We start from the raw sequence: 115,343 nt of genomic DNA, 5'->3' as shown, positions 1-115,343 counted from the left end.
CCCGCCGCCGATTATAGCGACATCGGTTGATATCAACGTCTTCCTCTTCCTCGATTCCCTGTTGAGCGAAGCCTGGGTGCGGACTCACATCATCGTTGACCCGCAAAAAACGCACAAGACCTCCAGGTCGTGGGCGGGGCGGCTCCTCTCACCGCCCATACAGGCCGATCCCCGGGCCGAGGTTGGGAGCGTAGACGCCGATCGAGGGGGGCGGGGCGATCTGAGAAGGGGTCAGGCCGGTGCCGGAGACGACGGGGAAGGTCTGGTAGATGGAGCCGGACGTCGGCGACCCGTAAACGTAGCCGGGGGCGACAAAGCCGGGACGCCACAGGTTGACGCCGTACCGGCCGGGCAGGAAGCCGTTGCTCGGGTAGTTCGCCGAGTACGACGACCAGGGGGCCGCCGAGTACGACGTGTAGGTGCGTGGTATGCCGTAACTCGCGTAGCCGTAGCTGGTTCCGTAAAGACCTGGAGCGGCGAAATAGTCGCCGACGCGGTAGGTTCCGACAGCGGGGCCACCCACCACGGCCTGGGCCTCGACCCGAGCGGACGTCGCCAGAAGAACCCCGGCCGAGACAATCAGCGCAAGTCGTCGCATGGTCCGAAATCCTCAAGGTGAATGACGTTCGATCGATCGACCGGGCGGGGCCGCCGGCCGACGCGCTGGTGCGCGGTCGAACCGCGGGCCCGACGCCTTCATTCTACCGCATCTTCGAGGACCGGGTCGGACGCGCCGGACGAGATTCCCCCGCGTCCACCGTCGTCGTCGCCGACGTCAGGGATAGAGCGGGCGGCCCTGGTAGTATTCGGAGTAGTAGTTGGTGCCGTAGGGCCCCAGGCCGTACGCCTCGCCGTAGGTTTGCTGACGGTTGTAGGGGGAGTAGGCATTAGGCGCCATCATTCCTCCCTCGCCGTACAGCCGGGTCTGCGGGAGCGGAGTGCGATACGGGGCGGGCCCCGCATTGTATCCGCGCGTGTACGTGCGCCGCCGGCCCAGGACGGTTCTGGGTTGCACAACGACGGGCCTGGGTTGCGTGATCACGGTCCCTGGCTGCGTGACGACGGTTCCGGGTTGAAGGTACGACTCGGGGTAGATGACGCCGTCGAGATACGTCGGCCCGCCCAGCATGTTCCAGCGGTTGCCCGGAACGCCCGAGATCGGGGGCTGCTGGACGTACGTGTTGCCGAAACCGCCGTTCACGAAGCCGCCGTCCACGACCGGTCCGTCGACCACGGCCCCCGGGAAGACGTACTCTTGCGCGGAAACCGTCGACGCCAGCCCGATCGCCAGCGACGACGCAAGCCAAATGCCGAAAACGCGATTCATCAGTGTCGTCTCCCGGAGCCAGGGGGGACCGCCGCCGCTGAAATCGCGCGCCGCGATTCGAAATGCGACACACCCCCAACCATCCACATCAATCATACCTCTCGTACGCCTTGCGAGACAGGACGTCCATCGAGAATCTCGCCGATCGAATTTCGGTTTCCCAAAAACAAGGTTTTGGATATTTTCAAGCGGGTATTGCAGACGGTCGAAAAACCAGTACCATGACATCCACAGGCAAGAATGGCGCCGTCCTGTCTTGGAAGTGGCCGGCGTGGGAATGGGGAAACGAGGCTGTGCATGGTGGTGGTCGAGGGCGCTAAGGTGGATCGTCGGTCGTTGGAGGAGGTGCACGGGTCGGTCGACGTTCCGTCCGAGGTGGGGCGTGGGGGGCGGTTTCGCCGGCTGTTCGCCTTCATGGGACCGGCCTATCTGGTGAGCGTCGGCTACATGGACCCGGGCAACTGGGCGACCGACCTGGAGGGGGGCGCGCGGTTCGGGTATGCGCTGCTCTGGGTCTTGTTGATGTCGAACATCATGGCGGTGCTGCTCCAGACCTTGGCGGCTCGGCTGGGGGTGGTGACCGGCCACGACCTGGCGCAGGCGTGTCGGGCCGAGTATTCGCCGAGGGTCAACCGGGTGCTCTGGTTGCTGGCCGAGGTCGCGATCGCGGCGACCGATCTGGCCGAGATCCTGGGGACGATCATCGCGCTCAAGCTGCTGTTCGGGATGCCCCTGCTCTGGGGATGCCTGGTCACAGCGTTCGACACCTTCCTCCTGCTCTACCTCCAGCGGTGGGGGATGCGGAAGATGGAAGCCGTGATCCTGGTGCTGGTGGCGACGATCGGCGGCTGCTTCCTGGTCCAGGTCTTCCTGGCCCGGCCCGACATGGCGGCGATGGCCGTCGGCTTGCGGCCGACCTTGCCGCCGGGATCGTTGTTCGTGGCGATCGGGATCTTGGGGGCGACGGTCATGCCCCACAACCTTTATCTCCACTCGGCGCTGGTGCAGTCGCGGCGGATCGGCAAGGACGAGGCGAGCCGGAGGTCGGCCTGCAAGTTCTACCTGATCGATTCGGCGATCGCGCTGAACGCGGCCTTCTTCGTGAACGCGGCGATCCTCGTCGTGAGCGCGGCGACCTTCCACAGCGGGGGGATGCAGGACGTCGCCTCGATCGAGAAGGCGTATGAGCTGCTCCCCTCGTTCCTGGGGGCGTCGGCCCCGATCCTGTTCGGCATCGCCCTGTTGTGCGCGGGGCAGAGTTCGACCCTGACGGGGACCTTGGCCGGGCAGATCGTGATGGAAGGCTATCTGCATCTCAAGATCGCCCCCTGGCTGCGACGGCTCATCACCCGGATGCTCGCCTTGATCCCGGCCGTCGTGGTGATCTCCCTGACCGGCGAGGAGTCGACGCAGGAACTCCTGGTGCTCAGCCAGGTGATCCTCAGCTTGCAGCTCTCGTTCGCGGTCATTCCGTTGATTCACTTCACGTCGAACCGCCGCAACATGGGGGTCTTCGCGACTCCTTGGTGGGGGAAGATCCTCGCCTGGACCGTGGCGGCGATCATCGTGGGGCTCAACGGCTACCTCGTCGTTGATCAGATCAAGGGCTGGATCGAGGCGGCGGCCGACTCGGGAATCCATTACGGTCCGATCCCGCTGTCCTGGCTGGCGGCGATCGGCCTGATCGGGGGCGCGGGGAGCGTCGCCGGGCTGCTGGTCTGGGTTCTGATCAAGCCGCTGGTCCGGCCGTCGCCCGCGTGGTCGCCCCCCGGGCGCGTGGTAATCGACTGGGACGAGGCGCTCCGGCCCCGCCCGCTTTCACGGATCGGCGTGGCGCTCGAGCACAAGCCGGGCGACTCCGAGATCCTCAACCGGGCGATCAGCCTGGCCCAGGCTGATCCCGGCCGCCGCGAGCTGGTCTTGCTGCACGTCGTCGACACCGCCATGACGGTCGTCCACGGCGCGTTGACGGCCGACCTGGAGACGGGCGCCGACGCCGACTACCTCGACGATCTCGTCCGGGCCCTGCACGAGAAAGGCTTCCGCGCGCGCTCCGCCCTGCTCCACGGGACCGACCCCGCCGGCCGCCTCATCGAACATCTACGCAACGAACCCGTCGACCTGCTGGTCGTCGGCTCGCACGGCCACGGCCTGTTGCGCGACCTGCTGTACGGCCAGACCGTCGACCGGGTCCGCCACCGCCTCGAAATCCCCATGCTCATCGCGCGGCCCGACCGCTCGACGCCCCTTTCGGGCGACTCCTGACCTCCACCGACAGCCGAATTGTCAAAAAGCCCCTACCTGGCCCGGCCGTCATCCACCCGACGGCCGGGCCGGAATGGCTTCGTTCGCGCTTTTTTTGACGGCGTTCGTGGGATGGACCGTCGGCCTTCCCGCTTCCAGCAGCTTCGCCAGGTAATCGGTCATCCCCTCGGCGACGAGGGTTTCGATCGGGTCGGATCGGTACGAGGACGGGCGCGCGGCCGGCTTCCGGGGGGCCGGGGGATTGGGTTCTTCTGAAAATCTTCCGGGCCATGTGTCAGGCTGCAGGGGCTGGTAGTTGGCGTTCGCGGTAGTCGGCCCCGTTCTTGAGCAGGTGCCAGATCACCACCAGGATCTTGTGCGCCACGGCGATCAGAGCCTTCTTTTTCCCGAGTCGTGGGACCCATCGACGGTAGCAGATGCTGAAGGCGGTGTTCTTGGCGTGGCTGGCCGACCACGCCGACTGCACCAGGAGCGAACGCAGCCACGGACTCCCCTTGGTCGTCTTGCCGCTGCGGCGTTTGCCGGCGCTTTGGTCGTTGCCCGGGCACAGCCCCGCCCAGGAGCAGAGGTGGCCCGCGGTCGGGAACGACTCCACGTCCGGCCCGATCTCCCCCACGATCACCTCCGCCGCCCGATCCCCCACTCCGGGGATCCCCTGGAGCCGGCCCGCCGCCTCGTCGAACGGCCTCATGGCCTCGTCGATCCGCTCGTCCAGCCGCTCGATCAGGCGTTCCAACGCGTCGATCTGATCCGTCAGCAGCCGGAGCACGAAGCGGTGGTGGTCGGTGACCCGGCCCAACAGCGCCCGCCTCAGCTCGGGGATCTTGCCCCGGAGCCGCTGCTTGGCCAGATCGGCCAGCTTCTCCGGGTCGTCCTGGCCGTCGATGATCGCCCGGATCATGGCGCGCCCCGAGGCCCCCAGGACGTCGCTGGCCACCGACCCCAGCTTGACGTTGGCGTCCTCCAGCGTCTTCTGGAGGCGATTGGCCACCGCGGCGCGGTCGCGGACCAACTCGGTGCGCTGCCGGGTCAGGTCGCGAAGCTCGCGGATCTCCGGCTTGGGGATGAAGCTGGGCGACAGCAGGCCGTGCTGGAGCAACTGGGCGATCCACTCGGCGTCCTTGACGTCGGTCTTGCGGCCGGGGACCTGCTTGAGCCGCCCGGCGTTGACCAGCATCACGTCGAATCGCCCTTCCAGGATGTGGAAGATCGGCTTCCAGTAGACGCCCGTGCTCTCCATGGCGACCTCGCGGACGCCGTGGGCGTCGAGCCAGTCGGCCAGGGCCAGCAAGTCCGCGGTCATCGTGCCGAAGGTGTGGACCACCGAGGCGACCGAGCCGTCGGGGTTGATGTGGCGGACGCAGGCGACGACGGTCTTCTTGTGGACGTCGAGCCCGGCGCAGCGATCGTGAACGATGTCCATGACGTCCCCTCCAACTCGAGTGGTCGGAAACGAAGCAGTCCGAGCCGGTGGGACGACCTCGGGGCGTAAAGCAGTTTCTTCTACGTGCTCCCCCGCTTCCGGGGGGCGACAGGACGGGGTTCGACATGAAGTCGAGCCGAGGCCGGGACCAAGTTCCTTCGCGGGTTCGCGACACCAAAGCCAATGACGGCCTCTCGCCCAGGGCCGGACATCCGCAGCATAACCCAACCCGACCCCATTTTCATGGGACGGGTTGAGCCAAAGGCTCATGACCGTTCCTTCGGCGGTTTTTTCTCCGCTTTCGACGCCTGCGCCTCGGCCTTGCGGATCTTCGCCAGCAGATCGATGGTCCGGAGCAGCTCGCGGGTCCGGGCGGTCTGGTATCGCCGCAGCCGCTCAGAGGCGTCGCTGGCGGAGAACGACGCTTGCTCGGCCAGCTCCAGCGCGTCGTCGCCCTCGATTTCTTCCAGGTCGGCGAGCAAGTCTTGAAGCCGTTCGATTTCGCGTTCGGCGATCGATCGAAGGAACGCGACGCCTGCCTCGGGACTTTCGGGACGCGGCACGATCTCGCGCCAGACCCGCCAGGCGCTGAACGCCGGATCTTCGTACGGCGTCAACTCTTGCATCTGGAGCCAGAACCGCGTCCCCCACTTCTCCTCGATCGTCTCCCAGGCGAGGAAGATCTCGTTCAGCTCGGGGTCGTCGATCGCGGCGAGGGGCTGTTTGCCGAGCAGGCGGACGAACTTGAACTGGTCGAGGAAGGTCCAGTCTTCGTTCGAGATGATGAGGCACCTCATTTCGACCCAGCGGTCCAGCAGCCAACGGACGCCTTCGGGCGATTCTTCGAGCCGGGCGACGAAGGCCGACGGATCGTCCGACCAGGCCGGCCCGGAGATCGGCAGCAGCCGTTTCCCCGCCATGTAGAAGAGTTTACGGCCGAGGTCGCAGACCTTCTCGGTGCGCCTGGCCTTGGATTTGAGCATCGCCTTCCTGACCTTGCGCGCAAGCAAGGCGGTCTCGTACCGTTCGGCCCGGTCGAGGCTCCAGGAGATCCGCGCGGCGCGGCTGACCAGTTCGCGCTCGATGGCGTTGGTCGGCTGGTAGTCGTCGATCCAGTCCTGGATCTTGGCTTCCAGCTCGGCCGGGTCCTCGTGCGGCAAAACCGGGTTGACGGTCTTGGCGCAAAGGCCGTGTTTGAGGGCGTTGAGCCGCGATCGAGCCTTGCCGTCGTCGGATTTCGGTCCGCAGCTTTTCTTGGCGTTGGCGCGGTTGGCCAGGATCTGGGCGTCGGTGGCCATGGCGGGGCGATCTCCTCGGAGGGGGCGTCGTCGATGAGGCCTCTAAGGATCAAGATGTCGCCGGACGACCCGTTTCAGAAAAGTATCTGGGGGATTTCGGACGGTTTTGAGGTGGAGATTGCGGATTTTGCGGGCGCAGGCCCCGTTTCGCGTTTTAACGGACCGTCCAAGAACAAGGCCCGATTGCTGGATTGAGGAAATTCACCACGGAGGACTCGGAGAATACGAAGAGGAACGATTCATTGGATCGACCTTTCCGAATCCTCTCTCTTTCCGCTCCGCATCCTCCGTGGTGAGTTCATGAATTTCTTCGCCGCGACGTTTCGACTTCGCACTTCGAGTTGGACGTTGTTCGTGAGCAACCCCCAAAGTTCCGAATCACAGCGGAGGGACCGGAACTTGGGATTTGCTACACTTATTTCGTGCCAAGTCCTAAGTGGCGATCGTTCACGCCGAAGTTGGCGTTCCAAAGGGGATCGAGAATGATGTCCGTGAAGTTCCGTCCGGCTTTCTTCGCCATGGCGATCCTCGCCGTCCCGGCTGGGGGCCTAGCGGCTCAGGAGCCCGCCACCGTCGCCGGAGCGGCCAAGGCGATCAATTTGGAGACCTTCCCGCTGATGCCCGGCGGCGTTTCGAAGGCGCCTCGCCGCCTGGCGAACCTCGGCTATTCCGCCAGGAGCGACACGCGCGGGGCGTTCGCCTTCCAGAAGAAGACGCTGGAGGAGCGGGGCTGGAAGGAGCTTCCCGGCGGATATCAAAGCGACCAGGCTTGCAGCGGCACGTTCGGAAAGGATGGATTCACGGTGTCGGTGTCGACGAGTCCCGCCTACGGCCCGGGAGCCGCCGGATTGGTCGACATCCGTCTGGCGAATCATGGAAACGTCGACGTGAGCAAGCTGCCGGTCCCGCCCGGCTCGAAACCTCTTTACACCTTCCCCACGACCACGGCCTACGTCACCGAGAAGACCGTGAAGGAGACCTCCGAGGCCATCCGGGCGCTTCTGACGGCCGAGGGATGGGAGCCTTACGGCCACGCGGGCGATTCGTTGTTTTTCAAGAAGAACGCGGTCAAGCTTTCGGCCTGGCCCTCGGTCGCGCCGGCCCAGGGGGGGAAGACGGTGATCCAGCTCTCGACCGAGCTGATGTCGGTCGACCTGCCCGCCCCCCCCTCGTTGCTCACCGCCGCTTACGCCGACACGACCAAGGCGCTTTCCCTCGAAGTTGACATGAAGTCCGACGCGTTGGCGGCCTTTTACAAGGAGGCGCTGGGCAAGGCGGGATGGAAGGCCACCACCGACAAGCCCGTAAAGATCGATTTCCGCGATATGATGATCTTCCGCAACGACGCAAAGGACATCGCCACCCTGAAGATGCACGAGTTCGAGGGGAGGCTGCGGGCGAACATCGACCAGAAGACCGCCGCCGAGTTCGAGGAAGACATCCGGCTGGCCGCGGCGGAAGAGGCGAAGCGAATGGCCGATTCGGCGGAATACACGAAGAAAGCCGCCGAGAAGGCCGCCAAGGACCGGGTGAAAGTCGCGATCAACGTGCCCGCCGGAGCGAAAGACGTGGAGCGCTCGAAGGACAAGGTCGAATTCAAGCTCGCCGCCGGCGAGGCGATGGCGGCCGTCCAGGCGATCCACGCCGCGCTGGTCAAGGACGGCTGGAAAGGAAAGACGCCCAAGTTCGAACCGCTGGCCGGTACTTCGACTCTCGGCAAGAAAGCGGGAGTCAGCCTGGTGATCGTCTACGTTGACACGGGCCTCGACGACGCCGACGTCATGATCTCGTTATTCGGCGCGGACGTCGAAGGGGCGAAGGCGAAGTGACAGTGAGTGCGCCCCGACTTCGACTCACAAGCCCCCGTCGAGCGCGTCGCGGATGCTCGGCAGGTATTTCTCGGGCGAGGCGGTGTTGACGAGGACGACGCGGTCGTTTGGTTTGATCAGGCCGCGGTCGGCGAGTTCGGGGAGGGCGGCGAGCGCGGCGGCGCCTTCGGGAGACCAGGCGAACCGGACTCGCCGCCATTCGTCGGCGATCGTCCCGTGGATCGCCTCGTCGCTCACGGCCACTCCGCAGCCGCCGCTCTCGCGAACGATCCGCAGCACGTTGACGTGGCCGACGTTCTGCGCCACGTTCAGGCCGGTCGCGACGGTCCGGCCGGGGGGCAGCGGGGTGACGTCGGCGGCGCCCTCGGCGAGCGCCCGGACGATCGGCGTGGCGGCCTCGCTCTGGACGCAGATCATCCGGGGACGCCGCGAGCCGACCAGCCCGAGCGCCTCCAGCTCGTCGAACGCCTTGGCCATGCCGACGACCCCCGTGCCGCCGCCGGTCGGGTAGACGATGACGTCGGGAAGCTCCCAGCGGCGGTCGGCCAGGCGGTCGCCGGCCGGCTCGGCCATCTCCAGGCCCAGCGTCTTCTTCCCCTCGGTCCGCCAGCCGGGCTCCTGGAACGTCGCCGCGCTCATGTAGCCGAGCGGAACGTAATGCTCGCGGACGCGCTTTCCGCAGTCGATGATAGTCCCCTCGACCAGGTCGAGCGTGATCAGGTCGGGGTGAAGCCGGGCGTAGGCGGCGACCTTTCCCAGAACCGGCAGATCGGTGTCGGGCGACATCACGATCGCCGCCTCGATTCGAGCCGCGACGGCGTACTCGGCCAGCGAGTCGCCGGCGTTCCCCTGGGTCGGCACGGCCAGCCGGCCGATCCCGAGCGCCTTGGCCATCGAGACCGTCACCGCCATCCCCCGGTCCTTGAACGAGAGCGTCGGATTCGCGCCGAAGCCGGCGTGCGGTCGGCCCTCGTCCTTCACTTCGAGGCGGCATCCCAGGCGGTCGGCCAGCGGGTGGGTGTAGGCGAGTGACGGCGTGCAGCCCTCCCCCAGCGTGACGATGCTCCGGCGATCGTCCGGGTCCGACCAGTCGAGCGGCAGCAAGCCGCCGAACCGCCAGAGGTTCTTGAGGTCGGGGTTCCACCAGCCGTCCGGTCCTTGCTCCCTTTTGAGTCGGTCGAGGTCAAGAACCATCCAGATCGGCCGGCCGTCGTGAGGGCAAAGGTTCAGGACGGCCGTCGCCTCGAACGTGCTTCCGCAGACCGAACAGGCAAGATGCGACACATATCGCATGCGAATCACGCCTCCTTTTGAATCGCGCGTCCTGTCAAGATTCGGCGCGAATAAACACGGCCCCGAGAACGTCATTTTTATATCGAGCAGGTGAGCCAGAAGCCTCTCGCTGCCCGAATCGGTCTATCCAGGCCGTTCAGGACGGTCGACGACCGGCCCACGTTGGTCAAAACGATCATCGCCGTTCGTCGCCGCTCCCGAGAACTACTTGAGTTTACAAGATCTCTCCGGGACGACGATCGATCTCAGCCGTTTCCCCTTGATCCATCGACGATCAGGCCAGCCATGCGCCTGATGTCGAAGCCGCCGGACGGCGACGTCGTCAGGCTCTCCCGGGGCCCCGAACGAATAGGGAGAATATTCCCCATGGCACTCACGCGGTTCCGCACTCGATTGATCGCCGGAGCGATGCTCCTGGCCGTCACGCCGTTCAGCACCGGGGCGTCGGCCGACGAGCCCAAGGCGAAGGCCAAGCCCAAGGCCGAAGCCAAGAGCAAGACGCAAGCCTTGACTGAGGCCGAAGTTCCGACGTACAACCTGCTCGACGCCATGCGCGACGGCCTGGTCAACGTCGAGGCCGAGGGTCGCGGCGACGGCCGCATGACCATGTCGGTCACCAACAACACCAAGCGCCAGCTTCGCGTCGTGCTGCCGCCGGGCCTCATCGCTCAGGGCGCCACCGGCCAGATGGGCGGCATGGGTGGCATGGGCGGCGGCATGGGCGGCATGGGCGGCGGCGGCATGGGTGGCATGGGCGGCGGCGGCATGGGCGGCATGGGCGGCGGCGGCATGGGTGGCATGGGCGGCGGCGGCATGGGCGGCGGCATGATGGGGGGGGGCGTGATGCCCCCGACCATGGGCCTCATGATGCTCGGCCGGCTCATCATGTCGCTCTGCGGCGACTACGACAGCTGGGACCAGCGGTCCCTGATGATGGGAATGATGGGTGGCATGGGCGGCGGCATGGGCGGTGGCATGGGCGGCGGCATGGGCGGCATGGGCGGTATGGGCGGCATGGGGGGCGGCATGCGTTCGGTGCCTCCCACCGGCCTGCCGTTCGCCGACATCAAGCCCGGCAAGACCCGCGAGCTGCCGACCCGGCTGGTGAGCCTGAGCGATCCGGACGAGAACGGCGGCGTCAAGCTCCCCGCCGAGGGGGAGAAGCTCCAGATCGGCGACGTCGCGCAGATCAACCCCGACCCCCGCGTCCAGAAGGCGCTGAAGCGGCTGGCCGCGGCCAAGGCGCCCGAGTCGATCTCGCAGATGGTGATGTGGCGGTTGGCGTCGGGTCTGGAGTGGGACGTGATCGCCCGGCTGACCGAGAAGTGGGGTAACTCCTACGAGCTGACGATGGCGCAGGACTTCGTCGACCGGCTCGACAGCCTGCCGGACGACGAATCCGGCTCGCTGTTGTTCCAGGTCGACGCGGCCGCCGCCGAGGACAAGGCCCTGGCGGAGGAGCTGACGGCGACGCTGAAGGACAAGCCGATTCTGGGCCTGTGGGCCCGCCAGGGCGTTCCGGCCGAGCCCGAAGGCCCGGCGGTGGCCTGCCGGGTGCGGCTCAACGGCGAGGAGGCGACGGTTCTGGTCAGCTCGAGCAACAGCACGGGCCAGACGTGGGTTCCGTTCGGCAAGTTCACGGTGCCGGTGGCCCGCAAGGACGGCAAGGTCGACGTCGAGAAATTCACCGACGGGTTGGCCGAGGGCGTCCTGAGCCGGATGGTCCGGGCGCAGCTCGCCAAGGGCCCTCGGGTGAAGGGCAAGGAGACGTTCAAGATCCGGATCGACAACGCGTCGCCGCTGATCCTCAACGGTCTGGCGGTGCTGGGGACCGGCAGCCCTGCGGACGAGCAGTCCAAGGAGCTGTCGGGGATCTCGATCGCGCCGCGGCGGAGTCTGACGGTGCCGGCGACGGACGAGATCGTCAAGGGGTTGGGCCTCAAGAAGGGGGTCCGGATCATCGCCGCCGACCTCAGCGGGCTTTGATCTCGGCCGAGCCTCTGGGCTGATCGAAATCGAACCCGAAACCCGAACCGCTCGTCGCGACCCGCTCGCGGCGGGCGGTTTCGCGTTTCCGGCCCGACCGATTCGTGAAGTCGATCGGCAAGATAGGATCATCCACCGCCCGAGGTCGCTCGGCCGCTGGAGTCGATCAACGCCTTGGAACGAGAATTGGAGCGAATAGGAATGCTGGAGAAAACGTCTTGTACACTGGAAGGCGACGAGAAGCATTCTCGCAACCCCAAACGCCCATCCCGGGCGGTTCAGGGCGGTTCACGACCAGCCGGAGTGGTCGCGACGATCGTTGCCAGTCGTCAGCCCCTCAAGATCCACAAAACCCCACTAGATTTCTCCGGGACTACGATCGATCCCAGGCTTTGCCCCCGATCCATCGACGACCAGGCCGATCGAAAGCCTGGCGTCGAATCCGGCGGACGGCGAAGTTGTGCGGCTCTCTCGGCCTTCTGGAAGACAAGAGGCGTTTTCAAATGGTCCTCACGCGGTTCCGCACACGATTGATCGCCGGAGCGATGCTCCTGGCCGCCACGCCGTTCACCGGGGCGTCGGCCGACGAGCCCAAGGCGAAGGCCAAGCCCAAGGCCGAAACCAAGAGCAAGACGCAAGCCTCGACTGAGGCCGAAGTTCCGACGTACAACCTGCTCGACGCCATGCGCGACGGCCTGGTCAACGTCGAGGCCGAGGGGCGCGGCGACGGCCGCATGACCATGTCGGTCACCAACAACACCAAGCGCCAGCTTCGCGTCGTGCTGCCGCCGGGCCTCATCGCTCAGGGCGCCACCGGCCAGATGGGCGGCATGGGTGGCATGGGCGGCGGTGGCATGGGCGGCGGCGGCATGGGCGGCGGCATGGGCGGCGGCGGCATGGGTGGCATGGGCGGCGGCGGTGGCGGCATGGGTGGCATGGGCGGCGGCATGGGCGGCGGCATGATGGGGGGGGGCGTGATGCCCCCGACCATGGGCCTCATGATGCTCGGCCGGCTCATCATGTCGCTCTGCGGCGACTACGACAGCTGGGACCAGCGGTCCCTGATGAGCAGCATGGGTGGCATGGGCGGCGGCATGGGCGGCGGCGGCATGGGCGGCGGCGGCATGGGGGGCATGGGCGGCATGGGCGGCATGGGCGGCGGCATGCGTTCGGTGCCTCCCACCGGCCTGCCGTTCGCCGACATCAAGCCCGGCAAGACCCGCGAGCTGCCGACCCGGCTGGTGAGCCTGAGCGATCCGGACGAGAACGGCGGCGTCAAGCTCCCCGCCGAAGGCGAGAAGCTCCAGATCGGCGACGTCGCGCAGATCAACCCCGACCCGCGCGTCCAGAAGGCGCTGAAGCGGTTGGCCGCGGCCAAGGCGCCCGAATCGATCTCGCAGATGGTGATGTGGCGGTTGGCTTCGGGTCTGGAATGGGACGTGATCGCCCGGCTGACCGAGAAGTGGGGGAACTCCTACGAGCTGACGATGGCGCAGGACTTCGTCGACCGGCTCGACAGCCTGCCGGACGACGAATCCGGCTCGCTGTTGTTCCAGGTCGACGCGGCCGCCGCCGAGGACAAGGCCCTGGCGGAGGAGCTGACGGCGACGCTGAAGGACAAGCCGATTCTGGGCCTGTGGGCCCGCCAGGGCGTTCCGGCCGAGCCCGAAGGCCCGGCGGTGGCCTGCCGGGTGCGGCTCAACGGCGAGGAGGCGACGGTTCTGGTCAGCTCGAGCAACAGCACGGGCCAGACGTGGGTTCCGTTCGGCAAGTTCACGGTGCCGGTGGCCCGCAAGGACGGCAAGGTCGACGTCGAGAAGTTCACCGACGCGCTGGCCGAGGGCGTCCTGAGCCGGATGGTCCGGGCGCAGCTCGCCAAGGGGCCCCGGGTGAAGGGCAAGGAGACGTTCAAGATCCGGATCGACAACGCGTCGCCGTTGATCCTCAACGGTCTGGCGGTGCTGGGGACCGGCAGCCCGGCGGACGAGCAGTCCAAGGAGCTGTCGGGGATCTCGATCGCGCCGCGGCGGAGCCTGACGGTGCCGGCGACGGACGAGATCGTCAAGGGGTTGGGGCTCAAGAAGGGGGTCCGGATCATCGCCGCCGACCTCAGCGGCCTTTGATCTCGGCCGATCCGCTGGGCTGATCGAACCCGAACTGGAAACCCGAACCGCTCGTCGCGACCCGCTCGCGGCGGGCGGTTTCGCGTTTCCGGCCCCACTGTTCCCCATCCGTGTTCTATAAGAGAAGTGAGGAGTCCGCGCGCTCGGGCGGCCTCGCTTCGAGAACCCGCAACGCGAGAGGGGGGGGACGGCATGAGCATGACGTTGGTGGCTCGCGTCGAGGACGGGAGCGAGTCGGGGGGCGACGAGCTTGAGCTGTCGGTCGTGATGCCCTGCTTGAACGAGGCGCGGACGGTCGGGCTTTGTATCGAGAAGGCGCTGCGGGCGATGCGCGAGGGGAACGTCCGGGGCGAGGTGGTGATCGCCGACAACGGCAGCACCGACGGCTCGCAGCAGATCGCCCGCGACCTCGGCGCGCGGGTGGTCGACGTCCCGCGCAAGGGCTACGGCCATGCGCTCCGCGCCGGCATCCAGGCGGCGCGCGGGCGATACGTCATCATGGGGGACTCGGACGACTCGTACGACTTCTCGGCCCTCGCGCCGTTCGTCGAGCGGCTCCGCGACGGCTACGACCTGGTGATGGGCAACCGGTTCCGGGGGGGCATCCGGCCCGGCGCCATGCCCTGGCTGCACCGCTACGTCGGCAATCCGGTGCTCACCGGCATCCTCAACGTCCTTTACCGCAGCCCGATCGGCGACGCCCATTGCGGGCTGCGCGGGTTCCGGAAAGACTCGTGCGACCGCCTCGGGCTGTCGGCGACGGGGATGGAGTTCGCGAGCGAGATGGTGGTCCGGGCGAGCGTCAGCCGACAGCGAATCGCCGAGGTGCCGATCGTCCTTCACCCCGACGGCCGCGACCGGCCGCCCCACCTGCGGAGCTTTCGCGACGGCTGGCGGCACCTCCGTTACCTGCTCCTCTGCGCCCCGACGTTCCTGTTCGTGATCCCGGGGTTGATCTTGACCTTGCTCGGCCTGGCGGCGATCCCGATCACGCTGGCGGCGGGCTTCGGCGTCTCCACCGGCTATTTCGGCCCGAACTTCCTGTACACGTCGTCGATGATCGCCGTCAGCGGCTTCCACCTGCTGGTCTTCGGACTTCTGGGCAAGTACTACGCCCACCTCGTCGATCCCGTGTTCCAAGATCCGGGCGTAGAGCGCTGGGCGTCGTTCTTCTCGGTCGAGCGGGGATTGACCACCGGGGTCTCGTTGATCGCCCTGGCCGTGACCCTGGGCGCGCCGGTCGTCGGCCACTGGCTGCAATACGGCACGGTGCCGATCCCCGGCCAGTGGATCTTCGCCGGCACGCTGTTCAGCCTCGGGGTCGAAGCCGCGGCGGGCGCGTTCCTCGTCGGCATCCTCGACATGTCGCGGTCGGCCGCCCCCGGCGAAGGGGGGCCGCACGTCGTCCGACGCCCTCAACGCGACGAGGTCTCTCCGAGCGCAGAGAAGGTCGCATGAGCGCCCCTGTCCCCTGGCTTTCGGTCGTGCTGCCGGTCTACAACGGCGAGAAATACCTGGAACACGCCCTGGCGAGCGTCGCCGCCCAGGCTGACGACTCGATCGAGGTGATCGCGATCGAAGGGGGCTCGACAGATCGGACGGCGGAGATCCTCCGGTCGTACGAGTCCCGGCTGCCGTTGCGCGTGGTTTCGTTCCCCGACCTCCACAACTGGGTGGCCAGCAGCAACGAGGGGCTCAAGGCGGCCCGAGGCGAATTCGCCTGCTTCCTCCATCAAGACGACGGCTGGCTCGACGGCCGGCTCGACGCGCTCCGCGCGCGGGTCGAGCGGTTTCCGAACGCCTCGCTGTTTCTTCATCCTGCCTATTACATCGACCCTCGGGGCGACGTCGTGGGACGCTGGACCTGCCCGCTGCCGGCGGGCGTCGAGTTGCGGGCCGAACAGGTGATCGAGCGGCTGCTCGTGCAGAATTTCATCGCGACGCCCGCGCCGATCTTCTCCCGCCGCGCGGCGGTTGCGGTCGGCGGGCTCGACGCCTCGCTCTGGTACACGGCCGACTGGGATTTCTGGCTCAAGCTCGCGGCCGTCGGCGGCACGGTCTACGACTCGCGCCCGCTGGCGGCCTACCGGATTCACCCCGACGCGCAGACGATCCGGCGGACCGGCGACGCGGCCGAGTTCCGCGCGCAGCTCGACGTGGTTCTGGCGCGCCATCTCGCGGCGTGGGAGCCGTCTCATCGGCTCGCCTCGGCCGCCCGCCGCGCATCGGCCTTCTCGGTCGAGGTCAACGCGTGGCTCGCGGCGGCCGTCCACGGCCGCAAGCCGTCGGTGCTCGGCCTCGTTCCGAGCTTCGTTCGGCTGGGCCCGAACGGTTGGCGCCGCTACCTCCGCGATTCGCGGATCGTCGAGCGAATCGCGCCGCGCTGCCGGATCGGTCTGGCGAGCAGGATTGCCGCGCGGCCCGGCTGAGCGGAGTCGGGCTCAGGTCCGGCAGGCGGCGATCAGGATCTCGGCGGCGCCGCGGGGGCCGGGGGTGGGGACGTGGCGATCGGGCGATTCCCACAGCAACCCCGCGCACTTGCGTGCCTGGTGGACCTTCACGGCCAGACTGGGCCAGCGGCGCCCCATGTGGTTGAGCCACTGAACGTAGCCGTCGGCGAACGGCCGCTGACCGTACCATTCGACGGATGCGAACCGTGACCGCAGCTTGGCTTCAAGCTCTTCGCGGATGTACTCGCGGACGTGGTATCGGTTGAACGGGCGGTCGTGGATCGACGTCCCGGGGTCGAGCACCTGGCGGTTCGGCGTCGAGAGCAGCAACAGCCCTCCTGGCCGTAGCACCCGCACGGCCTCGGCGAGGAAACCCTCGTCGTCGTCGACGTGTTCGATCGTCTCGAACGAGATGTAGACGTCGTACGTCGCATCGGCCGCCGGAAGCTGGAGAGCCGAGGCGACCGCGAACCGAGCCGACGGCGACTTGCAAACGTGCGAGGCCTGGGCCACGGCCTCGGCCGAGATGTCGAAGCCGTCGATCCGGCCCGCCCCCGCTCGGACCAACATCGCCGACCCGTAGCCCGTCCCGCACGCCGCGTCGACCACCCGCAGGCCGGCGACGTACCGCGACGCCCATCGATAACGCTCGATGTGCTGATGACGCACCCAGGCGGGCGAGAAACCTTTAAGATCGCATCGCTCTTCTTCGATCTTCATCGCGCATCCTCAACCGGCGAATGACGCGGCGCCCACGGACTACCCGCAAAACCTGCCGCTCACTTTAAGCGTAGGCCACGCCCATGCAATCGTCCAAATTCACACGTCATGAATTCAAGGCCATAAAACGCAACAGGCAGTCCGAGACGACCATGCAAATCAACACCTCATGAATTCGAGAGCCGAAAATGCAACACGCTGTTCGAGGACGACGGCTCGGTTCGCTCACACGGCCGCGAACCCCTCGCGCGGTCGGTCGTCCAGGATGATCGCCGGCGTCTCGATCTCCGCAAGGCGGATGGGCGCGCTCAGGCCGATCGCCGTCAGCACCGAGCCCGCCGCGGCGATCGCCGCGAACAGGATTGCGGTTCGCGGCACGTCGACCGGCGGTTGCTTCTTGAAGAACAGGCCGAAGTGGGCCCACCACGGCCGGAACGAGTTCATCGTGTTGTATTTCAGGAGCCCGCTCGCGCCGTACTCGACCCGTCCATTGACAAGGTAGCCGCGCGTCGGCTTGCCGTCCGGCTCGAAGGCTTCAAACACCTCGTTCGGCCGGTAGCAAGACGTGAACACCGACCAGATTTCGCGAGGCCGCTGGATCACATGCGCGATCGACGGATCGAAATAGATCGTCGGGTCTTTGAGGTAGAAACCCGACGCCAGCGCGCGCTCCATGTAGAGCCGTTGCGGGTCGAGGCTGAGCGCGCCGATCTGAACCAGCAGGCCGACGGCGAGCTGCGCAACGACCGCCCACCGCCTCGTGGCCCACGCGCCGGCCGGCGCCAAGATCCAGAGTACCGCGAAGACCGGCGTCAGGTAGCGCGGTCCCCAGGCGTTGTCCCCTTTGTAGAACGTCAGGCAGCAGATGAAGAGGAAAAACAACATCGACGCCACGACCAGGGCCGTCGCGAACAACTCCTCGGTGCGTCGCCAGGTCTTGAGTCCGGCCACCGACAACAGGATCGGCGCGTTGTAAAAAAGCACCCCGCAGCCCAGGCTGAGGGTCATCGCCAGCATCGCCGGCGTCGGGTCGTCGGTCCAGACCGGGACGTACATCGCCTGCATGAAGTCGCGAGCGTCGGTGAACCCCGGTGGGAACTTGATCCGTTCGTAAGCCTGCTGCACGAAGATCCCCAGGGCCAGCAGACCCAGGACGACCGCGTACCGGCCGCGCTGGGCCCGCCAATCACGTTCCGGGTCGTGGATCGCGGCCAGAACCGGCAGCGTGAAGAGCGCCAGCGGTTGCTTGCAGTTGAAGGCGAGGCCCATCGCCAGGCCGGAAAGCGTCGCCCCCAGCCAGGGCCGTCGCCGCCTGCCGAGCAGCGCCGCGGTGAGTGCGAAGACGACCGTCGCCGAGCCGAGGATATCGTCGTACAGGCTCGTCCCGTAGAACCAGCTCGGGGTGCAGAAGACCCCCGCCGCCGCCCAGAAGACGGCTCCCCGGGGGCTATGGCCAAGCCTCCGGAACAGCGCCGCGTAGCAGACCGCCATGCAGGCCGCCGCGAACGGGCTCGTGAGCGAGAAGAAGAACCGCCGGCGAACACCTTGGATCGGGCCGGTGGCGTCGGAGATCAGCACGGCGACGGCGCCCAGGACCGACTGCGGGAAGCGGTACGTCGAGTACCGCTGGCCGTCGCGGCCGGGAAACACGCTGAACCAGACGTTGTCGTTGCGGATCACCGAGTCGCCGTGATCAACGAGGCTGCACGCGACCTCGAACCGGGTCAAGCCGTCGATCGAATCGGTCCGCCCGGGACCGGATAGACTCGCGATCGCGAAGACCGTCAGAAACAAGCCAAGCAGCGTGATCCGCCAGCGCGTCATCTTGAAAACATCCCCTGCCCCGCGAACTCGACCTCGGCGCAAAGCCCCTGTCTTTTCATAGGACACGGCCGGCGCGGAGGAGAAGTACGCGAGTGGCGTCAGGGCGACGCGGGCAGGAACCGCCACCCCTGGCCCTCGGGCGGGGCGAGGTCGAGCAGGCGGTCGGGGTGGATCACGGCTCCGGCGATCCGCAGGCTGGTTGCGAGTCGGGGGCCGGGGCGGGAGAAATACGCCGAGCCGTCGACCAGGGCGAGCCGGTCGCAGCCGTCGATCAGCGATCGCCATTCCGGGCGGTCGGCGAACGCTTGAAGCTCGTGCTCGGCCCGCTCGACGGTGAACCCGCAGAGCGAGAGGATGACGACCTCGGGACGCGCTTCGGCGACTTCATCCCAGGTGATCCGCCGCGACGCTTCGCCCGCGCGGCCGACGACTTCCTCGCCACCGGCGTGACCGATGATCTCGGGGTTCCAGTGCCCCGAGCAGAACGGTGGATCGAGCCATTCGAGAAGCAGGACCCGGGGACGGCGCGGCGACGGCCCGAGCCGGCGGGCGATCGCATCGGCCGTGCGCTGATAGCCGGCGATCAACGAATCGGCGGCGGCCCGCTCGGCGATCAGGTCGCCGACGAGTCGGAACATCGCGAACACGCCGTCGAGCGACAGCGGATTGACGCTTTCGACGTGCGGCCGGCCGGGGAGCCGGGCGGCGGCCCGCTGCACGGCGACTTCGTTGACCGCGCAGACGTCGCACTGCTCCTGCGTCAGGATCAGGTTCGGGGCCAGCTCGGCGAGCTTCGCCTCGTCGAGCGTGTACAGGCTCCCCTGCTGCGCGGAGACCAACGCATCAATCTCGGCGCTCGACGCGGCGGTCGGGATGTTGCTCCGCGTCAGCCACGGCAGCTTTTCCACGCCCGGCGGGTAGTCGCACTCGTGCGTCACGCCGACGAGGTCGTCGCGCCGACCCAGCGCGCAGACCAGCTCGGTGAGGGAGGGGAGCAGGCTGACGATCCGCATGGGGTGGTTTCCACCAAGGCTCACTTCGGCGGCTTGATCTTCGTCGTCGGGCCGACGGAGACGATGGTCATGGGCCAGAGCGGCCAGTCGTGGACCAGGCGGCGGATCTGGTCGAGCGAGACCTTCGAGAACGCGTCCAGCTCTTGCTCGATGGGCAGGTATGCGTGGCGGTACACCCAGTGGAAGCCGAGCGAGGAGAGGCGGCCCATGGGGCGCTCGCTCCGCAGGACCGACCGGGCGAGCACCTTGTTCTTGGCCTGCGTGAGTTCTTCCTGGGAAACCCCGTTCTCGCTGACGCCGCGATAGACCTTGGCGACCCGCGCCAGGTTGGCCTGCGTGTCCTGGGGCTCGCAGCTCAGGAAGGTGTAGTAGCCCCCCGCCTGGTTGTAGTCCTGGTAGCTCAGCTCGGCGCCGTCGGCGTGGCCGGGATCGATGAGTTCCCAGTAAAGCTGCGAGCTGGTGTGATCGCCGAGGATCGTCGCCAGCAGGTGCGCGGCGTAGCGGTCGTCGCTTTCGAGCGGGGGGCCGTCGCTGACGCCGACAACCGTCTGCTGCTGGTCTTCCTCGCGGAGGATCGCCTCGAACGATTTCGTACCGCGCACCGGATTCGCCTGGCGGGTGGCGGGTTCGCCTTGCCACGCCTTGCAGTGGCTCGACGCCAGGTCGACGAGCTGGTTCCAGTCGCCTTTGCCGGCGAAGCCCAGAACGATGTTGGCCGGGCTGTAGCGGCTGGCGAAATACTTCCGCATCTCGTCGGCCTTCATCGCCGTGATCGAATCGACGGTGCCGAGGATGCTGTTGCCCAGCGGGTGTTCGCCGAAGTGCGCGGCCTTGGCGGCCTCGTAGGCGACCGACATCGGGTTGTCCAGATACATCCGGATCTCTTCGATGATGACCTTCTTCTCGGTCTCGAAGTCTTCCTCGCGGAGCGTCGGGCGCAAGATGTCAGACAGGACGTCGAACGCCCTGGGCAGATACTCGGGCAGGCAGGTGACGTGGTAGAAGGTGTCTTCCTCCGACGTCTGCGCATTGTGCTTGGCGCCGACCTTGTCGAAGTCGCGGTTGACGGCTAGGGCGTCGCGGCGCTCGGTCCCCTTGAACGTCATGTGCTCAAGGAAGTGCGACACGCCGGCCAGATCGTCGGTCTCGTCGCGGCTCCCCGCCTTGACGAAGAAGCCGGCGGCGATCGAGTGCGCCTGGTCGTTCAGCTCGGCGATCACTTCCAGCCCGTTATCCAGCGTCGTGTGATGGAATCGCATCAGTTCCCAACCGTGAGTAGGGTGGGCGCCGGCCCACCGGACAAGATCCGTCGGATCAAGATAGACGAGACGCCAGATCCATTCAGCCCGGCGGGGCGACGTTCAGCGGGTTCGGGCCGAGCGTCAAAATCGTCAGGTCGTCGAGGTTCAGGAGCCGCTTGGCGTAGTCCGAGACCGAATCGGGGGTGAGGGCGTCAAGCTCTCTGGCGATCTCGGCGAGCGGTCGCACGCGGTTCAGGAAGTACCAGTCGGAGGCCAGGGCGCTCGACCGGCTCATGCTCGATTCCTGGGCCATGATCAGCGAGCTCTTGAGCCCCGCCCGCATCGTGTCGAGTTCTTCAAGTTCGACGCCGCCGGCGGCCAGGCGGTTCAGCTCGGCGAGCATGACGTCGAGGGTTTCCTGGGCGCGCTCGGTCGAGGTTCCGGCGTAGCAGAGCATCGCCCCGCGCTCGCGCTGGCCTTCGTAGCTGGCGTAGACCGAGTAGCACAGCCCGCGCTTCTCGCGGACCTCGGTGAACAATCGGGCCGACGAGTAGCCGCCGAGGATCGCGATCGTGGCGCGGGTGCGGTAGTAGTCGTCGCTGTCGACGGTCGCGGCCGGCAGGGCCATGGCGATCTGGATCTGCTGGGTCTCGCGGTGGAGATGGTCGCGGCGGGGACCGCCGGGACGCTCGACCAGCCAGGGGTCGGGTCGGGGCTTCCACTCGCCGAACAGCCGGCCGACCGCGTCCTTGAGGACCGGCCAGTCGATCGCGCCGGCCACGCCGAGGATCGCGCCGTTGGGACGATAGGTTGACTCGTGGAAGGTCCGCAGGTTCGCTGGCGTGATCCGGGCGACGTCCTCGGCCGTGCCCGGCGACGGCCGCCCCCAGGGCTCGGGGAAGTGCCGCTTCCGCAGCTCGTAGATGACCTTCGTCCCCGGGTCGTCCTCCAGGCTCCGCAGGTTTTGCAGGCACAACGCCCGGATTGGCTCGACCTCCAGCTCGTCGAACCGGGGGCGAAGCACCATGTCGGAGAAGAGTTCGAGCGCGGGGATTAAATTTCGGCCCAGCGTGGCCGCCGCCAGGCTGGTGTGCAACGTCTGCGCGCTCTCAGAGTGGCTGACGCCCAGGTTGTCGAGCGCGTTGAGCAACTCGTGGCTGTCGCGGTCGCCGGCCCCGCGGGTGATCCACTCGCAGGTCATGCCCGCCGACCCGCCCCCCACGTGAAGCCCCTCGGCCGCCTCGAAGGCCGCGCCGGCAGGGATCAACAGGGTGAACGAGGCCGATTGCACGCCAGGCATCTCCTCGGCGACAAGCACCAGTCCGTTGGGATATTCATGCTGCTGAATCGTCGCGATTGATGCCGGCACGGCGGACCCTCAATTTGTGGCACCGTCTCAAGGCCAGGCGCATCCCGCGACGGCCGAACGGCGCAATCCTTTACGATCGGAATCGCCCACTACGATACAAGATTTCCCCGCGTTGGGCCACGGCGTCCCTCCGTCCGCGGCGATCGACGGACGGGAAGCGTCACCAATCTAGTATACAAAACAACCGTCCGCGACCTCCGTGCGATGCGGCCGAAGGCGCTCGGGAACGGCGCGGGCGACGTCATCCGTCGACCGCCTTATAGAGCGTTTTGGCCCTGCGGAACCCCAGGCTGCGGTAAAGCTGGACGGCGGCGCGGTTCTCGGCGGTCACTTCGAGGTACGCCCGCTCCAGCCCCGCCTGAATGAACCCCGCGAGCGCCCGGTCGACCAGCGCTCGGCCCAGGCCCAGCCCCCGGTACGAAGGGATCACCCCGACGTTCTGGATCGCGCCGATCGGGCCGTAATCGACGACTCCCTGGATCGTCCCCACGTACCCTTCGGGGCCGGCGATCAACCACGTCGCTTCCGGCAGGAACCCCGGCTTGCGACGGATCTCGCGCATCAATCGCTGACAGCCGTATCGGTCCCCCAGGCAAGGAAAGACGGCGGCGTCGATCTCGCTTCGAAAGCTCAGATACTTGACCTCGGCGTGATCGGCCAGCAGTGGCTCGTCCCACGGCGCCCAGTACAGCGGCTCGGGCAACGACCGCGGCAGAGCCGATCCGTTCAGATCGATCTCCATGCGCAGCCGCTTGTAGTACGTGATGGCCATCAGGTCTTTGAAATTCCGCTTGCCCGCTCGATCCCGCCGGAAAGGTCGTTCCCGCAACCGGGTTGAGACATTCTAGGTCCCGTGTGAAGCCTGGTCAATCAGGGACGATGGCGAGCCCCGAAGCCCCAAGTCGGCCACGGCCCACGCCACGGTGCGATTCCACCTCGGCGGCCGTACCCGAGCCCGGCGCGAACGCCGCCATGGGGACGCCCGACGCCGAGGGGCGTTCGCGTCAGCCCGAAACCCGGCCGAGGTACTCGCCGGTGCGGGTGTCGACTTTGACGTTGGTTCCCTCGTCGAGGTGTTCGGGGACCTGGATGACGTGGCCGGTGGCGAGGGTCGCCGGCTTGGTCCGGCCGGTGGCGGAGTTGCCCCGGACGCCCGGCGCGGTCTCGGTGATCGTCATCTCGACGGTGTCGGGCAGCTCGATGGCGATGACCTCGTCGTCGACCACCAGCGCATCGATCCCTTCCATGTTTTCGGACATGTACGGGATCTGGTCGGCCAGCTCGTCGGCCCGGAACGTGAACTGGGAGAAATCGCCCGAGTCCATGAAGTGGAGCTCGTCGGCGTCGCGGTAGAGGTACTGGATCGGCTTGCGCTCGAAGCTCGACTCGTTGAGCGAGTCGGTCCCGCGGTACGATTTCTCGACCCGGTTCTTGGTCTTGAGGTTCCGGGCCTTGATTTTGTAAAGCGTGGCCGCGCCCCGCGCCGAGGGGGTTTGAACCTGAATATGCTCGATCATGTGCGGTGCGCCGTCGATCTCGACGACCATGCGGCGCTTGAAATCCTTGGCGGGGACCACGAGAGGAAGGCTCCGTTGAATATTCGAATAGGGGAACCGACCCATCGGCGGGTTCCGGTACGTCCGGACCGCCTGTCATGTCGGCACCGCCATCTTACTCGCCCGGCGCCTCCGGGGTAAAACCCGATCGTCCGCCGGAAGCGCGGAAAACGACGGACTCAACGATTCTCCCGAAAACGCCGATAGTTTTTCTTGATACGTGCGTACGCGTGTGTTAAGGTGCGTCCCTCGGTTTGGGATCGCGGGTTGTCACCAGAGGATAGAGACGAGGTTGAGTCGTGGAACGAGATCGCATGGGCCGACGACGCCGGCCCGACCAAGAGCGAGGTCTCCGTCCCTTGCACCCCCCCTTGCCCGACGAGTGGATCAGCAAGGCTCTGCGGGTGGCGATGTCCGAAGACGACTGGATGCGCTTCGAGGCGCTGGTGCAGACCCTCGCGCCCCACGCGTCGACTCAAGCCCGCGCCTACGGCCAGACGGTTTCCGCCCTAGTCCGTTCGACCGACGCGAGTCCCGAGCCGACCGGTCCCCTCGACTGGATGGACTGGGAGCGGCGCAAAACCCTTCGCCTGCTCTGGGACGGACGCTGAAGCCGTGATCCCCGGCCCCCGTCCCGCGCTGGCAGGTGCACTTCAGCCACATGGTCGGGCCGACGGAGCTGTGCGTGTCGTGGACCAACGTCCATGGCGTTCGCCCAGCCATCGGCTTGCCGAGTGGGGCTTGTCGGCGGCTCGCGTGTGGAACGCGTACGGCCAGCACGCGAAAGCCCTGCCGGTGGAGGAGTTCCGCCGGATTGGTTCTGCCGCGGAGCCTTGCTTACATTCAACAAGTCACACCACTTCGTCGAGGGGCGCTGCGACGGCACGCACGGGCGTTCCTGCCAGGCTCGCTGAGGTGGATTAATAACGTGCAACCGCGCCCGTTCATCGTTTCAGGAGACTTTGAACATGACCGCTGTTTTGCATAAATCCGCGACTTTCAACGACTACCACGTCGCCGACCTCGCGCTCGCACCCTGGGGCCGCCGCGAGATCGCCATCGCCGAGACCGAGATGCCCGGCCTGATGGCCATCCGCGAGGAGTACGCCGCGCGCCAGCCTCTCAAGGGCGCGCGGATCACCGGCTCGCTCCACATGACCATCCAGACGGCCGTCCTGATCGAGACGCTCAAGGCCCTCGGCGCCGAAGTCCGCTGGGCCTCGTGCAACATCTTCTCAACCCAGGATCACGCCGCCGCCGCGATCGCCGACGCCGGCATCCCCGTTTTCGCTTACAAGGGTGAGTCGCTCGAAGAGTACTGGGATTACACCCACAGGATCTTCGAGTGGGCCGACGGCGGCCACTCGAACATGATCCTCGACGACGGCGGCGATGCGACCTTGCTGCTTCACCTCGGCGCCCGCGCCGAGGCGGACATCCACGTCCTCGACAAGCCCACCAGCGAAGAGGAGCGCATCCTCTACGCCGCCATCAAGAAGCGGATCGCCTCGCAACCCGGCTGGTACGCCGAGCGACTCGCCGCCGTCAAGGGCGTGACCGAGGAGACCACCACCGGCGTCCACCGCCTCTACCAGATGCACAAGCGCGGCGAACTGAAATTCCCCGCCATCAACGTCAACGACTCGGTCACCAAGTCCAAGTTCGACAACCTGTACGGCTGCCGCGAGTCGCTGGTGGACGGCATCAAGCGCGCCACCGACGTGATGATCGCCGGCAAGATCGCCGTCGTCGCCGGCTACGGCGACGTGGGCAAGGGTTCGGCCCAGGCCCTGCGCGCCCTCTCCGCCCAGGTCTGGATCACCGAGATCGACCCGATCTGCGCATTGCAGGCCGCGATGGAAGGCTACCGCGTCGTCACCATGGAGTATGCCGCCGACAAGGCCGACATCTTCGTGACCACCACGGGCAACTACAAGGTCATCACGCACGACCACATGGCCAAGATGAAGAATCAGGCCATCGTTTGCAACATCGGCCACTTCGACAACGAGATCGACGTCGCGTCGCTCGAAGGCTACCGATGGGAGGAGATCAAGCCGCAGGTCGATCACATCATCTTCCCCGACGGGAAGCGGATCATCCTGCTCGCCAAGGGGCGCCTGGTCAACCTGGGCTGCGGCACCGGCCACCCCTCGTACGTGATGAGTTCCTCCTTCGCGAACCAGACCCTCGCTCAGATCGAGTTGTGGCTGCACAACGAGAAGTACCCGGTCGGCGTCTACGTCCTGCCCAAGAAGCTGGACGAGCACGTGGCCCGGTTGCAGTTGAAGAAGCTGAACGTCCAGTTGACCGAGCTGACGCCGGAACAGGCCGCCTACATCCACGTCCCCAAGGAAGGCCCGTACAAGTCCGACCATTACCGCTATTGATCGGCTTTCTCGGCGGCGGGGAGTTACGCTCCCCGCCGCCTCCCTTTCAAACGGCGCTGAGGAGGAGAGCGGTTGGCAACTGTCAGAGGGGATGTGAAGGATTTGTCGCTCGCCGGCGTCGGCAAGCAGCGGATCCAGTGGGCCGAGCGCGACATGCCGGTGCTCCGCGCCATCCGCGAGCGGTTCGAGGCCGAGCAGCCGCTGAAGGGCAAGCGGATGTCGGCCTGCTTGCACGTCACGGCCGAGACGGCCAACCTGGCCCGGACGCTGAAGGCCGGCGGCGCCGACCTTCTGCTCTGCGCCTCCAATCCCCTCTCGACCCAGGACGACGTGGCCGCCAGCCTCGTCCAGGACTACGGGATACCGACCTACGCCATCAAGGGCGAGGACGAGAACAGCTACTACCGCCACATCACGGCGGCCCTGCGGCACGCCCCGCACGTGACGATGGACGACGGCGCCGATCTGGTCAGCGCCATGATCTTCATCGTCCTGGACCGCATGGACGACGTCCACGCCGAGGTCCGCAAGTGGGCCGAGACGCTCAAGCCCGACGAGCGTAAGTCGCTCGTGGCGAACGTCGCGGCGAGCATGGAAGAGACCACCACCGGCGTCATCCGGCTCCGCGCCATGGAGAAGGACGGCGTTCTCAAGCTGCCGGTCATCGCCGTCAACGACGCGCAGACCAAGCACTTCTTCGACAACCGCTACGGCACCGGCCAGAGCACCATCGACGGCGTCATCCGCGCCACCGACACGCTCATCGCCGGCCGTCGGGCCGTCGTCTGCGGCTACGGCTGGTGCGGCAAGGGGGTGGCGTCGCGGGCCCGCGGCATGGGCGCCAACGTCATCGTGACCGAGATCGATCCGATCCGCGCCCTAGAGGCTGCCATGGACGGCTTCCTGGTCATGCCGATCGCCGAGGCCGCCAAGGTCGGCGACCTGTTCATCACCGTCACCGGCAACATCCACGTGATCCGCGCCGAGCACTTCGCGGTCATGAGGGACGGCGCCATGATCTGCAACTCGGGCCACTTCAACGTCGAGCTCGCGCTGGACGACCTGGCCGAGATCAGTGTTTCGCAGAAGAAGGGCGTCCGCGAGTTCGTCGACGAGTACGTCCTGAAGAACGGCAACCGGCTGTACGTCTTGGGCGAGGGCCGGGTCATCAACCTGGCCGCCGCCCACGGCCACCCGGCCAGCGTCATGGACATGAGCTTCGCCGCCCAGGCGCTCGCGACCGAATGGTCGGTCAAGCACAAGGGCAAGCTCGAGCACAAGGTCCACCAAGTGCCGAAGCAGGTCGACGAGTTCGTCGCCAAACTCAAGCTCGAGACGATGGGCATTTCCATCGACACGCTCACGGCCGAGCAGGACAAGTACCTGCGGAGCTGGGAAATGGGCACTTGATCGCAACCCGTTACACTATTTCGCCCCGGGCCGCCCGCCGATGGCCCGGGTCGTCGTTGTTTCCGCGGCCCCTGGGGCGGCGGCTCGACGACGGTTCTTCGGCTCACTCATTTGCTTTCGAGGATGGGATTTCCGATGCCCGACGTACGTTCCTTCCGCGGCGTCCGCTACGATGTGGCTCGAGTGGGCGCGCTCTCCGACGTGGTCGCGCCTCCGTACGACGTGATCGATTCGGCCTTGCAGGAGAAGCTCTATCAGGCGAGCCCCTACAACAGCATCCGGATGGAGCTGAACAAGCCCGAAGCCGGCGACTCGGACTCCGAGAATCGCTACTCGCGCGCCGCGCGGTTCCTCCGCGACTGGCTCCGCGAGGGGGTGCTCCGAGCCGACGACACGACGGCCCTTTACATCTACGAGCAAACCTTCGAGGTCGAGGGCCAGACCCACACCCGCAAGGGGTTCTTCGCCCGGGTTCGGCTCGAACCGTTCGGTGAGGGGAAGATCTTCCCCCACGAACAGACCCTCGCCGGCCCCAAGGCCGACCGTCTGGCTCTTTATCAGGCGACCGGCTTCAACCTCAGCCCGATCTTCGGCCTCTACCCCGACTCGACCAACGAGGTCCTTCGCCAGGTCGAGCGCGGGGTTCGCGACCGCACGCCCCTGACGGCCGTCGACCATCTGGGCGTCACGAACAAGCTCTGGCTGGCCACCGAGCCCGAGGTTCTCACGGCGGTCGGCGGCCTGATGGCCGAGCGGCCGATCTTCATCGCCGACGGCCACCACCGCTACGAGACCGGCCTACGTTACCGCGATTACCTGGCGTCGAAGGGCGAGCTGTCGGGACCGGACGACCCGGCGAACTTCTGCATGATGATGCTCGTCGGCATGAGCGATCCGGGCCTCCTGATCCTGCCGACCCACCGGCTGGTCTCGGGCTTTCCCGGCCTCAAGGCCGATGAACTCGCCAGGCTCCTCGCGCCTGAGTTCGAGACCTGGACCGTCGGAGAGGGCGACGAGGGTTGCGAGGCCGCCAGCGACGAGGTCGTGAACGGCGGCAGCCAGGACGTCCTGGGGTTCGGCACCGTCGCCGACGGCGTCTGGACTCTGGCCCGGCTGCGCTCGGACGAGGCGATGGATCGGCTCGCCGCCGACCACGGCCCCGAATGGCGGGCCCTGGGCGTGAGCATCCTCCAGGTCCTGGCTCTCGACCACCTGCTGGCCCCGCTCGCCAAGGACCGATCCGTCCGCTACGTCCACCTGACGAGCGAAGTCCAGGCCGACGTCGCGGCGAGTGGCTGCGACCTCGCCTGCCTCGTCGCTCCCGCCACCATGGAGCACGTGGAGTCCATCGCCTCCAGCCTTGAAACCATGCCCCCCAAGAGCACTTACTTCTACCCGAAGCTGCTCACCGGGCTGGTCTTCAACCCACTTCGATGAACGACCGACGATCGTGCGGGTGAATTGGGATAATTCGAGAACAATGGGATTGACGAAATTCCGGCCGTGCTTACAAACTACTGAGGAATCAATCTCGTTTCCCGCATGAACGGCGACACGGGAGCTTGCCGCTCCCTGTCGCCCGTCGTTCATCGCCCGGAGCCCATCGCCTTCATGTCGTCGCGGTCGAGTCGCCTACTGCTGGTCGCCTTCCTGGCCCTGCACGGGATCATCTCCCTGGCTGGACCGGCGCTGCACGCGCTGCCGGGATTCAACCATCACGCGGCCGAGCTGCGACGACACGACGACGCGACGCCCGGCTCGACCGATCTCGGCCGCGAGTCGAACCACGACTGCCCGGTCTGCCATCTCCACACCCAGGCTCTGTTCCAGGTCGACGCCGACGCCCATCTTGTGGTCGACGTCGTTCGGATTCGCCCCCCGGCCGATCCGCCGCTTTTCCTCCCCCCCGCTCCGGAAGCAACTTCCAGTCCGCGCGCTCCTCCGCTCGTCTGAACGAGCGCGGAAGCGCTGCGCGCGGCGTGATCCCGGCGTCGACCGACGCCACATCATGATCCCGCCCCCCCGGCGCGTTCCAGGCCGACCTCGCCCGCCATGGCGAAGGCGACCGCCCCGACGCGATCCGATCTCGGATTCGCACGGACTGAGCGGCTCGACTTTCCCGCCGTCGGGCGATCCGCCCGCGAACTCTTGAGTTCCAGCCCAGGCCGTTCGCGCCTCGGCGGCGACTCGCCCGCGCTCCTCTCCGTCGATCCCTTGCGTTCGCGAGGCTCCCTCGCTGATCGCCCCAGGCCGTTTTCGACTTCGAAGACCGCGGACCGAGCCCAGGGTCCGCATCGACTTCGCAACGTCCCATTTCCCCACGATCGTCGTCGGCGAGCGTACGAGTTTCAGGACTCATCAAGATGAATATGAAGATTAAACGCAACGATGCGAGGCCTCGGGGCTTCACGCTGATCGAGCTGCTGGTGGTGATCGCGATCATCGCGGTCCTGATCGCCCTGTTGTTGCCCGCGGTGCAGGCGGCCCGCGAAGCCGCCCGGCGGGTGCAGTGCGTCAACAACATGAAGCAGATCGGCCTCGCCCTGCACAACTACCACGAGGCCATGAACGTCTTTCCGCCCGGGTACGTCAGCAGCGTCCTGGCCGGCGTCACGGACCCTTGCGACCAGGACGCCGAGAACCAGATCTCGGTTGATCGCGGCTCGGGCTGGGCGTGGGGGAGCATGATCCTGCCGCACATGGAGCAGCAGAACGTCTTCAACGCGGTCAATTTCGGCCTCTCGGTCGCGTACGCGGCCAACTACACGTGCAGCACGACGGTCGTCTCGGGCTACCTGTGCCCGTCGGACGCCGGCGGGCCCGACCTGGTGCCGGTGTTCAAGGACCCTCCCGACCCGGCCAACCCCGGCACGTACTCCGGCGCTGCGATCGACGACACCGTGGCGCGGGGCAACTACGTCGGCATGTTCGGCGTGGGTGAGATCTGCGCCAATTCGGGCTCGACCAACCTGCCCAACCAGGGGTCCAACGGCCAGGCCTCGGGCCTGTTCTACCGCAACAGCCGGGTCGGCGTCGCCGCGATCATCGACGGCACGAGCAACACGATCGCCGTGGGCGAGCGCAGCCACAACCTTAGCTACGTCACCTGGACCGCGCGGTCGATCGACGGCTGGCTCGGCAAGACGTCGCTGGTGGAAGGGGGCACCGACAAATTCAACCCCTCGCCCGAGGAATGCTGGACCCAGGTGCTCGGCCCGGCGGGCCTGGAAGACGGCAGCCGCACCCCCAACGACCCCGAGGCGCACGTCGAGGACTACTGGAGCCGGCACCCCGGCGGCGTCAACTTCCTGTTCGCCGACGGCTCGGTCCACTTTCTCAAAGACAGCATCAACCCGGTGCCCTGGCGGGCCCTGGCGACCCGCGCCAGCGGCGAGGTCGTCTCGTCCGACGCGTATTAATCCCTCCCGATTCGATCTCGGCCTAATTGGAGACAGGAATGAAAGATCAAAACACGTCGTCGAGGCCGACGGCGGGCTTCACTCTTATTGAGCTGCTGGTGGTGATCGCGATCATCGCGGTCTTGATCGCGCTGTTGTTGCCGGCCGTGCAAGCCGCCCGCGAAGCCGCGCGGCGGGCGCAATGCGTCAACAACCTCAAGCAGATCGGCCTGGGGCTACATAATTACAGCGATTCGCACAACGTCTTCCCCCCCGGCTACACCAGCTATTACAAGAAGGACGGCGGCGACGCCGGGACCGCCGAGGACGACATCGGCCAGGGCTGGGGATGGGCAAGCCTGATCCTGCCGCATATCGAGCAGCGGCCGTTGTACGACGCGATCAACTTCAACCTGACGATGACCTTCCCCGCCAACTACACCGCCCAGTTGCTGCGGGTCGGCAGCTACCTCTGCCCGTCCGACGTGACGCTCGAAACCGTGCCGGTCCGCAACGAGGCGAACACCGAGACGGTGTACACGGTGGGCAGCGGCAATTACGTCGGCATGTACGGCCGGGGCGAGATCGGCGCGGCACCGGGACGCGGCGACGGGATGTTCTTCCGCAACAGCCGCATCGGCTTCGCGGCGATCACCGACGGCACCAGCAATACGATCGCCGTGGGCGAACGGAGCCACAACCTCAGCTACGTCACCTGGACCGGCCGCGCGATCGGCGGCTGGCTGTTCAAGACCTCGTCGTTCGAGGGGGGCGCCGACCAGTTCGCGGTCGATCCCGAGGAGTCGTTCACGATGATCCTCGGGCCCGTCGGCATGGAAAACGGCCCGAGGACGCCCAACCACCCCGAGGCGCACGTCGAGGACTACTGGAGCCGACACCCGGGAGGCGTCAATTTCGCGTTCGGCGACGGCTCGGTCCGGTTCATCAAGAACTCGATCAATCCCACCCCGTGGCAAGCGCTCGCGACCCGCGCCGGCGGCGAGGTGATCTCGTCCGACGCCTACTGAGCGAGTCGATCAGCCGGTTTCGTCTCAGCCGATCAAGATCCCGGATTGGACGAGACCGGCGACGGCGGCGGTGGTGGGACTCGATTAGCGGGGGCTTCAAGGGCCGGCTCGTCGAGGGCCGGGGCGGCGTCGGTCTTGGCCTTCCACTGGAGAGGCCGGTGGACGCCGGGCGCGGGGGGCGGCGGGACCGGCCGGCGCGTCGCGGGGCGCGGCGATTCTTCGACGGTCGACTCGATGATCGTCCCGGCGGACGCCGGGGCCGCGGGGTGGACGGTGACCTGTCGCTCCCGAGCCATGTGCAGAGCGGCGGCCGCTGCGTCGCGGACGTCTTGCTTCTTCTCGTAGACGACGGCACGTTCGAGCACGGCTTCGGCCTCGGGGCCGCCGATCTCGCCGAGCGCCTGGGCGGCGGCGATCCGGACGTCCTTGAACCAGTCGTTCTTGAGCACGTCGACCAGTGGCGGAATGCCCCGGGGGTCGCCCAGCCGGCCGAGCGTCTGTGCGGCCTCGCGGCGGCTTCCGGGATAGTGGCTCTGGAGCCGCTGCGCCGCCAGCGCGACGCCGTCGAGCGGATCGACGGACGGGGCCGGGGCCGAGATCACCGCGGACTGCTGGACGATCACGGCCGGACCTGGCGCGACCACCACCGGCGGCGACACGAGCGGCGGCGCCCACAACGGCGCCGTCAACGCCGCGCCGCCGAGCATGCCGAGCGCGAACGTCCCGGCGCCGCCGAACACGTTACGCTCGATGATGACCGGGGGGCGATGACCGAACCCATAGCCAGGGCGATACCCCGGACCCGGCCGGTACATCGGCGGAGGTCCGGGCCGCCCCCCCGCCACGCGAACCTCGCGCGAATAGGTTCCGCCGGGACGCTGGATCTGGACCTGGCGGTCGGAGTAGCCCGGCCCCCGTTCCACTTCCACGCGACGCTCGATCGACCGGCCGCGCGGGCCGGTCACCTTCACGTCACGTTCGCGGCTCTCGCTTTGCGCGAGGGCCGACGATCCCGAGCCGCTCCCGATCCAGCAGGAAGCGACGCACGCTCCCACCGCGACATATCGCCATCGACTCAAGATACACCTCCCCGCGAGCGGAACCCGTTTTCGGCGTCGCCCGATTCGGATCTTCCTTCGGCTTTCCCCGGGCTTCCACTCGCGTGAATTGTCGTCGGGGGCCCGATTTTGTGAAGATCAATTCAGTCGGCGATCCTGTTCAAATGAACAGATTCGCCGGATGAGGGGTGTGGAAGCTCGGTGCGTAAGGTCGCTAGGGATGCGGGTCTACGAGGGTCTCCGCCGCTTGGGCTTCTTGGTTCCCTTGGGCTTGGCTTTCTTCTTGTTGTTGACGCCGGGCCGGCGGGGGCGCGGCGAGGCGTTCGCCTCGGCCTCGGCACGGGGCGGCTTTGGCGATCGCGAGGCGGGGGTCGACTCGTAGTAGTGCTTGCGGGCCGGCGTGCGCGTCTTGCTCAGGGGCGTGGTGGCGAGCACCAGATCGAGTTGGCGGCGGTCGACGTCGACGTGCGCGACGCGGATCTCGATGCGATCGCCCAGCCGATGCCGGACTCCTGAGCGTCGGCCGACGAGTGTGTGCGTGCCGGCTTCGAGGTAGTAGAAGTCGTCGGCCAGGCTGGTGACGTGGATCAGGCCCTCGACAGGCAGCTCGACGAGTCGGCAGAACAGGCCGAAATCCTCGACGCCGACCACGATCGCGTGGAACGATTCGCCGATCTTCGATTCCATATACATGAGCATCTTCACACGCACCAGCTCGCGCTCGGCCGCCTCGGCCCGCCGCTCGGTTCGGTTGCAACTCTCGGCCAGGACCGCCAGCTCGTCCATGTTGCTGCGCGGCTTCTTGCCCGCCAGCAGCGTGGTCAGTTGGCGATGGACCTGCAGGTCGGGATAGCGGCGGATCGGAGACGTGAAGTGGCAGTAGTCGTCGCTGGCCAGAGCGTAGTGGGTTTCGGGCTCGGGCGAGTAGACGGCCTGCTTGAGGCTGCGCAACAGGCCGTAGTGGACCGCGTATTCCTCGGGCTTCCCCTTGGTCTCGTCGAGCACCTTTTGCAGCTCGAACCGGCTCTGCGGGAGGTCGAGCGGGATGCCCAGGCTGCGGACGAACTCGGCGAATTCGGCGAGCTTGTGCTCCTCGGGATCGGGATGCACGCGACGGAGGAAGCCGACGTGCTGCTCGCTCAGGTAAGACGCCACGGCCTCGTTGGCCGCCAGCATGAACTCCTCGATCACCTGGTGGCTTTCGTCGTGGCTTGCCAGGTGGGCGCCGGCGACCTTCCCCTGGTCGTCGAGCTTGATCTCGACTTCGGGCAGGCTCAGCTCGAGCGCCCCTCGCGTGAACCGGCGGCGGCGCAGCGTCATCGCCAGCGACAGCATGTTCACGACCATGTTCACGACCTCGGGCGCGACCCCTTCGTGTTCGCCCTCGGGGTTCTTCATCACCTCGAACGCTTGCTCATAGGCGAACCGGTGGTCGACCCGGATCGCCGACCGGGCGAACCGTTTCGAGGTCAGCACGCCGTCGTCGTTGAACTCCAGGAACGCGCTCACGGTGTACCGCGTATGACCGGCCTGAAGGCTGGCGAGGCTGTTGGAGATGATCTCCGGCAGCATCGGGACGACGCGGTCGGGCAGGTAGACGCTGGTGCCTCGCTTCCGCGCGACGTGGTCGAGTTCCGAATTCGGTTCGACGAAGTGCGAGACGTCGGCGATGTGGACGCCCAGGGTCCAGAACCCCTTCTCGTCGCGTTCGAGCGAGATGGCGTCGTCGAAGTCGCGGGCCGTGGCCGGGTCGATGGTCACGGTCAAGACGCCGCGATGGTCGAGCCGGCCGGCGACGTCGTCCTCGTGGAAATGCTTGGCCTGCTGGCGGGCCTCGTCGAGCACCGAGTCATCGAAGACGTCGGGGATGTTGAACGCCCGGATCACCGTAAGGGTGTCGACTCCGGGCGCTCCGCGCACGCCGAGGATCTCGGAGACGACCCCCTCCCCTTCCTGGTACGGGGTCGGGTAGCGGACGATCTCGATCGCGACCTTGTCGCCGGGCTTCGCCCCCTTGGCCCCGGGGTCGCCGACGTAGATCGGGCCGTGGAACGTGGTGCCGTCGACCTTGACGTAGCTCGACTCGCCTTCCTCGTAGTAGGTCCCCACGAAGCCGCTGGTGGCCCGCGCGACGATCTGGACGATCTTGCCCTCGTCGTTCATCCCGTCGCGGCGCGCCTTCTTGAGGATCTTGACCGCCACCTCGTCGCCGCTGGAGGCGTCGCCGGCCGACTCAGGCGCGATGTAGATCTGGTCGGCCTTGGCGTTGACGCCGTGCGGGCGGACGAAGCCGAACCCCTTCGACGACCGCCGGAACAGGCCGATGATCGTGCCGGCCGTGTCGACCCGGGTCAACGTCTTATCGCGGGCCACATCCAGCTTGCCTTCCTTCACGAGGCCCTTGACCTCGGCCCGGAACGCGGCGTAGTCGTCGGGATCGATCTTGAACCACCGCGAGAGCGCCTTGATCGTCCGAGGCTTGTACGACGGTTCGGCCACCAGTTTGAGCACGCGATCAGCGAAGCTGGACATGAGTCGAGGGTCCTCGAAGGGGAGGCGAGGCAGGTTTCCGGTTCCATGCTACCGAAACCCCCGACGGCCTGCCTATTGTCGCGCGTCGCACATGGGCATCTTCGGAATTCACACCATCACGACGCCGTCGGGACGCCCGGCCGCCTGCGGGACGATCCGGAGCCCCATGTTCATGACGCCGTCGACGGCGTCATGAATGAAACAACGGTGGCCGATGCGATAATCCATCGCCGATCAGAAGTCGGAAGTGTCGCCGTCGGCGGCCTGGCCGGGGGTTCCCTTGAAGAGACGTCGGCCGAGGCTCTGCTGGAACGGGGTCCAGGAGGAGTCGCGGCTGGGGTCGTCGCGGATCTCGCGGCCGAAGGTGTGGATCTTGGCGTCGAGGTTGTCGAGGTAGTGCAAGGCGACGGCTTCGAGCGTCATCGGCAGCTTGGGACTGCCGTACTCGTACGCGCCGTGGTGGCTGACGATCATGTGCTTGAGCCGCAGCAACAGCTCGGGCGGGAACGACTCGCCGGTCAGCTCGACGGTCCGGAGAACCTTCTCGCGGAGCAGCTCGACGCCCATGACCAGGTGGCCGACGAGCTGGCCCTCGTCGGTGTAGGCGAAGGCGCGGTCGTACGAGAGTTCGTCGATCTTGCCGACGTCGTGGAGGAAGATCCCGGTCAGCAGCAGGTCGCGGTCGATCTCGGGGTAGAGGTCGAGAATCCGGTCGGCGACGTTCAGCAGGGTGACGACGTGTTCGAGCAGCCCCCCCTGGTAGGCGTGGTGGTTCTTGATGCCGGCCGGGGCCGAGGTGAACTTGGCGACGAATTCGTCGTCGATCAGGAAGCACTCGACCAGGGCGCGGAGATGGGGGTTGCTCATCGCCAGCAGCAGCTCGCGGAGCCGGGCGAAGAGCTTGGAGACGTTCTGCGAGCTTTGGGGGAGGAAGTCCTCGGGCTCGACGCGGCCGGCGTCTAGGACGTCGATATGCGTGAGGATGACCTGGAGCGAGCCCTGGAAGATCTGGGTCTTGCCCCGGACGCGGAGGAAGTCGCCCGGCTCGAACGACCGCGCCAGGTCTTCGGTCGCGTTCCAGAGCCGCGCGCCGACGCTGCCGGTCTTGTCGCGCAGCTCGATCTGGAGGTAAAGATTGCCCTGGCGGTTGGCCCGGAGCTGCTTGTCGGCGACCAGAAAGGCCTCGTCGACGGAGTCCCCATGCGACAACTGGTTTACGTAGCGGCGACTCATGCGATGGATCGACTCGGTAGGCGTGGAACGTAATAAAAAAAGCCGTGGCGGGAAAACCCGCCACGGCGTTGATTCTAGGAGCCCCTGCTCCGTGGGGTCAAGGGAGGCGATTGGCTGGCCGCCGCGGTCGACCCGTGGGAGGTCGATCAGACGATGCCGATCGGCACGCCGTCGGGAGGGTTCGGGAACAGTCCGGTGTTCGCCGTGCTGACGACGCCGCTGGAACCCAGGCCGCTGAGACTGCCGCCCTGGACGAGCTGAGACAGTTCGAGGCGGTCGGTCGGCTGGTTCGTCAGGTTGAGCTTGTTGTACGGGTCGATCACGACGCCGACGTAGTATTTGTCGGGACTCGCCGGCAGGGTGGCGTTTCCGCCCCGGATCGTGACGACGTTGCTCGGCGTCGTGATGTTGCCCTTGAGGTTCGCGGCGATGGACCGCCTGAAGTGGTGGCCGAGGGTCGGCAGCGGCGTGGAGTTGGTGCCGAGGATTCCGCCCCGCACGGTGTAGACCGAGATGATCGAGCTGCCGAGGTTGAAGTCGGGCGTCGTCGAGGCGACCAGGGCGACTTCAACAGGGGTGTCGGCCGGGATGGCCGCCGTGCCGACGTTGGCGATCTGGATGTAAGGCGCGACGGTGTCGCCCGGCTGAAGGCCCGCGGGGAGGTCGAGCGTGATCGCCCGGAGGGCCGCCGTGGCCGGCGTATTGAAGATGCGTACCGAGATCGGCGGGCTCACGTTGTTGCGGTAGTTCGATTCCAGCGCCGTCCGGTTCTCGTTGGCCACGAGCCGGATGGTGAAGCGGCCGTCGGCGGGGAAGCCCTGGGGACGCGAAGGAAGCGTGACGTCGGTCTCGAACTGATCGAGGCTGTTCTGGAGCAGCGCCGGGGCGGCGATGCTGGCGACCTTCACCCCCCTGCTCAGCGACCGGCCGTTGGGCACGAGGTAGACGCCGATCTGGGTGCCGATCGCGTCGGACGAGCTGGGGAGTTCATAAGGAGGGACCGGCAAGCCGTCGGGACCGTTCTGGATCTGCTGGCTCGGCACCAGCGAGAGCGGCTCGACGATCGTGCTCGCGCCGGTGTTCTGGACGGTGATCTTGAGCGTCACCGTGCCGCCCCAGTTGGCGGTCGGGGCCGACTGCCCCGAGATCTGCAAATCGGACAACGAGAATCCGAGCGAGCTGTACGCCATCAACTGCCGCTCTTCGAGGGCTTCCAGGGCGGTCAGATCGGTCCGGCGGCGGGCTCGACGATCGTGACGCGCGCGGAGATAATCCCTTGGCAACACCGAACACCTCCCTGCGGCCCGGAATCGCGGCTTTTTCCGACGAATCGGAAAGCCGTTGCGATCCCGCGGCCATATCTCGGTTGAACCGTCGCGAACCACGGAAAATAAGGGAACGACTGGATCGCAACGTCCCACACCGCGGCACGCGACCGCGGGACCGGCGAACCTTTGATCTTAGTGTCGTCTTCGCCGACCGGCCGTTTCGAGCGATTCCACCCCTCTCGAAACCCCGATTTCCTGTTGTGAACGACGTGCCGCGAGGCGCAAACGACCGGGTTGCAAGACCTGTGTGGATTGAGCCGTGGAGGTCGATCGCGAGCCTCGGCCCGGCGGATCGGAAGGCCCCTCCCCTTCGCCCCAGCCGACGGACCGGCAACGAGTTCCAACAAGCGAACCGATCTCTCCCCGGACGCGTCGATCTGGTAGACTGCCTCTGCCAAAATCGAATGTCCCAGGTTGATGCGATCTTTCCGGAGGAACGACCCTGTGCGGTGGTCTAGCGCCCTGATCCCGACGCTCAAGGAAACACCGGCCGACGCCGTGGCCCCCAGCCACATTCTCTTGCTGCGGGCGGGCATGATCCGCCAGCTCGGCGCCGGCGCCTACACGTACCTGCCCCTCGGGCTGCGGGTGCTCCACAAGGCCGAGGCGATCGTCCGTCAGGAGATGGACGCCGCCGGCGCCGTCGAACTGTTGATGCCCGCGCTTCAGCCGGTCGAGCTCTGGAAGGAGTCGGGCCGGTTCGAGACCTTCGGCGACCTGCTGATGAAGCTCACCATCAGCGGCGGCCACCACATGGCCCTCGGGCCGACGCATGAGGAAGTGATCACCGACCTGGTCCGCGACCTCGTAAGGTCGTACAAGCAACTGCCGATCACGCTCTACCAGATCCAGACCAAGTTCCGCGACGAGCCCCGGCCCCGGTTCGGCATCCTCCGGACCCGCGAGTTCCTCATGAAGGACGCGTACAGCTTCGACGCCGACGTCGACCAGCTCGGTAGGAGCTACGACGCCATGTACGAGGCTTACTGCCGGACCTTCGACCGCTGCGGCCTGCCGTACGTCGTCGTCGACGCCGAGAGCGGCCCGATCGGCGGCGACGCCTCGCACGAGTTCATGGTCCCCTGCTCCACCGGCGAGGACAAGGTCATCCAGTGTCCGTCGTGCAACTACGCGGCGAACCAGGAGAAGGCCGAGGTCGGTGAATCCGCCGCCGCCCCGCAACGGGCCGACTCGCCGCCCTACGAGGCGAAGCCCACGCCCGGCAAGCGGACGATCCGCGACGTCTGCGCCTTCCTGAAGGTCGACGAGGCGACGTCGGGCAAGCTGCTCGTCTTCCTCGCCGACGGCAAGCCCGTGGCCGTCTTGCTCCGCGGCGACCATGAAGCCAACGAGGCCAAGGTGCGTCGCGCGTTCGGCGCGGCCGTCCTGGCCCCGGCCGATCCCGACTCGATCCAGAAAGCCACCGGCGCGCCGATGGGCTTCCTCGGCCCGATCGCGATCAAGATCCCGATGATCGTCGACCGCGCCGTGACGGCGATGGAGACGATCGTCGTCGGCGGCAACGAGGTCGACGTCCACCTGACCGGCGTGGTTCCCGGCCGCGACTTCCCGATCGACCGCGCGCTCGACCTCCGCAACGCCGACGAGGGGGACCCCTGTCCCCGCTGCGGCGCGGCGATGGTCGTCAAGGCGGGCCTCGAAATCGGCCACGTCTTCAAGCTCGGAACCAAGTACTCGAAGGCGATGGGGGCGAACTACCAGGACGAGAAGGGGACCGAGATCCCGCTCATCATGGGATGCTACGGCATCGGCGTGAACCGGATCGTCGCCGCGGCCGTCGAAGCCTGCCACGACGCCAACGGGATCGTCTGGCCGCTGAACCTGGCGCCGTACCAGGCGGCCGTCGTGCCGCTTCAGGTCAACAACAAGGCCGTCATGGACGCCGCCGAAGAGATCGAGCGGCGGCTGACCGAGGCGGGCGTCGACGTCATCCTCGACGACCGCGACCAGCGCCCGGGCTTCAAGTTCAAGGACATCGACCTGATCGGCATCCCGTTGCGGATCGTCGTCGGCGAGCGCGGGCTCAAGGACGGCACGATCGAGATGAAGTGGCGGCACGAGTCGGAATCCAAGAACGTCCCGCTCGAAACCGCCGGCGACGCGGCTCTGGCCGAGTTGAAAGCGGCGCGCGACCGCCTGGCCGCCGATTGCCAGGTCCGCCGGGAGCAGCGCGCCGGGGCCAAGTCGTCATGAGCCGTCCCGCCGCCGCGCCGCCGTCCCGCTTGCCCCTCGTCTTGCTGGGCCTGATGACGCTGATCTCGTTCGGCGGTCCGTTCCTGATCGCGGTCATTCTCTGGGGGGGCCCGCAGTCGGGCTGGCCCCCCGATCGCCCCGTCGAATGGGTCGGCGTCGGTCTGGTCCTGGTCCTCTTCGCGGCCTGCTTCACGGCCTGCGTGACCATCGGTTGGTGGCACGTTCGGCCGGCCCCGACCACGGCCGCCGGCGACGAGCCCAAGCATGATCGTTAGCTCGCGCCTTCATAGAATTCCCTGACTCTTCGATTCGCCACTCTGAGACGCATCAAGGACCACGATGTCCACCGATCAAAGCGTGTTGCTCCGGTTCGGCCTGGCGCTGATCGCGTCGTCGTTCTTCTTGAGCGTCGTCTTCTGCGCGGCGCTCCGCCGGATGGCGCCCCGGTGGGGCTTGCTCGACCGGCCGGGGGGGCACAAGGGACACCGCGTCCCGACCCCCCTGGGAGGGGGCGTCGCCATCTGGTTGGCGATCATGATCGTCCTTTCGGCCTGCGGCCTGCTGGTCCTGTTCGGCCCCGACCGGCTCCCCGAGGCGATCGCCAGGCACGCGGGGGGCCTCCGCCAGCGCGCGGGGGAGCTGGCGTGGATCGTCGGCTTGAGCACCGTCATGATGGTGATGGGCTTCATCGACGATCGCAAGAATCTTCATTGGAAGCCGAGGCTGGCGATCCAGGTCGGCTGCGCGGCGGCGGTGGTCGCGGCGGCGGGCGTGCGGATCACGCTGTTCGGCCCGTTCACCCATCCCCTGCTGGGCGGGGCGGTCACGGTGCTCTGGATCGTGGCGCTCACCAACGCCTTCAACATGCTCGACAACATGGACGGCCTGGCCGCGAGCGTCGGCCTGATCGCGGCGTTGATCTTCGGCGCGGCGCAGGCGGCGGTGGGAAGCCTGTTCGCGCCGGCGGTGTTGTTGATCGTGGTCGGCGCATTGGCGGGCTTTCTGGTCCACAACCACGCGCCCGCCCGGCTGTTCATGGGCGACGCCGGCAGCAATTTTCTGGGCTTCCTGCTCGGCTCGCTGACGGTGGCGGGGAGCTTCTTCCACGAGGGGGTCGCCTCGCCGTTCAGCGTGCTGGCCCCGCTGCTGGTGATGGCCGTGCCGCTCTACGACATGACCTCGGTGATCTTGATCCGGCTCAGCGAGGGGCGGAGTCCGTTCCAGGGAGACCGACGGCATTTCTCGCATCGCCTGGTGGCGCGCGGCTTGACGCCGCCGCAGGCGGTCTGGACGATTGATCTGGTGACCTTGGCCTGCGGCCTCGGAGCCCTCTTGCTCCACCGGCTCGACGCCTGGGGCGCGGGCCTCGTGCTGGCGCAGACCGGCTGCCTCTTGGGGATCGTCGCGATCCTCGAACTCTCAGGGAACAGATCGGAGCAGACTCTTGGCCATGCGCGGCGCGAGACCGCCGAAGCTCTCGAACGAGAGACGGGGCGGCAGTCGGACTGAGGGACCGGCGAATTCGTGGAACGACCACGATCACGACGACAAGGAAGAGGCCGCCCTCCGACTGGCCGAGCGGACGCGACGGCTCGCCCTCGGCTTGCTCGCGGCCCTGGTCGTTGCGCGGGCCTTCTGGCCCAGCGAGCCCAACCTGAAGGAGGGCGCGGGGGCGGGCCTCGTCTGGGTCGTCGCGGTCTTCCTCGTCGGCGGGATGGCCCTGCTCCCCTCGCTCGTCACCGGCAAGTTCGCCTTCCGATGGGCGCCGACCGACGCCGCCGTGATCGTCCTGACCGCCCTCGTGGCCATCAGCTCGCGGCGCGGCGTCGACTGGCGGATCGCGATCAACCTGGCGTGGGAATGGGTCGCGCTCGGGATCGTCTATCTGCTCCTCCGCATCCTGCCGCGAACGCGCGGGGAGTCGAGCGCGCTGGCCCTGGCCTTCGCGGCGACCGCCGCGGCCGTCGCCGCGTACGGCCTCTTCCAGGGCGCGGTCGAGCTGCCCGAGCTTCAGAACGCCTACCGCCGCGATCCCGCGCGCATCCTCGCGGAAATGAAGATCGAGCCGGGCACGCCCGCCCAGCAGGCGTTCGAGAGTCGGCTGATCGGCTCGAACGAAGTCTACTCGACGTTCGGCCTCCCCAATTCGCTTGCCGGCTTTCTGGTCGGGCCACTCGTGCTGGTGTTGGGTCTGGCCCTCCAGAACCTGGCTCGCTCCGGCGATCGAGGGTCGCGGTGGGGATCGCTGGTCATGGCCGCGCCCCCTACCCTGCTGATCCTCGTTTGCCTGACCCTCACCAAGAGCCGGAGCGCCTGGCTGGGCTTGCTCGTCGCCTCGGCGATCCTCGCTTGGCGGTCGCGTCGGCTGCTGCCGAGGCGTGAGTTCGTCGGCCTACTCGTCGCCGGGGCGGTCGTCGTCGTCGGCCTGACGGCGGCGGGGCTCGCGACCAAGCGACTCGATCCGCAGGTGCTTACGCAGTCGAGCATGTCGATGCGTTATCGCCTGGAATACTGGCGAGGCGCGTGGGGCGTGATCTCAGAGGGGGCGCCGTCGTTCGCGAGGGCGTTAGGGACGTACACGTTCTGGGCCGGCGTCGGACCCGGCAACTTCGGTTCGCACTACTTGCTCCACAAGCTGCCGCAGTCGAGCGAGGAGATCCAGGACCCGCACAACCTGTTCTTCGAAGTCTGGGCGACGGCCGGCGTCTGGGCCTTGATCGCGCTTTTGACGGCCCTCGGCTCGGCGCTCTGGTTCTTGCTGAAACCCGTCGCGGACGCGACCGCCGAGCCCGAGCCAGCGTCGCCCGACGACTTGCCGGGGCGGTCGACCTGGCTGGTGTTCGCGGCCGGCATGGGCTGGGTCATGGTGATCTTGCTGGGGCGGATGAACCTGTTCCAGGACGACCTCCTCCCCCGCTGGCTAATCCTCGGCTTCGCCTGGCTGCTCGCCGCCCTCTTGCTCGCGCCGCTCTGGCGACGTTCGCCGATGCCTTCGTTCGTCTTCGGCGCGGCGGCGGCGGCCATCGTCATCAACCTTCTGGCGGCGGGCGGGATCGGGATTCCGACCGTCGCGCTGGGCCTCTGGAGCCTCATCGCCCTCGGCCTGAACCAGCGCGAGAACGCCCTGAGCGGCAGGCTCCGGACGGTCGAAAGCCGGCTGCCGGCCTTCGCGCTCGGCGTGGTGGGAGCGGCGGTCGCGGGCACGTTCGTGGGGTACACGGTCCCGTTCTGGCAGTCGGAGGCGGAGATCGCCAAGGCCGAAGAGTTCATCGCGCACCGGCCGCCGGATTTCGAGAAGGCCGAGAACGCCTACGTGCGCGCCGAGCAACTCGACCACTACAACGCCCGCGCCTGGGTCGGTCACGCCTACCTGCAATTCCTTGCGTGGCAGTCGCGCGGGGCGAAGCCCGAAGACCTGCGTTGGAAGACGATCCTCATCCAGATGACGAAGGCCGTCGAACCCCCGCGCAGCCCCGACTCCTGGACGCTGCACAGCGAACGCGCCGGCATGACCCGCATGCTGCTCAACAGGGTCGCGTCGACGCTGTCGCCTCGCGAGACGATTCAGATGCAAGCGAAGATCGTCGAAGCCACGCGCACGGCCTCGCGGCTTTACCCCACCAACGCGATGCTCCGTGCGCGGCTCGCCGAAGCCAGCGCCGAGGTGTCGATGTTCAAGGACGCCGTGAAGGAGGCCGACGAGGCGCTCCGGCTCGACGTCCTCCTCGCTCCCCACCCCGACAAGAGGCTGCCCGCCGCCGTTCGCAAGCAGCTTCAGGAGAAGAAGTCCGAGTGGGCCGAGAAAGCCAAGCAAGGCGGCCTTCCGGCGACTCCGTAGCGCGGCCTGAATTCATCGCGGACACCAGGTCTGCGACGAGCCCGAAGCGCCAGCGAGTGCATGGTTTTGCGTTTGCTGATTCAGCACGCGGACTGGGAATGCACTCGCTGGCGCTTCGGGATCGTATTCGGAGGCTCGGAATCCGTGTCGGGGTCGCTCAATTACAGCTTCGCTTCAGGCCCGCCGGCGGGGCGGGTTTGGTACTCGCGTAGATAACGCTCATAAGCGGGATCGCGGGGACGTTCGGTCTTGGGGTCGGCGAACGGGAAGTCGGGCATCCCGCGCCAGGGCAACGGTTCGACCGTGTCGCTTCCGGCGGTGAACGGATCGGCGTCCTTGCAATAACCGATACTTCGCAAAACGTAGCTTCGGGTCCAGCCGTCGGGCAGGGCCGGGAGGTCGAGGGCGGCGAACTCGATCCGCGCCTCGTCGCCGGGGCCGACGACGCAGTGCTGGTCGTCGTCGGATTGCAGCAGCTTGGCGACGTCGCCGTAGCGGGTGAGCCGGCCCGACATCCGGGCCAGCGGAGCGGGGTCGATGTAGTCGTAATCGTAGACCAGCGGCAAGCGGCCGTCGGGCGAAATCTCGCGCGTGTAGCCGCGATGACCGAGCACGGCGCGGGCCACGGGGAGGCTCGTGACCTTGAGCGCTCTCTCGGCGTCGGCGTCGCGGACGGCGACGAAAGCCTGGTCGTAATAGCACTCCATGTTCGTCCGAATCCGCAGGACGCAGCGCCCGCCGCCGAGCTTGCCGGTGAGGTCGAGCGTCGTCATTCGAGGGAGCCCGGCGGGGTAGCCGGCGTGCGGCTCGATCACTTGCCACGTCCCGTCGTCGCGCCGGCGCTCGATCACCGGAGGCTTGAGCGAAACACCGGCCGTCGCCGCGGCGTAGTTGGTCTGCGAGTACGGATACTCGACCCACCCCGCGAGGCAGAGGACGAGGCGGTTGTCGGGGCCGAAGCCGCTCAGTCGGTCGCCGAAATCGAGGACGATCCCATGCTCCTCGGCGTAGCCGATCCAGCCGTTGCGCAGAGCGAAGCCGTCGACCGTGCGGCGGTCCCAATGCTTGAGCGCTTCGGCCATGTCGCGGCCGGCCAGGTCGGTCGCCTTGGCGGGCTCGACGGCCCGTCGCCAGGCGAGCAAGCCGCCGGTCGGCCGGGGGCCGGTCGGGGCGAACCGCTCGTCGAGCGCGACCGAAGCGCCGGGGGGGCGGTCGACGACGTCGAGCGTCAATTTATCGAGATAGGCGACTTCGTCCATCGGTTCGGTGATCGAGATCCGGAAGGCCCCCTGCTCCGCGCGAAGCTGGTCGGCGGCGATCGCCACCGACTCGTCGCGGTCGGGCTGGCCGTAGACGCCGGGGGCGACGAGGTAGCCCATGCCGCCGCCTCCCAGGAAGTCGCCGAGGCAGACGAACCGCTCGCCGTTCCACGTGAAAAGGACCGGGCAGCTCCCGGTCTTGCGGTTGTTCTCTGATAAGACCATGCTTTGATCGCAGGGGACGTTCAGTTCGCACTGCATGACGCCGTCGGGCCAGCGGACGTGGACCAGCTCGGCCGCCTGTCGACTTCCCAGGCCGAGGACCACCGGGCCGATCGACTGGCCGAGGCCCGAGTCGGGCGTCGTGTGATCATAAGCCACTTGAATCCCCTGCCCTTGCACGAGCACCCGCGCGCCGACGGCGTGCGAGTTCGTCCGCATCAGCTCGGGCTTGACCCGCCAGTGGCCGCCCAGCCGGAGCCCCAGCCAGTGGTTGCCGTTGCCCAGGGCGCGGGCCAACGTCGGCGGCGCGCCGGGGCTGAGGACGAGCAGGTCGGGGAGCGCGTCGCCCGCCAGGTCGACCAGCGCCAGGCCGTCGAGGGCCGGCGTCTCGATTCCGATCGGCAGGGGCTCGGCGGCCAGCCGGCTCCGCTCGTTGCGGGACCACTTCGGCGCGTCGAGCGAAAGGCCCAGGAGGTCGACGTGGCCGTCGAGGTCCATGTCGAAGGCGACGGCCGATCGCCAGTTCTCGGCGTTCGCGGCGAACTTCTCGAAGGTGATTTGGGTGTCGGCCGCGGTCGATCGCTCGGTCGTGTTCCGCCAGACCTGGAGCCGACCGTTCGCGGAAGGCGCGGCGAGGTCGGGTCGGCCGTCGGCGTCGAAATCGGCCGTCAGCAGGCCCGAGGCGTTCTCGATCGGCAGCGCGTCCTTGAGCGCGACTTCGTGGAACGCGCCCAGCCGGTCGTTGAGGACGGCGACGCTGGGGGCGGAGTCGGCGGTCAGGATCAGGTCGATGTCGCGGTCGCCGTCGACGTCGCAGGCGGCGACTCCGGTGTGGGCCGTCACGCCTCCCAGGAGCGGCTCCATGCCCGTCCAGGGGACGAGGTTGACCGAGAGGCCCTGGTTCGCCTTGACGTTCTCCCAGGCGACGGCCAGGGGCGCCCAGGCGGGCGCGGGACTGCCGGGGATGGCCGCCGGCTGGCCGTCGTTGCGGTAGACCGAATTCGCCAGGCCCGGCGGCGCGGGCTGGCCGGCGATGAAGGCTTTGTCGGCGTGCTCGGCGGCGGTGTAGTTGACGACGTAGAGGTCGAGGTCTCCGTCCTGGTCGAGATCGAGCCAGCGGGCGGCGAGCGAAAGCGCGGGGGGGCCGGGGTTCTTGAGCGAGGCGGTCAGGTCTTCGAAGGCTTTGCCGTCCTTGTTGCGAAGCAACCGGTTGCCGCCGACGCCGGTCAGGAACAGGTCGATGCGGCGGTCGGCGTCGAAGTCGGCGGCGGCCGCGCCCAGGCTGGCTTGATCGGGGGAAAGGCCGAACGCGGCCGAGGCGTCCTCAAACGCACCGTCGCCTTTGTTCAGGAGCAGGACGTCGTGCGGGCCCTTGGGCCCGATCACGGCGGAAGTCAGATAGACGTCGGTCTTGCCGTCGCCGTCGGCGTCGAACGTGGCGACCCCTGCCCCGAACCGGGCTCGGACCCGGTCGATCACGGCGTGCTTGCCCTGGAAGTCGCCGCGTCCGGCCCAGCGGTCGCCGTCGGCCAGTTTCACGTGGAACGGCTCGGGGCGGTCGAACTTCGGCGGCGCGGCTCTCGCGAACTTGGCCGCTTCAGCCGGCCCGAACGGGTTCATCCCGAGGGCGTATCGGCCCATCTCGCCGTAGACCTTCTCGGCCGAATTGCCGGGGCCGGGGACGGGCTGCTGGCGGTCCGGATTGATCTCGCGCCAGCGGTCGAGCAGCTCCTTCTGCTTGGCGGGCTCGCCGGCCAGCCGGTAGGCGAACGAGAGCTTGTAGATGGCCGGCGTCAGGTAGGGATCGCACGCGAGGGCCTTGGTCAGCAGCTCGACTTGCTCCTTGGCTTGCGCGGGGCCGGCGGGCTGGGTCGGGTCGGCCGGGTCGGTCAGGGTGCTCGCGGTCCAGTACCAAGCCGCGGCGTCGTTGGGGTCCAGTTCGGTCACGCGACGGAAGTGCGTGTGGGCCCGGTCGAGCGCGCCCTGCTGTTCGAGGATGATCCCCCGGCAGAAGTGCGCGTGGCGGTTGTCGGGGTCGCGATCGAGAACGCCCTGAAGTAGATTCAGGGCTTCGTCGAAGTGACTCTGGACCGCGGCGCCGTCGCCGGACTTCTTGGCTTCGGAGGCTTGCGCGCCGCTGTCGTTCAGGAGGGCGATCGCCAGGTTGATCGACCCGGCGATCCAACCGGGCGCGCGGCGGCGGACGTCGCGAAACGCCTCGGCCGCCTTGCGGTACTCGTACTGCTCCATCAGGCCCAGGCCCCGGAAATGGGCCGTCGACACGGCGTCGAGCTCCGCGGGCGGGATCTCGTCCTTGAGCGGTTCGACCGCCGCGGGGGCTTCGGCGACCTTCGGAAGGCTCTGGCCCGGCGGCGGCGACTTGGGAATCTCCGTGGGTTCGTCGCCGCTCTGGCAGGCCGATGCGGCGAACAGCATCACGATCAGGGCGACGAACCGTACCCAGCGACGATGCTGGGAGGTGTCTAGCGGCATGAGAGAACTCCTCGCGGAACAAGAAACGATCAGGCGAACGAACCACCCGGCAGGGCTGTCGCCCACGCCGGAGGACGTCTCGATCGAGTCGTCGGCGCGTGGAAACCACCGGGTCGCGGATCGTCAGGACCGCGTCGCGGGGCGATGGATGGGCCGGGCGTAGAGGTCAGTATAGGCTTCGGCGCGGAGGTGCGAAAGCAGATGATGCCCGCGCCGGCGCTGGCGTTCGGCGCGGAGGGCGGCGAGATCGATCGGGCCGACCACGATCTTCTCGAACGGTCCGGGATCGGCCTGCGAGAGAATGCGGCCGTCGTAGTCGACGATCATGCTGCCGCCGGGCCACGAGAACGGCGGGTAGTTCTCGGCCCTCGCCCCCTGGTTGGCGGCCACCACGTACGCCATGTTCTCCACCGCGCGCGCCCGGTTGAACAGCGTCCACCAGTCGAGCGGCGGCGTCGCGCCCCAGGGGTCCATATACGCCGACACCCGGATCAAGATTTCGGCCCCCGCCAGCGCCAGCGCGCGAATGGCTTCTGGAAACAGCCAGTCGTAGCAGATCGCCGCGCCCAGGCGGCCGATCTCGGTCTCGACCACCGGGAACAACGGCTCGTCGTAGCCGGGAAGGTCGTGGGGGCTGGCGTGAACTTCCCACGGCAGCCAGGGATTCACCTTGCGGTATCGGCTCAGAAGGCCGTCGGGGCCGATCAGGCAGGTCGTGTTGAAAACCGCCCCCGGCCACTTGCTGTCGACCTCCAAAAACGTTCCCGTCTGGATGTAGATCCCCCGCTCTTTCGCCTTGGCGGCGTAGCGGTCGGTGTGCTCGTTGGGGATCGGCACCGCCAGCTTTTCGCGCAGCTCGTCCACGGTCTCGTACACCGGCGCGGCATGGGCGAACTCGGGGAAGACGACGAGCCGGACGTCGAAGAACGGCTCGTAACCGACCACCGCGCGGTCGATCATCCCGAGCAGGAATCCGACCCGGCTGGCGATCTCGTCGCGGCTCCGAGGACAGGGTAAGTCAGTCTGGCAGACGGCGGCGTAATAGCGTTCGATCACAGGGTGTCACTCAATGGTCGGTTGCGGTTGCGGTCGCGATCCGGCGTTCCGGATCGGACGCGGGTCAGGGCTCGCGATCCGGCGCCTTGAACGGGTCGCCGGGTTCGGGCGGGATCGGGGTCGGTCTGGCGGGCTGCGATTGTTTCTGATGGTTGGTGGCGTCGAGGAAGGCGGCGAGGATCAAGTCGGGCCGGCGGTGCGGATCGTCGAGCCGGAGGAAGACGTCGGCCGCCCTCCCCGCCCGGCCCGAGAGATACCACTGCGCGCCGAGCACGAGCCAGGCGTCTCGGTCGTCGGGGTGTGCGTGGAGGTGCGATTCGAGCTTGGCGACGTACCGCGCGAAGTCGGCCGGCTCGGCGTAGAGCGCCTGCACGTCGGGCGCGGTGACGATCCAGCCCGGCTGAGCGATCTCGGCCTCGCGAAGCCGATCGGCCGCCTCGCGGTACTGCTCGCGGACGAGTGCGATCTGGGAGAGCCGGGCCCGAGGGGCCGCCGCGCGGGGATCAAGACGCGCCGCTTGAAGGTAGCGTTCCTCGGCCCGCTTCCAGTTCGCGATCCGGAACATCCGGTCGCCCAGCGTCACGAGCTGGGACGAGCGGTTGATATCGCTCCGCCGGACCTGGACCACCGGGCGCTCGGGCTGGGCCGGCCGTATCAGGCCGGGAGGCGGAAGCGGCGCGACGGTCCCCCGATCAAACCTCGGGGGCGCGGCCAAGGGGCCGCTGACGTTGCCGGCACCAACCACGACCGGCATGCCGAACGGCGGCGGGAAGAACGTGTAGACGATTCCAGAAGGCGTCGCGGTGGCGATGTAGAAGGGACCACGATAGCGAGCCCACCCCGACGAGACGGAGCCGGGGACCTTCGCATCGGACGAGCCGTCCCCGCCGTCGGTTTGATCCGATCCGGCCTGAGCCGGCGCCGATCCTGACGGCGCGGATCTCGAGCGGTGAGTCTGGGCTCGGGCCGGGAAGGCCGCGGCCAGGACCAGCGTCAGAGCCGTCGCGTGGAGAAGTCGTTTCGACATGGCGTTCCGAAGCTCCCTCCAGGCACGACCGTGGAACTTCCGTCGCTGGAATTATCGCGAGTCGTCGCGCCAAGGTAAATGGCGACTCCGAACCGAATCGTGGAACGTCAGGCCGAAGCGCGTGCTCGCTTCATCGCCTGCGGACGATCGGCGAGCGCGGGCGGCTGCCCAGCAGCGCCGGGGGGGCGCCGACGTCGAGGCTGGTCCGGCCCGGATGGTGGTTCGGGTCGAGGACCAGGTCGGCCGGTTCGAGCCGCCCCGGCCGTGGGCGTTCGAGGAACCGGACGCTCGCGGGCGCCGCTCCCACGCGCGGGCCGGTCACGGCCTGGATGTGGTTGCTTCCCCAGAGGTTGATCCACTGGGGCACGATGTCGCGGGTGCGGTTGGGGACCGGCGCCTGGCCGGCCTCGGCGAAACCGAAGACCTCCACGGCGTCGTTGGTCTGCTGGCAGAACACCTGCCCCTGGGCGATCGCCTCGACGTCGGCGCGGAGCAAGACGCTTTCGCGGGTGAGCAAGTCGAGGTAGGCGGTGTAGGCGCTTGAGATCAGCCAGGGACGATCGGGACCCGGGGCTCCGCCCGGCCAGGCCGCCACCCGGACGACCGCCGCGCCGGCCGCGATCGTGCAATGGTCGAATCTCAGATCCGCGTTGAACCGATCGCGCGCCACCAGGGCCGGCGCCAGGCTGACGACGTCGCCCCGGGCGGCGACGACGCAGTTCGACAGCCCCACGAATCCGAGGCCGATCTCCGCGTGAATCCCGGCGCCCCCGGTGATCAGGATGCACTCCGAGACCAGGCAGACCGGTCGATCCCAGGGCGTGGCGAACAGCTCCGACTCGACGGGCCTGGGGCGGGTCGACGCCGCCCGGTAGGTGATCAGCCGCGTCGGCCCGGGGGCGGCCGCCTGGGAGCCCGTCAGCTCGCAGCGCTGGAGTACGAGGAAGCCGTCGTCGACGTGCAGCAGCGATTCGAGCTTGCAGTCGTCCTCGGCCTGAATCCGAAACTGCGACAGCGTCAGGGCGCCGCCGTGAAGCTCGATCAGCGCCCGGCCGGTCGCCTTGGGCGTGGGGATCCAAGTCAGCCAGTCGTCTTCCGCCCCCTTCGGCCTCTCGACCTGCATCTCCAGAATCGTGCCGTCGGGAAGGCGGACGGGCGAGCACCGTTTGGGACCCGCGCCCCGCACCCGGACGCGGAGCCGGCGGGCAGGGCCGACGACCTTCTCGCGGAGGAACGCGCCAAGGTCGCCCTTCCAATCGGCCGAGTCGGCGTCGAAGACCAGCTCCGACGGACCGCCTTCCGGGGTGGCTGTCACGGGCCTGGGCTTTGGCGGTTCGGTTTGCCCGGGCTCGAGTCTGACCTCCTGCGAGATGCGCTGGCCTGGCTTGGCGGTCGCGTCGGCCGGGGCGGTCGACCCGAGTTTCAAGACGGGCGTCGGTGGCGCGGGAAAGTTCAGAAGCGTCTTGGCTAGCAGGAACGGGCGCGGCCGCGCCACCTGTTCCAGCGACGCCTCGCGACCGGGGAGGAACGGCGCCAGGTCGGCCGTCGTCAGGTCGGCGATCGCCGCGGGCGGCGGCCATTCGACGAAGATCTCCTGGCCGTGTTGCTCGATGGCGCTCCACGTGGAACGGAACGCCGGCAGGTTGCGGGTGAGGATCGTATGCTCGGGTCCGGCGGCGAAGTAGCCTCGCCATCCCAGGAACAGGTTGTTGTCGCCCAGCCAGTCGATCCGCTCCGCCAGACTGGCCGACGGATTTTCGGTGGCCGTGAGGCTCGACGTGCCGGCCCCCTGAAACCGGCCGAACGTCGTGTCGAACGCGCGAACCACCAGCCGCTTCGGAGGCGGATCGGAGCGTCCCTCGCCTCCGAGATCGATGCACGGACCGCGACATGCCAGGACGTTCCCCAGCAGGTGGAGGCGGTGCTCGGCCGGGGTCGGCGCGCTGAGGATGCGGACGATCGGCCCTTCGCTGGCCAGGACCGAGCGATCGACCATCAACTCGACCGGGCCCCTCCTCAGTTCGAACAGCGACGCCAGGTCGCCCCGGATCAAGCACTTCTCGATCCGGACCCGTGACGTCCGCCCGCCCGGATCGTCGGCGCGGAGGAACGTGAACGGGGTCTTGAACGGGTTGACGATCGTGATCGTGCAATTCTTCAGCGTCAACTGAGCGCCGGCGCAGTGGAAGAGCGTCCGCTGGTTCACCGGCAGCTCGCGGACGTTGACGACCAGGTCCAGCGAGTCGAGCGTCAGATTTCGGTTGTCGAGCGTCACGACTCCCGGCAGATCGCGGACCACCGGGAGCTGCGGGCCGTCGATCTGGACGACCGGCCGATAGCCTGGCCGGGCGCGGATCAAACGGGTTTCGCCGGGGACGCGGAAGTCGTCGATAATGAACGGGCCCGCGTCGCAGATCTCGACGGTTCCCTTGGGGACGTCGAGGGCGTGTCGAAGGCTTGAGACGGTCCCGGGCTCTCGGGTTTCCGGCACCCTCCGGACCAGCGTGATCGGGCCGTCGATCTGGTCGGGAATCGGGGTACGTCCCCAGGAGGGAAGGTATCTGATATGCACCTCGGGGGTGTACCGGGTCGGCGTCAACCTGATCGGCTCTTCGTCGAGTGGCTCGACCCAGGTCTCGACGACCGGGGGCTCGGTCGATTCCTTGACGATCGTCGACGGCCGCTGATCGACGTGCGGAGCCGGCGACGGCCGTGGGACGTGCGGGGCGGTGAATTCGACGTGGTCGAGCACCGGCGCCAACGCTTGGTCGCCGCCACTCCGAGGCGCGGGAGGCGTGATGGGCCCCCGCAGCAGCAGGTCCAGACCGATGATCACGACGACGGCCAGCACGCCCAGGACGACGCAACGGGCCACCCAGGCGGTCGCCGAGATCGACGACCCCCGAATGCCGAACGGATCGCCGACTTCGAGCGGCTCGGCCAGGGGCTGAGCCCCTTCGGCCCCGAGGCGAGGCAACACCGAGCCGAGCGGCGAGGGCCCGTGGGTGGTTTGCAAGCCGGTCGCCGGCGACTCCTCGAAAAAGACCGGCGCGAGCGTGGCCAGCGAGATCTCGGGCACCGAGGAGTTCGGGCGGTGGGAATCGCCGAGACCGCCGGCGGGCGGCACCCGCGCCGGCCGCGTCGGTTCGTGGCGGTCGTCCTCGATCGGGACCAGGGCGATGCTCGACTCGTCGCCGATGACCTCGCGGGCGGCCTTGGCGAGAGCCGAACGCAAATCCGGGTAACTGCCGAAGCGGTCCTCGGGGCGCTTGGCCATCATCTGCTGGACGAGGGCCGAGAGGGTCGGGGGAAGGTCGGGGCGGAGGTCGCGGACGTCCGGCGCCGGGTTTCGCGCGTGCCGGGTCAGCTTGTCGGCGATGTCGCCACCGGGGTACGGCGGCAACGCGGTCAGCAAGTAATAGAGCGTGCAGCCCAGCGAGTAGATGTCGCTCTGGAAGCTCGTCGCGCGGCTGTCGCGCGCCTGCTCCGGGGCCATGTAGTCGACCGTGCCGACGGTCGTCCCCTCGCGCGTCACCCGTTCGTCTTCGGCCTCGGAACGAAGGGCCAGGCCGAGGTCGGCGATTTTGATCTCGCCGTCGGGCGTTCGCAGCAGGTTCGACGGCTTGACGTCGCGGTGGATCAGGCCGCGCGAGGCCGCGTACTCAAGCCCCTTGACGACCTGGACGACCGCCTCGATCGCCTCGACGGGCACCATCGGCCCCCCGCGCTGGACGTACTCGTGGAGGTCGCCCCCCTTGACGTACTCGAGCACCAGGTAGTGCCGACCCTGGTCGCTGCCGCGGTCGTAGATCGAAACGATGTTGGGATGCTCGAGCGCCTCGGCGCTCTTGGCCTCGCCCATGAACCGCTTGAGAACCGTCGGGTTGCGGGCCAGAAACGGCGGCAGCACCTTGAGCGCCACCTCATGCCCCGACTCAACGTGCACAGCCCGATAGACTGAACTCATGCCCCCCGTGCCGAGGGGATGCAGGACGCCGTAGCTCCCTATCCGGAGGCGATACGGCTCGGTGTTGACCGGCTCAGTCTCGGGCATCACGACAACCCGTTCTCTCCGCTTCCTGGTCGATCCGCTCGACCGACCGCGCGCTGAACTGGAACGAAAACCCTTGCTTGTTCCGCAAGCAATACTCCAGTCACGCAGTCGTGGCTTATGGCGATGCCGACGCCAGGATGATCGAAGACCACGATCCGACCCGAACGATGGAAGTGGCGCGGCGGGTCGAGTCGATCGCCGACGGCCGCGAGGCCGGGGTCCGGAACGATCGACGCAGTCGCCGCTCTCTCACGAGAACATCATACGAACTTTTTGAGTGGATCGGACACCCCCCGTTCGGAGGGCCGGTCAAAGGCGGCGCAAGTTCAAGCCGCCGTCGACGTTTAAGACCTGGCCGGTCGAGAACGGAAAGGCTCCCGAGGCCAGCGCGGCGACCGCCTTGCCGACGTCGGCTGGAGTCCCCCAGCGGCGGATCGGCGACAGGCCCGCAGCGATCCGCGCGGAGTAGGCGTCGTGGACGGGACGGGTCATGTCGGTCTCGATCACGCCGGGCCGGACCTCGTGGACGTGCACCCCATGGGCCGCCAGCCGGACGGCGAAAAGCTGTGCGACCATGCTCAGGCCGGCTTTCGCCGCGCAGTATTCGCCGCGCTCGACGCTCGCCGTATCGCTCGATATCGAGGTGATGAAGATGATGAGTGGCTGGGCGACGATCCCGCGCTCGGCCAGATCGATCATTCGCCGGGCGACGGTCTGGGTGAGAAAGAAAGGACCTCGGAGATTCATTGAGGTGACGCGATCCCAGCTCTCGGGCGTCGTGTCCAACAGGTCGACCCGCGACTCGGGAGCGACCCCGGCGTTGTTCACCCAGACGTCGATCCGGCCGAAGGCGTCAAGGATTTCGACCGCCAGCCGCCGGCCGTCGTCGAGATCGGCCACGTCGGCCTGGATCGGCAGGGCCCGGGGCGCGCCGAGGGCCTCGGCCTGGCGGCAGCAGTCGCGGGCGGCCTCGGCGTCGCGGCGGTAGTTCACGACCATCGAGAAACCCGAGGCGGCCAGCTCCAGGACGATCCCTCGGCCAATGCCTCGACCTCCCCCGGTGACCACCGCGACCTGCGACCCGTTCGACCTGGAATTCATGATGACTCACCATTTTCTTTCGAAAGTCGCCGCGAGGGACCGTCCCAGGGCGGTTGGACCGAGATCCGATGTCGCGACGATTTGGTTGACAGCGAACGGGAACTGGACAAGAATCAGTCCCTGACGAAGAAGCGCTCGTAGCTCAGGTGGATAGAGCGGCGGTTTCCTAAACCGCAGGCCGCAGGTTCGAATCCTGCCGGGCGCATCCGTAACTCAGATAGACCGACCGGCGGAGGCTTCTTGAGCCGGCCGGGGCGGTCGTTGAACGTTCGACGCGCCCGTAGCTCAGGTGGATAGAGCAACGGTTTTCTAAACCGTCGGTCGCAGGTTCGAGTCCTGCCGGGCGTATTCGTCCGCGACTGTCCAAGTCGACGACCCGGCGTCGTCGCATCGCGGCGTCCGACGATGGACGCGGCGGGTTCCTCCAGAACAGGGAATCGTGGATTTTCCGTCGACTGGAAACAACGGTCCGAAACCGCCGCCTCTCGCCGTGCTCGCCGATGTCGTATTATGATTGAGGGGGCGAGCCGGTTTGGGAAGCCGGAGGTTCGTTTTCACGTGAAACGCTCGACCGGCCGGCGTCGCTTCGCTCTCCGTTTCCGATCGAGAGATTGAGCCAGGACCGAAGGCCGCCTCGGCCCGGATTGGACACTTGCGATGCCAGAAGAACGGCTGACCGAGATCCCGACGAACTGGACGACCATCAGCAGCGCGCACACCCCCGGCCCCAAGAGCCAGGAAGCGATGGGCGAGCTGGTCGGCCGCTACCACGACGCCCTCACGCGGTATATCCACCTGAAGGTCCGCGACAAGCACCTGGCCGACGAAGTGCTCCAGGAGTTCTGGACCAAGCTCCTGACCGGCAAGCTGTCCGGGGCCGACAAGACCAAGGGGCGGTTTCGGGACTACCTGCGGACCGTGCTGCACCGGCTGATCATCGATCATTTCCGCACCCGCAAGCTCCAGCCGCTTCCGCCTGGCGACCTGCTCGACGTCTCCCAGCCCGACGAGGATTTCGACCGCGTGTGGCGCGAGGCCGTCCTGCGACGGGTCTGGTCGCGGCTCGAAACCTACCAGGCCACGACCCCCAAGAACCGCTACGCCAGCGTCCTTCAGCTCCGCCGCGATTTTCCCAAGGCGTCGATCGACGACATCACCGAGAAGCTCGGCCAGATCATCGGCTCCCCGGTGACCCCGGAGGCGTTCCGCAAGAATCTCCAGCGTGCCCGCGCCAAATTCATCGAGCTCTTGATCGTCGAGTTGAAAGAGACCATCCATCCCACCGACGAAGCCGACGTCGAGGCCGAGATCTACGACCTCGGCCTGGGCCACCTGTATCGCCGCTACACCGCCTCGGGCGATCACTAAGCCGTTTCGGCTGCGACGATTGGCGATGAAGAGTCCCTCCCGACCAGGGCGGGGGACGTCAAGCGTCTGTTGGTCTTTACCAACCATGAGGAAAATTCCCCCGTCCCCTTGACCACCCATTTTCTGCTTGTAAAGTTCTACTAACGAAGGATGGAGCTTGGTGTAACCACGCAATCGTCTTTCTAATTGGACGTTCTGGTCCTGACATGGGATGGTTCGCGCTGTGCGCGATGGGCACCAGAGAGGAGCGGCGATGCTGGTTCTCTCCCGCAAGAAGAACGAGAGCATCATAATCTGCGACAACATCACGGTTACGGTGATCGAAATCCGTGGCGACAAGGTGAGGCTTGGAATCGAAGCCCCCAAAGACGTTACGGTTCACCGTCGTGAGGTTTACGAAGCGATCCAGAATCAGGCCCGGTCTCACGACCCGGGAACCCAGGCAATCAACCCCTGAGCGCGTCGAGCCGGTCTCCGGATTCGTCTCGCCTCGAATGAGTCGACCCCAGGATTTCGCAACGAGTCGCCCGCCTGATGGATGATAGGATCAGGTGGCTTTCGCCGGCGATTTCAGCAACCGAACGAACTCGCGCATCCAGGGGCCGTTGTCGGGCCATGCGCGCGCCGTGACCAGGTTGCCGTCGATGACGACCTCGCGATTAACGAACAGGCCTCCCGCCACACGAACGTCGGGTTCGAGTTCGGGGTAGCAGGTCAAGGTACGTCCGCGCAAAGAGCCCGCGGCCGCCAGGATCAGCGGCGCGTGGCACGTCGCCGCGATCGGTTTGCCTGCGTCAAGAAAGTGACGCGTGATCGCCACCACCCGGAGCCGGTTGCGCAGGTACTCCGGCGCGCGGCCGCCGGGCAAGATCAGGGCGTCGTAGGATTCGGGCCGAACCTCGTCGACCGTGAGATCGGCCGCGACCCGGTAGCCGAGCTTCTCGGTGTACGTCGCGAACCCCGGCTCGAAGTCGTGGATCACTGTCTGAATCGCGCCCTTTTCGAGGGCGGCGACGTCCACGCGCCAGCCTTCCTCTTCAAGCCGATGTTTCGGGTAGAAGATCTCGAGCGCCTCGCCGGCGTCGCCGGTGATCATCAGGATCGTCTTGGACATCGAGATACCTCATCATCGATATGCGCCCGGTCGGCCGACTGTTCGACAGGCTACACGGTCGCCGTCGCGGATTCAACGGTCCAACCCCCGCGCCGCATAACCGGTACTTCGAATCGACGTTCCGTCCGGTGTTCGGGTTGACCCGCCACCCCCGAACTGTTTAAAGTAGTCCCTGCACGAAGCGACGGCCCCGTCGTCTAGTGGTTAGGACACATGCCTTTCACGCATGCAGCACGGGTTCGACTCCCGTCGGGGTCACTTTTTCAATTTCCTTCCGGCCGTTCGAGAGCCCTGGCTCTCCACTCCACGACGGCCTCCCGACCGACAGCTGTCGGTCTTCACCGCGACGTCTTCGCCGGCTCGGCTCCGAGGGCGTGCAGGTGGGCGACGGTGCACCCGGCGAGGATCGGCACGTTGTAGCCTCCTTCCAGCAGGCTGACGATCCGGCCCTGGGCGTGGGTCTCGGCGACGGCCACGACCTCGCGCGTGAGCAGGTCGAAGTCTTCGACCTCCAATCCCAGGTCTCCCACGGGATCTTCGGCGTGGGCGTCGAACCCCGCGCTGATGAGCACCAGCTCGGGCTTCATCTTGTCAGCCAGGGCGTGCAGACCCGCGCGAAACGCGGCGAGGTACTCGGCGCGCGGCGTGCCGTGGGGCAGGGGGATGTTCTTGACGTGGCCGAGTCCTTCACCCGATCCGGTCTCGGACTTCAGCCCGGTGCCGGGATAGAACGGGTGGCGGTGGATCGAGAGGAAGCCGACCTGCGGCGACTCGTAGAAGATCTCCTGCGTGCCGTTGCCGTGGTGAACGTCGAAGTCGACGATCAAGAGCCGGTTGACGTCGTGCTTGGCGATCGCTTCCTTGGCGGCGAGGGCGACGTTCGAGAAGATGCAGAAGCCCATCGCGTGGGCTGGCAGCGCGTGGTGTCCAGGAGGCCGGACCAGGCACAGGGCGCGGCGGTTCGGGCCGCCGAGCACTTCGGCGACGGCCTCGACGCCGGCACCCGCCGCCAGCCTGGCCGCAAGGAGCGACTGCTCCGACATCCAGGTGTCGGCCTCGATCGAGCCGCCGCCACGGCGATCGACCACCTCCAGCTCCTCCAGGTACGCGGCTGAGTGGATGCGGCGAAGCTCGTCGGCCGTCGCCTCGCGGACCTTGCCCATGGGGCACGAGGCCATGAAGCCCGTGCGTTCCAGATGCCGCAGGATCGCCTCGAGTCGTTCGGGCCGCTCGGGATGCCGCGGCGGCACGCGGTGCTCGATCATCCGGCGGTCGGTGTAAATCGTGACGGCCATGATTCCTCCTGGTGATTCGCCGATGACCGATGCGGACGAACGAATCATACCAGAAGCCCGACCGCGCTTCGTCCCCCGGTTTCACGTGAAACTGGAACGGTGACGTGGACTTGCGCCGACACCGACTAGGAGTCGACAGGGCCGTTCTAGTAGAATCGTGCCCCATGACCCGGAAGGCCCCACTCACCCTGTCGCCATCGATTCGCCGCGAGGTTGCGTTCGTCGCCGTGGCGACCGTGATCGGCGCCCTGGTCCGGATCTGGGCGCTGGGCCGGCTCGGGCTCGTCCATTTCGATGAAGGCGTTTACGCGATCTCCGGCCTGTGGGCGATCGGCCCCGGCGGACTCGCGGGCCTCGATCCGGTCATCTTCCCGTACGCGCCGCCGGGATTTCCGATCCTCGTCGGGTTGGCGTACAAGGTCTTCGGCGCGAGTGACGTCGCGGCGATCTTGGTCTCGGTGACGACCGGCGCGCTGGCCGTGCCCGCATCGGCCTGGCTCGCCCGCCGGACGTTCGGGGCAGGGGCCGGCGCGCCGGCCGCGGCCCTGGCTGCCCTCTCCGGGTTCCACGTGGCGTTCTCCCGGATGGCGCTTACTGACGCCTCGTTCTTGCTCGTCTGGCTCGTCGGGTTGATCATCGCCCAGCGGTTTCTGGAGCGTCCTGGCGCGGCGTCGGGCGTCGCGCTGGGCGTGGCCGTTGGCGCGGCTCAACTGTTCAAGTACAGCGGTTGGACCCTCGGCGCCGTCGTGCCGCTCTCGGCCGTCGCGATCGCGGTCTGCGACCCGTCGCGTCGGGGGGCCGATTATCAGCGCCGGGTCTGGGGCTTCGGCGTGCTGGCGGCGGCGACTTCCGCTCTGGTCTACGCCCCCTGGTTCGCGTTCGTCGAGAACCACGGCGGCTATCGAGGGCTCCTGGCCCACCATGGCGGATACGTCGGCTCGCTCGATTCGTGGTTCGGGCACTGGCGGCTTCAGCTCGAACAGGCGAGCGCGCTCTCGGGCGGCTGGGGCTGGAACCTCGCGGCCTGGCTGCCGGCGATCGCCGGCGCGATCCTCGCGCGGCCTGATGCCAGAGCGTGGACGCGATCGTGGCGCGGTCTGGTCTTCATCGCCATGCTGACGGTGGCCGTCGTCGCCCCGACTTTCCTATGGTGGCTCGGGCTCGGCTGGCTGGTGTTCCCGGGCCGCGACGCCTCGCCCGGGCGGAGGCTTCTGGGCGTCGCCTGGCTGGGACTGTCGATCCTGACCCCGTTCTATCATCCTTACGCCCGGCTCTGGCTGCCGATCCAGTCGCTGGGCTGGATCGCTGGAGCGGGCGCGATCGCCGGACTGATCGCGCCTCAGGGCGAGTCGATGGGACGCTTCGGATTCCGTTCCGGCGTCCTGATCGCGTGCGGGCTGGCGGCCCTGGTTCAGGGGCTTGTGCTGATGCGGACGCCGAGCCTGGCCGAGCGGGGCATGGGCTTGCTGGCCCCGACCGATTCGCTCCGGAACGCCGTCGCCCGGGCGCTTGGGGATTCGCCCAGGGAGAATCCAAAGCTGCGGCTCCTCGTCCGGCCGCCGGTAACCTTCTATATAGGGGGCAGGGCGGAGGCTCGAATCGAGCCCGATCTTGATGGATTGCTGCGCGAAACCCGCGACGGCGCGTGGGCTCTTGTGGACCTGGCTCAGCTCGGTCAGTCGGGCGATCTCGCGACGACGTCCACGCGACTTCTTGAGCGCTGGGAGAAGGTCGGCGTGTACCCGACGTCCCTCAACCTGCCGACCTTGCTGGACGTCGATCCTGGCGCGGCCCGGCGGGCGCGGCCGGCCGATGCCGAGGCACCGCTCTGGCTGTTGCGTCCCCGAAGAAGTGGAGGCGAACGATGACGCCCGAGCCCCCCATCTCGCTCTGGCCCGATTCCGAGTCGCTGGGGACGATCACCGACCTGTACGAGCTGACGATGATGGCCGGCTACCACGCGAGCGGCATGGCCGGCGAGCCGGCGACGTTCGAGATCTTCGTGCGCCGGATGCCGCCGAATCGCTCGTACCTGGTGTTCGCCGGGCTGGAGCAGGCGGTCGGCGACCTGATGCGATTGGCCTTCTCGGCCGAGCAGATCGAGGCGATCCGCGCGTGGCCCGCGTTCCGTGAGCGGCCGGCTTCGTTCTTCGAGATGCTCCGCGAGCTTCGATTCAAAGGCGACGTCTGGGCGGCGCCCGAGGGGACCGTCGTGTTCCCGGGCGAGACGCTGGTCCGGGTGTCGGCCCCGTTGCTCCAGGCGCAGTGGGTCGAGACGTTCTTGCTGGCGTCGCTCGGCTATCCGACGCTCGTGGCGTCGAAGGCGGCGCGGATGGTCGTCGCCGCCGAGGGCCGGTCGCTGTTCGAGTTCGGCGCGCGGCGGGCGCACGGTCCGCAGGCCGGACTGCTGGCGGCCCGTGCGGCGTACCTGGCCGGCTTCGAGGCGACGAGCCACGTCGAAGCCGCCCGGCGGCTGAACATCCCGTGCGTCGGCACGATGGCCCATTCCTGGGTCCAGTCGTTCGATACGGAGAGCGAGGCGTTCGCCGCCTACGCCCGCGCGTTTCCGACGTCGACGACGCTCTTGGTCGACACCTACGACACGCTCGAAGGCGTCCGCAACGCCGCGACGCTCGACGCCCCGGTGGCGGCCGTCCGGATCGACAGCGGCGATCTCGCGATCCTCTCACGCCAGGCCCGGGCGATCCTCGACGCGCACGGCCGCCGGGACGTCAAGATCCTCGGCTCGGGCGACGTCGACGAGAACCAGCTTGCCGCGCTAGTCGCCGCCGGCGCGCCGATCGACGGCTACGGGATCGGCACCGAACTGGTCACCTCGCGCGACGGCCCGGCGCTCTCGATGGTCTACAAGCTCGTCGAGCTGGAGGGCAGGGGGCGGTACAAGCTCGCGCCGGGGAAGAAGACGTACCCGATGGCGAAGCAGGTATACCGTCGTCGCGACGCCGCCGGCCGCTTTGTGGGCGACCTCGTCGCCCGAGCCGACGAGCCGCCGCCGGCCGACGGTGAAGCGCTGCTCGTCCCGGTTCTCCGGCAAGGACGCCTCGTCGATCCGCCGCCGTCGCTGGAAGCGATCCGCGAGCGCTGCAAGGCGCAGATCACGGCGCTCCCCGAGGCGTTGAGAAAGCTCGACTCCGACGTCGCGTACCCGGTGGCGTACAGCGATGCGCTAGAGGCCGATGCGGCGCGAATCATGGATCGCTGAGGTTTTTCCACCGATCCGGCTCGCCAGTCGCTCCAGGGCCTTCAGACACAAGAGCGCTGTCGCACCCAGGCTGCAACAACCTAGCATTCCCCAGAAGATGGGAAAGACCAGGATCTCGAGGGCCGACACTTCCACCATTGGGTCCATCGGGAGAGTCTCTTCAAAGAGGACGATCGAGATCGGTCATTCGCCGACCTTCGACCGAGATGTGGGACGCACGACGGCCCACAAGGATCGCTCTTCACCAAGAGCAGGACCGGTGCCAAGATCAGAGAAAATGACGAAGCGGCCGCCGTCTCCAGCTTTTTCCGCCTGTTTTCAATCCGAAATCCGGCTACGCGCTATTCCTCGCGCGAGTTCAACCGCCCGCTTCCGTGCATGCTCGCCTAGTAACGAGGCCGAGTAGGGAAGGCGTTTCGCCATCCGGGGCACGCCCGATCGGGCATTCGTCCCGAACACCTCTGCGGGTCGCGGTGAGTTGGTCTCTCTGGGCGACTCGGCAGGTTGCGAAGTTCGGCGCGGGTCTCGAATGCGTGTCGAAGCCGGCCGATTTTGCCTTGCTTGCCTGACCTGGAGCGGAGTGTCCGAGAAGATTCGGGACGGCGCGGGACGGGTCGAGTTTCCGCGCGCAGCAGCCGATGATGACGCCAGAAGGATTGCCCGGGGGCTTGCGCGGAGGACGTTGTCACGACATGGCCAAGATCATCAGTGTGGCCAACCAGAAGGGGGGCGTGGGGAAGACGACGACCGCGATCAACATCGCGGCCGGTCTTGCCAAGTCGGGTCGTACGGCCCTGGTGATCGACGTCGATCCCCAGTGCAACGCGACCAGTGGGCTGGGCGTCGAACCCGCGCAACGGCACCCGCTGCTCGCGGGCAAGCCGCTGAGCGAGACGGTGGCCGAGACGTCGCAGCCGAACCTGTTCGTGCTGCCGGGGTCGCAGAGCCTGGCCGACGCCGATGCGCTGTCGGCGTCGAACCGCCAGCGCGCTTCGACGTTGCGCCAGCAGCTCACCGGCGAGTTGAGCCGGTTCGACTACGTCTTCCTTGATTGTCCGCCTTCCCTGGGCCAGCTCACCCGGGCGGCCCTGGGGGCTTCGGCCGAGCTGTACATCCCGATCCAGTGCGAGTATTTCGCGATGGAAGGTCTGTCGCAGATCATCGAACTGGCGCGGCAGACCAAGGCGCGAGACAACCACCGGCTCGAAATCGGCGGGATCGTCCTGACCATGTACGACCCGGCTCTCGACCTGGCCAACGAGGTCGTCGGCGAGGTCCGCCAGTATTTCGACGAGACGGTGTTCGAGTCGCTCATCCCCCGCGACGTGCATATCAGCGAGGCGCCCAGCCACGGCCGGAGCGTCCTCGACTACGCCCCGAGGGCTCGGGGCGCCCGGGCCTACACGGAACTTGTCATGGAGGTCATCGACCGTGAATAAACGACGCTTGGGACGTGGGCTGGAAGCGCTCCTCGGACGGGAAGAAGGGGGCTTCGAGCCGGGCTCGCTCGAAGAATCGGAGCTGATCCACGCACCGGTCGATCAGATCGACCCCAATCCTTATCAACCGCGCCGGCACTTCCCGGCGGCCGAGATCGCGTCGCTGGCCGACTCGATCCGCCAGCACGGGATGATCCAGCCGATCCTGGTGCGCGCCGTCGGCGACCGCTACCAGCTCATCGCCGGCGAGCGCCGGCTCCGCGCCAGCATCGAGGCCCAGCTCCACGCGATTCCGGCCCGGGTGATGGAGCTTGACGACCAGCGGGTCTTCGAGCTGGCCATGGTCGAGAACCTCCAGCGCGAGGACCTCAACGCGGTCGATAAGGCGACCGCGTTTCGCGAGTACCTCTCGCGGTACGGGGGAACCCAGGAAGAACTCGCCGGCCGCCTCGGCCTCGACCGTTCGACCGTTTCCAACCTGATCCGGCTGCTGGAGCTTCCCGACGAGATTCTCCTCGCCGTCCGCGACTCCGAGATCACTCAGGGGCACGCCCGCGCCCTACTGGGCCTGCCCGACGCCGAGACCCAGATCGTCGCCTGCCGGCGGGTGATCGCCGAACGGCTGTCGGTCCGGCAGACCGAGGCCCTGGTCGCCACCGGCGTCCCGACGCCGTCGCGGACGCGGGTTCGCAAAGACCCCGCTCATGCCAACGCGGTTCGGGCGCCCCACATCACGGAGCTGGAGCAGCAGCTTCACCAGCGGTTCGGAACCGCCGTCCTGATCCGCTCGCGGACCCCCGAGAAGGGGCAGATCATCATCGACTACAACACCCAGGAAGAATTCGACCGCGTCAGCTCGCTGATCCGCGGCGGGTGAGCATCCGAGGGATCGGCCTCGCAACCACCGGGGAATGCACCTGGCTTCCCATTTCAGAGGGCTGGTTTCGATTTCGAGAATTCAGATGTCCCTTTGAGGACGAGCGACGACCTGAGAAGCTGGGTCGTCGCTCGTCCTCAAGTCGTAGTTGGGGTTGGAGCTAGCATTCGTGACCGGGAGCCGCCCGCGGCTCGGCCGGCGATGGCGCCCGATTTGCTTTGAGCCTCGTTCGTATCCCCAGAGTCACTCCGAATCGATCGTCCCCTGTTCACAGGCGTCTTGCGTGGCGTCGCCGAAACCTCGTTGAGTATCTCGACGCCTTGCCGAGCCTCGTCCGCCGGTCGAGAGCCGCGCGATCACGGGCCGCCGCCGACCGGCTGCAACTCTTTAGTCAGGTGGAACTTGATGTGCCCACGACCGCGTGATGGATCGGCGGATGATGGACTCAGCAGCTCCTTATTACGGTTCGTCGACGACGACCAGCTCGGTCCACTTCGCCACGCGCTCAGCGATTTCAATCATCGCTGCCGCAACCTGCTCAACGGCATGAAGATGAGCTTCTACCTGGCGAAACGGTCGTCGCCCGGTCCGCTGTCCGAGCGTTGGGGGGAACTGGACCAGACGTACTGCGCGGTCGAGCAGCTTTTCGAGCGGCTTTCGACCATCTACCGAACTATGCCGCTGACGCTCATGAAGCTGCGGTTCGGGTCGCTGGTGGACGAGCGATCGAGGGGCTGGGCCGCCTGGTTCCAGCAGAACGGGAACACGCTGACGCTTGAACCGCCCGACCGCGAGGCGATCGGCGAGTTTGACGCGATGCGCCTGATCACGGCGATCGACGCCTTCGTCGCCTGGCGCGCCGAGTCGATGCCCCGGGGCGGCCGAGCGTTCTTGAAGTGGGCGACCGACGGCGGCTGCTTCCAGCTCGCGTGGCGCGAGCAGGCGTCGGACCTCACTCAGCCCGAGGCCGCAGTATCCGACCCCTTCCCCGCCCGGGGCTCGCTGGCGGCGGCGACGGGATCGCTGTCGCTGCCGTTGCTGGCGCGTGTGATCTCCGAGCACCGGGGACGGCTCACCTGGACGCGTGAGCCGCACGTCGAGGCTCGAATCCGCTGGCCCTTGTTCGTCTCGCCTCCTGCCCCGCGCATCACCGAAGACGCCCAGGCTGCCTCAGGGCGTTGACCGCCTCGACCGCACGGGCCGAAGGTCCGGCTCGGTATGAGCGTTTTGCGCTTCAATCCTTCCCTTGACCGATATCCCGCGATCCGCATAGGATGCGTGTGGTCGAGTCTGGGACGCGACACGGGGCGTAGCGCAGCTTGGTTAGCGCGCCTGCCTTGGGAGCAGGAGGTCGCTGGTTCGAATCCAGTCGCCCCGATTCCGTATCGAGCCCGACGATTGACGTACCCCGATGGGGTTCCGGGGCCGGCACCGGCCGGCAGCCAAGACTTGTCCCTCCACAATTTTGGGCGTGCCGCCGTGTCAGAAGAATTCGATTCCGCGAAAGCTCGGGCGGCACGGAGTGCGGCTGAACTGGTCGAGTCGGGGATGACCGTCGGGCTCGGGACGGGTACGACGGCCTCGCTGATGCTCCGCCGCCTGGGCGAGCGAATCCGCGATGAGGGGCTCACCTTCGTCGCCGTGCCGACCAGCCTGGCGACTGCCGAGCTGGCCCGCGAGCTGGGCGTCGAACTTCGCGACATCGACGACGTGCCGGCCCTCGATCTCAACATCGACGGCGCCGACGAGATCGATTCCGAGTTCCGGATGATCAAGGGGCGCGGGGGCGCTTTGCTCCGCGAGAAGATCGTCGCTTGCGTCGCCAAGCGGCGGGTGACGGTCGTGACCGACGACAAGCAGGTCGACCGCCTGGGCGTCGGCGCATCGGTCCCCGTCGAGGTCAGCCGGATGGGTGCCAAGCACATCGAGCGACGGCTCCAGCGGCTCGGCTCCGAGACCGAGCTGCGCCGCAACGCCGACGGCCTCTCGTTCGTGACCGACGGCGGCAATCTGATCATCGACTGCCGATTCCCCGGCATCGACGACCCGGCCGACCTCGACTCCCGCCTGAAATCGGTCGTCGGCGTGTTCGAGACCGGCCTGTTCATCGGCCTTTGCGACGTTCTGATCATCGGCAAGGACGACGGCGTCGAGCGGATTGAAACCCACGCTCGACGCTCGCCCGGCTGCGGCTGACCGCCGGCCGTCCTGGTTACGACTTCGACTTCAACCGCCCCTTCAGCTCGTCGAGGATCTCGGCGGTCTTCGAGGCGCCGAAGCGGTCGCAGCCGAGGTCGACGACGGCGATCGCCTGGTCGAGCGTCCGCACGCCGCCGGCCGCTTTGAGCTTCACCTGCGGAGGCGACGATTTCCGCATCAGGATCAGGTCTTCGTGGGTCGCGCCGCCGGTCCCGTAGCCGGTCGACGTCTTGACGTAATCGGCGCCGACCTCGCCGCAGATCCGGCAGAGTTGGATCTTCTGCTCGTCGTTCAGGTAGCAGTTCTCGAAGATCACCTTCACGATCGCCCCGCGGCCGTGCGCCGCCTTGACTACCGCGCCGATGTCGGACGCCACCTCGCTCCAATTGCCGCCGAGGACCTGGCCGATGTTCACGACCATGTCCAGCTCGGTCGCGCCGTCGTCGATCGCCTGCTGAGATTCGAACACCTTCACGGAGGTGGCGTGACCGCCATGCGGGAAGCCGATGGTCGTGCCGACCTCGACGTTGGTCCCGCTCAGCAGCCGCGTGGCGAGGGAGACGGCGAACGGCTTGATGCACACGCTGGCGACGTCGTATTCAGCCGCGATTCGGCAGCCTTCCTCTAACTCGGACTCCGTCAGCGTGGGGCCCAGGAGCGAGTGGTCGATCCGCTTGGCGATCCGTTCGTAGGTCAATTCCGCAGCCATGTCTCGAACACTCCCGCAACGGCCCCTAGAATGCTAGTCGAGTCTCCAGTGCTGATTCTGTCGGCTTGCGGACTCGAGAGCAAGGGGAACGACGCTCATCCCTCCTCGGCCGCCGACTGGCGTTTCACCACCGCACTCCACCTTGAAAGGATTCGGCCATGTCCGATGCACGCCCCAAAGTCGCCGTCGTCGGGGCCAGCCTCGACCGCTCGAAGTTCGGCAACAAGGCGGTCCGCGCCTTTGTCGATCAGGGTTGGGAGGTCTTCCCCGTCCACCCGAAATTGACCGAGATCGAAGGACTACGCGCCTATCCCAACCTCGCCGCGATTCCCGAAACGCACCTCGAGCGCGTGTCGCTCTACGTCCCTCCGGAAATCGGGATCGGAGTCCTCGACCAGATCGCCGCCAAGCAGGTCGACGAGATCTGGCTGAACCCCGGCACGGAATCGCCGGCCCTCCTCGAACGCGCCGAGGCGCTGGGCCTCAACGTCATCCAGGCGTGCAGCATCCTGGCCATCGGCGAGCATCCGGGGAAGTATTGAACCCGTGACTGTGTCCTCGAAGGAGCGTCCGCCGTGATCTTGAACCACGTCAATCTCGCCGTCTCGGACGTCCAGAAGGCCCGGGAGTTCCTCATGAAGTACTTTGGGCTCGACCCGAAGGGCTTACCGGGGAATGACAAGGTCGCCATCCTGCGCGACGAGCAAGGTATGGTGCTGACGCTGACCAATTTCGAGGGGGCGACCGAGGTCAAGTACCCCAGCTCGTTCCACATCGGCTTCATCCAGGAAAGCCCGGCGAAGGTGGACGAGATGAACGCGCGACTAAAAGCCGACGGTTATGAGGTCGACCCGCCCAGTCGACAGCACGGCTCCTGGACCTTCTATTTCGTCGCGCCGGGGGACTTCATGATCGAAGTCCTCGGCTAGAACGGCTTGCATGCGGATTGCAGCAGGGCCGGAGCTGGACTCCCTGCTCCCGCAAGGGGAGAAGGCATGCTCGCAATAGCCTGTTTTGATGTCTGTCCGCAACCCAACTCCAGACCACGCCGAAGCTCGATCGCACTTGAGAACACGAGCGACTACGATGAACCTTCCCACGCCCTCGATCGGTTCCGCCGTCCGGCTGATCTTCTTCGGCGCAGCGCTCTCGGCGGTCGCCGAGCAGGGGACGCCGCCTCGCGTCTCGCCGCGACATGTGGATTACAAGGTGGTCTTCTGGTACCGCCGCGATCGGCCGATCGAGACGTTTCAGTATCAGGTCTACGACGTTCGCAAGGGGGAGTACACCCCGGCGGTCGACGACTGGACGAACATGATGCGGAAGAAATACCCCGGATACGAGGTCGCCGGGCGCGACGTGGATCTGGCGCGGGAGACGGGGCCGAACGAGACGCGCAAGGTCGGCGCGGTGATTCATCGCGAGCTGCTGGCCGCGGCGGCTTCGCAAGGCGTGTTCGTCGGGCCGCTCGGAACGACGCCGAGTGGCAGCGGTATTCGCACTTATCGTGAGCCTGGCTTCCAGGTGAGGCCCGGCCCGGCCCGGGTCGTACTGCCTTACAGCCCGCTGGGGCCGAGCTTCAATCAGAACCCGCTTCCCCAGGGATTCCCCGTCCCGATGCCCTATCCGCGCCCGCATCCTTGAACTCGTCGAGCCGCGACGCGGCGGCATCTTGTCAGCGGCTCGCCGGCGGGGCAGACTACGCTTCGGCAGAAGAAGCTGAATCGAGCCTCACCGGGAGCACACGCCATGAAGACGGCCTTCGCTTCGATCGTCCTTGCGTCGCTGGGCCTGTCGGCCCTGTCCGCGACAGCCGCCGCCGATCCGCCGGATCTCAAGACGCTCTCCATCGGCGCTCCGGCCCCGGACTTCGACCTCCCCGGCGTCGATGGAAAGAACCACGCGCTTGGGGAATACTCCGACGCCAAGGTGCTCGTGGTTTACTTCACCTGCAACCACTGCCCGACCGCCCAGGCCTACGAGGAGCGCGTTGCGAAGCTGCACGACGATTACAAGAGCAAGGGGGTCGCCGTCGTTGCGATCTCGCCCAACGACCCGAAGGCCGTGCGGCTCGACGAACTCGGTTTCACCGACCTGACCGACTCGTTCGAGGACATGAAGATCCGGGCCCGTGATCGCAAGTACCCGTATCCGTACCTGTTCGACGGCGACACACAGGCGACGGCCAAGGCATACGGCGTGCTGGCGACGCCTCACGTGTACGTTTTCGACGCCGAGCGGAAGCTCCGGTACGTGGGACGGTTCGACGACGCCGAGGTCAAGACGCCCAAGTCGCACGACGTCCTCAACGCGGTCGACGCCCTGCTGGCCGGGAAAGACGTCCCCGTTGCGACCACCCGCGTCTTCGGCTGCTCGACCAAGTGGGCCGACAAGCAGGCTGACGCCCGCAAGTCGCTGGAGAAATGGAACGCCGAGCCCGTCACGCTTGAAACGATCGACCTCGAAGGCGTGGCCAAGATCGCCAAGAACGAAACCGACAAGCTGACGGTCGTCAACCTCTGGGCGACCTGGTGCGGCCCCTGCGTCATCGAACTTCCCGAATTGGTAACGATGAATCGGATGTATCGCAGTCGGAAGTTCCGGCTGGTCACGATCAGCCTCGACGACCCGTCCAAGAAAGACGACGCCCTCAAGGTTCTTAAAGAGAAGCACGTCGCGGCCAACAACTACGTGCTCTCAACGTCCGACCGCGACGCCTTCGCCGACGCTCTCGACAAGCAGTGGCCCGGCCCAGTCCCCTACAACCTGATCATCGCTCCGGGAGGCGAGGTGGTCTATCGTCACGTCGGAGAGATCGACCCCCTGGAAGTCAAGCGCGCGATCGTGGCGAAGCTGGGAAGAACGTACTGAACAGGCGAGGGCGATCCGGTCTCCGCCGCCGCGATTTCGATTCTTGAGCTAGGTTAAGAAAGCGTCGAGGCGCGTGTCGGCCTTGGCGGAAGAGCTTCCGCGCGCCATACTGTGACGCTTTCACCGTGCTCTATTCGCGCTTGGGAGCCCTCTCCGCCCTGCCGGAACGGCCGATCAACGGGGATCGGACAGGCCTCGGGAGCACGTTGACTCGCGTTAGAAATAGGGGACAGCATGGTCGGTCAAAGCAAGCTGCTGGACAAGCTCAAGGATCTGGCTCGCAACCTCTGGTGGTGCTGGCAGGCGAACGTGATCGACCTCTTCCGCGAGCTCGACCCCACGCTCTGGCACGACGTCGATCACAATCCGGTCGAGTTCCTCAAGCGGCTCTCGCCCGAGCAACTCGAACGCCGGGCGGCCGAGATGGCCCTGGATTCGCGGATCGATTACGCGTTCCGCCGGCTGTCAGAGTACCTTCAGGACACCGATTCCTGGGGCGCGATCAACGCGACGATCCTCCGGGCGCGGCCAGTGGCCTACTTCTCGGCCGAGTTCGGCTTGCATGAGAGCCTGCCGATCTACTCCGGCGGCCTTGGCGTTCTGGCCGGCGACCATCTGAAGAGCGCCAGCGACCTGGGCATTCCGTTGATCGGCATCGGCCTTCTGTACAACCAGGGGTACTTCCGGCAGTCGCTCGACGCCAACGGCTGGCAGCAGGAGAGCTATCTCAACGCCGACACCGAGCTGCTGCCGATCGAGAATGTGCTGGCCGCCGACGGCAAGCCCCTGATGATCGCGATCGAGACCGCCACGGGCGTGCTCCGCGCGCGGGTCTGGCGGGCCGAGGTCGGACGGACCTTGCTGCTGTTGCTCGATTCCAACGTCCCCGAGAACAGCGAGGACGACCGCACCCTGACGGCCCGGCTCTACGGCGGCGACGCGCGGGTGCGGATTCGCCAGGAGCTGCTGCTGGGTGTCGGCGGCCTGCGAGCCTTGCACGCCCTGAACATTCACCCTTCGGTGCTGCACCTGAACGAAGGCCACAGCGCGTTCGCCACGCTTGAGATGATCCGCAAGCTGATGGAGGAGACCGGACTGCCGTTCGGCGAGGTCCTCCGCGAGGTCGCGCAGATGACCGTCTTCACCACCCATACGCCGGTCGCCGCCGGCCACGACCGGTTCCCCTCGCAGCTCGTCGAGGAGCATCTGGGCAAGATCCGCGAGGCCATGCACCTGTCGTACGACGATTTCATGGGCCTGGGTCGGGTCTACGCCAACGATCCCAACGAGCTGTTCTGCATGACCGTGCTGGCACTCAAGCTGTCGCGCTACGCCAACGGCGTCAGCTCGCTGCACGGCGTGGTTTCACGGCGGATGTGGCATCCGCTTTATCCCAACGTCACCGAAGAGCAGGTGCCCATCGGCCACATCACCAACGGCGTCCACGTCAAGACCTGGGTGGCACCCCAGATGGCGATGCTGTTCAACAAGCACCTCGGCGTCGATTGGCCCAAAAGGCAGCGCTACGCCGAGACCTGGGACGCCATCGACGAGATCGACGACGCCGAGCTTTGGGAGACGCAGCAGGTTCTCAAGGCCCGCCTGATCAACTTCGTGCGGTCGCGGATGGTCGCCCAGGCCAAGCGCCGCAACGAGCCCGACGCAAATCTCGAGCGGTTCGCGGACGTGCTCGACCCCAACGCCCTGACGATCGGCTTCGCCCGTCGGTTCGCGACTTACAAGCGGGCTGGGCTGGTGCTCCAGGACATCGACCGGATGGTCGACATCGTCCGCTCGGCGGAACGGCCGATCCAGTTCGTCTTCGCCGGCAAGGCTCACCCCGAGGACCGGATGGGCAAGGAGCTGATCCAGAGCATCGTCAAGATCTGCCGGGACGAGCGGTTCGCCCGCAACGTCGTCTTCGTCGAAGACTACGATATGAACGTGGCGCGGCACCTGGTGCAGGGGGTCGACGTCTGGCTCAACAACCCAAGGCGTCCCCAGGAGGCCAGCGGCACCTCGGGCGAGAAGGCCGTGCTCAACGGCACGCTCAATTTCTCGGTCCTCGACGGCTGGTGGGCCGAGGCGTATGATGGCACCAACGGCTTCGCGATCGGCATCGGCCGGACGCACGCGGTGCCGTCGGTCCAGGACGAACGCGATCACAGCTCGCTGATCGAGACGCTGACGAACCAGGTCGTGCCCTCCTTTTACGAACGCGACGCCGCCGGGCTGCCCCGGAAGTGGATCGCTCGCCAGAAGGACGCCTTCCGCACCCTGGCCTGGAAGTTCAACGCCGATCGCATGGTCATGGATTACGTGCGCCGCAGCTACCTCCCGGCCGCCGGCGGCCTGTCGTGCCAGTAAGACGCGACGATCGAGCGGGAGGCGTTCGTGGACGTGTTCTTGACGAGCGAGACGCGGATCGCCGCGTCTCCCGCTTCCCTTTCCTTCGCTGGTTCGCCGCGCGCGACGAGGTTGGTTCGAGGCCATGAGTCAGGGCTTCATCGGCGAACAGCTCGGTTCGTTCCGCCTCGAAGAGGTGATCGGCTCCGGCGCGATGGGCGTCGTCTTCCGGGCCACCCAGGAGATCGTCGACCCCAACTCAAGCGCCGCGGACGCCGAGGGCCGCAAGGTCGTCGCCACCCGCAAGGCCGCCGTCAAGATCGTCCAGGGCGAGATCGCCGAGAACACCAAGCTGCTTGAGCGGTTCAGCCGTGAAGCCGAGATCATCAAGCAGTTCCGACACCCGAACATCGTCCGCTGGCTGGCCACGGGCAAGTTTCGGGGCACGTATTACTTCGCCATGGAGTTCGTCGAAGGGGTCACTCTCGAAAAGCTCCTTCTGGACCGCGGCGCGATCCCCTGGCGCGAGGTCGTCGATCTGGCGATCCAGATCTGCGACGCACTCCACTACGCCCACCAGCAGGGGGTCGTCCATCGCGATCTCAAGCCGTCGAACCTGATGGTCACGCGCGACGGCCGGATCAAGCTGACCGACTTCGGCATCGCCCGGGTTCTCGACCGCACGGCCCTGACCGCGCCCGGGCGAACGCTCGGCACGGCCGCCTACATGGCCCCCGAACAGATTCGCGGCACGCCCGCGGTCAGCCACAAGACCGACCTCTACTCGCTGGGCGTGGTCCTCTATCAGATGCTCACCGGCAAGCCTCCGTTCGAGGGGGCGTCGGCCGTCGTACTGATGCACTGCCATCTCAACGAACCCCCCCCCCGTCCCAGCGACAAGGTGCAAGAGATCCCCAAGGCGCTCGACGACCTGGTCGTCGCGCTGATGTCCAAGAACCCGACCTCCCGCCCCTGGGACGCCGAGGCGGCGGGGGTGATTCTCACCGAGCTGCGTGACAAGGCCGCGCGGAGCGAGGCGGTGCCGATGGTCTGGCCCGCGGCCGACTCGCCGGACGCCAACCCCAGCCGGGCCGGCGTCGGCGTGACGCCGCCCCCCGCGCGCCCGAAGAAGAAGGGGAAGAAGCCCGGCGGCGCCTCGGGGTCGAACTTGCGAAGCGACGAAACCTCGTGGACCGACGCCGTCTTGAGCCGGGTCAGCCTGGAGACGATCGGTCTCGTCGTGGCTCTGGTCGCCATCGGCGGGTTTATGGCCTACTGGCTCTGGCCGCCGAGCGCGCAGTACCTGTATCGCCAGGCCGTTCCGCTGATGGAGTCGTCGCGACGCTCCGACTGGCTGACGGCCCTCGAAGAATACATCGACCCGCTCGACACGGGGTACCCCAACCACCCCTACCACGCGCAGACCCAGGCCTGGCGCGACCTGATCGCGCTCGACGAGGCCGAGAGTCGCTCCAAGATGCTGGCGAGCGCCACGGCTACGCCGTTCTCTGAGCCCAAGACCAACGGCGAACGCCAGTACGTGATTTTCTTCAGCCTGGCTACAAAGGCTGCGGCCGCCGGCCATGAGGACGTTGCGGCGAACTACTGGCGGGAGATGACCGGCTCGCTCAACGTCGACGATCCCGACGAGCGGAAATGGATCTTGCTCTCGCAGAAACGGGCTGAGGAGTTGGAGACGAAGATCCGCGAGCGGCGAACGTTCGTCGAGGACCAGCTTCGCCGAGCCGACGCCGCGTTCCGGGGCGGGAGGCCCAACGAGGTGATCACCATCCACGCGATGCTCAAGGAGAAATTCGCCAAGTACGCCGATCTCGCCGATCTCTTGGCACCCGCTCCGCCCCCGGAGGCCCCCTCCGAACCAACCCCTCCCGCTCACGTCCCCGCCCCGGAAGTCGAGAAGCCGGCCGCGTCGCCGAGTGCGACGCCCGCTCCCACTGCCGAGCCAGAAACTGAGCCTGAGCCCGCGAAGTCGGCCCCCGACCCGGCCCCGGCCCAATCAGGCCGCCGAGGAAGGCCCGCGTCTTGAAGACTCGAGCCATCATGACTGCACGAATGAATTGATCATGGCGAAAACCACGAATATGTGATATTCGTCCGAAGTTTGTCCAACATTTCGGTCTGGGGCGACGTAGTAAGGGCGTGCGCCCAGTTGACGGCGCGCACGGACTAAGATACCGTTGGTTTACCTATCGTTTGATGAGGCGGCTCCCGTCTGTTCGCCTCGAAACACCTTTGTGCATTAGGCCGATCATGGCCCAGAGGATACAGATGCCTCCGTCTCCGTCGCGTGTTCGTTTCATTGGCAGCCGCGAGCTTCACCGCGATCTTCCGAAAGTCCTGGAAAACCTCGAAAATCCAGATTGTCGCTACGTCCTGACGATTCACAGCAAGCCCAAGGCCGTCATGATCGGCACCGAAGCCTTCCTGAGCCTCCTCCGCGGCGCGACCCCGGAAGATCGGCTCCTCGCTCTCCAACTCGGCGCGTTGGTCCAGGGGCTTGAGTCCTCGGGCGCCGAAACCGAAGAGCGTCAGGAAGCACTCGTCGCGGTCTGACGACCCCAGAGCCTCGCCTCCGAGGCTCGATCTGAGATACCCGCAACCCTGGGCGCTCCCCCCCCGAGCCCCGGGGTTGCTTTGCGCGCGGTGGACGACTTCGTCTGAAGGTCTGTCTCATTAAGGGGAGGGCGAGGCTTCCGCACTACGCGTTTGGGGGACTGACTCTGAGTTGCGCGTGGTTCGAAATCCGAATTCCCAGCCCTCCGTGCGTCGAGCCTTTTCCGATTCCGAACTTCGACGAGCCCTGCCAGATAGAACCAGGGTCGACGATCGATCATCAACGGCTTCATCGGTTTGCGCCCCCCCGTCGTGGCGACTTGCGGCTTGAGCCGTCCCCCCTCGCGTTGCATCCATCGTCGGCAAACCTAGCACGATTCACAAGGACCTTCGAATCCTCTCACACGCGATACGTCAATCTCCGCCGATTCGTCCGGGATCTGCTAGAATACAATGTCCTGGACGCGGGTACATAGCCGCGTCGGTCCTCTAAGGAGAGAGTTCGCTCATGGCCAGTCGCCCGTTCGTTCACTTGCATTGCCACAGCCATTACAGCTTGCTCGACGGCCAGAACAAGCTGCCGGACCTGGTCAAGCAGGTCAAGGCGCTGGGGATGCCGGCGATCGCGGTGACGGACCACGGCAACATGTTCGGGGCGATGGAGTTTCTCCGGGAGGCCAAGTACGCCGGCATCAAGCCGATCGTGGGGATCGAGGCGTACGTCGCACCCGGTAAGCGGACTGACCGCTCGACGAACGGGTCGGGGGATGAGAAGTTCGCGTATCACCTGACGCTCCTGGCCAAGAACGGCGTCGGGTTCAGGAACCTCCTACGGCTCACCTCGCGGTCGTACCAGGAGGGCTACTACTACAAGCCGAGAATGGACAAGGAGCTGCTCGCACGGCACAGCGAGGGGTTGATATGCCTGTCGGGCTGCGTCGGGTCCGAGTTCTCGCAGCACTTGCTGCACGACCGCACGGCGGCGGCTGAGAAGTTGGCGATCTGGTATCAGCAGACCTTCGGCGAGGACAACTTCTTCGTCGAGATCCAGAACAACGGCCTGCAAATCCAGCGCGATGCGATGGAGCGGCAGGTCGACCTGGCTAACCGGCTGGGGATGCCGCTGGTGGCGACCAGTGACGCCCACTACCTGAGGCAGGACGACCACCTTGCGCACGACGCCCTGCTGTGCATCAATACGGGCAAGACCGTCGACCAGCCGCTCGACAAGCCCCGGTTCGTCGCCGACGACGGCCGGCTGTCCGACCAGTTCCACGTCCGCAGTCCCGACGAGATGTACGCGGTCGTCGGCGGCCACGAGGAGGCCCTTGCGCAGTCGGCCCGGATCGCCGAGAGCGTCGAGGAGAACTACACCAGCCTGAACCTGGGCAAGCGGCTGTTCCCGTCGTTCAAGCCGCCGGAGGAGAAGACGGCCGAGGACTACCTGCGCGAGCTTTGCGAGCAAGGTTTAATCGCTCGGTACGGCGCGTCGCCCCCCGCCGAGGCCCGCGAGCGACTTGATCACGAGCTGGGTACCATCAACCGCATGGGGTTCGCGTCGTACTTCCTGATCGTCTGGGATTTCGTCCGCTACGCTCGCGAGAAGAGCATCCCGGCCCTGGCTCGTGGATCGGCCTGCGGTGCGCTCGTCAGTTACGTGCTCTACCTCAGCAACGTCTGCCCGCTCAAGTACGACCTGCTGTTCGAGCGGTTCCTCGACCCGAACCGGTCAGAGGCGCCCGACATCGACATCGACCTCTGCCAAGAGCGTCGGTACGAGGTCATCGAGTACGTCCGCCAGAAGTACGGCCAAGCCAACGTCGCGCAGATCGGCACGTTCGGAACCATGAAGGCCAAGGCGGCGATCAAGGACGTCGGCCGGGTGCTCAACCTCCCCCTCGCACGGGTCGAGGAGATCAACAAGCTGATCCCCACCCGGCTGAACATCACGCTCGAAGAGGCCCTCAAGGAAGAGCCGGCGCTGCGGAAGATGGTCGAGCAAGATCCGGACATCGAGCGACTGATGACGTTGGCCCGCCGGCTGGAAGGCTCGGTCCGCAACGCGAGCACGCACGCGGCCGGCGTGGTGATCGCCGACCAGCCGCTGGAATCGCTGGTCCCCTTGCAGGTGATCCGCCGCGGCGACAAGGAAGAGGTCGTCTGCACCCAGTGGGACATGGGCGACGTCGAGAAGGCCGGGCTCCTGAAAATGGACTTCCTCGGCCTCCGCAACCTGACGACGCTGGAGGCCGCCGTCCGCCTCATCAACGCCCGGAACCCGGACGCCCCGATCGACATCGACAACCTGCCGCTCAACGACCCCAAGGCGTTCGAGCTGCTCCAGCGCGGCGAGACCAAGGGCGTTTTCCAGCTTGAGAGCGCGGGCATCCGCGACCTTCTGGTGAAGATGAAGCCCGACCGATTCGCCGACATCATCGCCACCAACGCGCTCTACCGGCCGGGCCCGCTCAACGGCGGCATGGTCGACGAATACGTGGATGTGAAGAACAACCGCAAGCAGGCGACCTACTTGCATCCGGTGCTCCGCGACGTCCTGGAAGAGACCTACGGCGTCATGGTCTACCAGGAACAGGTCATGCGGATCCTCAACCGCCTGGGAGGCATCGAACTCTCCAAAGCGTACGCGTGCATCAAGGCGATCTCGAAGAAGAAGACCGAGACGATCGCCGAAGGCCGCGACCAGTTCATCAAGGGCTCGATCGAGAAGGGCCTGGAACGCGACCAGGCGTCGCGGATCTTCGCGCTCATCGAGTTCTTCGGCGGCTACGGCTTCAACAAGTCGCACAGTACGGCCTACGCGCTGGTGGCCTACCAGACGGCCTACCTGAAGTCGCACTACCCAACCGAGTACATGGCGGCCGTCCTGTCGTCGGAGATGAACGGAGCGGAGCGCGACAAGTTCTTCGTCGAACACATCGACGACTGCCGGCGCATGGGCATCGAGGTGCAGCGGCCCGACGTCAACCGCGGGAGCACGACGTTCACGGTCGTGACCGAGGGCAAGGTGGAGTTCGGGCTCGAAGCCGTGAAAGGGGTCGGCACCAAGGCGGTCGAGGCGATCCTTCGGGCTCGCGAGGAGGGGGGGCCGTATCGAAGCCTCGACGAGTTTTTCGAGCGGGTGTCGACGCGTGAGGTGAGCGCCGCCGCCGCCGAGACTTTGATTCGCGCCGGGGCGTTCGACGGCTTCGGCGCTCGAAGGTCGCAGCTTCTGGCCGTCCTCCCCCGCGCCATGCAGGCCGGACAGGCCAAGCAGGAGGACCGCCGCCGCGGCCAGCGCGGACTGTTCGACGAGCCCGAAACTCCGGCGCACGGCGCGCACAATGGAAACGGCAACGGCGTCGCGCCCGGCGTCGCCAACCTGCCAGACGTCCCCGAACTCCCCGACGTCGATTTGCTCAGCGGCGAGAAGAAGGCGCTGGGTTTTTATATGTCGAACCACCCTTTGACCCGCTACGCGGCGACGCTTCAGGCGTTGTCGACGCACCGGACGACGGACCTGGCCTCGGCCCCGGACAAATGCGAGGTGCTCCTCGGCGGCATGATCACGAACGTCCAGGTGCGGAACGTCCAGAAGAGCCGGTCGGGCCTGACGCGAATGGCCAAGCTGACCTTCGAGGACCTGGACGGCAGCACGCCGGCGATGCTCTGGCCCGAGGAGTTCGCCAAGCTCGGCGACCTGATCGTGAACGACGCGATCGGGTTCGTGAAGGGGACGATCGACCGCCGCCGCGATCCCCCCGAGCTGGTGATCAGCAAGATCATCCCGATCGAATCGGCGTCGTCCGAGCTGGCGCGCGGGGTCGTCGTGCGGCTGCACAAGGGACTTCAGCAGGACGCCGAGCTGGAGCGTCTGCTGCGGATCGTCCGGGTCCATCCCGGCGGCCTGGACCTCTATCTTGAGATTTTCGGGATCGAGAACGTCCGCCGCGTGATCTACCGCGCGGGGGCCTCGCTGCGCATCCGCTGCGACGAGAAGATGGTCGCCGAGATGGAGCAGGTCGTCGGTTCGGGCAACGTCCGCCTGCTCGGCCAGCGCGGGGCGACGGCGCGGGCCGAGTCGTCGGCCAAGCCGGCGGTCGCGGTGCGCGTCGCGGTCCCCGAGCCGATGGACGACCTCGACCCCACCGACGACCTCGACGACGATTGAGAGCCCGGCGTCGCCCCGAGCGAGGCGGTCTTCATGAATTCTTCGCGCGACATTCTTTGATGCTTCGCTCGCCTCCCCTCTCGCGTGGATATACTTTTCATCGTCGGCCCCGACTAGCGATCGTCGCTGCTCGGGCGGCTCCCAACCGATGATGAAACACGCAATGATATCGAAAATACAGAATGCGTTGCGGCCGTTGCTCCTGGCCTTCGGGTTCGGGCTCGCGGGGTTCCTGGCCGGCTGCGGCAGTTCGGATTCCGCTCCGACGTCCATGACGACGTACCCCGTCAAGGGTAAGGTCTTGCTCGCCGACGGCAAGCCGTTGGCGTCGGGCGTGGTCGTCTTCGCGCTTCCCGAGAAGGGGATGGAATTCGAGGCTCCGCTCGAGTCCGACGGCTCGTTCGCGCTCAAGAGCAGCTACGGCGAGGGCGCGCCCGAGGGGTCGTACAAGATCCGGATTCAGGCCGACCTCTCCAAGCCGGCCGACCCCAAAGCCCGCGGCGGCCGCCGCTCGGGCGCGAATCTGGCCTATCCCGCCAAGTACGGCGATGAAACAACCTCAGGCCTGACGGCCGTCGTGAAGCCTTCCGCCAACGACCTTGAGCCGTTCACGCTCGCCAAGTGACAGGTTGTTATAGCCTGTCATCTCGATCAGTTGATTCTTGAAGTGGATCTTCCGGAGCGGTCCGGCGGTCCGTGAAGCCCCCCCGATCGCGGCTTCTTCCTTCTCCCCCCTTCGTACCGGCCCTTCCGCTTTACAGCCATTCCACGGAGAATCGATTCCATGAGATCTCTCGCGAGATCGCCCCGACGCGGCGGCTTCACCCTGATCGAACTGCTGGTGGTCATCGCCATCATCGCCGTTTTGATCGCGTTGCTCTTGCCGGCCGTGCAGTCGGCCCGCGAGGCCGCCCGTCGCGCCCAGTGCACCAACAACCTGAAGCAGATCGGCCTGGCTCTGCATAACTACGAGAGCACCAACACGGCGTTTCCTCCGGGCGGCGAGTCGACGAACTACAATCCCTCGACGGTCGGTTCGGCGTCGGCGGTGCCGATCACGCAGTTCGTGGACGGCAACTGGAGCACCTTCGCCCGTCTGCTCACGTTCATCGAAGGCGGCGCGTCGTACAACGCGTTGAACTTCAACGCCAAGGAGTACAACGAGGCCTCCGGCATGAACTTCACCGGCGCCTCGACGGTCATCTCGACCTTCCTCTGCCCGTCGTCCTCGCGTCAGCCCGACGGCGGCAGCGACGGCGTCGACCCCAATGATCCGATCACCACCCGGGCCGGCCGGGGCTACGCTTACGACGACTACGGCCCGACCGTCTACACCGACATCAGCCCGCTGGGCGTGGCCATCACCCCCGGCTCCGCCACCCCCTACCGCGATAAGACCACGCGGCAGGACGGCCTGCTGAAGCAGGGTAAGACCTCGATCGGCGAGATCACCGACGGCACCAGCAACACCATCGCCATCGGCGAGGACGCCGGCCGCGACCCCCGCTTCATCAGCCCCTACACCGAGGGCGAGATCTACGGCGGCGTCGCCGGCTCCGGGACCTTCCCGGGCGAGCAGGGGCCCGCGGGCGGCCCCGGCGTCAAGCGTCGCTACTGGCGATGGGCCGAGGCCGACACCGCCTTCGGCGTCTCGGGCGCGCCCAACAACAAGTTCCGGCCGATGTGCGAGGCCGCCGGCTGGACCCAGACCGGCGTCTCCGCCGGCAACAACGCCGGCGCCAACGACGAGTTGTTCTCGTACCATCCCGGCGGCGTCAACGTCCTTATGGGCGACGGCAGCGTCCGGTTCATCAAGGACTCGATCAACGTAGTCACCCTCCGCGCCCTCATCACCCTCAAGGGCGGCGAGGTCATCAGCTCTGACGCTTATTGATCGGATCGTGTGAACGCGGCTTCAAGCAAGACCCCGGAAGTTCGCCCTCGGGCGGGACTTCGGGGTCTTCGCGTTTCCTTCGCCGCTCATTTCTCGTAGAGCGGATCGAGGACGACGATCCGGGCCGAGTCGCCGTCGTGGACAGCCATCTTGCCGCCGGGATACATGCAGCCGCCTGCGAAAGTCCCGTCCTTGGCGAGGGCGTAGAACGAGACGTTGAAGGTCGTCTTGCCGTCGGGCCGTCGCCGCTTGGGGTCGCGGACGCTCGTCTCGGCGACCCGCTTGAGGGCTTCCATCACCGCGTCCTTGGCCGTCAGCCCCCGGCGCATGGCTTCGACGATCAGGTGACTGGAGAGGTTCAGCAGGTTCGCCTCGCCGACGCCCGTCGAGCCGGCCGAGCCGACCTCGTTGTCGAGGTAGAGCCCCGCGCCCAGGATCGGCGAATCGCCGACCCGCCCCGGGATCTTCCACGACAGGCCCGAGGTGGTCGTCGTGCAGCCGAGGTCGCCGTGGGTATCGAGCACCGAGCAGTGGATCGTGCCGGTCACCCGCTTCTTGATGTATTCATGAACATGGTCGGCGACCTCCGGTTCGGGCGGCGGGACCCAGTCGTCGTTGGGGTCACGCGTCTCCTTCCAGTGCAGCCAGATCTTCCGCGACTCGTCGGTCAGCAGGTCGACTTCAGGGAACCCGTGGGCGCGGGCGAACCGGAGGGCGCCGTCGCCCACGATCAGGCAGTGCCGGGTCCGCTTCATCACCAGCCGGGCGACGGCGGCCGGGTGCATGATGTTGCGGATCGACGCGACCGAGCCGCCGCCGTGGGTCGGGCCGTGCATCACGGCCCCATCCAGCTCGACGACGCCGTCCTCGTTCGGCAGGCCGCCGTAGCCGACCGAGTTGTCGGCCGGGTCGGCCTCGACGATCGCGACCCCTTCGACGGCCGCGTCGAGCGGGTCGTAACCGTTCTTGACCAGTTCGACCGCCCGCTCGACGGCGCGCAGGCCGTTGCCGCTGGCGACGGCCGTCGGCCTTCGAGACCCCACCGTCGCCGGCGGCGACGCCCCGATCGCCAGCGTGCTCAGGCTGGCCGCGGCCGTCGTGCCCATGAAGAAACGTCGGTTTATAGGTCTGCGCATGGCGTCTCACTCCCGATGATCGTCGGCGTCGACTCCCCACGTCGATTTCATCGTACCAGATCAACGCCCGGAATCGACTCCCGGCCGATCCGTCGGGCGCGCGGAGAAGCCCGCGAGTCGAATCGAAGGGCGATCGACCAGCGGGCTCGACGGTGTTCTCGGGTCGGCGAGGCGGCCGACGAGCGGCTCAGCGGATGGTCCGGCCTTCGCGTTCGAGCCCGGCGACCTTCGAGGGCGAGCTCATGAAGCAGGTGAAGCTCTGGGCGCCGGCGCGCGGGCCGTCGGCGGATGGGGCGACCATCCGGAATCCGCGGTGGACGGTCTTGGGCTCCTGGCCCGACTCGCGCATCGTGATGGCGAACGTGCAATTGCGGTCGACGCTTCGGACCTCGACGTCGCGGAAGACGAGTGTCAGCTTGCCGTCGGACGCCACGTGGCGGGTCTGGCTCTTGAACCGGCAGGCGGCGTTGCCGGGCTTCACTTCGACGTCGCATCCCCCCGAGCCCAGGCCGCCGATCACCAGCCGGAGTTCAATCGACGGCGACTTCGGGCGGACGTCGGCCTGCTCGGCCTTCTCGCCCACCGGCTTCTTGGCGTCGTCGGCGGGTTTCTCGGCCTTCGGGGCCGGAGCGGGTGTTTTGTCTTGAGAGAAGCAGGGGGACGCCGGGACGATCCAGGCCCCCGCCGCCAGTGCAAGCGCCATCTTTGACCAGACTCGCATCGCGGTTCGACTCCGTTCTGAGGGCTGGCCGACCCGTCCTGAGTCGCCCTTCGACGGTCGGCGGGTACATCGTCCCGATCGAGCCGTCTCCATGTCCACCATTTGAGGGAAAGCCCGGCGTCGGGCTCGACGACCCCAGCGCGGACGGTTCGACAACCGTCGCGTGATCGTTCGACTTCCCTCCGCGGGCACGCGCCCGGGTCGGCAAAACCGACCCGGTTCTTGAGTCTTCGTCGAGGTGAGCCGCAGATTACTCAGGTTGCGGCACGCCGGCAAGATCAGATCTTGCGAGGCTCGCCGGCGTGGGAATCCTGAATACCGGGCGGGGTCGGGTCAGGGCGTCCGCGCGACGACCGGGGGGATCGCTGGGGTTGCGACGGGCTCACCGGGGACGCGAGGCGCGATGAGCCGGGCGACCGGGGGCTGATCCGGGGCGCCCGTGTTCAGCTCGCGGGCCGTGAACACGCCGTTGACCATCTGGTTGACCGACGGGCTCATCCAGCTCAAGATCAGGCCCTGGGGGAAGACGCCCATGAGGACCGTGAGCACCACGAGCGGGGCCGCGATGACGAGTTCGCGGAGGCTCATGTCGGGCAACCCTTTCCAGGCCTGGTTGCGGCCGAGGAAGACGCGCTGGATGGTCCAGAGGATGTAGCCGGCGGTGAGGACCACGGCGGCCGCGGCGACGACCGCCAGCCGGACGCTGTAGTTGAACGCGGCCAGCAGGACGAACACCTCGGCGACGAAGCCGCAGAGACCCGGCAGGCCCATCGACCCGAAGAAGATGACGTACGAGACGGCCCCGTACATCGGCATGATGTTGTTCAGGCCGCCGAGTTTGTCGAGGTCGCGGGTGTGGGCCCGGTCGTAGATCACGCCGACGAGGAAGAACATGCCGGCCGAGGTGATGCCGTGGGCGAGCATCATGTACATCGCCCCGTTGACGCCGTAGGCGTAATACTGGGGGCTGTTCGACAGGTTCATCACCGCCATGCCGAGCGTCACGTAACCCATGTGGCTGACCGAGCTGTAGGCGACCAGCTTCTTGAAGTCGGTCTGGGCCATGGCCACAAGCGCGCCATAGATGATGCTGAAGACCCCGAGCGCGGCCACGAAGTACGACCAGTCGTACGCGCCGGCGGGAGCGAGCGGCCAGGCCAGCCGGATCAGGCCGTAGCCGCCGATCTTGAGCAACACGCCCGCCAGGATCATGCTGATCGGCGTCGGTGCCTGGACGTGCGCGTCGGGCAGCCAGGTGTGGAACGGGAACGACGGCAGCTTGATGATGAAGCCGACCAGGAAGAGGACGAAGATCCACCCCTGGATGTACCGCCCGTAGTAGCTCGACGCCGTGGCGATCGCGGTCAACTCGACGATGTCGAACGAGTGGCCGTGGAACGCCTGCGCCTGGCCGGTGGCGTTGACGAGGCTGATCGCCCCCGCGTCGCCCGGCCAGAAGTAGAGGATCAGGATCGAGACCAGGATGAACACCGAGCCGAACAGCGTGTAGAGCAGGAACTTGATCGCCGCGTATTCCCGATTCTCGCCTCCCCAGATGGCGATCAGGAAGTACATTGGCAAGAGCATGATCTCGAAGAACACGTAGAACAGGAACAGGTCGAGCGACACGAACACACCCATCATGCTGGCGACCAGCAGCAGGAAGAGCCCGTAGTAGCCCCGGACCTGGCGGTCGATGTTCCACGAGGCGATGCAGGCCAGCAAGCTGATCAGGCCGGTGAGCACCACGAGGCTGAGGCTGATGCCGTCGAGACCCAGGTAGTACTGGATGTTGAACGCGGGAATCCAGGCGCGACGGACGACCAGATCGCCTTCACCCTGCGATTCGTCGGTGACGACGACGCTTCCGCCGGCGTCGGCCACAAGCTGGTTCTGCGAGGCGCGGTACTGGAGCGGGGTCGCCGCCTTGGCGTCGCCCAGATATACGCCGAGCGCGACGAGCGTCGCCGCGAAGTTCGCGACCATGAAGGCCGTCGCCACGTACTTGACCAACGACTCGGACTGCTTGGGGATCAGCAGCACGACTGCCGCGCCGATCAAGGGGAGAAGCCAGATGGACGTCAGGAGTAGGTTGTCGCTCATGTCGCGGGCACCGGTTGGGAGGAGGTTTCTCTCGCGTCTGGCTCGTCGCGTCGGTCGGGGTCAGGTCAGGTCGAGACAGGTCGCGCGCCGTCAGCCGCCGACCCAGGCGAAGACGCCGGCGAACAGTCCGACGAGCGCCACCGCCAGGAACATCAGGTAATTGCGGAGCTTGCCGGTCTGGATCGCCCGGCTGCGGTCGCCCGCGACGTAGACAAGGTCGGCGAGGGCGTTCACCGCGCCGTCGACGCCCAGCTTGTCGAAGAGGCCGTTGAGTCGGCTGAGCCGTTCGGTGGCCCAGGCCGCGCCGTTGACCATACCATCGATCAAGAGCTTGTCGAACCGGCCGCACAGCCTTGCGAACGCCAGGCAGGGGTTGATCAGCAAAGCCCGGTAGACGTCGTCGAAGTACCACTTGTTCTTGAACAGGGTGTGGAGCCCCCGGAACTGCGCCGCGGTTCGGCCCGGGTTCAGCCGCGTCGCGGGGAAATAGGGGAGGCCGACGGGGGCGTAGTAGAGCGCGCCCAGGCCGATGCCGATCACGCCGATCGCCAGAGAACACCCCACGGCGTACCAGTGGGCCCAGTGGGCGTTGATCACGCCGGCCGGCTCGCCGTAGGCGATCAACGATTCGAGCACCGGCACGCCGAACGGCAGACCCGCCCAGACCGTCCAGCCGACGAACACGCTGAAGAACGCCAGGATCACGAGCGGCCGGGTCATGATCGCTTCGCTCTCGTGAGCGTGGGCGACCGGGTTCAGATCGTGGGCGCTGGCGCCGTGGCCGTGCTCGGCCTCCTCGTGCGCGAGCGCCTGCTCCTCGTCATGGGCGTGGGCGATGGCGGCGTGCGCCTCGCCCCGGAAGCCGCGCGCCTCGCCCGCGAAGACCAGGAACCACATCCGGAACATGTAGAACGCGGTGATGGTCGCCCCCAGGGCCGGCAGGACGAACAGCATGAAGTGCTGGGGACTTTGCGACACCCGCGCGATCGCCGCGGCCAGGATCGCGTCCTTCGAGTAGAACCCGCTGAAAAACGGCACGCCCGAGATCGCCAGCGTGCCGATCAGCATCGTCGTGGCCGTGATTGGCATCTTCTTGCGGAGGCCGCCGAGGCCCGGCATCTCATAGGTGTGGACGCTGTGGTAGACGCTGCCCGCGCCAAGGAACAAGAGCGCCTTGAAGAACGCGTGCGTCACCAGATGGAACATGCCCGCGGCCCGGCCGCCGACGCCGATGGCCAGCATCATGAAGCCGAGCTGGCTGATCGTCGAGTACGCCAGCACCTTCTTGTAATCGGTCTGGACCATCGCGATCGTGGCGGCGATCAAGAGCGTGACGCCGCCGGTGTAGGCGATGTACAGCAGGACGTCGGACGTGAAGACCGGGAAGAACCGCGCGACCAGATACACGCCCGCCGCGACCATCGTCGCCGCGTGGATCAGGGCCGAGACCGGCGTCGGACCGGCCATGGCGTCGGGGAGCCACACGTGGAGGGGGAACTGGGCGCTCTTGCCCGCGCATCCGGCGAAGATCCCCAGCCCGGCGATCGTCAGCATCCAGTACGGGATCTGGCGGTGCGGCGCCGCGCCGACCGGCTCGCCGTGGGGGCGGAAGTCGACGACGTTCTGCGCGTCGGCCCCGTTGGCGGTGTGGAGTTGCCCCGTCGAATCGCGCAGGCCCTCGCTGATCTCCTGGAAGTTGAACGTCCCCAGCGTGGTCCAGAGCAGGCCCAGGCCGATCAGCATCCCCACGTCGCCCACGCGGTTGGCCACGAACGCCTTGTTGGCGGCGTCGGCGTTGGACTTCTCTTCGTACCAGAAGCCGATCAAGAGGTACGAGCAGAGCCCGACCAGCTCCCAGAAGATGAAGATCATGAAGAGGTTCGGCGATGCGATCAGACCGAGCATCGAGAAGCAGAACAACGACAAGAACGCGAAGAACCTCGGAAACCGAGGGTCGTCGTGCATATAGCCGATCGAGTACAGGTGAATCAGCGTGGCGATGAACGTCACCATCAGGAACATGATCACCGACAGACTGTCGATGTACACGCCCAGCGGAAACGAGAGCGGCTTGGCGGCGAACCGGTCGAGGGCGCCCGCCGTCGGCGCGCCCAGCAGCACCCAGTCGTAGTTCGCCTTCCAGACCAGCGGGGCCGGGTGGGTCGCTTCGTGTTCGGCGCCGGCGGCCTCGGCATGGCCGGCGTCGGCGCTGGCTTCATGCTCGCCCGTGGTCGTCGCCGCGTGATGCTCGGCGAACACGCCCTTGGCCTCGATCAGGAAATAATCGAGGAACCCGATCGCGCTCAGCACGCACGACAGGCCGATCGCCCCCGTGGCGATGTAGGCGTTGAGCCGTTTCAAGCGGCCGATGAACAGGATTTCGATGGTAAACGCCGCGAGCGGAATCAACACAGCGGCCACGTAGAGACCTACCTGCCAGTTCATGTCGTCTCGTCCCTCGGCGACTGCGTTGAACGCTCTCGATTGCTCGTCCCGCGACCTCGTCGACCCGATCGCCCGCCTGGAGAGGCGGAGCCTCTATTGAGATCGCCTCGCGGCGGATCTTCCTCGTCGTTGCGGCGGGAACCAAGGCGATGAGACGCCGGGTCGGACGAGATCGTGAACTATGTCACAGCCGAATTCCCGTTGCAAGACCCTCGCGCCCTCGGTTTCTTGCAATCGACGACCGGCGGCCGGCCCGGCGCGGGGCCGCGAAGCATAGCTCTTGCGTGCTCGCGCCCGAGACCAGAGACTGATAGGCTGTCAACCAAGACCCTGAACGACAAGGAGAACTGAATCATGCCTACTGTAACCGTCGAGGGAGAGAAGTCGTTCGAGGTCGAACCGGGCACCAAGCTCGTGCTGGCCATCGAAGACGCCGGCATCGACGTCATGCACCGCTGCGGCGGCAACGCCCGTTGCACCACCTGCCGGGTCGAGGTTCTGGCGGGCGATCCCGCGCCCGCCGAGCAGGTCGAGATCGATCGCCTCGCCCGCGAGGAGAACCTCGCGCCCAACATCCGGCTCTCGTGCCAGATCCGCGTCGAGTCGGATCTCTGGGTGAAGGTGATCAACCGATCGTCGGAGACCGGCGTCCCCGCCGGCACGCGTCCGCTCGATTGACGCCGCCGACCACCGCCGCATCGTTTTCAACGACCACCCACTCCGGTGAGGATCGCTTCGCCATGCCGCTCGTCGTTCGTCTTCTGATCGTCTTGGCGCTCGCGGCGGCCCTCGCCGGGGCGGATGCGTCCGCGCAGCAGCCGAAACCCGAAACCGGCTCGCCGAGGCCGCACGAGGTCCCCGCGCTCGCCGTCGAGAAGTACCGCCTGCCCAACGGCCTGACCGTCCTGCTTCACGTGGACCACAAAACGCCCGTCGCGGCGGTCAACGTCTGGTACAAGGTCGGCTCGAAGGACGAGAAGCTCGGCCGCACCGGGTTCGCCCACCTGTTTGAACACATGATGTTCCAGGGGTCGAAGAACCACGACCACGAGTATTTCGACCCGCTCGAAAAGCTGGGGGCCAACATCAACGGCACCACCAGCGAGGACCGCACGGTCTACTACGAGTCGACCCCCAGCAACGCGCTTGAACTCGACCTCTGGCTCGAAGCCGACCGCATGGGGTTCCTGATCCCCACGATGACCCAGGCCAAGCTCGACAACCAGCGCGAGGTGGTCAAGAACGAGCGCCGCGAGTCGGTCGACAACGCGCCTTACGGGCAGGCGGCCGAGGCGATGCTGCAAGCGCTCTACCCGCCCGAACACCCGTACCACCACTCGGTGATCGGGTCGATGGCCGACCTCTCGGCGGCGAGCCTGGCCGACGTCTCGGCCTTCTTCCGCACCCACTACACGCCCAACAACGCCATCCTCTGCGTCGCCGGCGATATCGACGTGCCGAAGACGAAGGCCTGGATCGAGAAGTACTTCGGCCCGATCCCCAAAGGGCCCGATGTCGAGAAGCCGAAGCCACAGGTTCCAGTTCTCGACGCGGCGAAGCGCGTGGTCATGACCGACCGCGTCACGCTCCCCCGCGCCGAGCTGGTCTGGCCGACCGTGCCGAGCAACCATCCCGACGAGCCGGCGCTCGACGTTCTGGCGGCGGTTCTGGGCGAACTCGACAAGGAGAACCGGCTGTTCCGATCGCTGATGTACGACCGCCAGCTCGCCGCCGGGGTCAGCGCCTCGCACCCGACCCATCTCCTCACGGGGACGTTCGAGGTCGTGATCGAGGCTCGACCCGGCGAGAAGCTGGAGCCCCTCGTCAAGATCGCCCTTGAGCAGATCGAGCGGCTGAAGCGCGAGGGGCCGACGGCCTCTGAGGTGGTCAAGAGCCAGAACGCGCGGGAGAGCGGGCTCATCATGGGCCTGCAATCGGTCTCGCGCAAGGCCGAGGTCTTCAACCAGTACGAGGCGTTCATCGGCGACCCGATCGGCTATCGAGGCGAGCTGGACCGGGTCTTCGCCGTCACGCCGGCCGACGTCCAGCGCGTGGCCAAGAAGTACCTGACCGACCGGTTCGTGGAGCTCGACGTGGTTCCAGGGCCTCCCGCGAAGCGCGCTCCCGAAGTCGCCGTCGACCGTGACAAACAAACGCCGGTCGAGGACGCCGCGGCGGCCGCGCCGCGCGACGCGTTCGATCGCGGAGCCATGCCCAAGGTCGGTCCCGCGCCTCGGTTCGAGCCGCCGAAGTTCGTCCGCCGCACGCTCGGCGATGGGCTCCCGTTGCTGGTCGTCGAACGCCACGAGTTGCCCATCGTGAGCATCGATCTCGTCATCAAATCGGGCGAGACGTCGACCCCTTCTGGCAAAGAGGGATTGGGCTCGCTGGCCGTCAGCCTGCTCGACGAGGGGACGAAGACCCGTTCGGCGCTTCAGATCGCCGGCGAGACGTCCGAGATCGGCGCGAGCCTCGACGTCGGCGGCGGCTTGGAATCCTGCTCGGCGAGCATCACGACCCTCAAACGCCACCTCGACAAGGCGCTCGACCTCTACTGCGACGTCCTGCTCAACCCGACGTTCCCCGAGAGCGAGCTTGATCGGCTGAAGATCCTCCGACTCGCCGACATTGAGGCCGAACACGATTCGGCCGAGGCGATCGCCGCCGAGCTGTTCCCGAAGCTGGTCTTCGGCGCGGGCCACCCGTACGGCCGTCCGCAACTGGGGACGCTCGAATCGGTCCGCTCGATCACCCGGGCCGACGCGGTCGCGTTCTTCGAGAAGATCTTCGTTCCCGCCAACGCCGCGATCGTCGTCGTGGGGGACGTCGACCCCGAGGAGATCACGCAGATCCTCGAAGCCCGGCTGAAGACGTGGAAGGCTCGCCCCGCGCCGCCGGTCGTCGCCCCCGCCGCCCCGTCGGCGCCCGGCGAATCGGCTCTTTACCTGGTCGACAAGCCCGAAGCCGCGCAGTCGGTCGTCACGATCGGTCGGCTGGGCGTGGCGCGGAAGTCTCCCGACGTACCGGCCTTGAACATCCTCAACGCGATCCTCGGCGGCCAGTTCTCGAGCCGGCTCAATCTCAATCTCCGCGAGGACAAGGGCTACAGCTACGGCGTCAGCTCCGAGTTCCTCACCCGGCGCGGCCCCGGGCTGTTCCAGGTCGAGGGCTCGGTGCAGTCGGCGGTGACGCGCGAGGCGCTCGTCGAGATGCGGAAGGAACTGGCCGACGTCAAGGGACCGCGGCCGTTCACCGACGTCGAGGTGGCCGACGCCAAGAACCGGGCGATCTACGGATTCCCCAGCCGGTTCGAGACGACGTTCGGCGTCGCCGGCCAGCTCGCGACGCTCGTCGCCTACGACCTGCCTGACGACTACCTCGCGACGTACCTCCGCCGCGCCGAAGCCGTCACCACGGCCGAGGTCCAACGGCTGTCGAACGTCTACATCACGCCCGAGACCATGACCACGCTCGTCATCGGCGACCGGAAGGCGATCGAGCCGGCCTTGAAGCGCCTGCCCGACGCCGCCAAGATCCGGCCCATCGACGACAAGGGCAACCCGGCCAGGCCCGAAACCGGCGGCGGCCAGCCGGCGGCCGGTGATCGTTGACGAAGCATCGCCCAGCGAACGGAACCCGACGGAAACCCCGAACGACCACTCTCTTCCATCCGTGAGAACTCCTCGATGAAATCCGATGCGCGTCGCGCGGTCTCGGCCTTCGGCTTGATCCTCGGAATCGCCTGCCTCGGCCGCGCCGAGGAGCCCAAGAAACCCGAGTTCCAGTCGCTGGGCGAACTGAACGCCCATTACGAGAAGGAGGCCGGCAAGCTCGAAGCCGCGCGGATCGAGTCGCTGGCGCGGCTCGCGGCGACGGTCAAGGGGGACGAAGCCGAGGCCGCCTACCGCAGCCTCTTCGACCTGGCGGTCGCGCTCGGTCGCTATCCGGCCGCCGAGGCTTCGGCCCGAGCGTATCTCGAACGCGACGGCGGCGAACCCGAATCCTACGCGCTGGCGGCCTCGATCGACCTGCTCGCGCGGGCCGGACGCGGCGAGTACGACCAGTGCCAGGCCGACCTCGAAGCGTTCCTCAAGCGCCGGGCGTCGACCGACGACAAGGCCCATTTGCTCCCCGCCCCCCTGGTGACGGCGGTGAGCGAGGCGTACCTCCAGACGCTCATCAAGGCGGGCCGGTACGAGAACGCGCGCAAGGTCTGCGAGCTCGCCTTGGCGACCCGTCCCGATCCCGCCGTGAAGGCGTACTTCGAAGACCGGCTCGGCCTGTTCTCGATGCTCGGCAAGCCCGCGCCCGAGATCCAGGGGACCGACCTCGACGGCAAGCCCGTGCGGCTGTCGGACCTCAAGGGGAAGGTCGTGCTCATCGACTTCTGGGCGACCTGGTGCCCGCCGTGCGTCAGCGCCTTCCCGGCCTTGCAGGCGCTCGCCAAGCATCACAAGGGCGACGGGTTCGTGATCCTGGGCGTGAACCTCGACCACCAGGCTCAGGCCGCCGATGGCGCGGCGGAAAAGGTCGAGCCGACCGTCCGGCGGTTCTTGCTCGACCACCGCGCGGGATGGCCGAACCTGACCGGCCGAGGCGCCGACGACGCCGCGAAGGCGTACAGCGTCGAGCAGATCCCCGCCAGCTTCCTCGTGGCCCGAGATGGGACGATCGTCGACGTCGATCTCCAGGGCGAGGCGCTCGACAAGGCCGTCGCTCGCGCGGTCGGCAAGCCCGCGTCGAAATAAGCCGCCCGAGGATCGTGATTGCGAGAGGAGGGATTTGAACCCTCACGCCTTGCGGCACAGGAACCTAAATCCTGCGCGTCTGCCAATTCCGCCACTCTCGCGATCGCGATTTATCGTATCAGGATGAACCGTAACGCCCAAGGGGTGAATCCGATGATGACTCGCCGACGCTTGCTCGGTCGTTGCGGCCGTGGGCTCTCGCTCTTGCCGTTGCTCGGTTCGCCGCTCGCCGGCCGCGAGGCGCTCGGAGCGCTGGTCGCCTCGCAGCGGGAGATCGCCGCCGACGTGATCATCATCGGCGGCGGCCTGGGAGGCGTCGCGTCGGCCCTGGCCGCGCTGCGCAGCGGTCTAAGGGTCGTGCTCACCGAGCCGACCGACTGGATCGGCGGCCAGCTCACCAGCCAGGCCGTGCCCCCCGACGAGCACCCCTGGATCGAACAGTTCGGGTCGAGCCGCAGCTACCGAGCGCTCCGCGAAGGGATTCGCAATCACTACAAGCGGCATTACCCGCTCACCGCCGAGGCGCTCGCCGACCCGGCGCTCAACCCCGGTGGCGGCAACGTGTCGAAACTCTGCCACGTGCCGCGCGTCGCGCTCGACGTTCTGACGGCTCTGCTCGCGCCCTACGCGACGACCGGCCGGCTGCTGCTCTTGCTCGAACATGAGCCCGTGAGCGCCCAGGTTCAGGGCGACCGCGTCGAAGCGGTCGTCGTGCGGAACCTGAGGACCGGCGCCCCGGTCGCGCTGACCGCCCCGTACTTCCTCGACGCCACCGAGCTGGGCGACTTGCTGCCGCTGGCGGGGGTCGAGCAAGTCGTCGGCGCCGAGAGCCAGACGCAGACCGGTGAACCGCACGCCCTGGAAACGGCCTCGCCCCAGACGCAGCAGGCGTTCACCTGCTGCTTCGCGGTCGAGTACCGCGACGGCGAGGATCACACGATCGACCGGCCCGCCGAGTACGCCTTCTGGCGCGACTACAAGCCCGAGCTGACGCCCCCCTGGCCGGGCAAGCTGCTCGACCTCCTGTACACCCATCCGATCACACTCAAACCCGACACCCGTGGTTTCGATCCGAGCGGGGAGGGGAAGGGGCTCTGGCTTTACCGGAGGATCGTCGACCCGCGCATCTTCACTCCCGGCGCGAATCCCGGCAGCTCCGGGGTCACGCTCGTCAACTGGCCGCAGAACGACTACCTGCTCGGGCCGCTGGTCGAGGAAGGGGGAACCCGGGAGAAGGCCGAGGCCCACATCGCGCGAGCCAAGCAGCTCAGCCTGTCGCTCCTCTACTGGCTTCAGACCGAGTGCCCGCGACCCGACGGCGGAACCGGCTGGAAAGGGCTGCGCCTCCGCCCCGACCTGGTCGGGACCGACGACGGCCTGGCCAAGGCGCCCTACATCCGCGAATCGCGGCGGATCAAGGCCGAGGTCACCGTCGTCGAGCAACATGTCGGCACCGAGGCCCGTCGCAAGCAGCTCGGGAGCGACGACGTGACCGCCGAGCCGTTCTGGGACAGCGTGGGCGTGGGCAGCTATCGAATCGACCTCCACCCCGCGACCAACGGTCGCAACTACGTCGACGTCAGTTCGCTGCCGTTCCAGATCCCGCTCGGCGCGCTCTTGCCGATCCGGGTCGAGAACCTCTTGCCCGCCTGCAAGAACCTGGGCGTCACGCACATCACCAACGGCTGCTACCGCCTCCACCCCGTCGAATGGGCCATCGGCGAGGCCGCCGGAACCGTCGTCGCCCGCTGCCTCGAAACCAAGCTCAGCCCCAAATCCCTCCGCAGCGGCCGATCCCGCGTCGAGGCCTTGCAAGCGAGGCTCAAATCCCAGGGCGTCGACATCTCCTGGCCCAAGGTCACCCCGCGCTGAACGCCGGTGCCATTGAAAACGGCTCCTGACCCCTTTGGCCTGCCCAGTACTCGTGCACGGCCCAACCGCCGCGGGCGACGAACGCGCGGACGGCGCGGCCGACGCCGAACGCCGGGTGGTGGGCGTCGTGCAGGGCTATGACGCCGCAGCGCGACGCGTAGAGGTCGAACCAGCGGAGGGTCTGCTCCTCGGTATGCGGGTCGGTGTCGACGTGCAGGAGGTCGATCGACTCCCGGCGATCGGCGTAATCGGCGTTGTCGAGGTCGACGCCCCAGACTCGGCCGTCGGTCACACGGACGCCTAAACGCTGATAAGCCATGTATCGATGTAACAAATAATATAGTATATACGAAGGATTAAACTTTTACGATATTTCGATGGTTCGCCTTGCCTCAACTGCCAACTCCTCAATAACCTCTAGTGGGACGTCCGTGCCCAGGGTCTCAACCGAATACTTCCCTGCGGCGTCCCAGAAGATAATCGTGGCTACGACATCGGTCTGGCCACGCCGAGTCCTCGATAGCTCGAGCCCCGAGTATCCTTGTACATTGTCTTGAATGAACCGAGAGACGAACCGAGAGTCGCCGTAGGGACGGTCCATGTGATCAGCCTCCTGAACTAGACAAATCAAAGGGGTCAGACATATCAAAGGGGGCAGGAACCGTTTTGGGTCCCACCTGCAGAAATCAAAGGGGTGACCTTCCCCACGGATCGTGGGCGCTCGGGAGGGGTCAATTGGGGAAGCGGGCTTCGTAGTCGACGGGGCTGCGGTAGCCGAGCGTCGAGTGGAGACGTCGGCGGTTGTAGAACACTTCGATGTACTCGAACAGCGAACGACAGGCCTCCTCGCGGGTGGCGTATGATTCGTGGTGGGTCAGTTCGCGTTTGGTGGTGCTGAAGAAGCTCTCGGTCACGGCGTTGTCGTGGCAGTTTCCTTTTCGGCTCATGCTCGGGGTGATCTTGCGTTCGGCCAGGAGGGCTTGGCACGACTCGCAGGCGCATTGCACGCCGCGGTCGCTGTGGTGCAGCAGTTCGGCCTTGGGGCGGCGATGCTTCAGGGCCATCCGCAGGGCGTCGCAGGCCAGTTCGGCCCGCAGGTGGTCGGCCGTCGCCCAGCCAACGACCCGCCTGGAGAACAGGTCGAGAACCACCGCCAGATAGAGCCAGCTTTCGGCGGTCGGCACGTAGGTGATGTCGGTGGTGCGGACGACGAACCGCCGCCGCGCCTTGGAACGGACCCCATCGGCCTTCATCAGCTTGGCCAGGGTGTTCACGCTGCACCCGACGCCCCGGGCCTTGAGGGCCTGATGGACGCGCGGCGAACCGTAGGTCGTTCTGACCTGCTCTCCTCGTGGGCCCGTCGGATGTATTGGATCAAGTTGTGACGCCGCTTCGGCTTCATTGTCAGCGGTATCGCCCGTATCCGCCCGATCCCCGCGGAGCTGAGGTCCTCGTCGAGGGCCGGTTGACCGCCGACTACGGGGAATGAAACGCGAAGGCCCGGCGCCACCGCCGCAGCGCCAGGCCGAGACAGCCGGCGGACAGCATCGCCAGCGTCGAGGGTTCGGGCACGGCGGCGCCGGCGCCGACCTGAAGCGTGATGGTGTCCGTGATGGTGCCGCCGTTGTTGCCGCCGGGGCTCAGGGTCCAGGTGTAGGTGCCCGGGGTGGCGCCGAGGGTCGCCAGCGTCTGCGACGCGAACGTCATGGATAAAGAGATCGGGGCGCCCGACACATATCCGGGCGGGAGGCCGATGAACCCGTCGCCTCCATTCAGGTCGAGCGCATCGCCGGTGTAACTGCTCGCGCTCTGAAGGACCCCGGGCCCGAAGACGACGGCCCCCTGATATATGATATAGCGGTCCCCGAGGTCGAAGCCGACGCCCAGGGTGAATCGGCCCTCCCCGGGGGAGAGGATCGCCGTCGGGTTGAAGAACCATTGCGCGTAGGGGGTGAGCACGGAGGTGTTGATGGAGCCGGAGCCGGAGAGCACGACGTCGGAGCCGACCTCCTCCAGGGTGAACGTCAAATCGGCCCTGGCTTGCCCCGCCGACATGGACACCGCCAGGATAGCCAGCCCCAGCGCGCGGACGAAGGGAAGCGTCATTGCGGATCTCCTTTTTGGGGGTCGCACCATGAGCGGGAAGGAAGCCCTTGCCTCCCGGTTCAAAGAATCGTCATGACGAATTCTACCGCCCGCTCGATCCATCCCGCCAACTGCCGGTCGGCGTCGACGCCCTCCGGCTCGACGATCACCCAGCCCTTCATCGGCCTGCCGCCCATGTCCATCTGCCTGACGTGCGGTTCTTTCAACGCCGCCTTCGCCCCGTCCGGTCCGAGTCGCAGGAGCAGCGAGTCTCCGTAGACGCCCACCAGCAGCTTCCCGTGAAGCAGGAAGCACAGGCCGCCGAACATCTTCTTCTCGGAGATGTCCTTCTCGCGGACCAGGGCGTCGCGGGTCCGGGCTGCAAGGGATTCGCTGAAGGGCAACGGGCACCTCGTCGCTGTTGTCGGGTCCGCCTGGACCATCGTCATGACAGAGAGGCGGGAAAAGATATCTCCTTCCCCGCCTCATCGGCCTCCAGGTTAAGACTGCCGCAGGATCTCCCGCAAGAGCATCACGACGCACGGGTGAGAAGCGATCCGGGGGAATCAATGGGTCAGGGAATCAATGGGGTCAGGAGCCGTTCTTGGGTCTCACCTGCGCCAACGATGACCTCGACCGCCCCTTCGGCTCCGACGCCTGGGGCCGGATGACCGCTGAGAAGCTCGGCCTGCAATCGAGCCTCCGAAACCGATGTCGGCGTGTCGGACGCCGATCGGATCGACCAAGGACGTCGTATATTCACAATGGGCGAGTCCGCGATTCGCTCCGGCTCTTTCCCAATTCGAATGGAACGTGATCGAGGTTACCCATCGCCGAAGTCGGCCGCAGTCGAGGCTGGTCGCGATACGCCGACAGCAAAAATCGCGCGATCGAACCCAATCCGCCGGAGACTCGGGCACCGGTCGAAACGGGCGACGAGCCGGGCCGAAGCGGGGACGATCAAGGTCGAAAAGCGAGTGGTTTTCGCGCGATCGAAGCCAATTCTTGAGACCGCTGCAAACGCTTGCCAATATGGGCTTTAGGAACGGTCAGACGGCGGATTTCGCCCGACGAACGAAGCCAATTCGGGACCGCCCGGAGACGACCGTCCCGATCGCGCGAGGGCGTGAGGCGGAGGGCCGAAACAGGGTGGGGGGGACGGCGGAACGAGCCGTTTCGGGGACGAACGAACCCAATTTCCCGATCGGCGGGCGGAGCGTCCGACCGTGAGCGAGCAGGGGGGAATGCGGCCTTCGAACGCCGCTCAGAGGTCGTCGACGCCGGGGACGTAGAGCGGCAGTTCGCCGGCGTCGACCAAGAAGATCGGCGGTTCGTCGCGGAGTCGTCGCGGTTCGTAGGCGATGATTCCGCGACGCACGGCGCAGCTCAGGCAGATCCGCTCGTCGGCCTGGTGCAGGTAGATCTCGCCGTCGACCAGGCGGTGGTAATAGTCCTGGTCGGGCGCCATCACGTAGCAGAACTCGCGGACGCTGCCGCGCTTGATGCTGATCCGCCAGCCGGCCTCGTGGACGTACAGCCGCGAGGCGCATTCGCGCGAGTCCGCGGTATCGTCCGGCGGGGGCTCGGCGGCGGAATACCTGTCGTTGATGTTCATGGGTGCTTCACCGTTTGCGAGTCGGGTCTCGGCGCGTCCCGAGGATCGGCTGAAGGTCCGGAACGGGCGGAATTGGGAGTCGCCGACGAGACTGGAGCGGGAATGGCACAAACTTCATCGGTGCAAGGCGCCTCGCGCGGTCGAGAGGCCGCAATTCGATTGTATACGTTGCGTCCTAGATGGACGACCCCCGGCAGGCTCCCCAGGATCGCCAGCGGCTGAAAGAGCGGAAGCCGACGGCCGATCATCGTGACGGCGTCGAAGCCGGACCTCAATTTGCCCCCCCGCGACACGACGTGCATCGCCTTCATGCAGGCGTCGCGGGTCAGGCGGCGATCGATGGTCGCCAGGTCGGCGGTCGTCAAGTCGACGGGCTCAACGACGTGGTCGGGGTCGGCGGCCGTGATCAGAGCCATCGAGGCCCGGCACCGCGGACAGGCGCCGTCGAAGAGAACGCGAAGCGCCGGCTGCTCGTCGGCCCCGCCCGTCGCCAACCCTCGTAGCCAGACGCCCGAGACGAAGGCGAGGTTCCCCGCGATCATCGCCAGGCCGAACTCGGTCAGGCCAGGAGAGACGACCGCGATCCCCAGGTGCAAGAGCGCCGCGCCGACGATCATCAACGGTCGGGTGAGCCCAGTCCAGATGAAAATCGGATAAAGCAATTCGAGCGCCAGGCTTCCGTGGGTCAGGAGGTTCAGGAGCTTCGGCCACGCGGCCAGGCCGGTGAAGTCGAGCGCTGCGAACTCGCCGGCCGTCATGGTCCCCCAGATGGCCATTCCGTTCCACCACGACGGCCCCTGAAGCTTCGCCAGGCCCGCCATGCCGTAGATGAAAACCAGGTGAAGCTGGATCAGCCGGAGGCCGAGGTTCGCCGCGATCGTCGACCGAGGGACGCCGGGGTCGAGGGGCGAGACCAGCCGGCCGACGCCGGGCTTGCCGGGCATCGCCGCCGCCGCCCGCGCCTGGCGATACCTCCGTAGAAAGCGGTCGAGCGAGAACGCCTGCCCGCTCGCGCCGCAGACCGCCAGGTAGAGCGTCAGCAGCGAGAGGATCTGGTCGAAGCCGAAGAGGGCGAACGGCGCGCGGCGGACCGTCGAGACGACGACGATCCAGGCGAGCACGGCCGTCGTCCGGCTGAACAGCCCTACAGTGAAGAGGGCGAAGACGACCAGGCAGGCGGCCCAAACCAGCCGGAGCATCGAGTCGGGGACGAAGAACCAGAACGACCAGGCGAACGGCTGAAGCGCCTGGCGGGTCGACTCGGCGTCGACCCAGCCTTGCGAACCGAGGTACGCGTGCAGGTCGAGCCCCAGGACGAACAGGCTCCAGAGCGCCAGCAGGCCGGTGGCGATCCGGATCAGGCCCAGGGCCGTCGGGTCGGCCGGGCGGAAGAAGAACCGCGACCAGCCGTCGCGGACGGCCGTCGTCAGGTCCGACAGATAGTCCACCGCATCGGTCAGAAGCCGTCGCACGGGAAGTCTCCGATCCATCGGGGCGTGGTCAAGAGCGAAGCGTCGAAGAGGTCGAAGGGGTCGTGGCCGGGCCGATCGAGCGCCTCGAGCACGATCCTCGGGTCGGGGATCAGATGCTGCTGGAGGCGGAGCGTGACGCTCGAACAGCCGGGATGGGTCTGACACAAGTGCCGGGCGTACGACCGAGCCAGCCGCGCCTCGTCGCGCTCGTCGCCGGGCCGTCGCCGTTCCGCCTGAACGCTCGCGAACAGCGCGTTGGCCACGGCCAGTTGCCGCTGACGCCGCATCGGCGGGCCGGGGACCTCGAGCGCAGGAATCCGGACCGACTCGTCCGGCCTGCCGTCGCCGTACGACAAGTTCGCCAGCACCACGGGCGTCGGCGGCGGCTCGGCGTAGTACCGATAGGCGTACCCTTGGTCCATCAGCCCGTGATACCACGTGAACGCGTCCGCGACCCGACGCTCCAGCTCCGAGGACGGCGGCACGCCGAGAGCCCCCGAGACGACCGCCGCGATGTGCAAGACGAGCAGGGCCGTCACGACCCCCTTCGCCCATCCCGGCCACGTCGTCTCGGCGTGGCGATCCACGGCAAGGACATCGTCCGCGACGCGCGCGGTTGCGGGAAGCGCGGCCCCGACGTGGTCCACGTCCGCCTCGGGTCGCCGCCCGCGTTCTCCGTTCGCCCCTCGGGCACCCGTTTTTCTCGCCACGATCCCCTCCTCGACGCTTTCAGGTCCAAACGGCGCGCCAATCGCCGGTATTCTATTTCGCCTACGCCTCAACGGTAACCCCGTTCGCAAACTCGGCCAATCGCGAAACCTCAGGACTCTCGCGACCGTCATAAGGCTCAGGTCTATCTTATCCAGACGACGGCATTGATCTATTTTGCCAGAAATCTGTTGAATGCCCCGGGAACGCCTACTAGAATCTGAGCTGTCTGAGCAGAGAGTATGGATCAGGGTGACATGGCGGACCGCGAGATGTGCGCGAGCTTTGCGACGCGTCGAGCGCAGGCGGGTGGATTTCTCTTCGTGATTTTGCAACGGGAGTCATGACATGCATGGAACGGTTGTGATGCTGATGGCCCTCAGTGGGCTGGGCTGTCACTACAAGAACTCGGACGTGACTTACGCTCCGTCCTGCTACAGCAGCGTCTCCGAGAGCTGCTACAGCGGCTGCTACAGCTCGGGCTACACGTCGATCGTCGAGCCCTCGTGCTACAGCTCGTGCTATTCGAGCGATTACAGCGGGTGCTACGGCGGCTACCAGGCGAGCTGCTATTCCAGCAGCTGCTACTCGGGCGGTTGGGGGTGCTACGGCGGCCACGGCTGGCACGGTAAGCGCCACGGCGGCCTCTTCAAGAAGCTGTTCAGCTGCTTCGGCCACAAGCGTCGGGTGTACAACGACTGCAACGAGTGCGACTTCCCGGTCGTTGATTCGGGTTGCTACTCGTCGAGCTACTCGCCGGCCGTTTTCGGCACCGCGATGCCGATCTACGAGACCCCCTACGCCTCGTCGCAGGTTCCTTCGAAGTCGGTTTACACGGCCCCGGCGACCGAGTCGGTCGCGCCGGCCGCCGCGGCCCCGGTGAAGCCCGCCGTGGAGAAGCCGGCCGCCGCCGCTCCCGCGCCGCCCAAGCCGGAAGTCGAGGACGAGATGCCGTCCGCCACGCCTCCGCCGCCGCCGACCGACGCCCTCAAGGCCGTGACGCCGGCCCCGGCTCCGGCTCCGGCCGCTGAAACCGTCAAGCCCTGATCGAGCGGAGCGACGCTCGCCGCGCCCTATCTTCGAGGTTCCATCCGCCGGGGGTCTATTGCGACCTTCGGCGGATTTTTTTTGTATTCGGCGGCCTCTCGCGGTGAAATGGCACCGTTCCCTTCCTTCGAGAGACCATCAACATGAAGCCTCTGCTTGTTCTCGCGTTCGCTCTCGCCTGCGCCTCCGACGGGGTCGTCGACGACCTGGCCGGAACCGGCCAGCCTGGTTTTTCCGGCGACGGCGGCCCGGCCGTTCAGGCGGTTGTCAACCAGCCGTTCGACCTCGTCTACAACGCCGCCGGCGACCTCTTCTTCGCCGACACCGGGAACCACCGCGTCCGCCGGGTCGACGCCACGACCGGCGTGGTCACGACCATCGCGGGCAACGGCGAGAAAGGCTTCTCGGGCGACGGCGGCCCGGCGACGGCCGCTCGCATGGACGAACCCTACGGCCTCGCGATCGACCCGGACGGGAACCTCTATTTCGCCGACCGGCTCAACCGCCGGATTCGCCGGGTCGACGCCAAGACCGCCGCGATCGCGACCATCGCCGGCGACGGCTCGAACGCCAGCTCGGGCGACAGCGGACCGGGCGTGAAAGCCGGCATCGTCGAGCCCAACGACGTGGCCCTCGACGGCCGCGGCCAGCTCGCCATCGCCGACGTCTCCGGCCACCGCGTCCGCGTGCTCGACCTGTCCACGGGGATCATCTCAACCCTCGCCGGCGACGGCCGGGGCCGCCACTCGGGCGACGGCGGCCCCGCCAAGAGCGCCTCGTTGAGCGGTCCGCGCGCGATCCGGTTCACGCCCGACGGCGCCCTTCTGATCCTCGAACGCAACGGCAACACCTTGCGCTCGGTTTCCACCGATGGGATGATCACGACCATCGCCGGCAACGGCAAGAAGGGATACCAGGGCGACGGCGGTCCCGCCAAGGACGCCTCGTTCGACGGCCCCAAGGAACTCGACCTCGACGCGCAGGGGAACATCCTGATCGTCGACACCGAGAACAACGCCATCCGCCGCGTCGACTCCAGGACCGGCGTCGTTTCGACCGTCGCGAAGGGGCTCGACCGCCCGCACGGCGTCGCCTTCGCCCCCGACGGCACCTCGTTCGTGATCGGCGACACGCTCAACCACCGCCTCCGCCGCGTGCGGCCGAAGCCCTGAATCGACTCTCGCTGCTTGCTTGCGGCGCCCCGCGCCAGGCGATAGCCTCACACCCGGCTTGTTGGATTGTTGCGGACCGAACCGGGAGGCTGGGCATGAGTGCGTCGAGATGGGCGAATCTGGGACTTTGGCTTGCTCTGATTCCTCAATACGCACGGGCGGATGAGCCTCCGACGCTGCCGGGGACGGCCCCGCTGATGCTTGAAGGGGACATCGCGGCATCCCTCGTGGACGGCGTCGACCGGTTCTTGCTGAGGAAGACGGCCGAGTCGGTCGCGCGCCGCGCCGGGGGCTGGAAGCGCGACTTCTCATCGCATGCGGCTTACGAGAAATCGGTCGAGCCGAATCGCAAGCGGCTGGCCCACATCCTCGGCGTCCGTGACCCGCGCACGCCGTTCGACGCGCCCGAGCTGGTCGGCACGACGGATCGGCCCGCGCTCGTGGGCAAGGGGACGAACTTCGAGGTCTTCGCGGTCCGCTGGCCGGCGTTCGGCGACGTCCACGGCGAGGGGCTGCTGCTGGTCCCGACCGGCCGGCCGAAGGTCGCCGACGTGGTCGCGATCCCCGACGCCGACCAGACTCCCGAGCAGATCGCCGGCCTTGCCCCGGGCGTGGCTCCCGAGTCTCAGTACGCGCGCCGGCTGGCCGAGAGCGGCTGCCGGGTGATCGTGCCGACGCTCGTCGATCGCCGGCTCGAAGCCCGCGGCGGCCGGTCGAAACTCACGACCCGCGAGTACCTCTACCGGTCGGCGTTCGTGCTGGGCCGGCACCTGATCGGTTACGAAATCCAGAAGGTGCTCGCGGCCGTCGACTGGCTCGCCAAGGACGCGAAGGACGCCGACCCCAAGATCGGCGTCTTCGGCTGGGGCGATGGCGGGCTGCTCGCGCTTTACTCCGGAGCGCTCGACACCCGCATCGACGTCGTTGGCGTCAGCGGGTACTTCGGCCCTCGGGAGCAAGTCTGGCGGGAGCCGATCGACCGCAACGTCTTCGGGCTGCTCGAACAGTTCGGCGACGCCGAGGTCGCCAGCCTGATCGCGCCCCGAACCCTGTGCGTCGACACCGCGAAGGGGCCCGAGGTCGTCGTCGAACCCGGCAACGGCGGCGGGCCGGGGCGGATCTCGACCCCCGACTTGCAAGCGGCCCACGACGAATACATGCGGTTCGTCGGAATGGTCGTCAACCTCGAACCGAAGCCCCGAGCCTCGCTCGTCATGGGCGCCGACCTGGCCCCGGCTTCTCCCGCGGCCGTCCGCGCGTTCGTGACGGTCCTCGACCCGTCGGCCGAAGTGAAGGACGACGATCACGCTCCCTCGCCGGCGGCCGCCTTGCCCGACGCCGCCGCCCGCCAGGCGCGGCAGGCTCACGAGATCGACCAGCACAGTCAGCGACTGCTGGTGGAGAGTCCTTACGTTCGCCAGGAGTATTTCAAGAACCTCGATACGTCGTCGCCCGAGGCGTTCGCCAAGACGATCGAGCCCTATCGCACGGCGTTTCGCGACGACGTGATCGGCCGGTTCGACGACCCGTTGCTGCCGCCCAACGCCCGCTCGCGGAAGGTCTACGACGAGCCGAAATACACCGGCTACGAAGTTGTGATGGACGTGTTCCCCGACGTCATGGCGTACGGGATTCTGCTGTTGCCGAAAGGGATCAAGGAAGGCGAACGCCGGCCGGTGGTCGTCTGCCAGCACGGGCTCGAAGGGCGTCCGACCGACGTGGCCGACCCGAAGGTGGACAACAAGTCGTACAACCAGTACGCGATCCGCCTCGCCGAGCGCGGGTTCGTCACGTTCGCCCCGCAGAATCTGTACATCGGCCACGACCGCTTCCGCACCCTCCAGCGCAAGGCGAACCCGCTCAAGAAGACCCTGTTCTCGATCATCGTCCCCCAGCACCAGCAGATCACCGACTGGCTGAAGGCCCAGCCGTTCGTCGACCCGGCCCGCGTGGCCTTCTACGGCCTGAGCTACGGCGGCAAGTCGGCCATGCGCATTCCGCCGCTGGTGTCGAACTACTGTCTATCGATTTGTTCGGCCGACTTCAACGAATGGGTCTGGAAGAACGCGTCGACCCGCAGCCCGTACAGCTACGTCTGGACGAATGAGTACGAGATCTTCGAGTGGGACCTCGGGAGCACGTTCAACTACGCCGAGATGGCCGCCTTGATCGCCCCTCGCCCGTTCATGGTCGAGCGCGGCCACTTCGACAACGTCGCCCCCGATGAGACCGTGGGCTACGAGTTCGCCAAGATCCGTTTCCTCTACGAAGCCAGGCTCGGCCTTCGCGACCGAGCCGAGCTGGAATGGTTCGTCGGCCCGCACACCATCCACGGCGTCGGAACCTTCAAGTTCCTCCACCGCCACCTGAACTGGCCCGAGCCATGAAGAGAGACTCGGCAATAGCATCTCGACTCAGGGGGCTTCAATGCTTACGGCGGCAGTGAGGGCTCGGCCGGGAGCCCGGGAGGGGATCAATGAAAACATGCGTGTTCGTGGCTGCTCTTGTCGTCCTGTCGAGTTCCGCCGGCGCTCAGCCTCAGCGGAAGAGCTTCCCGATCTGGCCAGGCGTTGCGCCGGGCTCAGAGAGCTGGACGCAAAAGGAAATCGAGTTCATCGAGCCGCAGAGCAAGGAAGTCTGGCTCCGAAACGTCGTTACACCGACATTGACCGCCTATCGGCCGGAACCTGCAAAGGACACGGGCGTAGCGGTCATCGTCGTGCCCGGCGGCGGGCTTTCGTTTTCGAGGTGGACCAACGCCGTCGAGATCGCCGACTGGCTGGCTTCCAGGGGGATTTCCGCGTTCGTGCTCAAGCATCGGTTGAAAGACACGGGGACGACCGATGATGATCTCAAGCGGTACATGAACGAGCACTACAAGCTCATGGAACTCATCGCTGGCGCGGCCAACCGAGGCGAACCTCTGCCGGCTCTCGACGGCAAGCTGGTCTCGATGATCGAGTTCGGCGCGGAAGATGTCCGCCAGGCCGTCCGCTCCCTCCGCAAGGACGCGAAGGCATGGGGCGTAAAGTCCGACCGAATCGGAGTGATGGGGCTTTCATCGGGAGGAGTTCTCGCGATGGGCGCGGCTGTCGAACACGACGCCGAGAGCCGGCCGGACTTCATTTCGCCGATCTACGCGCCATGGTTCACTAAGACCGCCCAGGCGCCAGCCAAAGCGGCCCCTTCGTTCATCGGGGCCAAGGTCCCGTCCGATGCGCCCCCCGTGTTCATCGTGGTCGCGTCCGACGATCTCATCACCGTGTCGGGATCGCTGCTGATCTACAACACCTGGCGGACGGCCGGTCGGTCGGCGGAAATGCACGTCTACGCCGTGGGCGGCCACGGGTTCGGTGTGAAACCGCAGGGTCTGCCGGTCGACGGTTGGCTTGAAAGGTTCGCCGATTGGCTCAAATTGCGGGGCGAGGTGGCTCGGTGAGTCACCGGAGCGATGCTACGAGTTGGATCGGTCCGAGGATCAGCGCGGTTGCTGATGCGATGTCCGAGGGGGGCGTGTTGCGTCGGTCAGGTGCATACGCCCCCGGCGAGGCGCCTGAACCTCAAATCAAGGTCGGGCGTCTTGCCGGGGCGAGGGCCTGATCAGCCGGCGAGGATCTTCTCCTGGTTGGCGATGATCGCGTCGAGCTTCTGCTGGTTGGCGAGGATCGCCTCCTGATTGCTCTTGATCTGGGCCTGGTTGGCCAGGATCTTCTCCTGGTTCGCCACGATGATCGCCTCCTGGTTGCTCTTGATCTCGCCCTGGTTGGCCAGGATCTTTTCCTGGTTCGAGATCACCTGATCGCCTGAATCCGCCATGCTCGCATCTCCTGAGAGGGCGTGGAAGGGAACCACTACGTCGCAATCACGGGACGTCCCGTGGCCGTAGTCCAAATCGGCATAGGAGGAAGAATGATGAAATCCAGGCCCACGTATGGGTTGCGAGCGGCGAGCGGCTTCCTCTCATGGATATCCGTTCGACGGCCTTAACCCCCGGCAGTGGCAGTGTGATGATTTTGAGTGGTCGACGGTACCCACCCCGCGAGGCTGAGAAATGAGAGGCGATGTCAACCTATCCGACGCGCTTCCCGATCGTCAAGCATTCACCGGGAGACTTTTTGCGAGTATTTCAGTCGGCTTTTAATAAATTAGTATAAAGAAGCTAGAGGCTCCGCGGCCGATGCACGCGACGAATATATCGGATGATCGGGGGGCGTGGTTTTGGGGGACGCTCGGTCAAGGAATGCGTCCGCGTAGTACACTGTAAAATGGACGATTCTGGTGATCGCATGGGTTCTTTCCCAACTCGGTGCGCGGTAGTTCAAGGCGGGTCGGCCGCTCGCCCTTTGAAGATCGCGCGCGAACGAAGCCAATGGGTTCGACGAAGCCTGGGGAGTCGGAATCCGGAAGAACGGTGACGAGCGACCCTGAGACCGCGGTGAGCCGAGTTGGGGCGAGATCGAAAATCGGGGTGTTTCGGCGCGAACGAAGCCAAAAGCGATTTCCGACGCAAAGCCTGGAAGTTAAAAGAGTTGATGGTCGAACGCGAGCCGAATTCGACGGGGCGATCGAACCCAATATCGGCAACGGGCCGTCGAGGCGAAGGGGCGAGCCGGGAAGGCCCTGTAGACGGGGGCGGGGGCGAGCGACGGCGGGCGATCGGGTGGGGAAGCGATGGTTTTCCGAGCGATCGAACCCAAACGTGGTCGCGAGGGCGGGGGAGGGCTCGAAGGTGAACATGGGTGCGGGTGGCCGTCGGGGAATCGATCCAGGCTTCCCCTGAATCCGGCCCGTCGATTATAGTATCGATGTGAGTTTCCCAAGGATTGCAACAGCGGCCGACCCAACGGAGGGCTCCGGTTCGTCACGACCGCCCCGTCGCGGTTCGCGGCCGCGTGGATTACAGGAGGTAAGAAACGCGATGTTCGATCCCGTTTCCTCGACCCGGGCGAGCCTGAGGCCTCATGACGAGCTTGGGCCCGATGACGTAGGCGAACCGAATTTCGTGATCGACGAAGAGCGTCGCGACTGGTTGATCAAGAACCTGGGCGAGTCGTTCTGCCGGAAGATCGGCGTCTACCCGATCCCCGACGACTTCGTCCTCTCGGTCGTGATCCCGGTCTACAACGAGAAGAAGACGATCCACGAGATCCTCCGACGGGTCCGCGCGGTGCCGATCCGCAAGCAGATCATCATCGTCGACGACTGCTCGAAGGACGGAACCGCCGACGTCCTTCGCGAGCTGGCCAAGACCGACGACGATCTGACCGTCGCGTTCCATCAGGTCAACCAGGGCAAAGGCGCGGCGCTCCGGACCGGGTTCAAGCACGCGGTCGGCACCGTGGTCATCGTCCAGGACGCCGACCTCGAGTACGAGCCGGAGCAGTACCCCCAGTTGCTCCAGCCGATCATCGAGGGCAAGGCCGACGTGGTCTTCGGCTCGCGCTTCGTCGGCGAGACCCACCGGGTGCTCTACTTCTGGCACTCGGTCGGCAACAAAGCCCTCACGCTGCTGTCGAACATGTTCACCAATCTGAATCTCACGGACATGGAGGTTTGCTACAAGCTCTTCCGCCGCGAGATCATCCAGGGGATCACGCTCAAGAGCAACCGGTTCGGCTTCGAGCCCGAGGTGACGGCCAAGGTGGCTCGGTTCAAGATGAAGGACGAGAACGGCCAGGAGCGCGCGTGCCGGATTTACGAGATCCCGGTCTCGTACCACGGGCGGACCTACCGCGAGGGGAAGAAGATCGGCGTCAAGGACGGCTTCCAGGCCCTCTACTGCATCATCCGGTATGCGTTCGGCGATTGAACCATGAACCAGACCCTCGGGACGATCGGCGGGCTCGCCCGCGTGGCGACGCTCTGCCTGCTGACGGCCGCCCCGGTCGCCTGGGCCCAGCAGCCCGGGCCCGGGACGGCGACCCCGGGGGCCGAGCGACCGAAGGCGAAGGCGAAGCCGAAAGCCGACGCCACGCAGGCCGATCCGCCGAAGCCGAAGGCTCGTCGTGATCGGCCCGGCTTCTACATGGGCCGGCGGATCGCCGACGTGATGTCATGGCAAGGGGCCGAATGGCTCTACCGTGAGACCCGGATCGAGGAGGAGCAGCCCGAGGCGATGCTCGACGCCCTCGAAATCGTCCCCGGTTCGACCGTGGCCGACGTCGGAACGGGGGCCGGCTACCACAGCATCCGCCTGGCGCGTCGGGTCGGCGACGGCGGCGCCGTCCTCGCGACCGACGTCCAGCCCGAGATGCTAGAGCTGCTCCGGGAGAACGCGCGGACCGCCGGGATCGAGAACATCAGGCCCCTCCTCGCCACCCAGCGCGACACCAAGCTGCCCGCCGGCAAGGTCGACCTGATCCTGATGGTCGACGTCTACCACGAGGTCTCCAGCCCCGAGGTTCTGCTGGCCGGGCTCCACAAGGCGCTTCGGCCCGGGGGCCGGCTGGTGCTGGTCGAGTTCCGGGGCGAAGACCCGGAGGTGCCGATCAAGCCCGAACACAAGATGACGCTCAAGCAGGTCCGCCGCGAGGTCGAACCCCAGGGCTTCCGGTTTCAGCGGTCGCTCGAATTCCTCCCCTGGCAGCACGTCATCATCTTCGAGAAGCCGAAGCCGGACGAGAAGGCCGAGGCCCCGGCGGAAACCCTAAAACCCGAGCCCGCCAAGCCTTGATCGGCCTGGTTCTCAGGCCGAGCGATCGCCGCCCCGCCGCAGCGCGCCGGAGCGGATCACGAAGTAGGCGAGTTGAAGGACGCCCGTGAGGGTCCCGGCGACGTAGGTCATCGCGGCGGCGTTGAGGACCTTGCCTACGACGGCGTCCTCGTCGGCCGTGATCAGGTTGTCGGCCTGAAGCTGCTCGCGGGCGCGTCGGCTGGCGTCGAACTCGACCGGCAGGTTGACGATCTGGAACAGCACGGCCAGCGAGAAGAGGGCGATCGCCGCCCAGACGAGCTTCATCGACTGGAGGAGGAGCCCGGCGGTCAGGAACAGGAACGAAGCGTTGGAGCCGAGCGCCGCCAGCGGGACGATCAGGTTGCGGACGACCAGCAAGGGGTAGTGGTGGGCGTCCTGGATCGCGTGGCCCGCCTCGTGGGCGGCGACCCCGAGCGCGGCGAGCGAGTGGTCCTGGTAGTTGCTCACCGACAGTCGGAGCACCTTCTTGGAAGGGTCGTAATGGTCGGTGAGCTGCCCCTGGATCGGCTCGATCGTCACGTTGTGGACGCCTCCCGACCGCATGATCGCCGCTGCGGCCTCGGCCCCCGAGACCCCCGACGACGCCTGGACGCGCGACCCCTCGCGGTAAGCCGAGACGATCCGGGCCTGGGCCCAGGCCGCAAGGGCCAGAGCCGGCATGACCAGAAGCAAGTACAGCGGGTCGGTTCCGAAGAACATCGCGGTGGCCCCTTGCGGTCGGAGGTAGGGAAGCGAGGCGTCGGATTAGAGAACGCCGTTCTTCTTGAACCACTCTTGGAGCCGTTTCCAGCCGTCCTCGGCCTGCTCCTTGCGGTAGCTCGGCCGGTAGTCGGCGAAGAAGGCGTGCGGGGTGTCGGGGTAGACGTGAATCTCGGCCGTCTTGGCCGCCGCCTTGATCGCCTCGCGCATCTTCTCAATCGACTCGATCGGGATGCCGGTGTCGGCCCCGCCGTAGAGCCCGAGGATCGGGGCGTTCAGCTTGTCGGCCAGCTCGACGGGACTCTTGGGGTGCAACTCGTCGGGGTCGCCGACCAGTCGGCCGTACCAGGCCACGCCCGCCTTGACCGCCGGGTTGTGGGCGGAGTACAGCCAGACGATCCGGCCGCCCCAGCAGAAGCCGGTGATCCCCAGCTTCGAGACGTCCCCCTTCGACCCCTTGGCGAAGTCCACCGCTGCGTCGAGGTCCGACATCACCTGGGCGTCCGGGACCTTCGCTACGATCGGGCGGATGGCGCCGAAGTCTGTCAGCTTGGAGACGTCCCCCTGGCGGGCGTACAGCTCGGGCGCGATCGCGAGGGCGCCGAGCTTGGCGAACCGCCGGCAGACGTCCTTGATGTGCTCGTGGACGCCGAAAATCTCCTGCACGACCAGCACCACCGGAAACGGTCCGTCGCCCTTGGGCTGAGCCCGGTACGCCGGGATCTGGCCGTCTTTCGTGGGGATCTTGACCTCGCCGGCGACAAGGCCGTCGGAGTCGGTCGTGATGGTCTGCGCGGAGACCGGCTGGACCGCGAGCGCGAAGCCCGTCGCCAGCGAGGTGACCACGAAGCCTCGCCTCGAAAAGTCCGTCCCGGTTCCGGTCTCGGTCGCCGCCGCCGTCCGTTCGTCGTGCATCCGTCGTCTCCTGTGTTCGAGCGAAATCCGCCGTGGGACGCCTGGGGGTCGCCGCCACTCACCACGAAGGCCCGTAGGACCCCAGCCATGATAACCGGGCGGTTTCCAGGAAGCGATCGGCCCGATTTCCTCGATCGGAATGGCGGATTGGAGGACTCGCACCCTCGGCCGAGGCATCCGTCGGCCGCCGAGCCGGGCGGAACATGGTATAGTTGAAAGTCGGGCGAGCGGGGCAAACCCTGACGCGCCCGGTCGATCGCGTCGGCAGGGAGCGACGGCACCGAGGCTGGGAGATCTTGCAACCATGTGCGGCATCGCAGGGGCTTTTGACTTACAGGGTCGGCGCGAGTTCCCGACGTCTCGTCTCCTGGCGATGACCGCCGCGATCGCGCATCGCGGGCCGGAGGACGAGCAGGTCCACATCGAGCCGGGGGTCGCCCTCGGCGCGCGCCGGCTGGCGATCGTCGACCTCGCGGGGGGGCGGCAACCCCTCTCCAACGAGGACGGCACGGTCTGGGTCGCGCAGAACGGCGAGATTTTCGAGTACCCCGAGCTTCAGCAAGAGCTGATCGCGCGAGGCCACACGCTCTCGACCCGCTGCGACACCGAACTCTGGGTCCACCTTTACGAGGACCTGGGGCAGGGGATGTTCGCCAAGACGCGCGGGCAGTTCGCGGTCTCGCTCTGGGACCGCAAAGAGCGGACGCTGATCCTGGGCCGCGACCGCGTGGGCATCTGCCCGCTCTATTACGCCGAGGTCGACGGCTGGCTGATCTGGGGGTCGGAGATCAAGGCGATCCTGGCCTCGGGGATGATCGACGCCCGGCCCGACCGCAAGGGGATCGACGTTTTCTTCAACACGTTCTGCGCCAGCACGTCGCGGACGTTCTTCGAGGGGATCAAGATCATCCCGCCGGGGCGGTATCTGGTCGTCCGCGACGGCCGGATCGCGATGAAGCAGTACTGGGACCTCGACTTCCCCGACGCCGGCCAGGAGCGCCGGCTGAGCGACCCGACGCCGTTGATCGACGAGCTGGAGCACCTGATGCGCCAGGCGGTCGAGCGTCGGCTGCGGGGTGACGTGCCGGTGGTCAGCTACATCAGCGGCGGGCTCGACTCGACTGTCGTCCTGGGGCTCAGTTCGCGCGAGCGGGGCTACGCGGTGCCGTCGTTCACGATCGGCCTGAACCGCGCCGGGCCCGACGAGCGGTCGCAGGCCGCCGAGTCGGCCGAGGCGCTCGGGTCGAAGCTGACGATGGTGACGATGGACCGCACCGACATCATCAACGCCTATCCCGAGCTGATCCGGGCGGCCGAGGGACCGGTGATGGACTCGTCGGCCGCCTGCCTGATGCAACTGGCCAAGGCCGTGCATCAGCAAGGCTACAAGGTCGCGCTGACCGGCGAAGGGGCCGACGAAGCCCTCGCCGGCTACCCGTGGTTCAAGACCCAGCAGATCCGCCAGAAGCTCATCAATCGCTTTGGCACGGGGATTCCCTCGGCGATCCGCAACATGGTCGTGGGCTCGATGCGCGGCAATCCCGCCCACCTGCCGACGCGATACGCCACCCAGGGCTTCCGGACCGCCCAGCAAGACGTCTACGATCTGATGGCTCAGGCGCGGTCGTTCGTCTATTCGGGCGACATGTGGAACCACCTCGGTTCGTATTCGGTCTATGAAGACCTGGGGATCGACCACGACCGGTTCAAGCATTGGGCGCCGCTGAACCAGTCGCTCTACGTCGGCTACAAGGTGATGCTGGCGGGGCTGTTGCTCCACGGCAAGGGAGACCGGGTGGCGATGAACTCGTCGGTCGAGGGGCGGTATCCGCTGCTCGACGACGACGTGATCGCCTTCTGCGCGTCGATCGCCCCCGAGTACAAGCTGAAGGGCCTGACCGACAAGTGGATCTTGCGGCAGGTCGCCGCGCGGACGCTCCCCAAGAAGATCGCCAACCGTCCCAAGACCATGTTCCGCGCCAGCCGTTCCGAGGCGTTCTTCGACAAGGGCCGGCCCGCCTGGGTCGACCAGCTCCTCAGCCGCGAGTCGCTCGCGAAGACCGGCTATTTCGATCCCGACGGTGTCATCCGCGAACGCCAGGCCCTCGCCGGCCGGCTGCGGTTCACGCCCCGGCGGATTATCATGGACCTCAGCCTGACCTGCGTGGCCGCCACCCAACTCTGGCACCACACCTTCTTCGGCGGCGGACTCTGCGACCTGCCATCGTGGTCGCCGGAACGCGTCAGCCCCGCCGCGCATCCTACTTTGAACGGCTCGTCGACCCATCGAGAAACCCTCTCGACGCGGAACTGAGCCGAGGCTGAGCTCACCCGCCTGGGCCTGTCGGCCAGCACTGACGGGTTCGGCTCAGTCGGCCCGACGATGCAAGGGCGGCCGCTCGCTGCAAGAAGGTCTCCCTCTCTACGACCCCGCATGAGCAGAATCGGTGGCCATGTGTCTCGGCGACCCCTTGAACGCCGGCCTCTGGGTCTCCCTAGGAAGGCCGAAACATGACCTGACACTGGGCGTCTGAACTGACATTGGGTGTTGCACTAGGTGTTGACATAAACTGACACCGGGTGTCGCTTTAACCTTAAGCCTGGATTCAGTAATGAAGTCGACGCGAGCCATACAGCAGTGCCTATCGTGCTATCAGCGACTTCGAGTTCCGATGGACAGAGGGCCGGGGGCATTTACCTGCCCCGCCTGCGGGACGAAGCAGGAATGGACGCCACCAAATGCAAAGGCCAAGAAGTCCAAGTGTCAGTTTTGTGGCTGCCAAACGCCAAAGTGTTTGCTCTATTGCTTGTATTGCGAAAAGCCAAATTTGAAGGATTTGTCGATCAGAATCGTACGCGAGATCGAACGGTTTGCTCTGATATCAGTGGGCTTCGCCACCGGAGACACAGATGCTTTCGAGGAGTGGCTTAACCTCGGCAACGTCAAGCGGCAATTCCGGGAAATCCAGGACAACGAATGGCAGTATCTGGCAAATGGCAGATGGAGAATTTGGAATAGCGATGTCGCGTACCATCTGGAAGATAGAATATTCGGCAAGGACTATTTGATTCCATTTGGCCGTCTAGCCTCGATGCCCCAATTGTTGAACGTCAAAAGACGCAATATCCCGGATCGGCAATCTTACGGTGGTCAAAGCGACCGATTTGATAGTTCGCCTGCGCAAGAAAACGCTATTCGTCATCTCGAAGACCGAAATTGAACTCGAGCTTCTTCGGACAAGAGACTCGCGCTCCCCGCTCACTCGTGCTATCACTCGGAAATGGCGGAAGGGGAAAGGGGGCATTCTTAATCTTGGACGTAGCCTAGGGAGTCTGGGTAAAATCATAGGGGAGAGACCAGGAGCCGTTTTCCCCTCAACAGCTCCGCGAGCCATTGCGATCCACTCTCGACGGGGAACTAAGCCGGGGTCAGGCCGCCTGGGGGTGCTTCCGCCGGATCGCGACGGCGACGCCCAAGAGGGCGATCCACCAGGAGACGCCATAGGTCAGATAGGCGTAGTCGGGCAGAACGGCCATCAGCAGGCCGGTCGCCCACATCTGGACGGCGGGGATGAAGAACAACGGGGAGAACAGCCAGGCGAGCGAAGCGAGGAAGAAGGTGCTCAGCGTCCCCCAGACGGGTTTGAACCAGGGGAGCTCGATGCCGATCAGCGAGTTCAGGGCCACGACGTTGAACGACAGGATCAGGAACGTCGTCCAGAGCTTGGCCGCCAGGTTCACCGCCGCCGACCGCCGGATCCAATGCCGTCCCGCCAGCAGCCGCATCGCCACGAAGACGCCGACCAGCTCGACGAACCAGATCGCCAGATAGCGCAGATCCTTCCGCGAGACGGGTTCCGAAAGGACCTGGCAAACGATGAAGGCGACCAGATGGACCGACCCCACCCCGATCAAGGCCCGAGGCCACCGCGGGTCGTCCAGCTCCCGGCTCATGTCGTTTCGCAAGGAGTCGCGCCAGCCGTCCAGGTCGGCTGGGGTCGCCGGCCGAGCGGACCGCATCTCTTCCGTCAGCGAAGGGACCGACGTCCCACGCAGGAAAGCCTTTTCCTGGTATACCACCTTCATCGTTTCCTTGGCCCCCACGCCAGACCCGATCATCCGGAAAGACCCCATCGGTCGACCCTCAAGAATCGCCCTCTATTCTACCTGATTAGATGTTAAGATGAGGTGGCTGCAAAAAATGAAGGGCTTTTGGTTGTGCCTGGCGGACGGGTTGGGTTAACTTGCTGATGACCAGCGGCGGGCGGTGCATTCATGGCGAGCATCGTAGAGGCGGCGACGGCGGGCGGTCAGGACGAGAGCTGGGAGCAAGTGCATAGCGCGCTGGTTCCATTGCTCCGGGCCGACAACTCCACGAACATCGCGTATCTGGCGGCCGAGTACGTCGGCCTGGTCGGGTCGCTCGCGGGCTGTTTCTGGCTCTACGGGGCGTGGACCGGAGGCGCGCTGTCGACC

General features: G+C 66.7%; 87 protein-coding genes, 5 tRNA genes, 1 pseudogene and 1 riboswitch (2 of these 94 only partly in view). Of the genes and pseudogenes, 52 read left to right on the top strand and 41 right to left on the bottom strand.

Going from position 1 to position 115,343, the window contains the following annotated elements:
* From lhgO to BSF38_RS12675, 3 genes are all read right to left on the bottom strand, one after another.
* On the bottom strand, nucleotides 1–36 hold the 5' portion of the coding sequence (gene lhgO / locus BSF38_RS12685; RefSeq protein ID WP_076346112.1) for an L-2-hydroxyglutarate oxidase. 1,164 nt of this gene lie to the left of the window's left edge; only the first 36 of its 1,200 coding nucleotides appear in the window; its start codon is at nucleotides 34–36; its stop codon lies beyond the left edge, outside the window.
* A gap of 112 nt (nucleotides 37–148) precedes the next feature.
* Nucleotides 149–598, bottom strand: coding sequence for a hypothetical protein (locus tag BSF38_RS12680; protein WP_076346110.1), 450 nt, complete (start codon nucleotides 596–598; stop codon nucleotides 149–151).
* 177 nt (nucleotides 599–775) lie between these two features.
* Nucleotides 776–1,327: a hypothetical protein gene (locus BSF38_RS12675; RefSeq protein WP_076346108.1), complete on the bottom strand. Its 552-nt coding sequence runs from the start codon at nucleotides 1,325–1,327 to the stop codon at nucleotides 776–778.
* A 297-nt stretch (nucleotides 1,328–1,624) separates the two neighbouring features.
* On the opposite strand from BSF38_RS12675, the gene BSF38_RS12670 reads away from it, so the two are divergent.
* Nucleotides 1,625–3,592 carry an Nramp family divalent metal transporter gene (locus tag BSF38_RS12670; RefSeq protein ID WP_076346106.1) on the top strand — a complete coding sequence of 656 codons (1,968 nt, stop codon included), beginning with the start codon at nucleotides 1,625–1,627 and terminating at the stop codon, nucleotides 3,590–3,592.
* A gap of 274 nt (nucleotides 3,593–3,866) precedes the next feature.
* Here BSF38_RS12670 and BSF38_RS12665 read toward each other — a convergent pair whose 3' ends face one another.
* Both BSF38_RS12665 and BSF38_RS12660 read right to left on the bottom strand, forming a co-directional pair.
* Nucleotides 3,867–5,015: an IS110 family RNA-guided transposase gene (locus BSF38_RS12665; RefSeq protein ID WP_076343043.1), complete on the bottom strand. Its 1,149-nt coding sequence runs from the start codon at nucleotides 5,013–5,015 to the stop codon at nucleotides 3,867–3,869.
* Nucleotides 5,016–5,281: 266 nt separating this feature from the next.
* Complete coding sequence (locus BSF38_RS12660) at nucleotides 5,282–6,313, bottom strand: hypothetical protein (protein WP_076346104.1); 1,032 nt, start codon at nucleotides 6,311–6,313, stop codon at nucleotides 5,282–5,284.
* A 482-nt stretch (nucleotides 6,314–6,795) separates the two neighbouring features.
* Here BSF38_RS12660 and BSF38_RS12655 point away from each other — a divergent pair, with 482 nt between their 5' ends.
* Nucleotides 6,796–8,142: a hypothetical protein gene (locus BSF38_RS12655; protein ID WP_076346102.1), complete on the top strand. Its 1,347-nt coding sequence runs from the start codon at nucleotides 6,796–6,798 to the stop codon at nucleotides 8,140–8,142.
* A 24-nt stretch (nucleotides 8,143–8,166) separates the two neighbouring features.
* Here BSF38_RS12655 and BSF38_RS12650 read toward each other — a convergent pair whose 3' ends face one another.
* Nucleotides 8,167–9,435 (bottom strand): threonine synthase, encoded by a 1,269-nt coding sequence (locus BSF38_RS12650; RefSeq protein WP_076346100.1) that lies wholly within the window; start codon nucleotides 9,433–9,435, stop codon nucleotides 8,167–8,169.
* 366 nt (nucleotides 9,436–9,801) lie between these two features.
* Between BSF38_RS12650 and BSF38_RS12645 the strand changes: the two genes are divergently transcribed.
* The 4 genes from BSF38_RS12645 (at nucleotide 9,802) to BSF38_RS12630 (ending at nucleotide 15,973) form a co-directional block, all read left to right on the top strand.
* Nucleotides 9,802–11,421, top strand: coding sequence for a hypothetical protein (locus BSF38_RS12645; RefSeq protein ID WP_076346098.1), 1,620 nt, complete (start codon nucleotides 9,802–9,804; stop codon nucleotides 11,419–11,421).
* Between the two features lie 503 nt (nucleotides 11,422–11,924).
* Nucleotides 11,925–13,544, top strand: coding sequence for a hypothetical protein (locus tag BSF38_RS12640; protein ID WP_076346096.1), 1,620 nt, complete (start codon nucleotides 11,925–11,927; stop codon nucleotides 13,542–13,544).
* Nucleotides 13,545–13,736: 192 nt separating this feature from the next.
* Nucleotides 13,737–15,002, top strand: a complete 1,266-nt coding sequence (locus BSF38_RS12635) for a glycosyltransferase family 2 protein (protein ID WP_076346094.1) — start codon at nucleotides 13,737–13,739, stop codon at nucleotides 15,000–15,002.
* The gene (locus tag BSF38_RS12630) at nucleotides 14,999–15,973 is read left to right on the top strand and encodes a glycosyltransferase (protein WP_076346092.1); all 975 of its coding nucleotides are present in this window, start codon (nucleotides 14,999–15,001) and stop codon (nucleotides 15,971–15,973) included. Before BSF38_RS12635 ends, BSF38_RS12630 begins: the two co-directional genes overlap by 4 nt.
* A 12-nt stretch (nucleotides 15,974–15,985) precedes the next feature.
* On the opposite strand, the gene BSF38_RS12625 is transcribed toward BSF38_RS12630, so the two are convergent.
* From BSF38_RS12625 to BSF38_RS12595, 7 genes are all read right to left on the bottom strand, one after another.
* Entirely contained in the window at nucleotides 15,986–16,714 is a 729-nt protein-coding gene (locus BSF38_RS12625) for a class I SAM-dependent methyltransferase (RefSeq protein ID WP_076346090.1), read from the bottom strand.
* A 225-nt stretch (nucleotides 16,715–16,939) separates the two neighbouring features.
* Nucleotides 16,940–18,538 (bottom strand): glycosyltransferase family 39 protein, encoded by a 1,599-nt coding sequence (locus BSF38_RS12620; RefSeq protein WP_076346088.1) that lies wholly within the window; start codon nucleotides 18,536–18,538, stop codon nucleotides 16,940–16,942.
* A 98-nt stretch (nucleotides 18,539–18,636) separates the two neighbouring features.
* Entirely contained in the window at nucleotides 18,637–19,551 is a 915-nt protein-coding gene (locus BSF38_RS12615; RefSeq protein ID WP_076346086.1) for a cobalamin-binding protein, read from the bottom strand.
* A 20-nt stretch (nucleotides 19,552–19,571) separates the two neighbouring features.
* A complete protein-coding gene (locus tag BSF38_RS12610; protein ID WP_076346084.1) occupies nucleotides 19,572–20,810 on the bottom strand; it encodes a M16 family metallopeptidase in 1,239 nt (412 codons plus the stop codon).
* Nucleotides 20,811–20,892: 82 nt separating this feature from the next.
* Nucleotides 20,893–22,161 carry a M16 family metallopeptidase gene (locus BSF38_RS12605; protein ID WP_237170862.1) on the bottom strand — a complete coding sequence of 423 codons (1,269 nt, stop codon included), beginning with the start codon at nucleotides 22,159–22,161 and terminating at the stop codon, nucleotides 20,893–20,895.
* 241 nt (nucleotides 22,162–22,402) lie between these two features.
* The gene (locus tag BSF38_RS12600; RefSeq protein WP_076346082.1) at nucleotides 22,403–22,933 is read right to left on the bottom strand and encodes a GNAT family N-acetyltransferase; all 531 of its coding nucleotides are present in this window, start codon (nucleotides 22,931–22,933) and stop codon (nucleotides 22,403–22,405) included.
* Nucleotides 22,934–23,165: 232 nt separating this feature from the next.
* Nucleotides 23,166–23,738 (bottom strand): elongation factor P, encoded by a 573-nt coding sequence (locus BSF38_RS12595; protein WP_083713867.1) that lies wholly within the window; start codon nucleotides 23,736–23,738, stop codon nucleotides 23,166–23,168.
* A gap of 293 nt (nucleotides 23,739–24,031) precedes the next feature.
* On the opposite strand from BSF38_RS12595, the gene BSF38_RS12590 reads away from it, so the two are divergent.
* The 7 genes from BSF38_RS12590 to BSF38_RS12560 all read left to right on the top strand — a co-directional run bounded on the left by BSF38_RS12590 (nucleotide 24,032) and on the right by BSF38_RS12560 (nucleotide 31,943).
* Nucleotides 24,032–24,328 (top strand): hypothetical protein, encoded by a 297-nt coding sequence (locus BSF38_RS12590; RefSeq protein WP_237170861.1) that lies wholly within the window; start codon nucleotides 24,032–24,034, stop codon nucleotides 24,326–24,328.
* Between the two features lie 249 nt (nucleotides 24,329–24,577).
* Nucleotides 24,578–24,666: riboswitch (S-adenosyl-L-homocysteine riboswitch) on the top strand.
* Nucleotides 24,667–24,685: 19 nt separating this feature from the next.
* Entirely contained in the window at nucleotides 24,686–26,107 is a 1,422-nt protein-coding gene (gene ahcY / locus BSF38_RS12585) for an adenosylhomocysteinase (RefSeq protein ID WP_076350824.1), read from the top strand.
* 72 nt (nucleotides 26,108–26,179) lie between these two features.
* Entirely contained in the window at nucleotides 26,180–27,517 is a 1,338-nt protein-coding gene (gene ahcY / locus BSF38_RS12580; RefSeq protein WP_076346076.1) for an adenosylhomocysteinase, read from the top strand.
* 135 nt (nucleotides 27,518–27,652) lie between these two features.
* Nucleotides 27,653–28,954, top strand: coding sequence for a DUF1015 domain-containing protein (locus tag BSF38_RS12575; protein WP_076346074.1), 1,302 nt, complete (start codon nucleotides 27,653–27,655; stop codon nucleotides 28,952–28,954).
* 174 nt (nucleotides 28,955–29,128) lie between these two features.
* On the top strand, nucleotides 29,129–29,470 hold the full coding sequence (locus tag BSF38_RS12570; protein WP_145952099.1) for a hypothetical protein: 342 nt from the start codon (nucleotides 29,129–29,131) through the stop codon (nucleotides 29,468–29,470).
* 410 nt (nucleotides 29,471–29,880) lie between these two features.
* Nucleotides 29,881–30,936 (top strand): DUF1559 domain-containing protein, encoded by a 1,056-nt coding sequence (locus BSF38_RS12565; RefSeq protein WP_083712903.1) that lies wholly within the window; start codon nucleotides 29,881–29,883, stop codon nucleotides 30,934–30,936.
* Nucleotides 30,937–30,974: 38 nt separating this feature from the next.
* On the top strand, nucleotides 30,975–31,943 hold the full coding sequence (locus BSF38_RS12560; protein ID WP_076346068.1) for a DUF1559 domain-containing protein: 969 nt from the start codon (nucleotides 30,975–30,977) through the stop codon (nucleotides 31,941–31,943).
* Nucleotides 31,944–31,975: 32 nt separating this feature from the next.
* On the opposite strand, the gene BSF38_RS12555 is transcribed toward BSF38_RS12560, so the two are convergent.
* From BSF38_RS12555 to BSF38_RS12540, 4 genes are all read right to left on the bottom strand, one after another.
* A complete protein-coding gene (locus BSF38_RS12555) occupies nucleotides 31,976–33,022 on the bottom strand; it encodes a HEAT repeat domain-containing protein (protein ID WP_145952098.1) in 1,047 nt (348 codons plus the stop codon).
* 207 nt (nucleotides 33,023–33,229) lie between these two features.
* On the bottom strand, nucleotides 33,230–35,533 hold the full coding sequence (rnr, locus tag BSF38_RS12550; protein ID WP_076346064.1) for a ribonuclease R: 2,304 nt from the start codon (nucleotides 35,531–35,533) through the stop codon (nucleotides 33,230–33,232).
* A gap of 234 nt (nucleotides 35,534–35,767) precedes the next feature.
* Complete coding sequence (locus BSF38_RS12545; RefSeq protein ID WP_076346062.1) at nucleotides 35,768–36,766, bottom strand: 3'-5' exoribonuclease YhaM family protein; 999 nt, start codon at nucleotides 36,764–36,766, stop codon at nucleotides 35,768–35,770.
* A gap of 146 nt (nucleotides 36,767–36,912) precedes the next feature.
* Nucleotides 36,913–38,052 (bottom strand): hypothetical protein, encoded by a 1,140-nt coding sequence (locus BSF38_RS12540; RefSeq protein ID WP_145952097.1) that lies wholly within the window; start codon nucleotides 38,050–38,052, stop codon nucleotides 36,913–36,915.
* Nucleotides 38,053–38,538: 486 nt separating this feature from the next.
* Here BSF38_RS12540 and BSF38_RS12535 point away from each other — a divergent pair, with 486 nt between their 5' ends.
* The 4 genes from BSF38_RS12535 to BSF38_RS12520 all read left to right on the top strand — a co-directional run bounded on the left by BSF38_RS12535 (nucleotide 38,539) and on the right by BSF38_RS12520 (nucleotide 44,146).
* Entirely contained in the window at nucleotides 38,539–40,308 is a 1,770-nt protein-coding gene (locus BSF38_RS12535; RefSeq protein ID WP_076346058.1) for a proline--tRNA ligase, read from the top strand.
* On the top strand, nucleotides 40,305–40,583 hold the full coding sequence (locus BSF38_RS12530) for a hypothetical protein (protein WP_076346056.1): 279 nt from the start codon (nucleotides 40,305–40,307) through the stop codon (nucleotides 40,581–40,583). Before BSF38_RS12535 ends, BSF38_RS12530 begins: the two co-directional genes overlap by 4 nt.
* Nucleotides 40,584–40,647: 64 nt before the next feature.
* Complete coding sequence (locus BSF38_RS12525) at nucleotides 40,648–41,817, top strand: MraY family glycosyltransferase (RefSeq protein WP_083712902.1); 1,170 nt, start codon at nucleotides 40,648–40,650, stop codon at nucleotides 41,815–41,817.
* The gene (locus BSF38_RS12520) at nucleotides 41,759–44,146 is read left to right on the top strand and encodes an O-antigen ligase family protein (RefSeq protein ID WP_076346054.1); all 2,388 of its coding nucleotides are present in this window, start codon (nucleotides 41,759–41,761) and stop codon (nucleotides 44,144–44,146) included. The genes BSF38_RS12525 and BSF38_RS12520 overlap by 59 nt, the downstream gene beginning before the upstream one ends.
* Before the next feature lie 161 nt (nucleotides 44,147–44,307).
* Here BSF38_RS12520 and BSF38_RS12515 read toward each other — a convergent pair whose 3' ends face one another.
* The 5 genes from BSF38_RS12515 to BSF38_RS12495 all read right to left on the bottom strand — a co-directional run bounded on the left by BSF38_RS12515 (nucleotide 44,308) and on the right by BSF38_RS12495 (nucleotide 55,358).
* Complete coding sequence (locus tag BSF38_RS12515; RefSeq protein WP_076346052.1) at nucleotides 44,308–48,120, bottom strand: CRTAC1 family protein; 3,813 nt, start codon at nucleotides 48,118–48,120, stop codon at nucleotides 44,308–44,310.
* Between the two features lie 123 nt (nucleotides 48,121–48,243).
* The gene (locus tag BSF38_RS12510; protein WP_076346050.1) at nucleotides 48,244–49,176 is read right to left on the bottom strand and encodes a nitrilase-related carbon-nitrogen hydrolase; all 933 of its coding nucleotides are present in this window, start codon (nucleotides 49,174–49,176) and stop codon (nucleotides 48,244–48,246) included.
* A gap of 64 nt (nucleotides 49,177–49,240) precedes the next feature.
* Nucleotides 49,241–50,203, bottom strand: coding sequence for a tetratricopeptide repeat protein (locus tag BSF38_RS12505; RefSeq protein ID WP_076346048.1), 963 nt, complete (start codon nucleotides 50,201–50,203; stop codon nucleotides 49,241–49,243).
* Between the two features lie 130 nt (nucleotides 50,204–50,333).
* A complete protein-coding gene (locus tag BSF38_RS12500) occupies nucleotides 50,334–54,257 on the bottom strand; it encodes a serine/threonine protein kinase (protein ID WP_076346046.1) in 3,924 nt (1,307 codons plus the stop codon).
* Between the two features lie 309 nt (nucleotides 54,258–54,566).
* Nucleotides 54,567–55,358, bottom strand: coding sequence for a 3-ketoacyl-ACP reductase (locus BSF38_RS12495; RefSeq protein ID WP_076346044.1), 792 nt, complete (start codon nucleotides 55,356–55,358; stop codon nucleotides 54,567–54,569).
* A 131-nt stretch (nucleotides 55,359–55,489) separates the two neighbouring features.
* On the opposite strand from BSF38_RS12495, the gene BSF38_RS12490 reads away from it, so the two are divergent.
* The 4 genes from BSF38_RS12490 (at nucleotide 55,490) to csrA (ending at nucleotide 57,183) form a co-directional block, all read left to right on the top strand.
* Nucleotides 55,490–55,563 (top strand) — tRNA-Arg (locus BSF38_RS12490).
* A 69-nt stretch (nucleotides 55,564–55,632) separates the two neighbouring features.
* Nucleotides 55,633–55,706, top strand: a tRNA-Arg gene (locus BSF38_RS12485).
* A gap of 309 nt (nucleotides 55,707–56,015) precedes the next feature.
* Nucleotides 56,016–56,726, top strand: a complete 711-nt coding sequence (locus BSF38_RS12480; protein WP_076346042.1) for an RNA polymerase sigma factor — start codon at nucleotides 56,016–56,018, stop codon at nucleotides 56,724–56,726.
* A 253-nt stretch (nucleotides 56,727–56,979) separates the two neighbouring features.
* Nucleotides 56,980–57,183: a carbon storage regulator CsrA gene (gene csrA / locus BSF38_RS12475; RefSeq protein WP_076346040.1), complete on the top strand. Its 204-nt coding sequence runs from the start codon at nucleotides 56,980–56,982 to the stop codon at nucleotides 57,181–57,183.
* 90 nt (nucleotides 57,184–57,273) lie between these two features.
* Here csrA and BSF38_RS12470 read toward each other — a convergent pair whose 3' ends face one another.
* Complete coding sequence (locus tag BSF38_RS12470) at nucleotides 57,274–57,840, bottom strand: DJ-1/PfpI family protein (protein ID WP_076346038.1); 567 nt, start codon at nucleotides 57,838–57,840, stop codon at nucleotides 57,274–57,276.
* Between the two features lie 186 nt (nucleotides 57,841–58,026).
* Between BSF38_RS12470 and BSF38_RS12465 the strand changes: the two genes are divergently transcribed.
* Nucleotides 58,027–58,098 (top strand) — tRNA-Glu (locus BSF38_RS12465).
* Between the two features lie 80 nt (nucleotides 58,099–58,178).
* On the opposite strand, the gene BSF38_RS12460 is transcribed toward BSF38_RS12465, so the two are convergent.
* Nucleotides 58,179–59,135 (bottom strand): histone deacetylase family protein, encoded by a 957-nt coding sequence (locus BSF38_RS12460; RefSeq protein WP_076350820.1) that lies wholly within the window; start codon nucleotides 59,133–59,135, stop codon nucleotides 58,179–58,181.
* 164 nt (nucleotides 59,136–59,299) lie between these two features.
* Here BSF38_RS12460 and BSF38_RS12455 point away from each other — a divergent pair, with 164 nt between their 5' ends.
* The 7 genes from BSF38_RS12455 to rpiA all read left to right on the top strand — a co-directional run bounded on the left by BSF38_RS12455 (nucleotide 59,300) and on the right by rpiA (nucleotide 66,870).
* Nucleotides 59,300–61,003, top strand: coding sequence for an ArnT family glycosyltransferase (locus BSF38_RS12455; RefSeq protein ID WP_076346036.1), 1,704 nt, complete (start codon nucleotides 59,300–59,302; stop codon nucleotides 61,001–61,003).
* A complete protein-coding gene (locus BSF38_RS12450; RefSeq protein ID WP_076346034.1) occupies nucleotides 61,000–62,358 on the top strand; it encodes a nicotinate phosphoribosyltransferase in 1,359 nt (452 codons plus the stop codon). The genes BSF38_RS12455 and BSF38_RS12450 overlap by 4 nt, the downstream gene beginning before the upstream one ends.
* A gap of 692 nt (nucleotides 62,359–63,050) precedes the next feature.
* Nucleotides 63,051–63,797 carry a ParA family protein gene (locus BSF38_RS12440; protein WP_076346030.1) on the top strand — a complete coding sequence of 249 codons (747 nt, stop codon included), beginning with the start codon at nucleotides 63,051–63,053 and terminating at the stop codon, nucleotides 63,795–63,797.
* Nucleotides 63,790–64,674 (top strand): ParB/RepB/Spo0J family partition protein, encoded by an 885-nt coding sequence (locus BSF38_RS12435; protein WP_076346028.1) that lies wholly within the window; start codon nucleotides 63,790–63,792, stop codon nucleotides 64,672–64,674. Before BSF38_RS12440 ends, BSF38_RS12435 begins: the two co-directional genes overlap by 8 nt.
* A 405-nt stretch (nucleotides 64,675–65,079) precedes the next feature.
* Nucleotides 65,080–65,856: a hypothetical protein gene (locus BSF38_RS12430; RefSeq protein WP_145952096.1), complete on the top strand. Its 777-nt coding sequence runs from the start codon at nucleotides 65,080–65,082 to the stop codon at nucleotides 65,854–65,856.
* A gap of 121 nt (nucleotides 65,857–65,977) precedes the next feature.
* Nucleotides 65,978–66,052, top strand: a tRNA-Pro gene (locus BSF38_RS12425).
* 101 nt (nucleotides 66,053–66,153) lie between these two features.
* Entirely contained in the window at nucleotides 66,154–66,870 is a 717-nt protein-coding gene (rpiA, locus tag BSF38_RS12420) for a ribose-5-phosphate isomerase RpiA (RefSeq protein WP_076350818.1), read from the top strand.
* Between the two features lie 16 nt (nucleotides 66,871–66,886).
* Here rpiA and deoC read toward each other — a convergent pair whose 3' ends face one another.
* The gene (gene deoC / locus BSF38_RS12415; RefSeq protein ID WP_076346024.1) at nucleotides 66,887–67,582 is read right to left on the bottom strand and encodes a deoxyribose-phosphate aldolase; all 696 of its coding nucleotides are present in this window, start codon (nucleotides 67,580–67,582) and stop codon (nucleotides 66,887–66,889) included.
* Nucleotides 67,583–67,740: 158 nt separating this feature from the next.
* On the opposite strand from deoC, the gene BSF38_RS12410 reads away from it, so the two are divergent.
* The 10 genes from BSF38_RS12410 to BSF38_RS12365 all read left to right on the top strand — a co-directional run bounded on the left by BSF38_RS12410 (nucleotide 67,741) and on the right by BSF38_RS12365 (nucleotide 81,435).
* Nucleotides 67,741–68,124, top strand: coding sequence for a CoA-binding protein (locus BSF38_RS12410; protein ID WP_076346022.1), 384 nt, complete (start codon nucleotides 67,741–67,743; stop codon nucleotides 68,122–68,124).
* A 33-nt stretch (nucleotides 68,125–68,157) separates the two neighbouring features.
* Nucleotides 68,158–68,511 carry a VOC family protein gene (locus BSF38_RS12405; protein WP_076346020.1) on the top strand — a complete coding sequence of 118 codons (354 nt, stop codon included), beginning with the start codon at nucleotides 68,158–68,160 and terminating at the stop codon, nucleotides 68,509–68,511.
* Between the two features lie 157 nt (nucleotides 68,512–68,668).
* Nucleotides 68,669–69,226, top strand: a complete 558-nt coding sequence (locus BSF38_RS12400) for a hypothetical protein (RefSeq protein WP_076346019.1) — start codon at nucleotides 68,669–68,671, stop codon at nucleotides 69,224–69,226.
* 105 nt (nucleotides 69,227–69,331) lie between these two features.
* On the top strand, nucleotides 69,332–70,453 hold the full coding sequence (locus tag BSF38_RS12395; RefSeq protein ID WP_076346018.1) for a redoxin domain-containing protein: 1,122 nt from the start codon (nucleotides 69,332–69,334) through the stop codon (nucleotides 70,451–70,453).
* Nucleotides 70,454–70,687: 234 nt separating this feature from the next.
* Nucleotides 70,688–72,820, top strand: a complete 2,133-nt coding sequence (gene glgP / locus BSF38_RS12390) for an alpha-glucan family phosphorylase (protein ID WP_076346016.1) — start codon at nucleotides 70,688–70,690, stop codon at nucleotides 72,818–72,820.
* Between the two features lie 124 nt (nucleotides 72,821–72,944).
* Nucleotides 72,945–74,846 (top strand): serine/threonine-protein kinase, encoded by a 1,902-nt coding sequence (locus BSF38_RS12385; RefSeq protein WP_076346014.1) that lies wholly within the window; start codon nucleotides 72,945–72,947, stop codon nucleotides 74,844–74,846.
* Between the two features lie 242 nt (nucleotides 74,847–75,088).
* A complete protein-coding gene (locus BSF38_RS12380; RefSeq protein WP_076346012.1) occupies nucleotides 75,089–75,373 on the top strand; it encodes a type II toxin-antitoxin system Phd/YefM family antitoxin in 285 nt (94 codons plus the stop codon).
* Nucleotides 75,374–75,881: 508 nt separating this feature from the next.
* The gene (gene dnaE / locus BSF38_RS12375) at nucleotides 75,882–79,541 is read left to right on the top strand and encodes a DNA polymerase III subunit alpha (protein ID WP_076346010.1); all 3,660 of its coding nucleotides are present in this window, start codon (nucleotides 75,882–75,884) and stop codon (nucleotides 79,539–79,541) included.
* Nucleotides 79,542–79,704: 163 nt separating this feature from the next.
* Complete coding sequence (locus tag BSF38_RS12370; RefSeq protein ID WP_145952095.1) at nucleotides 79,705–80,166, top strand: carboxypeptidase regulatory-like domain-containing protein; 462 nt, start codon at nucleotides 79,705–79,707, stop codon at nucleotides 80,164–80,166.
* A 159-nt stretch (nucleotides 80,167–80,325) separates the two neighbouring features.
* On the top strand, nucleotides 80,326–81,435 hold the full coding sequence (locus tag BSF38_RS12365) for a DUF1559 domain-containing protein (protein WP_076346006.1): 1,110 nt from the start codon (nucleotides 80,326–80,328) through the stop codon (nucleotides 81,433–81,435).
* Between the two features lie 86 nt (nucleotides 81,436–81,521).
* Here the strand turns inward: BSF38_RS12365 and BSF38_RS12360 are convergent, their stop codons facing one another.
* The 4 genes from BSF38_RS12360 to nuoL all read right to left on the bottom strand — a co-directional run bounded on the left by BSF38_RS12360 (nucleotide 81,522) and on the right by nuoL (nucleotide 87,840).
* Nucleotides 81,522–82,571, bottom strand: a complete 1,050-nt coding sequence (locus tag BSF38_RS12360) for a glycosylasparaginase (RefSeq protein WP_076346004.1) — start codon at nucleotides 82,569–82,571, stop codon at nucleotides 81,522–81,524.
* A 187-nt stretch (nucleotides 82,572–82,758) separates the two neighbouring features.
* Complete coding sequence (locus tag BSF38_RS12355; protein ID WP_076346003.1) at nucleotides 82,759–83,292, bottom strand: hypothetical protein; 534 nt, start codon at nucleotides 83,290–83,292, stop codon at nucleotides 82,759–82,761.
* Between the two features lie 333 nt (nucleotides 83,293–83,625).
* Nucleotides 83,626–85,395 carry a complex I subunit 4 family protein gene (locus tag BSF38_RS12350; protein WP_083712901.1) on the bottom strand — a complete coding sequence of 590 codons (1,770 nt, stop codon included), beginning with the start codon at nucleotides 85,393–85,395 and terminating at the stop codon, nucleotides 83,626–83,628.
* A gap of 90 nt (nucleotides 85,396–85,485) precedes the next feature.
* A complete protein-coding gene (nuoL, locus tag BSF38_RS12345) occupies nucleotides 85,486–87,840 on the bottom strand; it encodes an NADH-quinone oxidoreductase subunit L (RefSeq protein WP_076346001.1) in 2,355 nt (784 codons plus the stop codon).
* Between the two features lie 354 nt (nucleotides 87,841–88,194).
* Here nuoL and BSF38_RS12340 point away from each other — a divergent pair, with 354 nt between their 5' ends.
* The 3 genes from BSF38_RS12340 to BSF38_RS12330 all read left to right on the top strand — a co-directional run bounded on the left by BSF38_RS12340 (nucleotide 88,195) and on the right by BSF38_RS12330 (nucleotide 92,588).
* A complete protein-coding gene (locus BSF38_RS12340; RefSeq protein ID WP_076345999.1) occupies nucleotides 88,195–88,518 on the top strand; it encodes a 2Fe-2S iron-sulfur cluster-binding protein in 324 nt (107 codons plus the stop codon).
* A 62-nt stretch (nucleotides 88,519–88,580) separates the two neighbouring features.
* Nucleotides 88,581–91,451, top strand: coding sequence for a M16 family metallopeptidase (locus BSF38_RS12335; RefSeq protein WP_076345997.1), 2,871 nt, complete (start codon nucleotides 88,581–88,583; stop codon nucleotides 91,449–91,451).
* Between the two features lie 75 nt (nucleotides 91,452–91,526).
* Nucleotides 91,527–92,588 carry a TlpA disulfide reductase family protein gene (locus BSF38_RS12330; protein ID WP_076345995.1) on the top strand — a complete coding sequence of 354 codons (1,062 nt, stop codon included), beginning with the start codon at nucleotides 91,527–91,529 and terminating at the stop codon, nucleotides 92,586–92,588.
* A 19-nt stretch (nucleotides 92,589–92,607) separates the two neighbouring features.
* Here the strand turns inward: BSF38_RS12330 and BSF38_RS12325 are convergent.
* Nucleotides 92,608–92,689 (bottom strand) — tRNA-Leu (locus BSF38_RS12325).
* 55 nt (nucleotides 92,690–92,744) lie between these two features.
* Between BSF38_RS12325 and BSF38_RS12320 the strand changes: the two genes are divergently transcribed.
* Nucleotides 92,745–94,460, top strand: coding sequence for an FAD-dependent oxidoreductase (locus tag BSF38_RS12320; protein WP_076350816.1), 1,716 nt, complete (start codon nucleotides 92,745–92,747; stop codon nucleotides 94,458–94,460).
* Here BSF38_RS12320 and BSF38_RS12315 read toward each other — a convergent pair.
* From BSF38_RS12315 to BSF38_RS12280, 7 genes and pseudogenes are all read right to left on the bottom strand, one after another.
* Nucleotides 94,447–94,752, bottom strand: coding sequence for a hypothetical protein (locus BSF38_RS12315; protein WP_076345993.1), 306 nt, complete (start codon nucleotides 94,750–94,752; stop codon nucleotides 94,447–94,449). The two genes, BSF38_RS12320 and BSF38_RS12315, sit on opposite strands and share 14 nt — an antisense overlap.
* Nucleotides 94,753–95,191: 439 nt before the next feature.
* A pseudogene (locus BSF38_RS12305) lies at nucleotides 95,192–95,806 on the bottom strand (IS3 family transposase); the annotation flags it as partial.
* A gap of 130 nt (nucleotides 95,807–95,936) precedes the next feature.
* Nucleotides 95,937–96,566: a PEP-CTERM sorting domain-containing protein gene (locus tag BSF38_RS12300; protein WP_076345987.1), complete on the bottom strand. Its 630-nt coding sequence runs from the start codon at nucleotides 96,564–96,566 to the stop codon at nucleotides 95,937–95,939.
* Nucleotides 96,567–96,625: 59 nt separating this feature from the next.
* Nucleotides 96,626–96,949, bottom strand: coding sequence for a TfoX/Sxy family protein (locus BSF38_RS12295; protein ID WP_076345985.1), 324 nt, complete (start codon nucleotides 96,947–96,949; stop codon nucleotides 96,626–96,628).
* Nucleotides 96,950–97,809: 860 nt separating this feature from the next.
* Entirely contained in the window at nucleotides 97,810–98,160 is a 351-nt protein-coding gene (locus BSF38_RS12290; protein WP_076345983.1) for a hypothetical protein, read from the bottom strand.
* The gene (locus tag BSF38_RS12285) at nucleotides 98,157–99,632 is read right to left on the bottom strand and encodes a DCC1-like thiol-disulfide oxidoreductase family protein (protein ID WP_076345981.1); all 1,476 of its coding nucleotides are present in this window, start codon (nucleotides 99,630–99,632) and stop codon (nucleotides 98,157–98,159) included. Before BSF38_RS12285 ends, BSF38_RS12290 begins: the two co-directional genes overlap by 4 nt.
* Entirely contained in the window at nucleotides 99,617–100,219 is a 603-nt protein-coding gene (locus tag BSF38_RS12280) for a hypothetical protein (RefSeq protein ID WP_076350814.1), read from the bottom strand. Before BSF38_RS12280 ends, BSF38_RS12285 begins: the two co-directional genes overlap by 16 nt.
* Nucleotides 100,220–100,688: 469 nt before the next feature.
* On the opposite strand from BSF38_RS12280, the gene BSF38_RS12275 reads away from it, so the two are divergent.
* From BSF38_RS12275 to BSF38_RS12260, 4 genes are all read left to right on the top strand, one after another.
* On the top strand, nucleotides 100,689–101,387 hold the full coding sequence (locus BSF38_RS12275; protein ID WP_145952094.1) for a hypothetical protein: 699 nt from the start codon (nucleotides 100,689–100,691) through the stop codon (nucleotides 101,385–101,387).
* A gap of 143 nt (nucleotides 101,388–101,530) precedes the next feature.
* The gene (locus tag BSF38_RS12270) at nucleotides 101,531–102,559 is read left to right on the top strand and encodes an NHL repeat-containing protein (RefSeq protein WP_076345977.1); all 1,029 of its coding nucleotides are present in this window, start codon (nucleotides 101,531–101,533) and stop codon (nucleotides 102,557–102,559) included.
* A 95-nt stretch (nucleotides 102,560–102,654) separates the two neighbouring features.
* Nucleotides 102,655–104,946: a hypothetical protein gene (locus tag BSF38_RS12265; protein WP_076345975.1), complete on the top strand. Its 2,292-nt coding sequence runs from the start codon at nucleotides 102,655–102,657 to the stop codon at nucleotides 104,944–104,946.
* 89 nt (nucleotides 104,947–105,035) lie between these two features.
* Nucleotides 105,036–105,998: an alpha/beta hydrolase gene (locus BSF38_RS12260; RefSeq protein ID WP_083712898.1), complete on the top strand. Its 963-nt coding sequence runs from the start codon at nucleotides 105,036–105,038 to the stop codon at nucleotides 105,996–105,998.
* Between the two features lie 161 nt (nucleotides 105,999–106,159).
* Here BSF38_RS12260 and BSF38_RS12255 read toward each other — a convergent pair whose 3' ends face one another.
* Complete coding sequence (locus BSF38_RS12255; RefSeq protein ID WP_076345971.1) at nucleotides 106,160–106,375, bottom strand: hypothetical protein; 216 nt, start codon at nucleotides 106,373–106,375, stop codon at nucleotides 106,160–106,162.
* A 1,186-nt stretch (nucleotides 106,376–107,561) separates the two neighbouring features.
* Here BSF38_RS12255 and BSF38_RS12250 point away from each other — a divergent pair.
* Nucleotides 107,562–108,368 carry a glycosyltransferase family 2 protein gene (locus BSF38_RS12250; RefSeq protein WP_076350812.1) on the top strand — a complete coding sequence of 269 codons (807 nt, stop codon included), beginning with the start codon at nucleotides 107,562–107,564 and terminating at the stop codon, nucleotides 108,366–108,368.
* A gap of 3 nt (nucleotides 108,369–108,371) precedes the next feature.
* Nucleotides 108,372–109,232 carry a class I SAM-dependent methyltransferase gene (locus tag BSF38_RS12245; RefSeq protein ID WP_083712896.1) on the top strand — a complete coding sequence of 287 codons (861 nt, stop codon included), beginning with the start codon at nucleotides 108,372–108,374 and terminating at the stop codon, nucleotides 109,230–109,232.
* A 12-nt stretch (nucleotides 109,233–109,244) separates the two neighbouring features.
* On the opposite strand, the gene BSF38_RS12240 is transcribed toward BSF38_RS12245, so the two are convergent.
* On the bottom strand, nucleotides 109,245–109,952 hold the full coding sequence (locus tag BSF38_RS12240) for a zinc metallopeptidase (protein WP_076345969.1): 708 nt from the start codon (nucleotides 109,950–109,952) through the stop codon (nucleotides 109,245–109,247).
* Nucleotides 109,953–109,997: 45 nt separating this feature from the next.
* Complete coding sequence (locus BSF38_RS12235) at nucleotides 109,998–110,867, bottom strand: dienelactone hydrolase family protein (RefSeq protein ID WP_076345967.1); 870 nt, start codon at nucleotides 110,865–110,867, stop codon at nucleotides 109,998–110,000.
* 304 nt (nucleotides 110,868–111,171) lie between these two features.
* On the opposite strand from BSF38_RS12235, the gene asnB reads away from it, so the two are divergent.
* Both asnB and BSF38_RS30695 read left to right on the top strand, forming a co-directional pair.
* Entirely contained in the window at nucleotides 111,172–113,181 is a 2,010-nt protein-coding gene (asnB, locus tag BSF38_RS12230; RefSeq protein ID WP_076345965.1) for an asparagine synthase (glutamine-hydrolyzing), read from the top strand.
* Nucleotides 113,182–113,539: 358 nt separating this feature from the next.
* The gene (locus BSF38_RS30695; protein ID WP_145952093.1) at nucleotides 113,540–114,088 is read left to right on the top strand and encodes a hypothetical protein; all 549 of its coding nucleotides are present in this window, start codon (nucleotides 113,540–113,542) and stop codon (nucleotides 114,086–114,088) included.
* 208 nt (nucleotides 114,089–114,296) lie between these two features.
* Here BSF38_RS30695 and BSF38_RS12225 read toward each other — a convergent pair whose 3' ends face one another.
* On the bottom strand, nucleotides 114,297–114,947 hold the full coding sequence (locus BSF38_RS12225) for a hypothetical protein (protein ID WP_210405715.1): 651 nt from the start codon (nucleotides 114,945–114,947) through the stop codon (nucleotides 114,297–114,299).
* Nucleotides 114,948–115,142: 195 nt separating this feature from the next.
* On the opposite strand from BSF38_RS12225, the gene BSF38_RS12220 reads away from it, so the two are divergent.
* Nucleotides 115,143–115,343 carry the 5' portion of a fatty acid desaturase family protein gene (locus BSF38_RS12220; protein WP_076345961.1) on the top strand. 861 nt of this gene lie beyond the right edge of the window, so 201 of the gene's 1,062 nt are visible here — the first part of the coding sequence; it begins with the start codon at nucleotides 115,143–115,145; the stop codon falls past the right edge of the window.

Origin of the sequence: Paludisphaera borealis, from assembly GCF_001956985.1 — a bacterium.
Classification (GTDB): domain Bacteria; phylum Planctomycetota; class Planctomycetia; order Isosphaerales; family Isosphaeraceae; genus Paludisphaera; species Paludisphaera borealis.
Note: the sequence above shows the minus strand (reverse complement) of the source record. Positions and strands in the feature narration are given on the sequence as shown.

Bases quoted from the DNA above. Each gene is read 5' to 3' on its own strand.
- BSF38_RS12680 (WP_076346110.1), bottom strand. From the start codon at position 598: ATGCGACGACTTGCGCTGATTGTCTCGGCCGGGGTTCTTCTGGCGACG.
- BSF38_RS12675 (WP_076346108.1), bottom strand. From the start codon at position 1,327: ATGAATCGCGTTTTCGGCATTTGGCTTGCGTCGTCGCTGGCGATCGGG.
- BSF38_RS12670 (WP_076346106.1), top strand. From the start codon at position 1,625: ATGGTGGTGGTCGAGGGCGCTAAGGTGGATCGTCGGTCGTTGGAGGAG.
- BSF38_RS12665 (WP_076343043.1), bottom strand. From the start codon at position 5,015: ATGGACATCGTTCACGATCGCTGCGCCGGGCTCGACGTCCACAAGAAG.
- BSF38_RS12660 (WP_076346104.1), bottom strand. From the start codon at position 6,313: ATGGCCACCGACGCCCAGATCCTGGCCAACCGCGCCAACGCCAAGAAA.
- BSF38_RS12655 (WP_076346102.1), top strand. From the start codon at position 6,796: ATGATGTCCGTGAAGTTCCGTCCGGCTTTCTTCGCCATGGCGATCCTC.
- BSF38_RS12650 (WP_076346100.1), bottom strand. From the start codon at position 9,435: ATGCGATATGTGTCGCATCTTGCCTGTTCGGTCTGCGGAAGCACGTTC.
- BSF38_RS12645 (WP_076346098.1), top strand. From the start codon at position 9,802: ATGGCACTCACGCGGTTCCGCACTCGATTGATCGCCGGAGCGATGCTC.
- BSF38_RS12640 (WP_076346096.1), top strand. From the start codon at position 11,925: ATGGTCCTCACGCGGTTCCGCACACGATTGATCGCCGGAGCGATGCTC.
- BSF38_RS12635 (WP_076346094.1), top strand. From the start codon at position 13,737: ATGAGCATGACGTTGGTGGCTCGCGTCGAGGACGGGAGCGAGTCGGGG.
- BSF38_RS12630 (WP_076346092.1), top strand. From the start codon at position 14,999: ATGAGCGCCCCTGTCCCCTGGCTTTCGGTCGTGCTGCCGGTCTACAAC.
- BSF38_RS12625 (WP_076346090.1), bottom strand. From the start codon at position 16,714: ATGAAGATCGAAGAAGAGCGATGCGATCTTAAAGGTTTCTCGCCCGCC.
- BSF38_RS12620 (WP_076346088.1), bottom strand. From the start codon at position 18,538: ATGACGCGCTGGCGGATCACGCTGCTTGGCTTGTTTCTGACGGTCTTC.
- BSF38_RS12615 (WP_076346086.1), bottom strand. From the start codon at position 19,551: ATGCGGATCGTCAGCCTGCTCCCCTCCCTCACCGAGCTGGTCTGCGCG.
- BSF38_RS12610 (WP_076346084.1), bottom strand. From the start codon at position 20,810: ATGCGATTCCATCACACGACGCTGGATAACGGGCTGGAAGTGATCGCC.
- BSF38_RS12600 (WP_076346082.1), bottom strand. From the start codon at position 22,933: ATGGCCATCACGTACTACAAGCGGCTGCGCATGGAGATCGATCTGAAC.
- BSF38_RS12590 (WP_237170861.1), top strand. From the start codon at position 24,032: ATGGGCCGACGACGCCGGCCCGACCAAGAGCGAGGTCTCCGTCCCTTG.
- ahcY (WP_076350824.1), top strand. From the start codon at position 24,686: ATGACCGCTGTTTTGCATAAATCCGCGACTTTCAACGACTACCACGTC.
- BSF38_RS12575 (WP_076346074.1), top strand. From the start codon at position 27,653: ATGCCCGACGTACGTTCCTTCCGCGGCGTCCGCTACGATGTGGCTCGA.
- BSF38_RS12570 (WP_145952099.1), top strand. From the start codon at position 29,129: ATGTCGTCGCGGTCGAGTCGCCTACTGCTGGTCGCCTTCCTGGCCCTG.
- BSF38_RS12565 (WP_083712903.1), top strand. From the start codon at position 29,881: ATGAATATGAAGATTAAACGCAACGATGCGAGGCCTCGGGGCTTCACG.
- BSF38_RS12560 (WP_076346068.1), top strand. From the start codon at position 30,975: ATGAAAGATCAAAACACGTCGTCGAGGCCGACGGCGGGCTTCACTCTT.
- rnr (WP_076346064.1), bottom strand. From the start codon at position 35,533: ATGTCCAGCTTCGCTGATCGCGTGCTCAAACTGGTGGCCGAACCGTCG.
- BSF38_RS12545 (WP_076346062.1), bottom strand. From the start codon at position 36,766: ATGAGTCGCCGCTACGTAAACCAGTTGTCGCATGGGGACTCCGTCGAC.
- BSF38_RS12530 (WP_076346056.1), top strand. From the start codon at position 40,305: ATGAGCCGTCCCGCCGCCGCGCCGCCGTCCCGCTTGCCCCTCGTCTTG.
- BSF38_RS12525 (WP_083712902.1), top strand. From the start codon at position 40,648: ATGTCCACCGATCAAAGCGTGTTGCTCCGGTTCGGCCTGGCGCTGATC.
- BSF38_RS12520 (WP_076346054.1), top strand. From the start codon at position 41,759: ATGCGCGGCGCGAGACCGCCGAAGCTCTCGAACGAGAGACGGGGCGGC.
- BSF38_RS12515 (WP_076346052.1), bottom strand. From the start codon at position 48,120: ATGCCGCTAGACACCTCCCAGCATCGTCGCTGGGTACGGTTCGTCGCC.
- BSF38_RS12505 (WP_076346048.1), bottom strand. From the start codon at position 50,203: ATGTCGAAACGACTTCTCCACGCGACGGCTCTGACGCTGGTCCTGGCC.
- BSF38_RS12500 (WP_076346046.1), bottom strand. From the start codon at position 54,257: ATGCCCGAGACTGAGCCGGTCAACACCGAGCCGTATCGCCTCCGGATA.
- BSF38_RS12495 (WP_076346044.1), bottom strand. From the start codon at position 55,358: ATGAATTCCAGGTCGAACGGGTCGCAGGTCGCGGTGGTCACCGGGGGA.
- BSF38_RS12480 (WP_076346042.1), top strand. From the start codon at position 56,016: ATGCCAGAAGAACGGCTGACCGAGATCCCGACGAACTGGACGACCATC.
- csrA (WP_076346040.1), top strand. From the start codon at position 56,980: ATGCTGGTTCTCTCCCGCAAGAAGAACGAGAGCATCATAATCTGCGAC.
- BSF38_RS12470 (WP_076346038.1), bottom strand. From the start codon at position 57,840: ATGTCCAAGACGATCCTGATGATCACCGGCGACGCCGGCGAGGCGCTC.
- BSF38_RS12460 (WP_076350820.1), bottom strand. From the start codon at position 59,135: ATGGCCGTCACGATTTACACCGACCGCCGGATGATCGAGCACCGCGTG.
- BSF38_RS12455 (WP_076346036.1), top strand. From the start codon at position 59,300: ATGACCCGGAAGGCCCCACTCACCCTGTCGCCATCGATTCGCCGCGAG.
- BSF38_RS12450 (WP_076346034.1), top strand. From the start codon at position 61,000: ATGACGCCCGAGCCCCCCATCTCGCTCTGGCCCGATTCCGAGTCGCTG.
- BSF38_RS12440 (WP_076346030.1), top strand. From the start codon at position 63,051: ATGGCCAAGATCATCAGTGTGGCCAACCAGAAGGGGGGCGTGGGGAAG.
- BSF38_RS12430 (WP_145952096.1), top strand. From the start codon at position 65,080: ATGTGCCCACGACCGCGTGATGGATCGGCGGATGATGGACTCAGCAGC.
- deoC (WP_076346024.1), bottom strand. From the start codon at position 67,582: ATGGCTGCGGAATTGACCTACGAACGGATCGCCAAGCGGATCGACCAC.
- BSF38_RS12410 (WP_076346022.1), top strand. From the start codon at position 67,741: ATGTCCGATGCACGCCCCAAAGTCGCCGTCGTCGGGGCCAGCCTCGAC.
- BSF38_RS12400 (WP_076346019.1), top strand. From the start codon at position 68,669: ATGAACCTTCCCACGCCCTCGATCGGTTCCGCCGTCCGGCTGATCTTC.
- BSF38_RS12395 (WP_076346018.1), top strand. From the start codon at position 69,332: ATGAAGACGGCCTTCGCTTCGATCGTCCTTGCGTCGCTGGGCCTGTCG.
- glgP (WP_076346016.1), top strand. From the start codon at position 70,688: ATGGTCGGTCAAAGCAAGCTGCTGGACAAGCTCAAGGATCTGGCTCGC.
- BSF38_RS12385 (WP_076346014.1), top strand. From the start codon at position 72,945: ATGAGTCAGGGCTTCATCGGCGAACAGCTCGGTTCGTTCCGCCTCGAA.
- BSF38_RS12380 (WP_076346012.1), top strand. From the start codon at position 75,089: ATGCCTCCGTCTCCGTCGCGTGTTCGTTTCATTGGCAGCCGCGAGCTT.
- dnaE (WP_076346010.1), top strand. From the start codon at position 75,882: ATGGCCAGTCGCCCGTTCGTTCACTTGCATTGCCACAGCCATTACAGC.
- BSF38_RS12370 (WP_145952095.1), top strand. From the start codon at position 79,705: ATGATATCGAAAATACAGAATGCGTTGCGGCCGTTGCTCCTGGCCTTC.
- BSF38_RS12365 (WP_076346006.1), top strand. From the start codon at position 80,326: ATGAGATCTCTCGCGAGATCGCCCCGACGCGGCGGCTTCACCCTGATC.
- BSF38_RS12360 (WP_076346004.1), bottom strand. From the start codon at position 82,571: ATGCGCAGACCTATAAACCGACGTTTCTTCATGGGCACGACGGCCGCG.
- BSF38_RS12355 (WP_076346003.1), bottom strand. From the start codon at position 83,292: ATGCGAGTCTGGTCAAAGATGGCGCTTGCACTGGCGGCGGGGGCCTGG.
- BSF38_RS12350 (WP_083712901.1), bottom strand. From the start codon at position 85,395: ATGAGCGACAACCTACTCCTGACGTCCATCTGGCTTCTCCCCTTGATC.
- nuoL (WP_076346001.1), bottom strand. From the start codon at position 87,840: ATGAACTGGCAGGTAGGTCTCTACGTGGCCGCTGTGTTGATTCCGCTC.
- BSF38_RS12340 (WP_076345999.1), top strand. From the start codon at position 88,195: ATGCCTACTGTAACCGTCGAGGGAGAGAAGTCGTTCGAGGTCGAACCG.
- BSF38_RS12335 (WP_076345997.1), top strand. From the start codon at position 88,581: ATGCCGCTCGTCGTTCGTCTTCTGATCGTCTTGGCGCTCGCGGCGGCC.
- BSF38_RS12330 (WP_076345995.1), top strand. From the start codon at position 91,527: ATGAAATCCGATGCGCGTCGCGCGGTCTCGGCCTTCGGCTTGATCCTC.
- BSF38_RS12320 (WP_076350816.1), top strand. From the start codon at position 92,745: ATGACTCGCCGACGCTTGCTCGGTCGTTGCGGCCGTGGGCTCTCGCTC.
- BSF38_RS12300 (WP_076345987.1), bottom strand. From the start codon at position 96,566: ATGACGCTTCCCTTCGTCCGCGCGCTGGGGCTGGCTATCCTGGCGGTG.
- BSF38_RS12290 (WP_076345983.1), bottom strand. From the start codon at position 98,160: ATGAACATCAACGACAGGTATTCCGCCGCCGAGCCCCCGCCGGACGAT.
- BSF38_RS12275 (WP_145952094.1), top strand. From the start codon at position 100,689: ATGCATGGAACGGTTGTGATGCTGATGGCCCTCAGTGGGCTGGGCTGT.
- BSF38_RS12270 (WP_076345977.1), top strand. From the start codon at position 101,531: ATGAAGCCTCTGCTTGTTCTCGCGTTCGCTCTCGCCTGCGCCTCCGAC.
- BSF38_RS12265 (WP_076345975.1), top strand. From the start codon at position 102,655: ATGAGTGCGTCGAGATGGGCGAATCTGGGACTTTGGCTTGCTCTGATT.
- BSF38_RS12260 (WP_083712898.1), top strand. From the start codon at position 105,036: ATGAAAACATGCGTGTTCGTGGCTGCTCTTGTCGTCCTGTCGAGTTCC.
- BSF38_RS12255 (WP_076345971.1), bottom strand. From the start codon at position 106,375: ATGGCGGATTCAGGCGATCAGGTGATCTCGAACCAGGAAAAGATCCTG.
- BSF38_RS12245 (WP_083712896.1), top strand. From the start codon at position 108,372: ATGAACCAGACCCTCGGGACGATCGGCGGGCTCGCCCGCGTGGCGACG.
- BSF38_RS12240 (WP_076345969.1), bottom strand. From the start codon at position 109,952: ATGTTCTTCGGAACCGACCCGCTGTACTTGCTTCTGGTCATGCCGGCT.
- BSF38_RS12235 (WP_076345967.1), bottom strand. From the start codon at position 110,867: ATGCACGACGAACGGACGGCGGCGGCGACCGAGACCGGAACCGGGACG.
- asnB (WP_076345965.1), top strand. From the start codon at position 111,172: ATGTGCGGCATCGCAGGGGCTTTTGACTTACAGGGTCGGCGCGAGTTC.
- BSF38_RS30695 (WP_145952093.1), top strand. From the start codon at position 113,540: ATGGACAGAGGGCCGGGGGCATTTACCTGCCCCGCCTGCGGGACGAAG.